Source organism: Streptomyces sp. SDT5-1 (assembly GCF_052245995.1).
In the GTDB taxonomy this organism is placed as follows: Bacteria; Actinomycetota; Actinomycetes; order Streptomycetales; family Streptomycetaceae; genus Streptomyces.
In genome coordinates, this window is the sequence record NZ_CM125963.1 from 3,420,798 (window position 1) to 3,532,913 (window position 112,116).

Here is a 112,116-nt window from a genome sequence, read left to right on the forward strand (position 1 = left end):
CCTCGATGAAGGCGCGCAGGGTCTCCCGGAACGCCTCGTGGTCCTCATCAAAAACGGTACGGCGCACGGAGAACTCTCCCTCTACGACGGTCTGCGACGACTCTGTGGACGACAACCAAGCGACTAAGCGCTTGCTCAGATGCAGGTTACCCACGAGTCGCGAGGAGCGTCCAGAGATACAGGTCACTCCGGGGCAGCCGGCGACCTCACTCTGCGGCAGCCGCGGCGAACGCGCCACGCGCCAGCTTGTGCAGCATCCCCGCGGTCGCCGTCCGGCCGGGCAGCGATCCCGGGCGGCTGAGGTGCGGCGTCGAGTTGAGGAGCCCGAAGACCGCGTGCACGGCCACGCGCGCGTGCGCCTCCACGAGCCCCGGATAGACCTTGCGCACGGCCTCCACCCACAGCTCCACGTACTGGCGCTGGAGCTGGCGGACCAGCTTGCGGTCGCTGTCGCGCAGCCGGTCCAGCTCGCGGTCGTGCAGCGTGATCAGGTCGCGGTCGTCGAGCGCGAAGTCGATGTGCCCCTCGATCAGCGAGTCGAGCAGCGCCTCGGGCCCCTGATCGGCCTCGGCGACCCGACGCTTGCCGCCGGTCAGGAGCTGGCCGCTGATGCCGACGAGCAGCTCGGCGAGCATCGCATCCTTGCCGGCGAAGTGCCGGTACAGGCCGGGGCCGCTGATGCCGACCGCCGCCCCTATCTCGTCCACGCCCACGCCGTGGAACCCGCGCTCGGCGAAGAGCCGCGCGGCCTCCCTGAGGATCTGCTCGCGGCGGGTGGGGGCGTCGGTTCTCGTGGCCATGAAGGCAATTCTAGACAGGGACGTTAGCGAGCGTTAACCTGACGGCAGACGGTTAACGCTCATTAACTTTCTGGTACGGGCAAGGGGGCTCGAGGCCATGCAGGAGGCACCGGAGCTGACGAGCGCGGCGGAGCCCGCGTCGGAGGCCTGGCGCGCCAATGAGGCGGCGCACCGGGCGCTCGGCGAGGAGCTGCGCGCCAAGCTCGCGGCGGCCCGGCTCGGCGGCGGCGAGAAGGCGCGGGCGCGGCACACCGCGCGCGGCAAGCTGCTGCCGCGGGATCGTGTGGACGCGCTGCTCGACCCCGGCTCCCCGTTCCTGGAGCTGGCGCCGCTGGCGGCGGACGGGATGTACGAGGGGCAGGCGCCCGCCGCGGGTGTGATCGCCGGGATCGGCCGGGTCAGCGGCCGCGAGTGCGTGATCGTCGCCAATGACGCGACGGTCAAGGGCGGCACGTACTACCCGATGACGGTGAAGAAGCACCTGCGCGCACAGGAGGTGGCTCTGGAGAACAGGCTGCCGTGCGTCTATCTGGTGGACTCGGGCGGCGCATTCCTGCCGATGCAGGACGACGTGTTCCCGGACCGCGAGCACTTCGGGCGGATCTTCTACAACCAGGCGCGGATGTCCGGCGCGGGCATCCCGCAGATCGCGGCGGTCCTCGGCTCGTGCACGGCGGGCGGGGCGTACGTCCCGGCGATGAGCGACGAGGCGGTGATCGTCCGCAATCAGGGCACGATCTTCCTCGGCGGACCGCCGCTGGTGAAGGCGGCCACCGGTGAGGTGGTGACGGCCGAGGAGCTGGGCGGCGGCGAGGTCCACTCGCGGGTGTCGGGCGTGACCGACCATCTGGCGGAGGACGACGCGCACGCACTGCGGATCGTGCGGACCATCGTCTCGACGCTGCCGGAGCGCGGCCCGCTGCCGTGGGCGGTGAAGGCGGCGATCGAGCCGAAGGTGGACCCCGCGGGGCTGTACGGCGCGGTGCCGGTCGACTCGCGGACCCCGTACGACGTGCGGGAGGTCATCGCGCGCGTGGTGGACGGCTCGCGGTTCGCCGAGTTCAAGGCGGAGTACGGGCAGACGCTGGTCACCGGCTTCGCGCGGATCCACGGCCACCCGGTCGGCATCGTCGCGAACAACGGCATTCTGTTCGCCGAGTCCGCCCAGAAGGGGGCCCACTTCATCGAGCTGTGCGACCAGCGCGGCATCCCGCTGCTCTTCCTCCAGAACATCTCGGGCTTCATGGTCGGCAAGGACTACGAGGCGGGCGGCATCGCCAAGCACGGCGCCAAGATGGTCACGGCGGTGGCCTGCACGCGCGTGCCGAAGCTGACCGTGGTGATCGGCGGCAGTTACGGCGCGGGCAACTACTCGATGTGCGGCCGGGCGTACTCGCCGCGCTTCCTGTGGATGTGGCCCGGCGCGAAGATCTCCGTGATGGGCGGCGAGCAGGCCGCGTCCGTGCTCGCGACCGTCAAGCGCGACCAGATGGAGGCGCGCGGCGAGGAGTGGGCGGCGGAGGAAGAGGACGCCTTCAAGGCCCCGATCCGCGCCCAGTACGAGCGGCAGGGGAATGCCTACTACGCGACGGCCCGGCTCTGGGACGACGGCGTGATCGACCCGATGGAGACCCGCCAGGTCCTCGGCCTGGCCCTGACCGCGTGTGCCAACGCGCCGCTGCCGGAGAAGTCCGCCGGCTTCGGCGTCTTCCGGATGTGAGGGGCGGACCAGACGTGTTCGAGACGGTACTTGTGGCCAACCGCGGCGAGATCGCGGTGCGCGTCATCCGTACGCTGCGGGCGCTCGGCATCCGCTCCGTGGCGGTCCACAGCGACGCCGACGCGGACGCGCGGCATGTGCGCGAGGCGGACGAGGCGGTGCGGATCGGCCCGCCCGCCGCGACCGAGTCCTATCTGGTGGCGGAGCGGCTGATCGAGGCCGCGGCGGCGACCGGCGCGCAGGCGGTGCACCCGGGCTACGGATTCCTCGCGGAGAACGCGGAGTTCGCGCGGGCCTGCGAGGCGGCAGGGCTGGTCTTCATCGGCCCGCCCGCCGAGGCGATCGCCCTGATGGGCGACAAGATCCGCGCCAAGGAGACGGTGAGCGCGGCAGGGGTCCCGGTGGTGCCCGGCGGCCGCGATCCGGAGCTGGCCGAGGCCGCGCGGAAGTTGGGCGCGCCGGTCCTCATCAAACCCAGCGCGGGCGGCGGCGGCAAGGGCATGCGCCTGGTGCGCGATCTGACCGTCCTGGAGGAGGAGATCGCGGCGGCCCGGCGCGAGGCCCGCGCCTCGTTCGGCGACGACACGCTCCTCGTGGAGCGCTGGATCGACCGCCCCCGGCACATCGAGATCCAGGTCCTGGCGGACGGCCACGGGAACGTGGTGCACCTCGGCGAGCGCGAGTGCTCCCTCCAGCGCCGCCACCAGAAGATCGTCGAGGAGGCGCCCTCGGTGCTGCTCGACGAGGCCACGCGCGCGGCGATGGGCGCGGCGGCCGTCGAGGCGGCGCGCAGTTGCGGCTACCGGGGCGCGGGCACGGTGGAGTTCATCGTTCCGGGCGAGGACCCGGCCGCGTACTGCTTCATGGAGATGAACACGCGGCTCCAGGTGGAGCACCCGGTGACGGAGTTGGTCACGGGCGTGGACCTGGTGGAGTGGCAGGTCCGCGTGGCCGCGGGCGAACGACTCCCCTTCGCCCAGGACGACATCACGCTCACCGGTCACGCGGTGGAGGCCCGCCTGTGCGCGGAGGACCCGGCGCGCGGCTTCCTGCCCTCCGGCGGCACGGTCCTCGCGCTGGCCGAGCCCGAGGGCGAGGGCGTCCGCGTCGACTCCGGCCTCACCGAGGGCACGGAGGTCTCCAGCCTCTACGACCCGATGCTCGCGAAGATCATCGCGTACGGCCCCGACCGGGACACGGCGCTGCGCAGGCTGCGGGCGGCGCTCGCGCGCACGGTGACCCTTGGCGTGCCGACGAACGCCGGGTACCTGCGGCGACTGCTCGCCCACCCGGACGTCGTGGCGGGCGAGTTGGACACGGGCCTGGTGGAGCGTGTGACGGACAGCCTGGTCGACGCGGAGGTCCCTGCGGAGGTGTACGCGGCGGCGGGCGTGCTGCGTCAGCGGGCCCTGGAGCCCGCGGGGCGCGGCTGGACCGACCCGTTCGACCGGCCCACCGGCTGGCGGCTCGGCGGTGAACCGGCGTGGACGGTGCACCCGTTGCGGGTCGCGGGCCACGACCCGGTCGAGGTCCGGGTGCGCGGCACCGAGGTCCTGGTGGACGGCGAGCCGACCGTGCCCGCCCGCCTCACCGCGACCGCGGGCGACTGGCTGGCGCGCGACGGCGACGCCTGGCACGTGCGGGACCACGACCCGGTCGCCGCGAGCCTGACCGGCGCGGGCACCGGCGGCGCCGGCTCCCTGACGGCCCCGATGCCCGGCACGGTGACCGTGGTCAAGGTGGCCGTGGGCGACCAGGTGGCGGCGGGCCAGAGCCTGTTGGTGGTGGAGGCGATGAAGATGGAGCACGTGATCACGTCCCCGCACGCGGGCACGGTGAGCGAGCTGGACGTGGCGCCGGGGACGACCGTGGCGATGGACCAGGTCCTCGCGGTGGTCGCCCCCGAGGAGACGGCCGACGGCGGGGAGGCCGCGCGATGAGCACCGCACTGCCCATGACCGTGCCCGCCCCCGGCCTCCCGGCCCGCGTCCGGATCCACGAGGTGGGGCCGCGCGACGGGCTCCAGAACGAGAAGCGGACCGTCCCCACGGAGGTGAAGGCGGAGTTCATCCACCGCCTCGCCCGGTCGGGGCTGACCACCGTCGAGGCCACGAGCTTCGTGCACCCCAAGTGGGTGCCCCAACTGGCGGACGCGGAGGCCCTGTTCCCGCTCGTCCAGGACATCGAGGGCGTCCACCTCCCGGTCCTGGTGCCGAACGCGCGGGGCCTCGACCGGGCGCTCGCCCTCGGCGCGCACCGCATCGCCGTGTTCGCCAGCGCCACCGAGTCCTTCGCGAAGGCCAATCTGAACCGGACGGTGGCCGAGTCCCTGGCCGTGTTCGAGCCGGTCGTGGCCCGCGCCAAGGAGTCCCGGGCGCACGTCAGGGGCTACCTCTCGATGTGCTTCGGCGACCCGTGGGAGGGCCCGGTCCCGGTCCCCCAGGTCGTCTCCGTCGCCAAGTCCCTGGTGGACATGGGCTGCGACGAGCTGAGCCTCGGCGACACCATCGGCGTGGCCACCCCGGGGCACGTACAGGCGCTGCTCACGGCGCTGAACGAGGAGGGCGTGCCGACGAGCGCGATCGGCGTGCACTTCCACGACACGTACGGGCAGGCGCTCGCCAACACGCTGGCGGCGCTCCAGCACGGCGTGACCACCGTCGACGCGTCCGCGGGCGGCCTCGGCGGCTGCCCGTACGCGAAGAGCGCCACCGGAAATCTCGCCACCGAGGACCTCGTCTGGATGCTGCGCGGACTCGGCATCGAGACCGGGGTCGACCTCGACCGTCTCACCGACACCAGCAGGTGGATGGCCGGGCACCTGGGCCGACCCAGCCCTTCCCGCACCGTTCGCGCCCTCACACCCGAGGCCGACACCGATGCCGACCAGGAGCAGTGAGGCAGTCATGGATCACCACCTCTCCCCCGAGCACGAGGAACTCCGCCGCACGGTCGAGGAGTTCGCGCACGACGTCGTCGCCCCGAAGATCGGCGACTTCTACGAGCGGCACGAGTTCCCCTACGAGATCGTGCGCGAGATGGGCCGCATGGGCCTGTTCGGTCTGCCGTTCCCCGAGGAGTACGGCGGCATGGGCGGCGACTATCTGGCGCTCGGCATCGCCCTGGAGGAGCTGGCCCGCGTCGACTCCTCCGTCGCGATCACCCTGGAGGCCGGCGTCTCGCTCGGCGCCATGCCGATCCATCTCTTCGGCACCGATGAGCAGAAGCGGGAGTGGCTGCCGAAGCTGTGCGCGGGCGAGATCCTGGGCGCGTTCGGCCTGACGGAGCCCGAGGCGGGCTCGGACGCGGGCGGCACCCGCACGACGGCCGTGCGCGACGAGGAGACCGGCGACTGGGTCATCAACGGCACGAAGTGCTTCATCACGAACTCCGGCACGGACATCACGGGCCTGGTGACGGTCACGGCGGTCACCGACCGCACGGCGGACGGCCGCCCGTCGATCTCCTCGATCATCGTCCCCTCCGGGACGCCGGGGTTCACGGTGGCGGCGCCGTACTCGAAGGTGGGGTGGAACGCGTCGGACACCCGTGAGCTGCACTTCGACGACGTGCGGGTGCCCGCGGAGAACCTGCTGGGCACGGAGGGGCGGGGCTTCGCGCAGTTCCTGCGGATCCTCGACGAGGGGCGCGTCGCGATCTCCGCGCTCGCCACGGGGCTCGCGCAGGGCTGCGTCGACGAGTCGGTGAAGTACGCCAAGGAGCGCCGCGCCTTCGGCCGGCCCATCGGCGGCTACCAGGCGATCCAGTTCAAGGTCGCCGACATGGAGATGAAGGCGCACACGGCCCGCCTCGCGTGGCGGGACGCGGCGTCGCGGCTGGTGGCCGGGGAGCCGTTCAAGAAGGAGGCGGCCCTCGCGAAGCTCTACTCGTCGACGGTGGCGGTGGACAACGCGCGGGAGGCCACGCAGATCCACGGCGGCTACGGCTTCATGAACGAGTACCCGGTCGCCCGCATGTGGCGGGACTCCAAGATCCTCGAGATCGGCGAGGGCACGAGCGAGGTGCAGCGGATGCTGATCGCACGGGAGCTCGGGCTCACCACCTGATTTTTTACTCGGGCCACCCTCTGGACACGCCGGGAAGTTAGGTTAACCTACCCTGAGTTTGCCCCACCCGGCCGCCGACCTGGCACGTCCGAAAGTTGCCCGTCATGCCCAACGCCCGACTGTCCAGCCCCACCCGCCGCGGCATCCTCGCCGCGACCGGCGCCATCGGTCTCGGGGCCGCTCTCGCCGCCTGCGGCGACGGCGGCTCCAAAGACGGCGGTTCCAGCTCGGCGGGTGCCGCGAAGAAGTCCGGCCCCTGGTCGTACAAGGACGACCGCGGCAAGACCGTGAAGCTGGACAAGGTCCCGACGAACATCGTGGCCTTCACCGGCATGGGCGCCGCCCTCTACGACTACGGGATCCAGGTCAAGGGCGTCTTCGGCCCGACGACCACGAAGGGTGGCAAGGCCGACGTCCAGGCCGGCGACATGCCCGTCGACAAGGTCACCGTCATCGGCAACGAGTGGGGCCAGTTCAACATCGAGAAGTACGCGGGCCTCTCGCCCGAGGTGCTGATCACCACGATGTTCGACGGCGCGGGCACCCTCTGGTACGTCCCGGAGGAGTCCGCCAAGAAGATCGCCAAGCTCGCCCCGAGCGTCGGCATCTCGGTCTACGACCGGCAGCTCACGACGCCGCTCGAGCACGTCTACAAGCTGGCCGAGTCCCTCGGCGCCGATCTGAAGGCCGACAAGGTCGTCAAGGCGAAGAAGCGCTTCGAGGAGGCCGCCGCCCGGCTGCGCAAGGCGGCCAAGGCCAACCCCGACATCAAGGTGATGGCGGGCAGCGCGAGCCCCGACATCTTCTACGTGTCGGGCACGAACCTCTCCATCGACCTGGAGTACTTCAAGGCGCTCGGCGTGAACTTCGTGGAGCCCTCGGAGGCGGCGAAGAAGGCGTCCGGCGGCTGGTTCGAGAACCTGAGCTGGGAGAACGTCAACAAGCACAAGGCCGACATCATCATGATGGACGACCGCGCCCAGGCCATTCAGCCCGCCGACATCGACGAGCCGACCTGGAAGAAGCTGCCGGCCGTGAAGGCGGGCCAGGTGATCTCCCGCTCCCCCGAGCCGATCCTCTCCTACGACAAGTGCGCTCCGCTCCTGGAGAACCTCGCGAAGGCCATCGAGACGGCGAAGAAGGTGTCCTGACCCCATGACGACGACGGCCGAAGCCCCCGCTGTTGCCCCTTATCGATTCTTCGATCTGCAAGTGGTCCGCACGCGGCGGCTCGGCCCGTCGCTCCTCCGGGTCACCTTCACAGGCCCCGACCTCGCCGACTTCCACGGCGGCGGCCGGGACCAGTCCCTCTCCCTCTTCCTGCCGCACCCCGGCCAGGAGGCCCCCGTCCTGCCGCCCATGGGCCTGGACGACGGCCGCGCCTGGCACGCGGCGTTCCGGGCGATCCCGGACGACGAGCGCGCCATCATGCGCTCGTACACGCTGAGCGGCCAGCGCCGCTTCCCGGCGGAGGAGGTCGACATCGACTTCGTGCTGCACGACGACGACCCGTCGACCTCGGGACCCGCCTGCCGCTGGGCCCGCGCCGCCACCCCCGGCGACCGCGCCGTCGTGCTCGGCCCGGCCGTCGCCGACAACGGCGCGGTGCGCTGCCGGCCGCAGGACGACTTCGACCACATCCTCATGTGGGGCGACGAGACGGCGCTGCCCGCCGCGCTCGGCGTCCTCGCGTGGCTGCCCGAGCACGTCTCGGCCGACGTGTACCTGGAGGTCCCGCACCGCGAGGACATCCAGCCGATCATCACGCTCGCGGACGTCCGGGTGACCTGGCTGGTCCGCGACGAGGGCGGCCCCACGGCCCTCGACGCCGTGCGCGCGGCCCAACTCCCCGAGGCCACGAGCCCGTACGCGTGGCTGGCGGGCGAGTCCGGAACGATGAAGGAGCTGCGGCGGCACCTCGTGCGCGAACGCGGTTACGACAAGCGGGCCGTGACGTTCGTCGGTTACTGGCGGCGCGGGATGAGCGAGGACGCGCTGCGCGCCGCGTAACACCCCCCACTTGCTCCACAACAGAACATTCCAGCCATTCCAGCCACAGAACAGGGGGCGGGGTCGCGAGCCAAAGTTAGGTTAGGCTAACCTAATCCTCGGGTTCGCGACCTCGCCCTTTTTCCTGCCCCACCCGGGAACACCCTCACCCCACCCGGAGGAACCGTTCATGCGCTCGCACCTGCTCAACGACACCACCGCGGAGCTCTACCGCAGCTCCGTGACCGAGGGAGTCGAGCGGGTGGCGGCCAAACTCGCCACCACCACCAGGCCGTTCACCGGCGTCACCCCCGACGCCCTCGCCCCCGCCGTCGACGCCGTCGACCTGGACGAGCCGCTCCAGGACACCATCGCCGCCCTGGACGAGTTGGAGGACGTCTACCTCCGCGACGCCGTCTACTTCCACCACCCCCGCTACCTCGCCCACCTCAACTGCCCGGTCGTCATCCCGGCCGTGCTCGGCGAGGCGATCCTCTCCGCCGTCAACTCCTCGCTGGACACCTGGGACCAGTCCGCGGGCGGCACCCTCATCGAGCGCAAGCTCATCGACTGGACCGCCGGGCGCATCGGCCTCGGCCCCGCCGCCGACGGCGTGTTCACCTCCGGCGGCTCGCAGTCCAACCTCCAGGCGCTGCTGCTCGCCCGCGAGGAGGCCAAGGCCGACGACCTGAGGACGCTCCGCGTCTTCGCCTCGGAGGTCAGCCACTTCAGCGTCAAGAAGTCCGCGACGCTGCTCGGCCTCGACCCCGAGTGCGTCGTCTCCCTCCCGGTCGACCGCGAGAAGCGGATGCAGACCGTGGCGCTCGCCGCCGAGCTGGAGCGCTGCCGCGCGGAGGGCCTCGTCCCCATGGCCGTCGTCGCGACGGCCGGCACCACCGACTTCGGCTCCATCGACCCGCTGCCGGAGATCGCAGAGCTGTGCGCCCAGTACGACACGTGGATGCACGTCGACGCCGCGTACGGCTGCGGGCTGCTCGTGTCGAACAAGAACCGCGGGCGGCTCGACGGCATCGAGCGCGCCGACTCGGTCACCGTCGACTATCACAAGTCCTTCTTCCAGCCGGTGAGTTCGAGCGCCGTCCTGGTCCGCGACGGGGCGACGCTGCGGCACGCCACGTACCACGCCGAGTACCTCAACCCGCGCCGCACCGTCGCCGAGCGGATCCCCAACCAGGTCGACAAGTCCCTGCAGACCACCCGCCGCTTCGACGCCCTCAAGCTGTGGATGACGCTGCGCGTGATGGGCGCCGAGGGCATCGGCTCGCTCTTCGACGAGGTCTGCGACCTGGCCCACAAGGGCTGGCAGCTGCTCGCCGCCGACCCGCGCTTCGACGTCGTCGTGGAGCCGAGCCTGTCCACGCTCGTCTACCGCTACATCCCGGCCGACGCCACCGACCCGGCGGAGATCGACCGCGCCAATCTGCACGCCCGCAAGGCCCTGTTCGCCTCCGGTGACGCCGTCGTGGCGGGCACCAAGGTGGGCGAGCGCCAGTACCTGAAGTTCACCCTGCTCAACCCCGAGACGACGCTCGCCGACATCTCGGCCGTCCTCGACCTCATCGCCGGCCACGCCGAGCAGTACCTGGGAGACACCCTTGACCGCGCATCCTGACACGTACGACTTCATCGGGATCGGCCTCGGCCCCTTCAACCTGGGCCTGGCCGCGCTCACCGAACCGATCGACGAACTGACCGGCCTGTTCATCGAGTCCAAGCCGGACTTCGAGTGGCACTCGGGCATGTTCCTCGACGGCGCGCACCTCCAGACCCCGTTCATGTCGGACCTGGTGACGCTCGCCGACCCCACCTCGCCGTACTCCTTCCTCAACTACCTGAAGGAATCGGGACGGCTGTACTCGTTCTACATCCGCGAGAACTTCTATCCACTGCGCGTCGAGTACAACGACTACTGCCGCTGGACGGCCGCCAAGCTGTCGTCCATCCGCTTCTCGACGACCGTCACCGAGGTCCGCTACGACGAGCAGGCCGAGGTCTACGTCGTGCACACGGACAAGGGCGACACGCACCGCGCCCGCCACCTCGTCCTCGGCACCGGGACCCCGCCGTACGTTCCCGAGGCCTGCCAGGGGCTCGGCGGCGACGGCGTCATCCACAACTCCCGCTACGTGCAGCACAAGGAGCAGCTCCAGAAGAAGAAGTCGATCACGCTGGTCGGCTCGGGGCAGTCCGCCGCGGAGATCTACTACGACCTCCTGAGCGAGATCGACGTGCACGGCTACCGGCTGAACTGGGTGACGCGCTCGCCGCGCTTCTTCCCGCTGGAGTACACCAAGCTCACGCTGGAGATGACGTCCCCGGACTACATCGACTACTTCCACGCGCTGCCCGAGCAGAAGCGCTACTCGCTCGAGGAGCGCCAGAAGGGCCTGTTCAAGGGCATCGACGGCGAGCTGATCGACGCCATCTTCGACCTGCTCTACCAGAAGGGCCTGAACGGCCCGGTCCCGACGCGGCTCATGACCAACTCGGCCCTGCGCACGGCCGATCACGAGCCCGCCACCGGCACGTACACCCTCGGCCTGCACCAGGAGGAGCAGGACAAGGAGTTCGCGCTGGAGACCGAGGGCCTGATCCTCGCCACCGGCTACAAGTACGCCACGCCCGCCTTCCTCGAGCCGGTCCGCGACCGCATCCGCTGGGACGGCCACGGCCGCTACGACGTCGCCCGCAACTACTCGATCGACACCACGGGCCGCGGCATCTTCCTGCAGAACGCGGGCGTGCACACCCACTCGATCACCAGCCCCGACCTGGGCATGGGCGCCTACCGCAACAGTTACATCATCGGCGAGCTGCTCGGCACCGAGTACTACCCCGTCGAGAAGACCATCGCGTTCCAGGAGTTCGCAGCATGAGCAACACGAGCACCACAGAAAGCGTCGTAGGGAAACTGACCCTGCGGCCGGTCGACCCCCAGGGCGACGCCGAGCTGCTGCACCGCTGGGTCACCGACCCCAAGGCAGCCTTCTGGCTGATGCAGGAGGCCAAGCTCCAGGACGTCGAGCGCGAGTACATGTCGATCGCGGCGCACGAGCACCACGACGCCTTCCTCGGCCTGCACGACGGCGAGCCCGCGTTCCTGATGGAGCGCTACGACCCCCGGTACGTCGAGCTGGTCGGCCTGTACGAGCCGGAGCCCGGCGACATCGGCATGCACTTCCTCACCGCGCCCTCCGACGTGCGCATCCCCGGGTTCACGCGCGCCGTGATCACCGCGGTGATGGAGCACCTGTTCGCCGACCCGTCGGTGCACCGCGTCGTCGTCGAGCCCGACGTGCGGAACACGGCGGTGCACGCCCTGAACGAGGCCGTCGGCTTCGTGCCCGAGCGCGAGATCGACAAGCCGGAGAAGACGGCGCTGCTGAGCTTCTGCACGCGCGCCCAGTTCGAAGCGGCCACGGGAAGGACGACCGCAGCATGACCATCGCCGACGCCGCCGCCCACCTCTCCCCCGAGCGCTGGGCCGAGGCCAACCGCCTCCTCATCCGCAAGGCCATAGCCGAGTTCAGCCACGAGCGGCTCCTCATACCCGAGCCCGCCACGGGCCCCGACCGGTACTCCGTCCTCAGCGACGACGGTCTCACCCGCTACGAGTTCACCGCGCGCCGAATGCGCCTGGACCACTGGCAGGTGTCCGCCGACTCGATCACCCGCCACCGCGACGGCGCCGAACTCCCGCTGAACGCGCTGCAGTTCTTCATCGAGATGAAGAAGAGCCTCGGCCTCAGCGACTCGACGCTCCCCGTGTACCTGGAGGAGATCTCCTCCACGCTCTCCGGCACCTGCTTCAAGCTGACGAAGCCGAACGTCACGTCCGCCGAACTCGCCGCGTCCGGCGACTTCCAGGCGATCGAGACGGGCATGACCGAGGGCCACCCCTGCTTCGTCGCGAACAACGGCCGCCTCGGCTTCGGCATCCACGAGTACCTCTCGTACGCGCCCGAGACCGCGAGCCCCGTCCGGCTGATCTGGCTGGCGGCGACCCGCGAGCGCGCCGCGTTCACGGCGGGCGCCGGCCTGGAGTACGAGTCGTTCCTCCGCGCCGAGCTTGGCCGGGCCACCCTGGACCGCTTCGACGGCGTGCTGCGCGACAAGGGCCTGGACCCGGCCGACTACCTGCTCATCCCCGCCCACCCGTGGCAGTGGTGGAACAAGCTGTCCGTCACGTTCGCCGCCGAGGTCGCGCAGCAGCACCTGGTGTGCCTGGGCGAGGGCGACGACGAGTACCTGGCGCAGCAGTCGATCCGCACGTTCTTCAACAAGAGCGAGCCCACCAAGCACTACGTGAAGACGGCCCTCTCGGTCATCAACATGGGCTTCATGCGCGGCCTCTCGGCGGCGTACATGGAGGCGACGCCGGCCATCAACGACTGGCTCGCGAACCTCATCGAGAACGACGAGGTGCTCAAGGACACCGGCCTGACGATCATCCGCGAGCGCGCGGCCGTCGGCTACCGGCACCTGGAGTACGAGGCCGCCACCGACCGCTACTCGCCGTACCGCAAGATGCTGGCGGCGCTGTGGCGCGAGTCCCCGGTGAACTCCCTCGGCGAGGGCGAACGCCTGGCGACGATGGCCTCGCTCCTGCACGTCGACCGCGAGGGCAAGTCCTTCGCGGGCGCCCTCATCGAGCGCTCGGGCCTCACTCCCCGCGAGTGGCTGAAGCCGTACCTGAAGTCGTACCTCACCCCGCTCCTGCACAGCTTCTACGCCTACGACCTGGTGTTCATGCCGCACGGCGAGAACGTCATCCTGGTCCTGGACGAGCGCGGCGTCGTCAAGCGGTCGATCTTCAAGGACATCGCCGAGGAGATCGCGGTGATGGACATGAACGCGGTCCTGCCGCCCGCCGTGGAGCGGATCAAGGCCGAGGTCCCCGACGACATGAAGCTCCTCTCCATCTTCACCGACGTCTTCGACTGCTTCTTCCGCTTCCTCGCGGCGAACCTGGTCGAGGACGGCGTCGTGGACGAGGAGACGTTCTGGTCGGCGGTCGCGGACTGCGTGCGCGACTACCAGGAGGCGATGCCCCAACTGGCGGAGAAGTTCGAGCGGTTCGACATGTTCGCCCCGCAGTTCTCGCTGTCCGCCCTGAACCGCCTCCAGCTGCGCAACAACGAGCAGATGGTCGACCTGGCGGACCCGTCGGGCGCCCTCCAGCTGGTCGGCGACCTGGAGAACCCGATCGCCTGACCCCGGACAGGGAAGGGGCTCGGGAGACGGTCCTCCCGGGCCCCTTTCCCGTACGAGAATGTGGGCATGGCGGAAATCATCCAGCGCGACGGGACATGGACGTTCGACGGGGACACGCTGCGACTGGTACCGGGGCGCGACAAGAGCGTGAGCCTGCTCCGCAAGGCCCTGGGCGAACTGACGGTGCCGCTGACGGCGCTCGCCGGGGCCTCCTTCGAGCAGGGCAAGAAGACGGGCCGGCTGCGGCTGCGGCTGCGCGACGGCGCCGACCCGCTGCTCCAGGCGACCGGCGGCAAACTCACCGACGGAGCGGACCCGTACCAGCTCGTCGTCGAGTCGGACCGCTACGGCGTCGCCGAGTACTTCGTGGACGAGGTCCGCAACGCGCTGCTGCTCGACGAGGTGCCGGTGTCGGCCTGCGACACCTACCTGCTGCCGGGCCCCGCCGTCCCGCTGTCCGTCTCCGCCGGGGACGGCACGGCGAGCTTCGACGGCGAGCGGGTGCGCCTGGAGTGGAACTGGAAGACGGAGGAGGCCAAGTCCTCCGCCGGTACGCGGGTGCTCGCGCTCGCCGACATCGCGGCGGTCGAGTGGCAGCCCGCGGTGGGCCTGGAGAACGGCTGCCTGCGCTTCACCGTCCGCTCGTCGCCGACGAAGGCGCCGCCGAAGTACGACCCCAACTCCATCGAGCTGTGGGGCTTCAAGAAGGACCCGCTGATGGCCCTCGTCGCGGCGGCGGTCCAGGCCAGGCTCCCCCGCCCCGACCCGGCGCCGCCCGCCCTGGAGGAGACCCCGTCGCCTCCGGAGCCCCCGGCGGAGGACTCCCACGACGCCCTGCTGCGCCGCCTGCGCGAGCTGGGCGACCTCCACAGGGACGGCGTCCTGACGGACGAGGAGTTCACGCTCGCGAAGACGGCGCTGCTCAAGCGGATCTGACTACGCGCGCACCTTCCGCGCGACCACGAACCGGTCGACCTCGGCGCCCGTCTCGGCGAGACCCCGCACCGTCAGCCTCGCCGTCCGCCCCACGGGCGCCGGCTCCACGTCGACCCGCAGGAACGAGTAGTTGGTGTACCGCACGCGCGACCAGTCGACGGTGACCGCCTTCTTGCCGCCCCCGTCCTGCGTCACGTACGAGGCGAACGGGTCGACCTTCTTCTCGTGCCCCTCGTACGAGTCCTCGACGGGGAACTCGTAGAGCCCCTTGCCCGCCGCGCCCGCGGTGACGTACACGACGCCGTCCGTCTCCGGGTACGCCGTGCCGCCGATCGGCAGCTCCTTGGCGACCTTGTCCCCCTTGAGCACGTCCGTGCGCTCGTACACGTGGTTGTGCCCGTTGATCACGAGGTCGACTGTGTACTTCTCGAACAGCGGCACCCACTCCTTGCGCACCCCGCCCTCGGAGGCGTGCGCACTGGCGGTGCAGTAGGCGCAGTGGTGGAAGAAGACGACCACGAAGTCGATCCCGGACCCGGGCGCCCGGAACTTCCTCAACTGCCGCTCGAACCAGGTCGTCTGGGTGCCGCCGCTGATCCCCAGGTTCGCCGGGATCTCGTACGAGACGTCGTTCGCGTCGAGCGAGATCACGGCGGTGTTGCCGTGCACGAACGAGTAGGCGCCCGGCAGGTTCTTCGGGTCGGGCCCGTTGCGCGGCGGCGCGAAGCGGGCCTCCTGGCTGCCGTATCCGTTCGGCGAGTACCAGGCCTCCATGTCGTGGTTGCCGTACGACACCATCCACGGCACGGACTTGGCGACGGTCTCGGTCTGCGCGAGGAACAGGTCCCAGGTCCGCGCGTCGAACGTGTCGCTGGTCCTCCCCTGCCCGGAGGGGTCCGCGTACGCGATGTCGCCCGCGTGCAGGTGGAAGGCCGGGCCCTGGGCGAGGATCAGGCTGTCGTTGGCGAGCGCGTGGTAGCTGACGCCCTGGTCGCCGAAGGCGGTGAACGTGAACGGCTGCGAACGGGCGGGCGCGGTCGTGAACGTGCCGATGGTGCCCGCGAACCGCGGCGACGCCGGGTCGAAGCCCTGGTGGCCGACGCCGTAGTAGTACGTCCTGCCGGGCTTCAAGTGGGTCAGCTTGGCGTGCACGTAGTACTGGGTGTGGTCGGCGCTGGTGCCGACGCCCGCCGGGGTGTAGAGCGTCCGCAGCTCGGCCGGGATCTTCCGCGACAGCTCACCGGCGCTCGCCCCCACCCGGATGAACGGGTCCTTCACCGCGACCGGCACCTGCCAGGACACGGTCATCTCGGTGCGCGCGTCGTCGCCGTACGAGAGGTGCCGGCCGAAGGGCGCGACCAGCGCGCCGTCGACGGCCTCGGGGGCGGCCGCCGGAGCCGTGGTCGTCGCGGCCCGCGCGGCCCCCGGCACGAAGACCCCGCCCGCGACCGCGCCCAGGGTGACGGCACCGCCGCGCATCACGGTCCGCCGCGAGAACCGGCTCCGCAGATACTCGTGCTGCTCCGCGAGCGACCGGTCGGCGAGCTCGGCGGGTACGCCCATACGTGGAATGTCCATGGCCCGAAAGATGGTCGAGGCACCTATCCGCCCGGGGTACAGCGGGTGAACGCGGTCATAAATAAGCCCCTGCGGCGGGTGAGCAGCAGGGCCCGGGGCGGAGCCCCGCGACCTCTGCCACGGCCACCCGAGCGACTCACCTGCCCGAAATCGGGCAGGATTCTTGCGAAACCGACCCGCAACCCCGAGGATCGGCACGTGCACGAGGAACTTGTCGATCACCTGACGCGCAGCACCGCCCTGAGCCGGGGCGAAGCGCTGCGGGTGATCCAGGACGTGCTCGCCTACTTCGACGAGTCGACGGAGGACTACGTCCGCCGCCGGCACCGCGAGCTCCAGGGTCAGGGCCTGGTGAACGCGGAGATCTTCGAGCGGATCCTGGCGGATCTGCGCTACCGGGCGGTGTCGCCGCCGGAGCTCTCCCTCCGCCAGCTGCGCCGCATCGTCTACGGCTGAGGGGAATTTCTCTACTTATGTGCGGAATCGTCGGTTACATCGGCAAGCGTGATGTGGCGCCGCTGCTCCTCGAGGGGCTGCAGCGCCTGGAGTACCGCGGCTACGACTCGGCCGGTGTCGTGATCACCAGCCCCAAGGCCACCGGCCTGAAGATGGTCAAGGCCAAGGGCCGGGTGCGCGACCTGGAGGCCAAGGTCCCGGCCCGTTTCAAGGGCACCACGGGCATCGCCCACACCCGGTGGGCCACGCACGGCGCCCCCTCCGACGAGAATGCGCACCCGCACATGTCGGAGGACGACAAGGTCGCCGTCGTCCACAACGGCATCATCGACAACGCCTCCGACCTGCGCGCGAAGCTGGTCGCCGAGGGCGTCGAGTTCAGCTCGGAGACCGACACCGAGGTCCTCACCCACCTCATCGCCCGCTCCCAGCAGACCGAGCTCGAGGACAAGGTCCGCGAGGCGCTGCACCTGATCGAGGGCACGTACGGCATCGCGGTCGTGCACGCCGACTTCCCGGACCGCATCGTCGTCGCCCGCAACGGCTCGCCGGTCGTCCTCGGCATCGGCGACAAGGAGATGTTCGTCGCCTCGGACATCGCCGCGCTGATCACCCACACCCGCCAGATCGTCACCCTGGACGACGGCGAGATGGCCACGCTGAAGGCCGACGACTTCCGTACGTACACCACGGCCGGCACCCGCACCGCGAACGAGCCGACCACCGTGGACCTCGAGGCCGCCTCCTTCGACATGGGCGACCACGACACGTACATGCACAAGGAGATCTCCGAGCAGGCCGACGCCGTGGACCGTGTGCTGCGCGGCCGCATCGACGACCGGTTCTCCACCGTGCACCTGGGCGGCCTCAACCTGGACGCCCGCGAGGCCCGCACCGTGCGCCGCGTGAAGATCCTCGGCTGCGGCACCTCGTACCACGCCGGTCTGATCGGCGCCCAGATGATCGAGGAGCTGGCCCGCATCCCCGCGGACGCCGAGCCGGCCTCCGAGTTCCGCTACCGCAACGCGGTCGTCGACCCCGACACCCTCTACATCGCGGTGTCCCAGTCCGGCGAGACGTACGACGTGCTGGCCGCCGTCCAGGAGCTGAAGCGCAAGGGCGCCCGGGTCTTCGGTGTCGTGAACGTCGTCGGCTCCGCCATCGCCCGCGAGTCGGACGCCGGTGTCTATGTGCACGCGGGCCCCGAGGTCTGCGTCGTCTCGACCAAGTGCTTCACGAACACCACGGTCGCCTTCGCGCTGCTCGCCCTGCACCTGGGCCGCATCCGCGACCTGTCCGTCGCCGACGGCAAGCGGATCATCGAGGGCCTGCGCAAACTGCCCGAGCAGATCTCCGAGATCCTCGCCCAGGAGGCGGAGATCAAGAAGATCGCCGAGGAGTACGCGGACGCCCGCTCGATGATGTTCATCGGCCGCGTCCGGGGCTACCCCGTGGCCCGCGAGGCCTCCCTCAAGCTCAAGGAGGTCTCGTACATCCACGCCGAGGCCTACCCGGCCTCCGAGCTCAAGCACGGACCGCTCGCCCTCATCGAGCCGGCCCTGCCGACGGTCGCGATCGTCCCCGACGACGACCTGCTGGAGAAGAACCGCGCCGCGATGGAGGAGATCAAGGCCCGCCAGGGCCGCATCCTCGCGGTCGCCCACCAGGAGCAGGAGAAGGCCGACCGGACGATCGTCGTCCCGAAGAACGAGGACGAGCTGGACCCGATCCTGATGGGTATCCCGCTCCAACTCCTGGCCTACCACACGGCGTTGGCCCTCGGCCGGGACATCGACAAGCCGCGCAACCTGGCGAAGTCCGTCACCGTCGAGTAGTCCCCGACCCGAACACGGCAAACGGGTCCCGTGCGCGCCACCAAGCGCACGGGACCCGTTCGGGAGAGGCCGGGGCCGCCCATTGCCCCGGCCCTCGGCTGCTGGCCGGCGGCCGTCACCCCACGGCCGGCAGCACGCCGGCGATGCCACGAAGGGCCGTGCGAGCGGTATGTACCCTTCACAAGGGCACAAAGCACCTCTACGCGGCAGTAGATTTATCCGGCGCCCGAAATCCGACGCCCCCTCAACTCCCGGCGCCCTGCGGCGACTTACGGGATCACGATGACGGGCCGCTGTGCCCGCCTGGCCAGCCGCCCCGCGACCGAGCCGAAGATCCGCCCGACGAGCCCGTGGGTCGAGCCCACGACGATGGCGTCGGCCGAGTACTCGTGCCCGACCTCCTCCAGCTCGTGGCAGATGTCACCGCCGCGCTCGACGAGGATCCAGGGCACCTCGGCCAGATAGTCGGCACACGCCAGCTCGAGCCCCAGCACCTCGGTGCGATGGTCCGGCACGTCCACGAAGACGGGCGGCTCACAGCCCGCCCACACCGTGGTCGGCAGCCGATTGGCCACATGGACGATGATCAGCCCCGAGCCCGAGCGGTGGGCCATGCCGATCGCGTACGCCAGCGCCCGCTCGCTCGACGTCGAGCCGTCGAAACCGACGACGACACCGTGCTTGAAAGCGGGATCACAGGCTTGACGTGTCTCTTCCGCCGCTCGGGGCGTCGCCGTGGGATCGGCGACCTGCCGCTTGCGGTCCGCGGGTTCGGGGAATTCGTGACCGGCCATGAGTGTCTCGGCGTGTACCTCGTGGGCCTCTAGAGAGGGGACGACAACTGATGGGCGGAGCTGTGTCCGGGAATCATCTTCCCAACCCCATACCCCCAAGGGTACGGCGACACTCCTCCTCTGCCCAGACTCTCCGCCCGGGCCCAGACCTGCGCCTTCTTTCTCGATGGCCGCGCTCCGCCGCGTTCAGGGGAGCATGCACGAGGGCCGCCCGGATGGCAATGGTTGCTGCCCCGTACAGGCGGATTGCGCACTCGACCGGACGCCTGTCGTCCCTCGTGGAAGTGACCCCTGCGCGGTGGCGGCGTTGAACCCGCGTACCCGAAGACTCAGGGAGCGCGCCGTGCCCGCACCGACCACCGCACAGCGCTGGGCCGCGTTCAGCTGCGTCCTGGTGCCGCTCGTCCTCGTCTGGTGCGGCTCGTCCGCAGCGGGGGCGGCCGGCGCCGCGTGGGGCCTCGTCGCGGTCACCGCGGCCTGCCGGGTGCTCCTGCGGCAGGCCGAACGCGGGGCTGCACAGTTGCACAGTGAACAATGCGAAGCACGGCGCGACGGGGCCGCCGCGACGGCCGCGGGCGCGCGGATCGGCGGCCCGCGGGCCGGTTGGGATACGCCGGTTGACTGACCGGTTTCAACGCGGCGCTCCGGCATTTTTCAGCCAACTTGGGTCACGGGGCCCCGCCTTGCGTTTCGCCTCCTCCAACCCCCTTGCCACCAGGGCGTAAAGCACGATGAAGGGTGCTTTGACCCTACAGGGACCGGCCACGCGGACGAGGCCCACTTCCCTGCAACGCCCCTGAGTGCGACGCTTCGTGATCGAATGCTTCACGCCAAGTTGCCTTGTCGACAATCTGTCAGGTTCTTAACTGGTCACGACGGCACCACGGGACGCAGTAGATTCGATCATGACTGTCTGATCTGAAGGCGGCGGGGGACTTCGTGCATCACCGAGGGGAAACGTGCAGGAGCGAACAGCCCGTCAAAGTATTGAGGGAGCCGCGATCACCGAGGGGGGCTTAGCAGGATGAGCCACGACTCCACCACTGCGCCGGAGGCGGCGGCTCGCAAGCTGTCGGGGCGCCGGCGACGAGAGATCGTCGCGGTGCTGCTGTTCAGCGGCGGACCCATCTTCGAGAGTTCCATACCGCTCTCCGTGTTCGGGATCGACCGACAGGACGCGGGAGTTCCGCGCTATCGATTGCTCGTGTGCTCGGGCGAAGACGGACCCCTGAGGACCACGGGGGGACTCGAACTCACCGCGCCGCACGGCCTGGAGGCGATATCGCGCGCGGGCACGGTCGTCGTACCGGCCTGGCGCTCGATCACCTCGCCGCCGCCGGAGGAGGCGCTCGACGCGCTGCGCCGCGCGCACGAGGAGGGCGCGCGCATCGTCGGCCTGTGCACGGGGGCCTTCGTGCTCGCGGCAGCGGGCCTGCTCGACGGCCGTCCGGCCACCACGCACTGGATGTACGCGCCGACGCTGGCCAAGCGCTATCCGTCGGTCCACGTCGACCCGCGCGAGCTGTTCGTGGACGACGGCGACGTACTGACGAGCGCGGGCACGGCGGCCGGAATAGACCTGTGCCTGCACATCGTGCGCACGGACCACGGCAACGAGGCGGCCGGCGCGCTCGCCCGCCGCCTGGTGGTCCCGCCGCGCCGCAGCGGCGGCCAGGAGCGCTATCTCGACCGGTCGCTGCCGGAGGAGATCGGCGCGGACCCGCTGGCCGAGGTCGTCGCCTGGGCGCTGGAGCATTTACACGAGCAGTTCGACGTCGAGACGCTGGCGGCCCGCGCCTATATGAGCCGGCGCACCTTCGACCGCCGCTTCAGGTCGCTGACGGGGTCCGCCCCGCTCCAGTGGCTGATCACGCAGCGGGTGCTCCAGGCCCAGCGGCTCCTGGAGACCTCCGACTACTCGGTCGACGAGGTGGCGGGCCGCTGCGGCTTCCGCTCCCCCGTCGCGCTGCGCGGACACTTCCGGCGCCAGCTCGGCTCGTCGCCCGCCGCGTACCGGGCGGCGTACCGGGCGCGCAGGCCGCAGGGCGAAGGGCCCGCAAAGGCGGAGAAGGCCGAGCGGACGGTCGAGCTCGCGGGTGTGCCGGGTGGCGCCGAGGGGCCGCCGGTCCCCGCGCAGTCCCGGCGCACGGCGGCAGCGAACGCGCTGGGGCCGCCCGCGGCCTCGATGCCGACCGGCCACCCGGGCCTGCCGGGCCCGCGCTCGGTGTCGTAGCAGGACCGGCCCCGACGGGGTCCGGCCGTCGTCCGGCGGCGGGCGGGCCCCGTCCGCCCCGGACAGCGCCCCGGTCCGACCCGTAGGGTTGGGCGCATGAACGATCGCATGGTGTGGATCGACTGCGAGATGACCGGACTCTCGCTGGCGAACGACGCGCTCATCGAGGTGGCCGCACTGGTCACCGACTCGGAGCTGAACGTACTCGGCGACGGTGTGGACATCGTGATCCGCCCGCCGGACGAGGCCCTGGAACAGATGCCCGAGGTGGTGCGGCAGATGCACACCGCCTCGGGTCTCCTCGACGAGCTGGCCGGCGGCACGACGCTCGCCGACGCCGAGGAGCAGGTCCTCGCGTACGTACGTGAGCACGTCAAGGACGCGGGCAAGGCCCCGCTGTGCGGGAACTCGGTCGGCACCGACCGCGGATTCCTGCTGCGTGACATGCCGACGCTGGAGGACTACCTCCACTACCGGATCGTCGATGTGTCCTCGGTCAAGGAGCTGGCCCGCCGCTGGTACCCGAGGGCGTACTTCAACAGTCCGGAGAAGAACGGCAACCACCGGGCGCTCGCCGACATCCGCGAATCCATCGCCGAGCTGCGCTACTACCGCGAGGCCGTCTTCGTGCCCCAGCCGGGACCCGACTCGGACACCGCGAAGGCGATCGCGGCGAAGCACGTCCTGCCTGCGGAGTAACCCCTCGTACGCCCCCGTGTACGGGGTCCGGGCCCCCTCGGGAAAAGGTGTGCGCGAGCACCCCTTCGGACCCTGTACACTTTTTCTCGGCCGGTCGGAAGAAAGACAAACGACCGGGCATGGTGGGTGTAGCTCAGTTGGTAGAGCACCTGGTTGTGGTCCAGGTGGCCGCGGGTTCAAGTCCCGTCACTCACCCTGAAGGGTCCGAAGGCCCCGGTTCGAGAGAACCGGGGCCTTCGGCGTTTCCCGGGGGTCTCCCGGGGCCCGCCCCGCCCCCGGGCCCCGAGCCGCCCCGATCTACGACGAGGCGCGGACCACCAGGTCCGTCGGGAGGACCAGGTGGCGCTGCGTCCCGCGGCGGACCGAGGAGCGCTTGCCCTCCGCGGCCAGTGCGATCTCGTCGAGCAGCAGCTCCGTCATCGCCCGGCCCATGTCCCGCGTGGGCTGGCGCACACTCGTCAGGCCCGGCTCCATGTGGCGCGCGATCACCGAGTCGTCGAAGCCGACCAGGGACACGTCGTCCGGGATGCGGCGGCCCGCCTCGCGCAGCACCTGGCGGGCGCCGGACGCCATCAGGTCCGAGCAGGCGAAGACCGCGTCGAGGCCGGGGCTGCGCTCCAGCAGCTCCGCCATGCAGCGCCTGCCGCCCTCCTCCGTGAAGTCTCCGTACGCCACCAGCTTCTCGTCGTACGAGAGCCCGCCCTCGGCCAGCTCGTCCTGGTAACCGACGAGCCGGCGCTGGGCCCCGTACACGTCGAGCGGGCCCGTGATGATCGCGACGGAGCGGCGGCCCCGGGAGATCAGGTGCGCGACGGCGGAGCGAGCCCCCGCGTAGTTGTCGGTGTCGACCGAGGGCAGCGGCTCGTCCGCGGAGCGGGGGCCGCTGATCACGGTCGGGATGTCCATCTGCATGAGGCGGTCCGCGAGCGGGTCGTCCGAGTGCACCGAGACCAGCAGGACGCCGTCGACGCGGTGCGCGGCGAGGTACGCCGCGAGCCGGTCCTGCTCGCGCTCGCCGCGGGCGAAGGTGAGGAGCAGCTGGAGGTTGGTCTCGGCGAGCGCGAGGCCGACGCCGCCGACCATCCCGGAGAAGTACGGCTCCGAGAAGAACCGGGACTCGGCCTCGGGGACCACCACGGCGATGGAGTCCGAGCGGTTGGCCGCGAGGGCGCGCGCCGCCGTGTTCGGTACGTAGCCGAGCTCGGCGACCGCCTCCTCGACCGCGGCGCGGGTGCGGTCGCTGACCCGCGGCGAACCGTTGATGACGCGGGAAACCGTGCCCCGGCCGACGCCCGCTCTGGCCGCGACCTCCTCGAGGGTCGGGCGCCTGCTGTGCGTGCCGTGAGCCACCATGACTCCTACCTCCCCAGATCCTGAGCGGAATCTAACAGCCCGATAACCGCGCCAACTTGTCGCCGCACACCGTCTTGACACCCCGGTTCGGAGCGACGACCCTTCAACTCATCACGGATGGGAGCGCTCCCACCCTAGTGGACGCATACAGAAGCCGCACGTTCCCCGCCCGAGCCGCACGTGAACGAACGGGCCCAGTACAGCGATTGGCAGTTGGCCGGGATCTGCACGTCTCTGCATCAAGAGCACATTGAGCACTTGGAGGACGCAATGCGCACTGCCCGTACGTCCCGACGCGCGGTGACCTTCGCGGTCGTCGCCGCCCTGGCCACAGGGCTGCTTGCCGGTTGCGCGAGCGATGACGACGACGATTCCCAGGGCGCCGGGGGCGGTGACGCCGGCAAGGGCACGACGACGCTCACCGTCGGCACCTTCGGAACCTTCGGCTACAAGCAGGCCGGGCTCTACGACGAGTACATGAAGCTGCACAAGAACATCACCATCAAGGAGAACGTCACCACCCGCACCGACGTCTACTGGCCCAAGACCCTCACGCGCCTCCAGGCCGGCTCCGGCACGGACGACATCCAGGCCATCGAGATCGGCAACATCACCGAGGCCGTGCAGACGCAGGCGAACAAGTTCGTCGACCTGGGCAAGGAGGTCGACAAGTCGCAGTGGCTGGACTGGAAGAACAAGCAGGCCACCACCAAGGACGGCAAGCTGATCGGGCTCGGCACGGACGTCGGACCGATGGCGATCTGCTACCGCAAGGACCTCTTCAAGAAGGCCGGGCTGCCCACCGACCGGGACAAGCTCGCCGACATGTGGAAGGGCGACTGGGCGAAGTACGTCGACGTCGGCAAGGACTACATGAAGAAGGCGCCGAGCGGCACCAAGTTCGTGGACTCCGCGGCATCGGTCTACAACGCGGCGCTCGGCGGCGCCAAGGACCGCTACTACGACGCGAACGGCAAGGTCATCTGGGACAAGTCCCAGGGCGTCAAGGACTCGTGGAACGCCGCCATGGAGGTGGCCACCTCCAACATGTCGGCCAAGCTGAAGCAGTTCGACAAGCCGTGGGACCAGGGCTACGCGAACGGCACCTTCGCCACCGTCGCCTGCCCCGCCTGGATGATCGGCTACATCCAGGAGAAGTCCGGTGAGTCCGGCAAGGGCAAGTGGGACGTGGCGGCCGCGCCGACCGCGGCCAACTGGGGCGGCTCGTTCATCGGCGTCCCGACGGCGAGCAAGCACCAGAAGGAGGCCATCGCCCTCGCGAAGTGGCTGACCGCCCCCGAGCAGCAGGCGAAGGTCTTCGCCAAGCAGGCCAGCTTCCCGTCGACCCCGTCGGCGTACGCGAGCCTGAAGCCGAAGGCGGACACCACCGCGTACTTCTCGGACGCACCGCTGACGCAGATCTTCTCCGACTCGGCGAAGACCATCCCGGTCCAGATCTTCGGCATCAAGGACCAGCCGATCAACACGGCGATCACCGACACCGGCATCCTCCAGGTCGAGCAGAAGGGCAAGTCGCCCGAGCAGGGCTGGGACGCGGCCACCAATGAGGTCAAGGACGTGCTCGGCCAGTGACCAGCTCCAACGAGGCTCTCGCGCAGACCGCGTCGAGCGCCGACGCCGCGCCCGACTCCCCGAAGGAGTCGGGCGCGGCCCGGGGCGCTCAGGGTCGCGGTACGCCGAAGAGCGCCGACTCCTGGCGCAGCCGGCTGTACCGCTGGGACATGAAGGCGTCCCCGTACGCGTTCATCTCCCCCTTCTTCATCATCTTCGGCGCCTTCTCGCTGGTGCCGCTGCTCTACACCGCCTGGTACTCGCTGCACAACGTTCAGCTGTCGAACCTGGACGGCCAGACCTGGGCGGGCCTGGACAACTACATCAGCCTGTTCCAGTCGGACTTCTTCTGGAACGCGCTGAAGAACACCCTGACCATCGGCGTGATCTCCACGGTGCCGCAGCTGGCCGCGGCGATCTGGCTCGCGCACATGCTCAACTACCGGCTGCGCGGCTCGGTCGTGTGGCGGGTCGTCGTGCTCACCCCGTACGCCACGTCGGTGGCCGCGGCGACGCTCGTCTTCGTGATGCTCTTCGCCCCGGACAGCGGGATGATCAACTGGGTCCTCGACTCCATCGGGCTCGACAAGATCAACTGGCGGGAGTCCGACTGGGGTTCGCAGCTCGCGGTGTCCTCGATCGTGATCTGGCGGTGGACCGGGTACAACGCGCTGATCTACCTCGCGGCGATGCAGGCCATCCCGGGCGACCTCTACGAGTCGGCGGCGCTCGACGGCGCCAACCGGTGGCAGCAGTTCCGGCACGTGACCATCCCGATGCTGCGGCCCACGATCCTGTTCACGGTCGTCGTCTCCACCATCGGCGCGATGCAACTCTTCGGTGAGCCCCTGCTGTTCGGCGGGGTCAGCGGCACCAAGGGCGGGTCCGAGCACCAGTACCAGACCATCGGCCTGTACATGTACGACCAGGGCTGGATCGTCGGCAACCTCGGCAAGGCCTCCGCGATCGCCTGGTCGATGTTCCTGATCCTGCTGGTCGTCGCCGCGATCAACATGCTGATCTCCCGCCGGCTGAGGAAGTCCCAATGACCACCATCGAAGATGTGACGCAGCAGCCGCGGCGCCGCCGGGTCCTGGGCGCGGGCAAGCAGCTGCACGCCGGTCCTGTCACGTACGTCGCGCTCGCCCTGTTCGCCGTGATCTCCCTCGCCCCGCTGCTGTGGACGGTGATCGCGGCCTCCCGCACCAACGCGCGGCTCGCGCAGACGCCGCCGCCGTTCTGGATCGGCGGGAATCTGTTCAAGAACCTGGAGACCGCCTGGAACCAGGCCGGGCTCGGCACGGCGATGTGGAACAGCATCCTCGTCGCGTCGGCCATCACCGTCGGCACGGTGCTGTTCTCTACGCTGGCCGGGTTCGCCTTCGCCAAGCTGAAGTTCCGGTTCTCGACGACGCTGCTCCTGATGACCATCGGCACGATGATGATCCCGCCGCAACTCGCCGTCGTGCCGCTCTACTTGTGGATGACGGACCTGGGCTGGGCCAACCAGCTGCAGACCGTGATCCTGCCGACGCTGGTGTCCGCGTTCGGCACGTTCTTCATGCGGCAGTACCTGGTGCAGGCGCTGCCGTCCGAACTCATCGAGGCCGCGCGGGTCGACGGGGCGAGCAGCCTGCGGGTGGTGTGGCACGTGGTGTTCCCCGCGGCGCGGCCCGCGATGGCGGTGCTCGGGCTGCTGACGTTCGTCATGGCCTGGAACGACTTCCTGTGGCCGATCATCGCCCTCACGCAGGAGAACCCGACGGTGCAGGTCGCCCTCAACGCGCTGGGGACGGGGTACATCCCCGACGACTCGGTGATCATGGCCGGGGCGCTGCTCGGCACGTTGCCGCTGCTCATCGCGTTCCTGCTGTTCGGGAAGCAGATCGTGGGCGGGATCATGCAAGGCGCGGTCAAGGGGTGACACGCCCTCGGGGTGGGCGGGGTGTTCGTGTTGCGCCCCGCCGGTCCCACGTCTCGGGGCTCTGCCCCGGACCCCGCTGCTCAATCGCCGCAGGGGCTCGATTTTGGCCCACCCGCTGATGCATCCGCCCGATTGATTACTAGCTATGGGAGCGCTCCTATGACCACCACCGACAACACCAGCCCCGGCCTCACCGACGCCCCCGTCGGCACCCGGTTTCCGGCCGGGTTCCTCTGGGGGTCGGCCACCGCCGCGTACCAGATCGAGGGCGCCGTGCGGGAGGACGGGCGGACGCCGTCGATCTGGGACACCTTCAGCCACACGCCGGGGAAGGTGGCGAACGGCGACACCGGGGACGTCGCCGTCGACCACTACCACCGGTGGCGCGACGACGTGCGGCTGATGGCGGACCTGGGCCTCACCGCGTACCGGTTCTCCGTGGCGTGGCCGCGGGTGCAGCCGACCGGGCGCGGGCCCGCCGTGCAGCGCGGGCTCGACTTCTACCGGGGCCTCGTCGACGAGCTCCTGTCGCACGGGATCAAGCCCGTGGTGACGCTCTACCACTGGGATCTGCCGCAGGAGTTGGAGAGTGCGGGCGGCTGGCCCGAGCGGGAGACGGCGTACCGGTTCGCCGAGTACGCGGGGATCGTGGGCGAGGCCCTCGGCGACCGCGTGGAGAGCTGGGTGACCCTCAACGAGCCGTGGTGCAGCGCCTTCCTGGGCTACGGCTCGGGGGTGCACGCCCCCGGCCGCACCGACCCGCTCGCCGCGCTGCGGGCCGCGCACCACCTCAACCTCGGCCACGGCCTGGCGAGTTCGGCGCTGCGGAGCGTGCTCCCGGCCCGCGCCCAGGTCGGCATCAGCCTGAACCCGAGCGTGGTCAGGGCCCGCACCGACTCCCCCGCCGACCTGGACGCGCGGCGCCGCATCGACGCGCTCGCCAACCGCGTCTTCACCGGGCCGCTGCTCAAGGGCGCCTACCCGCGGGACCTCCTGGAGGACACGGCGTCCGTCACGGACTGGTCGTTCGTGCGGGACGGGGACACCGAGGCGATCCGGCAGCCGCTCGACTTCATCGGCCTGAACTACTACACGCCCGCCGTGGTCTCGGCCGCCGACCCGAACCGGTCGGGGCCGCGCCTCGACGGCCACGGCTCCAGCGAGCACACCCCGTGGCCGGCCGCCGATAGCGTCGACTTCCACCACGCGCCCGGCGAACTCACGGCGATGAACTGGCCCGTGGACCCGACGGGCCTCACCGACCTGCTGCTCGACTACGCCGCGCAGGCCCCGGGCGTGCCGCTCTACGTGACCGAGAACGGGGCGGCGTACGAGGACGTCGTCGACGCCGACGGGCGGGTGCACGACCCGGACCGGATCCGCTATCTGCACGGTCACCTCGCCGCCGTGCACGCCGCGATCGAGCAGGGCGCCGACGTCCGCGGCTACTTCCTGTGGTCGCTGCTCGACAACTTCGAGTGGGCCTACGGCTACGACAAGCGGTTCGGCGCCGTGTACGTCGACTACGAGACGCAGCGGCGCATCCCGAAGTCCAGCGCCACCTGGTACTCCCGGGTGGCCCGCAGCGGGGGGCTGCCCGCCGACGACTGATCCGGCGGGCGGAGGGGCCGGTGCGTGCGGCTGTGTGGCAGCGGCACGCACCGGCCCTTATTTTTCGGCTATGCCCGATACTTACCTGTACGAGCGGTTCTGAGGGCCCATGGGCGTACTCAAGGACCATCCGGAACTCGTCCTGTTCGTGAGCCTCGCGCTCGGCTACCTGCTGGGGAAGCTGCGCGTGGGGCCGCTGACCCTGGGCGGCATCTGCGGGACGCTGATCGTCTCGCTGCTCCTCGGGGCGTGGACGAAGGCCCATGTCTCGGACGACGTGAAGACGGTGTTCTTCGCGCTGTTCATCTTCGCGCTCGGCTACATGGCCGGGCCGCAGTTCTTCCGCAACCTCAACCGGAAGAGCCTGCGCTTCTTCGTGCTGTGCGGCATCGAGCTGGTCTGCGTCATCGGCATCGCGCTCGGCCTCGCCGACTGGTTCGACCTGGACGTCGGCACGGCGTCCGGCATCCTGGCGGGAGCTGCCACCGAGTCCGCCGTCGTCGGCACGGCCACCGAGTCCATCGGCAAGCTGAGCGATCTCACGGCCGCCCAGATCACCGAGTACCAGGGCAACGTCGCCACCGCGTACACGGTCTGCTACCTCTTCGGCCTGATCACGATCGTGCTCTACACGAGCCAGATCATGCCGATGATGATGCGCATCAACCTGCGCGACGCCGCCCGCGAGCTGTGGGAGCGCACGCGCAGCAAGGGCAGCCTGGAGCCGGACGAGCTGCCCGCGCTGCCCGGCATGGTGGGCCGTACGTACCTGGTGACCACCGCCGACGGCCGTACGGTCGGCGATCTGGAGGCCGCGCTCGGCGAGCGGGTCACCGTCGAGTCGGTCAAGCGCGGCAGCCGGGTCCTCGACGTCGCGCCCGGCCTCGAGCTCACCCTGTCGGACCTGGTGCTCCTGGTCGGCCGCCGCTCGAACGTGATCGACGCGGGCCGGCTCATCGGCCCCGAGACACCGGGCGTGCCGGGGCTCGACTCGCCGCTGGCATCGCGCGAGGTGTCGGTCACCGACAAGGCCCTGGACGGCAGGTCGATCGACGAACTGCAGAAGGCGTATCCGGAGTTCCACCGGGACGGCGTCTACGTCACCGACGTGACCCGCGGCGACCAGGCGATGCCCGCCACCGGGGACACCACGCTGCAGCGCGGCGACGTGCTGACCCTGGTGGGCGCCCGCTCCGGCCTGAACAAGCTGGTCGCGCGGATCGGCTCGGTCGTCAAGAACGACGCCACCGACTTCATCTATCTGGGTCTGGGCATCGCGGCCGGTTCCCTGCTCGGGCAGGTCGTCGTCAAGTTCGGCGACATCCCGATGTCGCTCGGCACCGGCGGCGGCTGTCTGATCTCGGGGCTGCTGTTCGGCTGGTTCCGCTCCCGCTCGCAGACCTTCGGCGCCTTCCCGCCGCAGGCCGCGTCGACGATCAAGGACATGGGGCTCGCGGTCTTCATCGCCTGCACGGGCCTGGTGTCGGGGCCGCAGGCCTGGCCGCTGATCAAGGAGTACGGGGCGCTGCTGCCGTTCGCCGGGATCGCCATGGTGCTGATCCCCGCGACGGTCTCGCTGTTCGTCGGCCGCAAGCTGCTCCGGATCGAGAAACCGCTCCTCATCGGCGCCATCGCCGGCCAGCAGTGCTCGACCCCCGCGATCACCGCCGTCACCCAGGTGGCGCAGTCGTCGGTGCCGATGCTCGGCTACACGATCACATACGCCCTCTCCAACTTCCTGCTCCCGCTGACCGGCCCCGTGCTCGTCGGCATCCTCGGCCACTGAGCCCCCGCACCGCAGCCAGGGACGGCACCATGACGAAGACGACGTTCACCCGCGAGGAGATCCAGCGGTACGCGCGGCTCTCCCCCTTCGAGCTCAAGAACATCTTCATCGAGCTCGCCGAGCAGGCGCAGGCCGACGAGCCGGGCCAGAAGGAGAAGTCCAGCCGGCAGATGCTCAACGCGGGCCGCGGCAACCCCAACTGGATCGCCACGGGCCCCCGCGAGGCGTTCTACGCGCTCGGCTACTTCGCCCTCCAGGAGTCGCGGCGCGTGTGGACCGCCGACAACCTCGGCGGGATGCCGGAGAAACAGGGCGCGTACGAGCGCTTCGACGCGTTCGTCCGCGCGAACCCGGGGCTGCCCGGCATCGAGCTCCTCGCCCACTGCGTGCAGCACGGCATCCAGCGCTTCGGCTTCGACAAGGACGAGTGGGTGCACGAGCTGACCGACGGCATCACCGGCGACAACTATCCGGTGCCCGACCGGATGCTGACCCACGCCGAGCAGGTGGTGCGCGGCTATCTCGCGGACGAGATGTTCGACAAGAAGCCCCCGGCGGACGGCCTCTCGCTGTTCGCGACCGAGGGCGGCACGGCGGCCATGTGCTACATCTTCGACTCCCTCGTGCAGAACGGGCTGCTGAAGAAGGGCGACAAGATCGCGCTGATGGTCCCGGTGTTCACGCCGTACATCGAGATCCCCGAGCTCGACACCTACGAGTTCGACGTCACGTACATCTCGGCCGACAGCTTCGCCGAGACCGGTGTGCGCGAGTGGCGGTACCCGGAGGAGGAGGTCGCCAAGCTGGCGGACCCGGAGATCAGGCTGGTCTGCCTGGTGAACCCCTCCAACCCGCCGTCCCTCGCGCTGAGCACCCGCGTCGCGAACCAGATCAAGGAGATCGTCGCGACGAGCAACCCGGATCTGCTGATCGTCACCGACGACGTGTACGGCACCTTCGTCGACGGCTTCCGCTCGATCGCCGCCGACCTGCCGCGCAACACCCTGCTCGTCTACTCGTACTCGAAGCACTACGGGTGCACGGGCTGGCGGCTCGGTGTGATCGGCCTGCACGACGACAACGTCATCGACGAGCGGATCGCGCGGCTCCCTCTGGCCGAGAAGGACCGGCTGAACAAGCGGTACGGCTCGCTGACCCTGGAGCCGGAGAAGATCCGGTTCATCGACCGGCTCGTCGCGGACTCCCGGCAGGTGGCGCTCAACCACACGGCGGGACTCTCGCTGCCGCAGCAGGTGATGATGACGCTGTTCTCCCTGTTCGACATGTTGGACGAGGGCCAGGCGTACAAGGAGCGGATCCGCTCCATCGTCCAGCGGCGCCTCGGCCTGCTGCTCGAGGGCGCCCAGATGAAGATCCACGAGGATCCGTACCGGGCCGCGTACTACATCGAGCTCGACCTGCTCGCGGAGGCGGAGCGCGTGCACGGCACGTCGTTCGCCCGGTTCCTCCAGCAGAACTACGAGCCGGTCGACGCGCTGTTCCGGCTCGCCCAGCAGACCGGCGTGGTGCTCCTCAACGGCGGCGGCTTCGAGGGCCCCGAGTGGTCGGTCCGGGTCTCCCTCGCCAACCTCGACGACCTGGACTACCTGAAGATCGGCCACCATCTGCGCGGCATCTTCGACGACTACGCGGCGGAGTGGCGGGCCTCGCGGGAATAGCCTGGGGCGCGACGCACGCGAGGAACGGAGGCAGCGGTGGCCGGGACGACGGTGGACGAGGTGCTGGCCGAGCTGGCCGCCCTGGAGGACCCCAAGGTGCGCAAGGTGAACGAGCGGCACGGCGACGACCACGGCGTGAACCTCTCCAAGCTGCGGGCCGTCGCCAAGCGGCTCAAGACGCAGCAGGACCTGGCGCGCGAGCTGTGGGCGACGGGCGACACCGCGGCCCGGCTCCTCGCCCTCCTGATCTGCCGCCCCAAGGCGTTCGAGCGCGACGAGCTGGACGCCATGGTGCGCGAGACGCGCTCCCGCAAGGTGCACGACTGGTTCGTGAACTACGTCGTGAAGAAGAGCCCGTACGCCGAGGAGCTGCGCGTCGCCTGGACCGCCGACCCCGACCCCGCCGTCGCGAGCGCGGGCTGGGCGCTGACGGCGGAGCGGGTGTCGAAGAAGCCCGAAGGACTCGATCTGCCGGGCCTCCTCGACACCATCGAGGCGGAGATGAAGGACGCCCCCGAGCGCCTCCAGTGGGAGATGAACACCTGCCTGGCCAGGATCGGCATCGACCACCCGGAGCAGCGGGCCCGCGCCCGCGCCATCGGCGAGCGCCTGGGCGTCCTGGCGGACTATCCGACGTCGCCGGGCTGCACCTCCCCGTACGCCCCGGTGTGGATCGACGAGATGGTGCGCAGGCAGGGCGCGGGCACCTGACCCGGACCCGCCAGGACGGGGCGGCTACTCGAACGCGGCGAAGGCCTTCTGGAAGGCGTTCGCCTCCTGCTCGATCGAGCTGCACGTCGGCTGCGCGGAGTCGGAGGCGCCGCCCTCGCACTGCTTGTCGCGGGTCGCCGACCACATGGAGAGGCCGCCGAGGCCCTTCTCCTTGGCGAAGGAGACGAGCTGCGTGGCGTCGTCGACGGTGAAGACCTCGGACGCGACGTCGTTGACGCCGATCATCGGGGTGAGGGCGACGGCCTTCCACGCGTCCGCGTCGGAGAGCCCGAGCGCGTCCTTGACCTGCGCCTGCGTCGAGGTCGCCGCCTGTTCGGCGTAGTCGCCCATGTCTCCGCTGTACGAGGCTCCGTAGTCCATCGCCATGACGTTGACGAGGTCGGGCGAGGCGCCGTTCTCCTTGGCGTTCTTCAGGAAGTTCACCCCGTCCGCGGTGAGTCCCTCGGGCATCACGGGCAGCGTCACGGAGACGTTCAGGCCGGCGTTGTCCTTCTGAAGCTTCGCGATGGCCTGCGCGCGCCGGGTGTTGGCCGCGGCGTCGGGCAGCGCGCCGCCCTCGACGTCGAAGTCGACCTTGGTGAGGTCGAACTGGTCGATCACCTTCTGGTACGCCGCCGCCAGGTCGGCGGCGGACGAGCAGGCCTGCGCCAGCTCGGTGCCGGTGGCGCCGCCGAAGGACACCCGGACGTCGCCGCCCGCCGCCCTCAAGTCGCCGATCTGGGCGGCCACTTCGTCACTCCCGACGTCGGTGGAGCCGCCCCACTTCGGGGTGCAGTCGCCGCCGGAGGTGATGAAGGCGAGGTTGTACTCCTTGACGCCGGTGGCCTTGGAGGAGCCGACGAGGTCGAACGTCGGGGTGAGCGAGGTGTCGACGTACGGGGCGAACGCCGGCCCCGCGTCCGTCACCTCCGCGGAGGCGCCGGAGGCGAAGAGGAACGCCCCGCCGCCCACGACGGCGGCGGCCAGGACGCCGCCGACCGCCTTCTTCCGGCCGCTGATCCTGCGCCGGTGCATGCTGCTGCTCATCGCGTGCCTGCCTTAGGTCTGCGTGGGGGGGTGGATGCGCCCACGAGGAAGGGGCGCGGCAGCACGCTAGCCAGCGGCAACCCGGCAATTCGGGCAACTGTGCGGGGCGTTGAGGATCTTAGGGTTGGCTTAAGTGAGGGATCGGGACCGATTAAAGGTCGATACCAATCCGTGCACGACCGACTTCTTTCGGCTGCCGTTCCCGCCCCTCCGGTCCCGGCCGCGCCTGCCGTGCCCGCGCCGCCCCTGCGCGGGCCCGTGGCCCTCCAGTTGCAGCCAGATCCTGACCTCGGTGCCGCCGAGCACCGAGGCGCCGATCCGTACGTCGCCGCCGGTGGACTCGGCGACCCGGCGCACGATGTCCAGGCCGAGCCCGGTCGAGCCGACCTCGGCGCCCTGCGTGCCGCGGGCGAGCGCGGCCTCCGGGTCGGCGATGCCGGGGCCCGCGTCGGAGACCAGCACGATCACGGCGCCCTCGGCCCGGTGCACGTCGACCGCGAAGGCCGTGCCCTCCGGGGTGTGCCGGAACACGTTGCCGAGCAGCGCGTCGAGGGCGGCCGCCAGCTCGCCGCGCGCCACCGGGATGCGTACGGGGCGGTCGACGCCGGCGACCCGCACCTTGCGGCCCTCGTCCTCGGCGAGCGCCGACCAGAAGTCCATGCGCTCGCGGATCACCTCGGCGGCGTCGCACCCGGCGCCAGGCCCGGCCGCGGCGGTCTGCGGCTTGGCGTCCCTGGCCGTACGGATGATGGTGTCGACCTCACGCTCCAACTGCTCGACGGCGGCCCGGGTCTGCTCGGCGGCGGGGCCGTCCCCCAGCGAGGCGGCGTTGAGCCGCAGCACGGTCAGCGGCGTACGAAGGCGGTGCGACAGATCGGCCGCCAACTCCCGCTCATTGGCGAGAAGTTGCACGACCTGATCGGCCATCGAGTTGAACGCGACGGCCGCGAGCCGCAGTTCGGTCGGCCCGTCCTCCGGCACCCGCGCCCCGAGCTTCCCGTCGCCGAGGTCGTGCGCTGCCCCCACGAGCCGCTGCGCGGGCTGCACCATCCGCCCGCCTAGCCGGTCCGCGACCGCGACGGAGCCGATGATCAGCGCGACGCCGACACCGCCGAGCACGACCCACGCGGTCGTCACGCCGTTCGTGACCTCGTCCTGGGGAACGTAGACCTCGACGACGGCGATCTTGCCGGTGCTCACCGCGATGGGCTGGAGCCACACCGAGCCGCCCGGCACGTCCACGACGGTGGCCTGCCGGATGTCGAGCTCGTCCTCGCCGACCCGCTGCTCGCCGAGCCGGATCGCCTCGTGCCCGCCCCCGGCCGGGACGTACACCGACATCCGGTCCTCGCCGCCGGTCTGCGCGGTGGCGAGGGCGCGGTCCAGCTGGTCGCGGTCGGTGGTGATGGAGAGGGTGGGGCCGATGGCGGCGGCGGTCCGCTCGGCGTTCGAGAAGGCGCGGTCGCGCGCCATCTCCTTGATCACGAGGCCGAGCGGGACGGCGAAGGCGACCACCACCATCGTCGTGACGGCGAGGCACACCTTCACCAGCGCCCACCTCATGCCGGCGGCTCCAGCTTCACGCCGACGCCGCGCAGCGTGTGCAGATAGCGGGGCCGGGCGGCCGTCTCCCCCAACTTCCTGCGCAACCACGACAAATGCACGTCAATGGTCTGATCGTCCCCGTACGACTGCTGCCACACCTCGGCCAGCAGCTCCTTGCGGGCGACGACCACGCCGGGCCGCCCGGCGAGGAACGTCAGCAGGTCGAACTCGCGCCGCGTGAGATCCAGCGGCGCCCCGTCCAGCTCGGCCTGGCGCCGCAGCGGATCGATGGAGAGCCCGCCGACCCGCAGCACCCGCGACGGCGGCTCCGCGCCCGCGTTCCCCCGCGAGCGCCGCAGCACGGCGGCCATCCGCGCGGAGAGGTGCTCGGGCGAGAACGGCTTCGTCAGGTAGTCGTCGGCGCCGTCGTTGAGCAGCCGCACGATCTCCGCCTCGTCGTCCCTGGCCGTGGCGATGATCACCGGTACGTCGGTGATCCCCCGCAGCATCTTCAGGGCCTCCGCCCCGTCGAGATCGGGCAGACCAAGATCCAGGATCACCACGTCGAACCGGAGATGGGCGACCTCGCGCAGCGCCTCCAGGGCCGTGCCGACGCTCCGCACGGTGTGCGCGGCGTCGGTCAGGTGCCGGATGAGGGCCGAGCGCACGAACTGGTCGTCCTCGACCACGAGCACACTTGCCATGGGACGGCACCGTACGCCATCCGGCGGTTTCCGGGTCTCTTTCGGGTGGTCGTGGTCCTCGCGGGACAGCGGGGGCGGGTGTGGTGCAGTATGGCCCGCGATGCACGAGAGACCAGGAACCCCGCACCCCGCCCGCCGGCGGCTCGTGCACGGCGCGGCCTGGCTGCTCGCGACCGGGGCTGCGGTGACGCTGTCGTGGTGGGGCGTGCACACGGTGATGGCCGGCACGGTGTACGACCCGCCGCGGGCACTGCCCGTCGCGGCCACACAGGACGCACCGGACGCAAAGCCCCCGGTGTCCTCCTCGACCCACCGCCCCCGGCCGACGCGCTCCTCCGCTTCCCCCTCGGCGACGCCGACCCGCACGTCACCGCCGCCGAAGCCCACGCCCACCCCCACGCCGCGCACGACGTCCCCCGCGCCCCCGTCCTCCGGCTCCGTCAAGAGCTACGCCACGGAGGGCGGCCGCGCGGTCTTCGACCTCCAGAAGTCCTCCGCCACCCTCGTCTCGGCGACCCCGGCGGCCGGCTGGTCGGTCCAGGTCTGGAAACAGCCGACGTGGATCCGCGTCGAGTTCACCTCGGGCGAGAAGAAGGTCTCGGTGTTCTGCACGTGGCACGACCACGCGCCGACGGTCGAGATCGCGAACTACTGACCGCTCCGTACGCCGTTCCCCCCCGCTACTGCTACCGGAAGACCGAGGGTGGCGGCGCGGGCGAGGGCTTCGCCGACGCGTCGGTGACCGGTGCCACCCCGCCCGTGAAGTCCCGGAGCGCCCTGCCGTGCTCGACGCGCCCCGGGTGCGGGTCCCCCGCCGCCCGCCGGGTCAGCTCGCCCAGCGGCAGCGCCCCCGCCGACGCGACCAGCACCGCGTTCCCGAACCGCTTCCCGCGCAGCACCGCCGGGTCCGCCACCAGCGCCAGCTCCGGGAAGACGGCCGCGACCGTGGCGATCTGCCCGCGCAGATACGCCAGCGGCGGTCCGTCCGCGACGTTCGCCACGTACGTCCCCGTGGACCGCAGCACCCGCCGCACCTCACCGAGGAACTCGGTACTGGTGAGGTGCCCCGGCGTGCGCGCCCCGCTGAACACGTCGGCCACCAGCACGTCCGCCCAGTCGTCCGGCAGCTTCGCGAGCGCCTCGCGCGCGTCCGCGGTCCGCACCCGGATCCGCTGCCCGGGGTCCAATGGCAGCGTCCCGCGCACGAGTTGGACCAGTGCCCCGTCCCGCTCGACGACCTGCTGCGTGGACCGCGGCCTGGTCGCGGCGACGTACCGGGCCAGCGTGAACGCCCCGCCGCCGAGGTGCACGGCCTGCACCGGCCGCCCCGGCTCGGCGGCCAGATCGATGACGTGCCCGATCCGCCGCTGGTACTCGAAGGACAGGTACGACGGGTCGTCGAGGTCGACGTGCGACTGCGGCGCCCCGTCGACGAGCAGCGTCCACCCCGCCGCCCGGTCCCGGTCGGGCACCAGCTCCGCGAGCCCTCCGTCGACCTTCTCGACGACGGCCTCACGGACCGCGCGCCCGCGCCCCTGTTTCGCTCGTGACCTTGCCATTCGGCCATTATCGACGGCCGGGCGCGGATCGGCTCAGCGGTGGTTGTCGGCCGCCTCGATCAGCCGCGCCGCCTCGTCGAGCGCGGCCCGCAGCACCGCCGGGTCCGTGACGAGGTCGGCGGGCCGCTCCGCGGGGTCGGGCGGCAGCAGCCAGCCGCTGCCGTCCAGGGGCGGTTGCGGTCCTGACCCGATCACCGGGCCACGGCCCCGCGTCCGCGTGCAGTCGCTGCCCGGCAGGTCCCAGCCGTCGGCGGTGCCGGGCGGCACGAGGAAACCGAGCGTTTCGCCGCCGTCGTGCAGCACGGGCCCCACCGTCTCCGTACAGCCGCGGCGCAGGATGTCGACGGCCTCGAGGCCCTGCCGGGTCGGCACGGTGACCAGGTCGCAGTCGCCGGGAGGGCCCGCGCTGCACTCCTCGGTCGGCCGGTGCCGCACCGTCGTGGGGATGGTGGGGATGGTGGGAACTGACACCGCGGGCTTGGACGCGTCCAACACGTCGGCCCCTCCTCGCTCGTGGGGTTTCGCCTCATGGTTCAACGCACACACGTCGTCAACGGCTACGGCGGCACGCCGCCGCAAAGGATGGCAGTTCATGGCGGATCGTGGGTGAGATATCCGGTTTGTAGCCAAACCCTGCGTGTCGCGGTCGTGACAGCCGGTACCTTCGAGCCTCGCCGGAACAAGGAAGTTGCGGTGCCCCGTGGGCGTGCCCGTCGAACTTCCTTGGTGTCCGGCACGGTTCGCACGGGAGGACCCGCTCATGATGTCGTCGCCGTTTGTCCCGGACACCTCGACGTCGCAGTCCCCACGGCCGAATCTCGCCTTCCGCGAGCTGCGCGGCTCGCGCTCACCGGGCGAGTTCGCGGCCGCGGTGCGGCGCTCGGCCCGGGAGATCGGCGAGCGGGTGTGCTGCGACGCGCGCTACATCGGACGCGTGGAGGCCGGCGAGATCCGCTGCCCCAACTACGCGTACGAGCGGGTGTTCCTGCACATGTTCCCGGGCCGGACCCTCGCGGACCTGGGGTTCGCGCCCCGCTCTGCGGTACGTGGCCGGGGTGCGCGCCCCGCCGCTGCCACCGCCGACCCGCAGTACCCGTACGACGAGGAGAGCGACGTGCGACGTCGCGCATTCATGACCGGCATGACCGGCTCGACGGCCACCGTGGCCGTCGCCGCGTTCACCCCCTTCGGGGTCCCCGCGCTCCCCACCGACCTGGACCGGCATCCGGCGCGGGCCGGGATCGGCGCCGTCGAGGAGGCGATCCGGCGGATCCGGCTGCTCGACGACCGGCACGGCGCCGACGGCCTGTACCGGCGGGCGGCCGGGCCGCTGCGCACCGCGTTCGAGCTGCTCGACGCGGGCACGGGCGGGCGGCAGGACACCGAACGCCTCCAGGCGGGGGCCGGTGAACTCGCCATCTCCGTCGGCTGGTTGGCCCACGACTCGGGCCGCTTCGACGATGCGCGCTCGCACTACGCGGAGGCGCTCGCGACGGCGCGGATGGCGGGGGACGAGGCGCTGGAGGCGCACGCGTTCTGCAACACGGCGTTCCTGGCGCGCGACGCGGGGCGTCCGCGGGAGGCCGTACGCGCGGCCCAGGCGGCCACCCGGGTCGCGTCCCGCCTCGGCTCCTCCCGGCTGCTGTCCCTCCTCGCGCTGCGGGAGGCGGGCGGCTGGGCGGGGCTCGGCGACCAGTCGTCCTGCGAGCGTTCGCTCGCCCGTGCGCAGGCGCTGTTCGCGCGGGGGGCGTCGGACGCGGATCCGGAGTGGATGTCGTTCTACGGCGAGGCGGAACTCGAGGGCCTCGAGGCGCAGTGCTGGTCGGCGCTCGGCGACTGGGACCGGGCCTCCCGGCACGCGCGCCGTGCGGTGGCCCTCCAGGACCCGCACTTCACCCGCAACATGGCGCTCTACACGGCCGAGTTGGCCGACGACCTCGCGCGCGCGGGCCACCCCGACGAATCCGCCGCGGCGGGCCTGCGCACCCTGACACTCCTCAAGGACGTCCGCTCCTCCCGCATCGAATCCATGCTCTCGACGACAGCCCGCGTCCTCCTCCCCCACCGCCGCTCCACACCGGTCTCCACATTCCTGACCACCCAGTCGACGTCACGCCGGTTGACGTAGGGGGCGGCGGGCTCCGCCGGGCGACGTGGGGGCGGGTGGGCTCCGCCGGTTGGCGGGGGGTGTGCGCCCTCTCCGGCCCCGCCCCTCCCGCCAGGGCACCGGGACGGTCCAGCGGAACGCAGGCGCCGCAGGGCAGTCCTATGGTGTCTGCACGGGAGACGGGGCTACGAGAAACGAGCGGGGCAGCCAACGGTCGACGCAGGACACGGGCCGGGACCATCGCTGCCACGCGCCGCAAAGAACGGCGGGCCGGTTGGCTGTCGGCGCCGCGCGCCGCATGCGCAACCCCGGGGGGCCCACGCCCCCGGAGGGGGCGGGTAGGTGGGGGATGGGCGAAGGGAAAGGGGGGGGCCGCGGCCGGGGAGATGCGGCGGGGCTTGGTTCGGTGCGGGTGACGGCGTCAACCACGGCACCCGCACCCGGCACCGGGCAACCCGCCCCCACAGGGCCCGGCCCCGGCGGAGCCGTTACGACAAGGTCAGGTGGCCCGTGTCGTTCCAGGAGTCGAGGGACGGTTCGCCGTAGGCCCAGCCGAGGACGGACAGGGACGTCGGGTTCAGGCGGATGCGCGCGGCGAAGTCGAGCGGGAGGCCGAGCCACCTCGCCCCGATCGACCTCAGGATGTGCCCGTGCGCGAACACCAGCACGTCCCGGTCCGCCGACCGCGCCCACGCCACGACCTCGTCGGCCCGCGCCGTGACCTCCGCGACGCTCTCCCCCTCCGGCACCCCGTCCCGCCAGATGAGCCACCCGGGCCGCAGCTCCTGGATCTGCGCCGGCGTGAGCCCCTCGTACGCCCCGTAGTCCCACTCCATGAGCGTGTCCCACGTGGTCGCCCGCTCCCCGAACCCGGCGAGCTCACACGTCTCCTTCGCCCGCACGAGCGGCGACGTCCGCACCTCGACCCCGTCCAGCCCCTCGTACGGCGGACGCCCGAGGCGCTCACCGAGCAGCTTCGCGCCGCGCCGCCCCTCCTCCAGGAGCGGAATGTCCGTCCTCCCGGTGTGCCGCCCCGACAGCGACCATTCGGTCTGTCCGTGCCGGGCCAACAGGATGCGCGGTGCCATGAAACGGGCCTCTTTCGAAACTACGAGCAACTACAAGGGGCTACGGGTGAACATGGGGCGAGCGGGAAGGATCGCCCCATCCATCATCGCGCAACCCCGGAGGGAGCCGCCCGGCGGGCAACCCGAGGCAGGAACGAAGCGTCTACGAGGGTCAGGGGTCACCCACGGGGCGCCCATGTACACCGTAAAAGTGAGGCCGTGGCCAGAGGCCGCCGCACGAAGCGAAGAGGGGGAGCGGCCCGCATGTCGCAGACCGACGAGGCAGCGCGCACGGAGGCGATACCCGGCGCCGGGCTCCGCTGGTGGACGGAGCTGCCGCTGATCCTCCTGGTGTACGGCGCGTACACGGCGGGCCGCCTCCTGGCGCGCGGCGACGTGGCTCAGGCCGTCGACCACGGCCTCGCGATCCTCCGGGCCGAGCAGGCCGTCCGGCTCAACATCGAGCACCCGCTGAACCGTCTCTTCACCCGCGAGCCCTGGCTCGGCGTCCCCGCCGACTTCTGGTACGCCTCCCTTCACTACCTCGTCACACCGCTCGTCCTGGTCTGGCTGTTCCGCCGCCGCGCGCACATCTACCGCACGGCCCGCACCTGGCTGATGACCTCGACGATGATCGGCCTCGTCGGCTTCGTGCTGCTCCCGACCTGCCCGCCCCGGCTGCTCGCCGCGAGCCACGGCTTCGTCGACACGATGGCGTACTACAGCTCCTACGGCTGGTGGGGCGGCGCGGCGAGCGCCCCGAAGGGCATGGGCGGGCTCACCAACCAGTACGCGGCGATGCCCAGCCTGCACGTCGGCTGGGCGCTGTGGTGCGGGGTCATGCTGTGGCGCCAGGCCCGCTCCCCGTACGTGAAGGCGCTGGGCGTCGCGTACCCGCTGCTGACCACGATCATCGTGATGGGCACGGCCAACCACTACTTCTTCGACGCGCTCGCCGGTGTCGCGGTGATGGCCGTGGGCCTGGCCCTGACGAAGCCGGTGCGGCTCGTCGCGGCGCGCCTGAACGACCGGGCACGCCTTGTGCTCGCGGGCACGGCGACGACCCCTTCCGCCACGCGCGCCCCGATTGTCAGTGGAGAGTGCCAGACTTTCCCGGGTGAGCGAATTCCCCGACAGCGCAAGGCAGCCACGTCGCAGGACAGCGGCGACGGGGCTGCGGCACCGGCTCGCTGAACTGCGCGGCCCGGACCATCCGCCGCGTCCGCTCGACGCCCGCGCCCTGGCGGCGCTCGCGGCGAATCCGGGCTGCCGAAGGCGGGCGCTCCTGGACGGCGCGGGGGTCGACAAGGCGCTGATCGCCGACCGCCTGGGCGCGCCGTCCTCGTTCGGCCAGTCCCAGTTCGCCCTGGCGCGCGGCAATGTGTTCGAGGCGCGAGTGAAGGCGGACGGCGGGGCGGAGCTGCTGAAGCTGGTCCACGCGCGCGTGGACCGTTCCGCCCCCGAGCCGACCCCCGATCTCGTACGGGCCCCCGACCTGTCGGCGATCGGCCCCGAGGGGCGCACGGCGCGTACGGCGCTGGCGCTGCGGGAGGCCGTGGCGGAGCCGGGGACGTGGACGTTCCTCGACCACCCGATGCTCGCGCTCGATGTGGCGGGCAGCCCGGCGTTCCTGGAGCCGGACGCGGTGGTGGTGCATCCGGACGGCAGCTGGACGGTCGTCGAGATCAAGTCGTTCCCGATGATCGACGGAGCGGCGGACGCGTCGAAGGTGGGCGCGGCGGCCCGCCAGGCGGCGGTGTACGTGCTGGCGCTCGAGGACGTCGCGGAGCGGCTGCCCGACACGGACGTGGTGGTCCGCGACCGGATCGTCCTCGTCTGCCCCAAGGACTTCTCGAACCTGCCGGCGGCCTCGGCCGTCGACGTGCGCAAGCAGCGGGCGGTGACGCGCCGCCAGTTGGCGCGCCTGACGCGCGTGGAGGACATCGCGGCGCAGCTCCCGCCGGGCACGGTCTTCGATCCGGAGCTGTCGCCCGCCGAGCTGTCGGAGGCGGTCGAGTCGGTCCCCGCGACGTACGCGCCGGAGTGCCTGGCCGCGTGCGAGCTTGCGTTCCACTGCCGGGACCGCGCGCGGGACGCGGGCGCGGTGACGTCGCTCGGCCGCCCGCTGCGCGCCGAGCTGGGCTCGCTGACGACGGTCGACGCGGTGCTTGCCGCCGCGCGCGGGGAGTCGGGCGATCCGTCGGACCCGACGGTGGCGGCGCTGCGCCGCGCGGCGGCGCTCAGGGCCGAGGTGCTTGGCGGGCCGAGGGAGGCGCTCCGGTGAGTCTGATCAACCATCTGGCCCGCCTGGAGGCCACGGCTTCGGGCCGCGCGCAGCCCACGGCGACGGTGCGGCACCGGCATCTCTCGCAGCGCCCCCTGGTGCTCGTCCCGCTCACGACGGCCGGTGAGACGGGCGCCCCGCTCGGCGCGCTCGTCGGCACCGAGCGCACGTCGCCGCGCCTGCTGGTCGTCCCGCAGCCCCGCGACCGCGACCTCCGCTTCGCGTTTCTGACGCGGCTGGCCGAGGAGGTCCTGCCGTACGTCGACACGTTCGCCTCCGATGTGGAGGCCGCCGAGCGCAGCGAGGTCGACGCGGAGACGGGCAAGAAGGTCAAGGTCGAGGTCGAGCTGTGCGCGGACGCCCCGCAGCTGATCGTGCCGAGCCGCGCGGGCATCGAGTTCGTCCGCCTCCTCGGCCGCTCGATGCGCTTTCGCCGCACCGCCGAGCAGGACCCGGAGACGCCCTACCCGGCTCCCCCGCACGTCCCGCTGCTCGGCCGCTGGCTCACGCACTTCGGGGAGCGCGCCCGGGTCCCCGGTTCCGCGCTGCTCCTCGCGATGACGGACCTGCTGTCGCGGCACTGGGCGACGGGCCAGTCGAGCCTGGAGGACCAGCACTTGGGCGCGCTCCTCGCGTGGATCGAGGCCCCGGAGGGCACGTCCGGGGCGGACGCCGCGCTCCGCGCCGAGCTGGAGCGCGACCGGCACGGCCAGTTGCTGTGCCCGCCGGCCGGCCCCGCGACGGACCCCGCGTTCGACAACAAGCTGCTCGCGCCCGCGATCGAGCGCTACGACAAGGCCCGTACGCGGCACGCGGCGGCCGACGACGCGATCGAGTCGGAGACCCGCCTCGCCGAACTGACGGCGGCGGAGCGGGAGATCCACGCCCTGGTCGAGTCCCGCACGCGTCCCACGTGGGACGCGGTGTGGCGGGGCCTCGACCAGCTGTGCACGCTGCCCGAGGGCGCGTACGCGGCGGAGCGCTGGACCCGCGACCGCTGGTCGTTCACCGGGCACCGCGACCGGGTCGTCGCGGGCGAGCCCCCGCAGCCGCGCAGGGACGACGCGGTGACGGCGGCGAACAAGCTGGCGACGCGCGAGCGCGAGCAGGCCCGCCTCGACGCGCAGGAGGCGCTGGACGATCCGCTGGTGATGGCGGGCCGCCGGCTCTCCGGCGAGGCGTTCGCGGGCGAGGTGACCGAGGTGGTCCCGGCGTACAACGACAAGAAGCGGCCGCGCCCGCTCGTCACCGTCCGCACGGACGACGGGCCGCGCCTCGGGGCGGGCGTGAAGGTGTACCGCTCCCTCGAAGGCAAGCCGCAGAGCGCCGAGTTCGTCGAGTACGTCACGTACGAGGACGGGGCCGCGGCCGTCGTGCTGCGGATCCTCGACAAGATGGGGCGCGGCAAGGAGCCGGCCGAGGGTTCGCTGCCGGAGAAGGGCGACCGGGTGTGCTGGACGCTGTTCGAGCACGAGCAGCGGGGCGGACCCAAGCTGCCGGAGCCGGAGGAGACGCCGTGGACGCACGGCGGCCCGCCCCGGACGGACGCGGAGGCTCCCGACACCGTGACTTCGGAGGACGTACTGTGACCGCCACCGCCACCACGACCGCCGCCCTCAGCCCGTCGGATGCGGCCGGGCGGGCCACGGCCGCCATCCTCCACGACACGCTGCACGGCACGGCGCGCGGCATCGTCGTCGACTCGCCTCCCGGCGCGGGGAAGTCGACCCTCGTGGTGCGGGCGGCGCTCGAACTGGCGGACGCGGGCCGCCCGCTGATGATCGTGGCGCAGACGAACGCGCAGGTGGACGACCTCGTCCTGCGCCTGCACGCGAAGAACCCGGAGCTGGCGGTGGGCCGGCTGCACAGCAGCGACCCGGACGCGTACGACAAGGCGCTGGACGATCTGCCGAACGTCCGCCTGTCGACGAAGGCCGGCGACCTTGCGCCTCTGCCGGTGGTGGTCTCGACGGCGGCGAAGTGGGCGCACGTCAAGGACGTCGAGCCGTGGCCGCACGCGATCGTCGACGAGGCGTACCAGATGCGGTCCGACGCGCTGCTCGCCGTGGCGGGTCTTTTCGAGCGGGCGCTGTTCGTGGGCGACCCGGGGCAGTTGGACCCGTTCTCCATCGTCGGCTCGGAGCAATGGGCGGGCCTGTCGTACGACCCGTCGGCGTCCGCGGTGTCCACGCTCCTCGCCCACAACCCGGACCTCCCGCAGCACCGGCTCCCGGTCTCCTGGCGTCTCCCGGCCTCGGCGGCGCCGCTGGTCTCCGACGCCTTCTACCCGTACACGCCGTTCCGCAGCGGCACGGACGAGGGCGACCGGGAGCTGGAGTTCACGGTGGCGTCGGACGGCTCGGGCACGGACCGGGTGATCGACGAGGCGGCGGCCTCCGGCTGGGGCCTCCTCGAACTGCCCGCGGCGCACACGCCGCGCACCGACCCCGAGGCGGTACGGGCCGTTGCCGGGGTCGTGCGGCGGCTCCTCGACCGTGCGGGCGTGACGCGGTCCGAGTCCGGCGAGGGGGCGCTGACGGCCGACCGGATCTGCGTCGGCACGGCGCACCGCGACCAGGCGGCGGCGGTCCGGGCGGCGCTCGCGGACCTCGACGTGCACGACGTCACGGTGGACACGGCGAACCGGCTCCAGGGCCGCGAGTTCGACGTCACGGTGGTCCTGCACCCGCTGTCCGGCCGCCCCGACGCGACGGCGTTCCACCTGGAGACCGGCCGCCTCTGCGTCCTGGCCTCCCGCCACCGGCACGCGTGCGTGGTGGTCTGCCGCGAGGGCGTCACCGACCTCCTGGACGAACACCCGTCGGCAGAGCCGGTCCAACTCGGCGTGACGGTGAAGTTCCCGGATGGGTGGGAGGCGAACCATGCGGTGTTGGCGCGGCTGGCGGAGCATCGAGTCGCCTGGCAACCGTGACCGACACGCGGCGCCCCTGCCCGCGGGGGCAAGCGGCTCGGCGCCGCCCCCTCGCCGGACGGAGTCCGGCACGCCGCCGGAGGCGGCCGATGAAAACAGCCCGGACGGCTGGGAGGCGAACCATGCGGTGTCGGCGCGGCTCGCGGAGCACCGGGTCGACGGGGCCGATGGGCGACCGGGGCGGGGCGCGCGGGGGCGTGAGCACGCGCCCTTGCGGGGCGACGGACAATGGAAGGTGGCCCCGGCAGCGAACCGCGGGGTCACCCCGGCAAGAGGAGGCCGCACCATGGCGGAGCCCGACCGCACCCCGCAGCCCCGGCTGCGACCCGCCCCGCTGATCTTCGAACCGGCGGAGGCGACCGCCGACCCTGAGCACTTCTTCGACCTGGAGTCCATCGAGGACCCCCGCGAGCTGCTGACGCGGGCGACGGAGCTGACCCACGCGTTCCGCTCCGCGGCGGACCGGTCCATGGAGTTCCAGGCCGTCGCGGCGGCGCAGCTCGCCGATCCGCGCCGGTTCGACCGGCTGACCACGGCGGACATCGCGGAGCGGGCGGACTGGACGGAGGACTACGCGAAGAAGATGGTCGAGTTCGGGCGCGATCTGCTGCGGGGGACGCAGGAACGGACGACGTAACGAGGGCCCCGCGGGAGCGCGGCTCTCGGGGCCGTAATGATCGTTTGGCATATGCCAGTGGGGCAAGATACTCCACCCCGCCCCCTCCTGTCCCGATTTCTCGCAACCCTTGGGAATCGCGCCCTCACCCCCTGTAGATGTAAGAGGCATGAGCACCGCGACGCCTCCGTACTCCCCCCACGTCCCGTCGGCCGCGACCCCCGCCGCGCGGGACCACTTCGACATCTGTGACGTCACCCCGGAGGGCGCCGCCTGGCTCGCCTCCGCCGGGGCGTACTCCCGCTCCACGCTCGCCCACTGGAGGGCCAGGCCCACGGCCCCCGTCGTCCTGCCCTGCGGCTCCGTCTTCGACGTGGTGAACGTTCCCGCGATCTTCGGCCGGCGGATGTTAGACCGGCTCTGGGCGGAGGGCCCCGGCTCGGGGCCCGTCGCCACGCACCGCGGCCGCATGCTGCTGTTCGCGGCGCCCGGCACGGCGCAGCGGCTGCCGTCGCTCCTGCGCTGGGAGGAGTGGGGCCCCGCGGTGCCGCCGCTCCTCTTCCACGGCGCCGGCGACGCGGTGGCCGTCCCGGCCCCGACGACCCGCGCCGTCCCGCGCCCCGAGTCCCGCTGGGTGGTGGCCCCCGACACCCGCCACCCCTGGCTGCCGGGCCCCGAGGTCATGCGCTGGGCCTGCGTCCGCGCGGCCCGTTCGACCGCGCACTCCTCGGTACGGATTTCGATTTTTCCTGCCACGGATCCGGGTGCTAATGTCTACGACGTCAACCGGCGCCATTAGCTCAGTTGGTTAGAGCAGCGGACTCTTAATCCGCGTGTCCGGGGTTCGAGTCCCTGATGGCGCACGTTGTCGGTGGCGGCCTGTATTCGCGGAAAGCGCGAATCGGGCCGCCATCGTCGTTTCTGCGCGGCTTCGCCGCGCGTTGTGGGGGCTCCGCCACCCACACCCCCACCAGGGAGCCGGGGCAGAGCCCCGAGGCGTCGAACCGCGAGGCCGGCGCAGGTGGGTAATTCGAGCCCCTGCGGCGATTGAGCAGCGGGGCCCGGGGCAGAGCCCCGCGACCGCAACCATCAGCACGCCGACGGACGCGGAGGCCGCGGACTCAAGCCCTGTGGGGTGGGGTCAGCCCGTCGTCAGTTTTACCGTCCAGGAGCCCGATGGGGTGCGGGACTCCGGGGTGATCGTGAGGGACTCGTCGGGGACCGTGAACGTTTCGCCCGTGCGGACCGGCGCGTCCGCCAGCGGCGGGTAGACGGACTCGCCGTAGCACGCCTCCGTGCGCGGATGCGCGTCCAGGACCTCCATGGGGCCGCCGCCCGACGAGGAGTCGCTGCGGACCCGGTAGACGAGGATGCCGCGCGTGCACGTCGCGGAGTCGTTCCCGGAACCGCCCCGCGCCTCGATGGCGATCGCGCTGTCCACCCCGGTCCGCACCACCGCCAGCTTCGTACCGTCACCCGTCCCGAACGCCGCCCCCGGCGCCGCGCTCAGCGGCTCGAGCGTCAGCCGCGTCTCCCCGCTCCGCTTCACACACCTGACCTGCCGCTGATCCAGCCACCCCAGCTTCCACTTGTGCCACGCGAACAGATCGGGCGAGAGCCCGAACTGGCTGCCCATGACGTCCCAGTCACCGACGTACGTGTCCCAGTCCCCCTTCCCGTCGGTGGGCCGGTGGTAGAGGTCGGGAAGGTCGAAGACGTGCCCGGTCTCGTGCGCGAGGACGTTGCGGTCCGGCGGATGCCGCTCGAAGACGGTGACGATGCGGCGGATGTCCGTACCGTCCGCCCGCATCGGCCGGTCGAAGTTCACGACCTTCGTCGCGTCCGAGTCGACCCCCGGCGCGTCCGGATCGGCGACGAAGTACACGACGTCGTACTTGCTGAAGTCGGTGTGCGGATCCGCCACCCGCAGCGCGTCCCGCAGATACGCGCTGCGGTGCGCGGCGTCCCAGTCACGCTGTATGGCGTACGAGGTGGAGGCGTACGGCATCTGGATCCAGCGCCGCTGCGCGTGCGGGACCAGGGAGAACTTCCCGTACGAGGCCCGCTCGAAGAAGCGACTGGTGGACGGGAAGTAGTCGCGGGTCAACTCGTCCGGCGTGGTCAGCGGCCGCGCGTCGGGGAACGACAGGAAGATCATCGCCGCGTGGAGCTTCCTCGTCGGCCTCGGGTACGCCGCGTTCCACGTGTCAAGACCCTCCGAGTGATGCGCCGAGGTGCGCTCCAGCGCGCACGGCCCCGCGAACGGCACCGCCGCCGCGGGCCCCGCGACCAGACCCATCGCGGCCACGGCCACGAACGCCGTGAGCGCCGCCGCGAGCGCGCGCGGACGGAACCTGTCCACTCCCCCGAGTGGCTGCGGACGCGGCAAGTCGACCTCCGGGACGGGAATGCGGGGCACCCCACCCAGAGTGTTGGCGTATGTCGTACTACGCCCTGTTTATCTGGCCCGGACGAGTGAGGGGCCACCCCTCCGACCGATCACGGAACGTCACAGCCGGTCGCGCCGCGATCGAAGTGCGGCCGGAGAAACGAGCACCTCGAGCAGAAACGATCTATCGGAGCGGAGTCCGGTGCTCCGGCGCTCCACGCCCCGTACTTCAGGCTGGAAGGGCCGTCCGACCTGCCTCTATGATCGGCACACTTTCCTGCCGGGACCCGGCCGCACCAGATCACGCAACCATTCGACGCACCACGGGAGCGAGCGGTGAGCGCACAGCCCGAAGGGCCCACGACCGCGCGCCGGGTGGCCCCACCCGGCGGACGCCACGACTCCGTCATGGAGTTCGCGGAGGCCTCGGAGACCGCGAGGGTGACGGAGAGTGGCCGCCCGCCGTGCGGTTCCACGCCGCCCCCGCAGGCCCTCTGCCGGCCGGCGTTCGCCACGTCCCCGCTGGCCATGGCCGTCGTCGACCGCGGCGGCGTGATCGTCGGGGCCAACGACGCGGCCCGCGCGCTGCTGTGCGGGGCGGAGGACTCCGGCGGGCTCGTGGGCCGCGACGCCGACGACGTACTCGATCTGCACTCGGACGCCCGCACCGCGGACGCCTACCGGGAGATCCTGCGCGGCCGCCAGGCCAGGCTCAGCCGCACCCGCCGCCTCAAGCACCCCTCGGGCCACTCGATCTGGCTGCGCGTCACGGTCTCGCCGCTCCCGGACGCGGAGGCCGTGCTGCTCTCGCTCAGCGACATCACCGCGCACCGCGGGCTCCAGGACCGGCTGCACCATCTGGAGCTGCACGATCCGCTGACCCGGCTGCCGAACCGCTCGCTGTTCTTCGAGCGCGTCTCTGCGGCCCTGGAGGCGGGGCCGTACGAGGGCTCGGGGACGTACGAGGGCGCGACCGGGCGCGTCGGGCTCTGCCTGCTGGACATCGACGGATTCAAGGCGGTCAACGACTCGCTCGGGCACCCGGTCGGCGACCGGCTGCTGGTCGCCGTCGCCGAGCGGCTCACGCACTGCGCGGACCGCGCGCACGGCGCGACGGGCGCCCCGCTGGTGGCGCGGCTCGGCGGCGACGAGTTCGCGCTGCTCGTCGAGGAGTCCACCGGCACGGAGCAGTTGGCGGAGCTGGCCCGCGCGGTGCTCGACGCGCTGCGGGAGCCGTTCGACCTGGCGGGGCACCGGGTGTCGGTCTCGGCCTCGATCGGCGTCGTCGAGCGGCAGATCACGGGCACCAGTACGACGGCCCTGATGCAGGCGGCCGACACCACGCTGTACTGGGCGAAGGCGGACGGCAAGGGCCGCTGGACGTTCTTCGACCCGGAGCGCAACGCCCATCGGATGACCCGTCAGACCCTGTCGTCGAGCCTGCGGCCCGCGGTCGAGCGCGGCGAGTTCGCCCTCGAGTACCAGCCGTTGGTGGAGATGGCGGACGGCGGGCTGCGCGGGGTCGAGGCGCTGGTGCGCTGGCGGCACCCGCAGTTCGGCCTCTTGTCGCCGAATCGGTTCATCGGACTGGCCGAGGAGGACGGCTCCATCGTGCAGCTGGGGCGGTGGGTGCTGCGGACCGCGTGCGCGCAGGCGCGGCGCTGGCAGGTGGAGCACCCGGAGGTGCCGCCGGTGTTCGTCAGCGTCAATGTGGCGGTGCGTCAGATGTGGGACTCGGATCTCGTGGCGGACGTCGCGCAGACCCTCGCCGAGACCGGACTGCCGCCGGAGCTCCTCCAGTTGGAGCTGATCGAGTCGGCCGTGATGGGGACGGCGGGGCGGCCGCTGCGGGCGCTCCAGGCGCTCAGCGACATGGGCGTGCGGATCGCCATCGACGACTTCGGCACCGGGTACTCCAACCTCGCGTACCTCAGCCGGCTTCCGGTGTCGGTGCTCAAGCTCGACGGGGCGTTCGTGCGCGGCTTCCGGGCCGAGGAGGGGGCGCCGGCGGAGCCCGCGGACGAGGTGATCGTCGAGGCGCTCGTGCAGCTGGCGCACCGGCTCGGGATCACGGTGACGGCGGAGTGCGTGGAGACCACCGAGCAGGCCGACCGGCTGCGGCGGATCGGCTGCGACACCGGTCAGGGGTGGCTGTACTCGCGGCCGGTGGCGGCGGATCGTATCTCTGGGCTGCTGGCCGCCGAGCGCGGGTGATCCGCCGCCGCCGTGCCGTCAGGGGCGGGGCAGTCCGTAGGCGTCGGCGATGAGCTCGTAGGAGCGCAGGCGTACGTCGCCGCCGTGGGCGTTGGCCGTGAGCATCAGCTCGTCGGCGCCGGTGCGCTTCTGGAGCTCGTCGAGACCGGAGCGGACCTCGTCGGGGGTGCCGTGGATGACGTTGGAGTTCCAGGACTGCACGAAGTCCCGCTCCATCTCGTTGAACTGGTACGCCTCGGCCTCCTCCGGGGTCGGGACGAGCCCCGGTCGGCCGGTGCGCAGCCGGACCATGTTGAGGGCCGCGGCGAGGACCTGGCGGCGGGCCTCCGTGCCGTCGTCGTCGGTGGCGAGGGCGGAGACGCCGATGAGGGCGTACGGCTCGTCGAGCACCTCGGAGGGGCGGAAGTTCTCCCGGTACAGGTCGAGGGCCGGGAGGGTGTTCTGCGCCGAGAAGTGGTGGGCGAAGGCGAACGGGAGGCCGAGGGTCGCGGCCAGCCGGGCGCTGAAGCCGGACGAGCCGAGCAGCCAGACCGGCGGGCGGTTCGGGTCCTGCACGCCGCCGGGAGAGGTGGCCTGGACGGGGCCGGGGACGGCGTGGATGCGCGAGTACGGGTGGCCGTCGGGGAAGTCGTCGTCGAGGAAGCGGGTGAGCTCGACGAGCTGCTGCGGGAAGTCGTCGGCGCCCTCGTTGAGGCGGTCGGTGCGGCGCAGGGCGGCGGCGGTGGCGCCGTCCGTGCCGGGAGCGCGGCCAAGACCGAGGTCGACGCGGCCCGGGGCCATGGCCTCCAGCGTCCCGAACTGCTCGGCGATGACGAGCGGGGCGTGGTTCGGCAGCATGACGCCGCCGGAGCCCAGGCGGATGCGGTCCGTGTGGGCGGCCAGGTGGGCGAGGATCACGGCGGGGCTGCTGGAGGCGACGCCGGGCATGGAGTGGTGCTCGGCGACCCAGTAGCGGTGGTAGCCGCGGTTCTCCGCGAGGCGGGCGATGTCGACGCTGGTCCTGAGCGCCTGGGTGGCCGTGCGGCCGGCGCCCACGGTGACCAGGTCCAGGACGGAGAGCGGGGTGGGTGCGGTCCCGAGGGCTGCGCCGCGGATCACGGGTCCTCCTGCGAATACGTTCTACGGTGAGTGACTCAACCCCTCCGTAACGGAGGCCCACTCCGCTTTATTCCCGCCGCCCCGTGGCTCGGTCGGCGTCAGACCTGGACCACCGGCTCGCGGCGGAAGAGGGCGCCCAGCGCCGGCGCGTTGACGCGGCGGTCGACCAGGCGGAGTGCCTCCCAGACGGTGACCTGGTTCGCCGTGAGGACCGGCTTGCCGAGTTCGGCCTCGAGGTCGCGGACGTACGCCGCGGTGTGCAGCGCCGTGTCGGGAAGGAGCACCGCGTCGGCGTCCGTGTGGTCGCCCGCCCGCGCCATCGCGAGCACCTCGTCCCACCCCCACGTACCGACCTCGGCCGCCGTGACGATCCCGCTCCCCCGCACCGACACGACCTCGGCCCCGGCGGCCTTGAGGAACGTGGCGAAGTGGTCCGCGACGTCCTCCGGATACGTCGCGGCGACGGCCACCCGCCGCGCCCCCACCTCCTTCAGCGCGTGCGCGAAGGCGAAGGACGTACTGGACGCGGGAAGCCCCGCGGCCATCGCGAGCCCGCGCACCTGCTCGTGCGCGCCGTCCCAGCCGAAGACGAAACTCCCGGACGTGCACGCCCACACCACCGCCTCCGCCCCGGCGAGCCGCAGCTCCTCGACGCCGGCGGCGAGCCGCTCGGGCGCGCCCATCTTCAGCAGCGCGTCGACGCGATGCGCGTCCTCACCGATGTCGGTGTGCACCACGGACAGCCGTACATCGCTGTCGATCAGCATCTCGATGCGCGGGTAGTCGTCCTCCGCGGAGTGTCCGGGATACAGAAATCCGAGCGCGGTCATGCCCTATGTCCACCCTTCCTGTTCCTTCGGCCGCTCCCGGGGAAGCTCCCCGGGCAGTTCCGGCGGGGGCCAGACCCGCGCCGCCGGATCGAGCAGCGCCTGGTAGGGCCCCACGGCACGGGTACCCAGTCGGGCGAGGGCTGCCCACATCGTGACTTGATTGGCCGAGATCACCGGAATCCGCAGCTCCGCCTCCAGCTGCGGGATGATGTCGTACGTGGGCAGGTTGGTGCAGCTGATGAAGAGCGCCTCGGCCCCGGCGCGGCTCGCCTCCCTGGCCATCTCCGCGACGTCCCGGTACGGCACCCGCCAGATGTGCCGGGTGAGCCCGAGGAAGGCCCGCCCGGTGACGGTGACGCCCGCCTCCGCCAGGTACTCCTCCAGCGATTCGGTGACCGACTGTGTGTAGGGGGTGACGAGCGCGATCCGGCGCGCGCCGAGTTCGGAGAGCGCCTGGAGCAGCGCCCCTGACGTGGTGACGGCCGGCAGCTCCCCGGCCCTGCGCATCGCCGCGCACAGCGCCCGCTCCCCCGCGACCCCGCCGACGAAGCTGCCGGAGGCGCAGGCGTAGGCGAGGACTTCGGGTTCGGTGGCGCCGAGCGCGCGCACCGCCTCGCCGAGCGTCTCGTGCTCGCTGACCAGGCGCGCCAGATCGAGGCCGACCTCGACGGGCACGAAGGGCGTGCGGGTGAGGTGGAGGGAGATGTGGTCGGGCACCCAGCGCCACAGTTCGCGGTCGAGAGCGAAGTCGAACGGGGCGACGACGCCCACGCCGCGCTGCGGTTCCGGTCCTCCCAGGAATGAGACGTCCATGAGCAGGCCCCAAGTTCAGCTGTCTGATCAATGCCGGTGTGGTGCTTGAGCCGGCGAACCGCCGGGACGTCGGGACAGCGACACAGCGCGAAACTAGGTGCAGGAACCTGGTGGAGTACCGCCAGTACCTCTGTTGTCGACGGTAGGTTCCGGTGCCTGCGGGGTCAATCCACACATGTCGGCAGGTCCCGCGATTCTTACCGCGTTCACGAAATGGCCGCCGGTTCCCGACGTGTCGAACCAGGGAAGCGGACCTTCGTTGCCGTCCGGTTTCCCCGCGATGTCCGTGCCCGACGAGGTGTTCCTGGGTAGGTCATCGGCGACGTGTCGCGATCTCTGCCGCTGGAGGGCGAATGACGGGCGAGCTCATCGGACTGACCGCGCAGGACCTCGTCGAGGGATATCGCAAGGGAGAGTTCAGCCCCGTCGACGCCACCCGTGCCGTGCTCGCGAGGATCGAGGAGACCGAGCCCGCGCTGAACGCGTTCGTGCGGGTCGACGCGGAGGGGGCGCTCGCGGCGGCGGAGGCGAGCGCCCGGCGGTGGCGCGCGGGCGATCCGGCGGGTCTGGTGGACGGGGTGCCGATATCCGTGAAGGACATCCTGTTGCAGCGGGGCGCGCCGACGCTGCGCGGCTCGCGCACCGTGTCCGAGCAGGGGCCCTGGGACGAGGACTCGCCTTCGGTGGCGCGGCTGCGGGAGCACGGCGCGGTCCTGGTCGGGAAGACGACGACGCCGGAGTTCGGCTGGAAGGGCGTCACGGACTCGCCGCTGTCGGGCGCGACCCGCAATCCGTACGACACCTCGCGCACGGCGGGCGGATCGAGCGGCGGCAGCGCGGCCGCGGTGGCGGCGGGCGCGGGGCCGCTGTCGCTCGGCACGGACGGCGGCGGTTCGGTGCGGATCCCGGCCGCGTTCTGCGGGGTCTTCGGGCTGAAGCCGACGTACGGGCGGGTGCCGCTGTACCCGGCGTCGCCGTTCGGGACGCTGTCGCACGTGGGGCCGCTGGCCAGGACGGCGGCGGACGCGGCGCTCCTGATGGACGTGATCTCGGGCCACGACCCGCGGGACTGGTCGGCTTCGGCGCCCCCGTCCGGCGGCTTCCAGGACGCGCTGCACGGCGGGGTGCGCGGGCTGCGGGTCGCGTACTCGCCGACGCTCGGCGGGCAGGTGGCGGTGCGGCCGGGCGTCGCCGCGGTGGTGCGCGCGGCGGTGACGCGGCTCGCGGAACTCGGCGCGTACGTGGAGGAGGTGGACCCCGACTTCACGGATCCGGTGGAGGCCTTCCACACCCTGTGGTTCAGCGGGGCGGCACGGGTGGTGCAGCATCTCCCGGCGTCCGCGCGGCAGTTGCTCGACCCGGGGCTCCGTGAGGTCTGTCAGCGGGGCGCCCGGTACAGCGCGCTCGACTATCTGGCGGCGGTCGACGCGCGGATGGACCTCGGCCGCCGGTTGGGCGTCTTCCACTCGACGTACGACCTGTTGGTGACGCCGACGGTGCCGATCACCGCGTTCGAGGCGGGCGTCGAGGTGCCGCGCGGCTCCGGCCTGCGGCGATGGACGGGCTGGACCCCGTTCACGTACCCGTTCAACCTGACACAGCAGCCGGCCGCCTCGGTGCCGGTGGGGCTCGACGGGGACGGTCTGCCGGTCGGTCTCCAGCTCGTGGCGGCGCGGCACAGGGACGATCTCGTCCTCAGGACCGCGCACGCGTTCTACGAGTCCGGGGTGGCGAACCACTCCCGCCCCAACACCGCTGGTATCGAATGAAGTTAGGACATGGCCGAATTACCGTGAATTCAGATCTCGGCTTCATCAAGGGCCGAAAACGACAGGCATACCTTTCGGGGCTTCGGGTAATGGCGCGCCATGGCTCCACCACTTGGTAACAATGAGGGATTCATCGCCAGACCAGTCCGCCGCCGCTCGCTGCTCTACGGTGCGGGAGCGGCGGCGCTGGGTGTTTTCGGCGCCGCGGCCTGTACCCGCGTGCCGGAGGAGGGGAAGGTCGAGGGCGGGGACCTGCTGGACCGACTGCGCGACGCCGGAGAGGTGAAGATCGGCGTCGCGGGTGAGGTCCCGTACGGATACATCGACGAGAACGGCGAGGTCACCGGAGAGGCACCGGCGATCGCCAAGGTGATTTTCCCGCGCCTCGGAGTGCCCAAGGTGAAGGCGGTGCCGACACAGTTCAGCGCGCTGATTCCGGGGCTCACCCAGGCCCAGCAGTTCGACGTGGTGTCGGCGGGCATGTACATCAATCCGGATCGCTGCGCCCAGGTGCTGTTCTCCGATCCCGACTACCTCATGCCCGACTCGTTCATCGTGCGCAAGGGAAACCCGCACGGCATCAAGACGTACAAGGAAATCGCGGACAAGAAGCTGAAGTTCGCGACGGGCACGGCCTACGCGGAGATCGAGTACGCCAAGGCCTACGGCATCAAGGACATGCTGATCCTGCCCGACCAGGTGGCGGGGCTCGACGCCGTCCGCCAGGGCCGGGTCGACGCCTTCGCCGGCACGGCCGTCACGGTCCGCACGGTGATCAAGGGCGCGAAGGGCGTCGAGGGCGTCCCGCCCTTCCAGCCCGTCGTCGACGGAAAGCCGGCCTACGGAGCAGGCGGATTCGCCTTCCGGAAGTCGGAGATGAACCTGCGCGACGCGTTCAACAAGGAGCTGCACAAGCTCAAGGACAGCGGTGAACTCCTGCGCATCATGGCGCCCTTCGGTTTCACGAAGAAGGAGATGACCGACCTCACGGTCGAGAAACTCTGTCCCCCCGCCAAGGGAGCCGCCTCATGATGTCCGCCAAGTTCTTCGAGAACTGGTTCCTGCCGGGCATCTGGATCACGCTCGAGGTCACCGTCCTCAGCGCGATCATCGCCTTCGTCATCGCGTTCATCATCGGCACTCTGCGCACGTCCAACACGTGGATCGTGCGGTTCCTCTCGGGTGCCTACTTCGAGATCTTCCGCAGCACGTCGTCGCTGGTCTTCATGTTCTGGATCGCGTTCACCGTGCCCCTGCTCTTCCAGATCAAGTTCCAGCCGATGTTCGCGGGCATCCTCGCGCTCAGCATCACCTACGGTGCCTACGGTTCGGAGATCGTGCGCGGCGCACTCGCCGCGGTGCCGCCCGCCCAGCGCGAGGCCGGCATCGCCCTCAACTTCACGCGCGCCCAGCGCCTGCGCCGCATCGAACTCCCGCAGGCCTGGCCCGAGATGATCCCGCCGTTCAACAACCTGCTGATCGAACTGCTCAAGGGCACCTCGCTGGTCTCCCTGATCGCGGTGGCCGACATGACGTTCGCGGGCAACCTCAAGCGGCTCGTCTCCGGTGACAGCGCGCCGGTCTACACGCTGCTGCTCGTCCTGTACTTCGTGTTCGCCTTCATCTTCACGCGCCTCATGCGTCTGCTGGAGCGGCGCGCCAAGAGCCGGATCGGCCAGGCGCCCGAGAAGGGCGGACTGCGCGTGTTCCTCGGCGGTATGCGCTCCAAGTCGACGATCGACCCCGTGACCGGTGCCGGAGGTGCCAAGTGAACTGGGACTGGTCCAATGTCGCGGACTTCATGCCGCAGTTCTGGGACGGCCTGCTCGTCACGCTCCAGGCGCTCGTCGGCGGCGTGATCATCGCCTTCGCCCTCGGCCTGGTGTGGGCGATCGCCCAGCGCTCGAAGGCGAAGTGGATCAGCTGGCCGGTGACGGCGCTCACCGAGTTCATCAGGAACACCCCGCTCCTGGTGCAGCTGTTCTTCCTCTTCTACGTCGTTCCGTCCTGGGGCATCTCGATGTCCCCGCTGGTCACCGGCATCGTCGGCCTCGGCCTGCACTACTCGACGTACACGTCGGAGGTCTACCGGGCCGGCATCGACGGTGTGCCCGTCGGCCAGTGGGAGGCGGCCACCGCGCTCAGCCTGCCCAAGGGCCGCACCTGGCGCGCGGTGATCCTGCCGCAGGCCGTGCGCCGCGTGATCCCCGCGCTCGGCAACTACGTGATCGTCATGCTGAAGGAGTCGCCGCAGATCATGGCGATCGGCGCGCTCGACATGCTCGGCGAGGCCCAGGGCTTCAGCCAGACCACCTTCACCTTCGAGGCCATCAGCGTCGTCGGTGTCGCCTTCATCGTCATCGCCTACCCGGCCTCTCTTCTTCTGCGAGTTTTGGAGCGTCGTCTTGTCCGCTGACAGCAGCACCTCCCAGGAAATCCCCAATCCCGCCGTCGACGGCAGCGAGCTCATCCGCTTCGACAAGGTCACCAAGCGGTTCGGCAGCAACACCGTCCTGGACGACCTGGACTTCTCCGTCGCGTCCGGCAAGCACGTCACGCTGATCGGCCCGTCCGGTTCCGGCAAGACGACGATCCTGCGGCTGCTCATGACCCTGATGAAGCCCGACGAGGGCACCATCAAGGTCGGCGGCGAGTACCTCACGCACGAGCAGAAGGACGGCAAGCTCGTCCCCGCGGGCGAGAAGCACATCCGGGAGATCCGCAAGAACATCGGCATGGTGTTCCAGCAGTTCAACCTGTTCCCGAACATGAACGTGCTGCGCAACATCACCGAGGCGCCGGTCAACGTGCTCGGTCTGTCCAAGGACGAGGCGGACGAGCGGGCCCGCGAGCTGCTCGACATGGTCGGGCTCGGCGACCGCTGCGAGGCGTACCCCTCGCAGCTCTCCGGCGGTCAGCAGCAGCGTGTCGCGATCGCGCGGGCGCTCGCGATGCGGCCGCAGGTGCTGCTGCTCGACGAGGTGACGTCGGCGCTCGACCCGGAGCTGGTGGCGGGCGTGCTCGACGTCCTCCGGGACATCGCGCACAGCACGGACATCACCATGCTCTGCGTGACGCACGAGATGAACTTCGCCCGCGACATCTCGGACCAGGTCCTGATGTTCGACTCGGGGCGGATCATCGAGTCCGGCTCGCCGGAGAAGATCTTCAGCGAGCCGGAGCACGAGCGCACGCAGGAGTTCCTCAGCGCCGTGCTGTGACCAGCCGGGCACCGGGTGGTGCATGACTTTGGCATATGCCACGGTGGCGCGTTCCTGTTGAGAGGCACGGGGCGCGCCACCAATCTCCCCAACCGCCGCCCCCGAAAGGGGTGTTGGCGGCTATCGTGGAATCGGCCCAGCTGTCCGGAACCGGTCCATGCAGGGGGAAGAACCGTGGCGCTGAAGCACGAGCACGGTGCGTCGCCGCACCAGCCGCACGAATCGGTGCAGCACGCGTTGCGCGTGCTCGAGACGGTCGCCCACCGGGGCGTGGGGGTGACCGACACGGAGCTGGGGCGGGTCACGGGACTGCCCGCCGAGCAGCTCACGGCCCTGCTGCGGATGCTGCGCCGCGAGGGGTACGTCCAGCAGACGTCGGACGGCGCGTACATCGGCGGCGCGACGCTGAGCAGGCTCGGCTCCGCGGAGGGCCGGGCGTCCGCGCTCACCGCGAAGCTCCAGCTCACGCTCGACCGGTTGCGGGACGACGTGGGGGCGGCGGTCTACATGAGCCGTTACGTCGACGGGGAGATCAAGGTCACCCAGATGGCGACGGGGCCCGAGACGCCGGCGGTCAACGAGTGGGTGGACTTCCGGGTCTCCGCGCACGCCTCCGCGATCGGCAAGAGCCTGCTCGGGCAGCTCGACATGAACGGGCGGCGGGACCATCTGTCGCGGCACAAGATGGCGCGGCTCACGTCCCGGACGATCACGAACGAGAAGGTGCTGCTCTCGCACCTCGCGGCGCAGCCGGCGACGGTTCCGGTGCTCGATCTTCAGGAGTACGCCGTCGGCACGGTGTGCGCCGCCGTTCCCATCACGGCGGGCGCGTCGGTCGGCTGCCTCGCGCTCTCCCTCCCGGTCGAGCACGCCCACCGCCTCCACGACGCGGCCGAAACGTTGAACAAGGAGGCGGCCCCCGTCCTCCTGTCCCTGACGATCTGACCGCGGCACCACCTTCACGCCTCGGGGCGCTGCCCCGGCCCCCGCGCCTCAATCGCCGGCGGGGCTCGATGTGCCCACCCGCCCGGACGTGTCAGCCTCAGCCGCCCCTACGCCTCGGGGCGCTGCCCCGGACCCCGCTGCTCAAGCGCCGCAGGGGCTGGTTTTCCCCCGGCACGACGAAGGCCCCCGCCGGTAGCGAGGGCCTTGCGTTCGGTGCGCCATCAGGGACTCGAACCCCGGACACGCGGATGCTGCATCCCCCGGGGGACAACCCCCGGACCCCCAGCCGCACCCCTCCGCGACGGGCACACCGCAGCCGCTCACACACGACCGAGGCCCTCCGCCGTAGCGAAGGGCCTCACGTCTGGTGCGCCATCAGGGACTCGAACCCCGGACACGCGGATTAAGAGTCCGCTGCTCTAACCAACTGAGCTAATGGCGCCGGTTGACGAGGTAAATACTACCTGGCCTCAGGGGGTGCTTTTGACCACCGGGGTCACAGGGGTCACGGAGGGGTGAGGAGGAAGGTGCGGTCGTGGGCGGCGTAGGTGGCGGTCAGGGTTTTGTGGTCGGTCTCGGTGAAGGGGCGGTAGGACGGTTCGCCGGGCGGCTGCCAGTAGAGGTCGCCGCCAGTCCAGAAGCCCTCGCGGCGCAGCTCGCCCCTGCGGACCTTGTTCGTCGCGGTCACCGGCATCCGGTCGACGACCCGGACGAACCGGGGCCGCATCTTCGTGCCCAGGTCCGGCTGGGCGAGCAGGAAGGCGTCGAGGCGGGCCGGGTCGAAGGCGACGCCTTCGCGGAGCGCGACCGTCGCCATGACCTGGTCACCGGCCACCGGGTCCGGCACCCCGTACACCGCGACCGCCACCGCGTCGTCCCAGCGCGCGAGGATGTTCTCGATCATGGCGGGGGCGAGGTTCTCGCTGTCGACGCGGATCTTGTCGTCGCCGCGCCCCGCGAAGTACAGGAACCCGTCCGCGTCCCGGTAGAAGTGGTCGCCGGTCCAGTACCAGCCGTTCTCCCGCACCCGCTCCGCGTACGCGACCTCGTTGCGCCAGTACCCCTCGAAGGGTGAGCGGCCCCGGTTGACCAGCTCTCCGATCGCGGAGGTGCCGTTGACGAGGCGGCCCGAGTCGTCGAAGCGGGCCGGCGGGCACTCCGCCTTCGTCTCCGGGTCGAGGACCACGAGGTCGCTGCCCGGCGCCGCACGCCCGATCGCCCCGACGGGGGTGTCGGCCGTCCGCTGCACCGCGGCCCCGCCCTCCGACGACCCGTACCCCTCGACGAGCCGCACCCCGAACCGCTCCTCGAACCGCGCCGCGTCCACCGCCCCCGCCTCGGTGCCGAACCCCATCCGCAGCGGATTGTCCCGGTCGTCCGGCCGCTCCTCCGTGGCCAGCAGGTACTGCACGGCCCGCCCCACGTACGTGAAGTACGTCGCCCCGAACCGCCGGACGTCCCCCAGGAACCCGGACGCCGAGAAGCGACGGCGCAGCGCCACCCCGGCGCCCGCCGCGACGGCCGGCGCCCAGTCCGCGATCACCGCGTTGCCGTGGAAGAGCGGCATGCAGACGTAGTGCACGTCGTCGGCGCGCACGCCGAAGCTGTCGACCAGGGACCGCCCGGCCGCCGCGAGCCGCCCCTGCGAGCAGAGCGCCGCCTTGGGCGCCCCCGTCGACCCGGACGTGAAGTAGAGGAGCATCCGGGTGCCGGGCCCGACCCGCCCCGCCACCTCCGGCTCGGCGCCCTCGTACGACGCGAGCAGCTCCCCGTACGCGTCCGTGTCGGTCACCAGGATGCGTACGCCCGGCAGGTCGAGGCCGTCGAGCAGCGGGAGGTGGGCCCGCTCGGTGACCAGGACGCGGCATTCGGTGTGGGTGATGTCGCGGGCGAGCTCGGCGCCGCGCCGGGTGGGGTTGAGCCCGGCGACGGCGGCCCCGGAGAGCGCGGCGGCGCCGAGCCACTGGGGGAACTCGGGGGTGTTGTCGAGGAGCAGTCCTACGTGCGGTTCCGCCGCGCGCGGCAGCAGCTCGCCGAGGAGTGCGGCGCGGGCCGCCGCCCCCGCCGTGACCTGGTGGTGGCTGAGGACCTGATCCTCGTACGCGAGTCCGGGCCTGTGGTCGCCCCACCGCTCCTGGATCAGCTCCGCGAAGGTGCGCGTCATGGATCCCATGGCCGCGCACCATAATTGACGTACCGTCAGATGTGGAGGGTGTCGACGGTCGCTCGTCCGGTGGACCCCGGCGCGTCGTGGGGTGGCGCGCCGGGGTTCACGGGCTCAGAACGTGACGTCCGAGCACGCGTAGAACGCGTTCGCCGTGTCCGCGACCGTCCACACCGCGAGGATCACGTGGTGGCCCGACTTCCCGGAGGGCAGCGTGCCGGAGTGCGAGAGCGTCGCGGGCGGCTGGCCGCTGAACGGGACGGTGAGGAACGGTGTGGTGTTCAGGGCCGACCGGGTGAGCGGCTTGCTCTGGTCCCAGCCGTCCTTGGTGATGTAGTAGCGGAAGTCCGTGGTGGAGTGCCGCGCGGTGAACTGCCAGCGGAACGTGTAGCTCTGACCGCCCGTCACCTTGGTCGTCGGCCAGGCATTGCCGTTGGGCTGCTTGGGCTGGTCGAGCGCGCTGAAGTTGCCGTGCCCGGCGGAACAGATCTTGCCGTCCGCGGGCCCCGCCGCCGGGAAGCCCTTGGGGCCCTCGACGCTCTGCGGCTCCCACTGGATGTCGCCGCAGCCGCTGACGCCGCCGTTGGCGCACAGCTTCTGCCTGCTGACGGGCAGGTCGGTGTAGCCGTGCCCGCTCGCGCCGCCCGCGGAGAGCGCGAACGCCCCCGCGGTCGTCAGTCCGAGCAGGGCCGCGTACGCCTTCGTACGCTTCGAGGTCTTTCGCATGCTGCCGCTCCTGGGGGGTGTCGGGAGTGCCGGAAGCCGTGCGCACAGCGATGGTTCAGGTCTAGACCAACGCACAATGTAGAGCGGCCCGTTGGGCATGTCCAGACCAATCGCGATTCCCGGCGGGAGCCCTTCCGCCCACCCCCCCTGGGCGTCAGTCCCCCTTGCCCGTGTAGAACGCCACCGTCAGGTCCTTCACGAGCAACTTCCGCTCGTAGTCGTCGAGATCGACGAGACCGCGGGCCGTCAGCCGGGTCACCGTGTCCTCCACCGAGTCCACGACCGACGTGAGCAGCGAGTCGCGGTGCCGCGCGTCCAGGGCCGCGATCCGTCGGCGCCGCATCGCCGCGGCCACCTCCGGCTCGTACTCGATCCGCGTGGGCTGCGCCGAGAAGACCTCGACGCCGACCGCCGCGGCGTCCTCCGCGAGACGCCTGGTGAGCAGGTCGCCGATGGCCTCCGCGTTGCGCAGCACCGGCGCGTCCCGGTCGCCGACCTCGGCGGGCAGCCGGGAGAGCACCCGCGCGAGCCCCGTCTCCACGCACTCGCGCAGATACGTCTCGTGGTCGTCGGTGCCGTGCGTCGCGCGCGCCGTGTCCTTGATCCGCCACGAGACGAGCACGACGACGCGCAGCGCCTCGCCATTGGTGTCGACCGCCGGCATCGGCTCGCTGCGCCAGTGCCGCAGGCGCAGGTCGATCCGGCGGCGCAGGAGCAGCGGGTTCAGCCACAGCAGCCCCGTCCTGCGCACGGTCCCCCGGTACCGGCCGAAGCGCGTGAGCACCCAGGCCCCGCCGGTGCGCCCGCGCGCGAGCCCGCCGACGCCGAACAGGGCCAGCGCGCAGGAACCGGCGAGCGCCGCCCACTGCGCGGGGCCGAAGCCCGCGCCCGCGGCGACGTCGAGGCCCGCGAGCTCCGTCATGATCCGGGGCAGCTCCCCCGCCCAGCCGAGCGAGGCGGCGGCGCCCGCCGCGCCCGCGGCCCCGCCGAGCACCCCGAACGCGCCGGGCAGCGCACGTGCCCGCCGCTCCTCGATGCCGGGTTCGGCGGTCGGCGCGGGGCGCGGCGGGGTGACGGTGGCGGTCGCCGGGAGCGGTCGCCGCGGGGACTTCCCGGCACCGCGCTCGACCTGCGCCTTGGTGACGACCGCGGGCCGCAGCGGCACGGCCACCGGGTCCGGGTCGTCACGGAAGAGGAGGTGGACCGGGATCTCGGTGGTGGACTCGGTGCGGATGAGCCGCGCGGCGCGCGCCCCTCCGTCGGTTTCGCTCATGGAACCCTCCGCGTTGCGCATCATGAGAACAGCCGCCGCCAGGTCTCGGGGCCGGGGTAGCCGTCGGCGGCCTTGCCGCGCCAGCCCTGGGCGCGCTGGAAGGCCTCGACGTTGCGCCGGTCCGCCTCGGACCAGCGGGGACCCGGGCCCTTCGTGTAGAACTTGCCGAATCCTTTCTTCACCAGCTGCCTGCCCAGCCGGGTGACATCGGCGTTCTCGGCGCCGGGGCGGAACTTCGCCTTGCCGGGGAAGGCGGGCGCGGTCCCGGTGCGCTCGGCTCCGCCGCTGCCGCCCGCCGGGATGTCCCTGCCCTGCCCCTTCGTCAGGTACGACCAGGTCGTGGGGCCCGGGATGCCGTCCGCGTCCTTGCCGCTCCAGCCCTGCGCACGCTGGAACGCGCTGGTCGCCCTGCGGTCGGCGTCGCTCCAGCGCGGGCCGGGGCCCACCTTGTAGTAGCGCTTGCCGCCCCGCTCGACGAGCATCTTGCCGAGCCGGGTGACGTACGCGTTGTTCTTGCCCGGGCCGAAGTACTTGGCGCCCGGGAACGCCGACGAGGTCCCGCTCGATCCGGCGCTGCCGCCCGTGACGCCCTTGTAGCGGTACGCGACGTAGCTGCTGGAGTGGCTCCAGTACGCGTACGGGGTGGTCTGCACCCGCGTGCCGGGCCGCGTCTGCTCGTACGCGATGTACTGCGTACGGGAGGAGTTCGCCCAGCCGCCGAAGATCGTGACGTGCGAGCCCTTCTGCGGGTCGGACGGGTTGTGGAAGAGCAGGATGTCGCCCGGCTGGAGCTGCGCCTTCGTGATCCGGGTGCCGTACTGGGCGAGGCTGCCGGTCCACTCGTTGCCGGGCAGGCCCCAGGCCATGGAGACGAAGCCGGAGCAGTCCTGGCGGTAGCCGTCCTTCCAGTACTTGTCCATGTTGTACGGGACCTTGGCCGACACCCAGGTCTGGGCGCGGTCCATGATCGCGGCGCGGGAGGTCTTGCGGAGGGACGTGGGCTGGGCGATGTAGAGGGGGCCCGCGGCCGGGGCCGGGGCGCCGTGCAGGGGGCCGGTGCCGCCCTGCGGGGTGTCGCCGCCGGGGGCCGGGGTGGCCGGTCTGACCTCGTGGTGCTCGGTGGCGCCCGCCGGGGTGACCTGGAGTCCGCCGACGACGGTGCCGGCCGCGGCGGCGAGGGCCAGGGCGTGGCGGGCGCCGACCTTGGTGCGCGGCGGGTGCGGTACGGCGCGCCGCCACTCGGCGCAGCCGGCGCAGTCGCAGTCCTCGGCGGGGTCGACGTCCTCGAAGACCGGGGCGCGCAGGGGCTCCGCCGTGTCCTCGTGATCCATGCGCTCCATGCGATTCCCCTCACACTCCGGTGCCGGACTTTGGAATAACGAGCCTCGATTTCGCACGCTCGAAGCGTCTCAACTGTCCCGACAAATCGCATGTTGACGGTCTGAATGATGGAAATCGCCAGAAATTACCCTCACCCTCGGCGTGTCGAGTGGTCAGGAGCACCCCGGAGGGTCGGGTAAAGTTATGCACGTCGACAGGCGCCATTAGCTCAGTTGGTTAGAGCAGCGGACTCTTAATCCGCGTGTCCGGGGTTCGAGTCCCTGATGGCGCACCCGAAGACAAAGGGCCCTCCGCTTCCACGGAGGGCCCTTTTCGCGCGCCTCCCTTCCGGTCGCCCCCCACACCCCCGCGAGGGAGCCGGGGCCGAGCCCCACCACCCCCCTTCGGCGAGAGTCGGCAAATCAAGCCCCTGCGGCGATTGAGCAGCGGGGGCCGGGGCGGAGCCCCGAGGCGTAGATCCGTGGGGGCCGGCTCTCCCGGTGCGGATGGGTAAAACAAGCGCCCGCGGCGATGGGGCAGCGGGGAACCGTGGCCGGTGAAACGGTGGGGGCAGAACCGGTAAAGGGCATGTTTCGGGCTTGCGATCATGAACCGGGGCACAGCACTCTGTCATTCCCAAGATGCTTGCGGTACAGGGCAGTTGAATGGGCTCCGTGACACTCCGGGCCCAACCACCGGTTGCCGATCGCGCGGGGAGGGGGCCCCGCCCATGAACCGATGTCGAGGGGGGCATCATGCAACCGGAAGGCCGCCCAACCAGTCTTACTCCGGTAAGGGTGGGACGGTGGCCCGCCAGTGATACGTCCGGGGGCACGGTCGAGGGGAGCCCGTTCCCCGGGCGCAGGACCGACGACCACGCGGTGACGCGTGCGGGGGGATGACTCATGACGTCGACGCCGACGGGCGCCCGACCGGAATTCGACCCGTCCGAGACGACCCAGCTGCGCGTGCCACCGCACCGCACGGGCGGTTTCCGGCGCATCAGAAAATCGCTGCCGCGCTACGACTACGAGCACTACAGCCGCCTCGCCGGGCCCCTGACCCAGCCCGACCCGGACAAGCCGTACAAGGTGCGCTACCGCTCGCTGCTCTCACAGGAGCCGCACAGGATCCGGGCCGCGCTGATGCTGGGCGCGGCCCCGCTGCTCTCCCTCGTCCTGCTGTTCTGGCTGATGCAGCCCGAGCACTGGACCGAACGGGACTACCCGGCCTACGACTTCCTGCCGGCCCTCGACATCGTGATGCTGGTGGCGATCGGCCTCATCGAGTTCTTCCGCTGCATGAACGTGCTGTCGAACGCGCACGCGACCCTGGTCGCCCGTGACCCCGTCCCCGTCGTCCCGGAGACCGGCACGCGCGTCGCGTTCCTCACCTCGTTCGTGCCCGGCAAGGAACCGCTCGAGATGGTCACGAAGACCCTGGAGGCCGCGGTCAAGCTGCGCCACCGGGGCCTGCTGCACGTCTGGCTGCTCGACGAGGGCGACGACCCGGCGGTCAAGGAGGTCTGCGCCCGCCTCGGCGTGCACCACTTCTCCCGCAAGGGCGTCGCGAAGTGGAACCAGCCGAAGGGCCCGCACCGCGCCAAGACGAAGCACGGCAACTACAACGCCTGGCTCGACGCGCACGGCGACGACTACGACTACTTCGCCTCGGTCGACACCGACCACGTGCCGCTGCCGAACTACCTGGAGCGGATGCTCGGCTTCTTCCGCGACCCCGACGTCGGCTTCGTGATCGGCCCTCAGGTCTACGGCAACTACGACAACTTCATCACCAAGGCCGCCGAGTCCCAGCAGTTCCTCTTCCACGCGCTGATCCAGCGCGCGGGGAACCGCTACGGCGCCCCCATGTTCGTCGGCACGTCGAACGCCGTGCGCATCAAGGCCCTCAAGCAGATCGGCGGCCTGTACGACTCCATCACGGAGGACATGGCGACCGGCTTCGAGATCCACCGGCACCGCAACCCCGCCACCGGAAAGAAGTGGCGTTCCGTATACACGCCGGACGTGCTCGCGGTCGGCGAGGGCCCGAGCGCCTGGACGGACTTCTTCACCCAGCAGATGCGCTGGTCGCGCGGCACGTACGAGACGATCCTCAAGCAGTACTGGAAGGGCTTCTTCACGCTCCCGCCGAGCAAGCTCTTCAACTACACGATGATGATCATCTTCTACCCGATGGCCGCGATGAACTGGATCCTGGCGGCGCTGAGTTGTGCGCTGTTCCTGGGCCTCGGCGCCTCCGGCGTGAACATCGACCCGACGATCTGGCTGATGCTGTACGGCAACGCGTCGGCGCTCCAGATCGGCCTCTACGTGTGGAACCGCCGGCACAACGTCTCGCCGCACGAGCCGGAGGGCTCCGGCGGCGTGGCCGGCATGGTGATGTCCGCGCTCTCGGCCCCGCTGTACGCGAAGGCGCTGTTCGACGCCGTGCTGCGCCGCAAGAGCAAGTTCGTGGTGACCCCCAAGGGCGACTCGGCCAGCCCCGACCGCTGGTTCGGGACGTTCCGCTACCACTGGTACTTCATCCTGGTCTTCGCCGCGTCGATCGCCGCCGGCTTCGTCTTCGGCCACTCCCACCCCGCGATGATCACCTGGGCCTCCTTCGCCCTGCTGATCACCGCCGCCCCGATGTTCGCCTGGCGCTACATGATCCGCCAGGAGAAGAAGAAGCCGAAGACGTCGGGTTCCGCGCGGCACGAGCCGCCGGAGCAGCAGGCGCCGCCCGCGCGGACGCACACCGCGCCGCAGCAGAAGCCGAGTTGGGCGGCCCAGCCGCACGACGGGGGTGCGCGGGTGGACTGGGGCAACGAACAGACCACGCAGATTTCCCTGGGGGGACGTAACAAGTGAAAGACGGTGCGAGCCGCCGCCGTGCCCGGCGCATAGTCATCGGCACGGTGGTGGTCCTGGCGCTGGCCGGGATGAACGGACCCTGGCTGTACCGCTTCGGATCGGCCAAGTACCACGAGTACAAGATCAACAGACCGGAGTACAAGGCCGAGAACGGGCACTGGGACGTCATCGAGTTCCCCCAGGACATGCGCCTGAACACGATTCACGCGGCGCTGCTCCACACCGGGAAGATCCTGCTCGTCGCCGGGTCCGGGAACAACCAGAAGAACTTCGACGCGAAGAAGTTCGACACCCGGCTCTACGACCCGGTGAAGAAGACCATCAAGAAGATCCCGACGCCGAGCGACCTGTTCTGCACGGGCCACACCCAGCTGGCGAACGGGAATCTGCTGATCGCGGGCGGCACCAAGCGCTACGAGAAGCTGAAGGGCGACGTCACCAAGGCGGGCGGCCTGATGATCGTGCACAACGAGGACCCGGACGCCCCCAAGACCATCAAGGCGGGCACGGTCTTCACCGGCAAGGAGAACGGGAAGTCGTTCGTCGCCAAGGACAACATCACGATCGAGCGCGCCAAGAAGGTCTTCGACAAGGCGACCGGCAAGTTCCTGCGCAACGACCCGGGACTCGGCCGCGTGTACGTCGAGGCGCAGCGCTCCGGCGCCAAGTACGAGACGGGCACCCAGGACAACTACCGGGTGCAGGGTCTGACCGGCCAGGACGCCCGCAATGTGTACGGCATCGCGCAGAAGCTCGCCCTGGACAAGAAGGACTTCCAGGGGATCAAGGACTCCTACGAGTTCGACCCGGTCGCCGAGAAGTACATCAAGGTCGACCCGATGAACGAGGCGCGCTGGTACCCGACGCTGACCACGCTCTCCGACGGCAAGGTCCTCTCCGTGTCGGGCCTCGACGAGATCGGCCAGCTCGTCCCGGGCAAGAACGAGGTGTACGACCCGAAGACGAAGAAGTGGACGTACCTGAAGGACATCCGCCAGTTCCCGACGTACCCGGCGCTGTTCCAGATGGAGAACGGGAAGATCTTCTACTCGGGCGCCAACGCGGGCTACGGCCCGGACAACGTCGGCCGTAAGCCCGGCATCTGGGATCTGCGGACCAACAAGTTCCAGAAGATACCCGGGCTCTCCGACGCCAATATGATGGAGACCGCCAACACGGTCGAGCTGCCGCCCGCGCAGGACCAGAAGTACATGGTGATCGGCGGCGGTGGCGTCGGCGAGTCCAAGCTGTCCAGCGAGAAGACCCGGATCGTCGACCTGAAGGACGCCGGCCCGAAGTTCGTCGACGGCCCGAAGCTCGACAAGGGGACGCGGTACCCGCAGGCCTCGATCCTGCCCGACGACTCGATCCTGGTCTCCGGCGGCTCGGAGGACTACCGCGGGCGCGGCGACTCCAACATCCTGGAGGCCCGCCTCTACGACACGAAGAAGAACACGTTCAAGCGGGTCGCCGACCCGCACGTGGGCCGCAACTACCACTCGGGCTCGCTGCTCCTGCCGGACGGCCGCGTGCTGTTCTTCGGCTCGGACTCGCTCTACGCCGACAAGGCCAACACCAAGCCCGGCACGTTCGAGCAGCGCATCGAGATGTACACGCCGCCGTATCTGTACCGGGACTCGCGGCCGACCCTGGAGGGCGGCCAGCGGACCGTCGCGCGGGGCGGCTCGGCGACGTACAAGACCGATCACGCGTCGTCGATCAAGACAGCGCGGCTGATCAGGCCGAGCGCGTCGACGCACGTCACGGACGTCGACCAGACGTCCATCGAGCTGGGTCTGAAGAAGTCGGCGGACTCGGTGACGGTGACCGTGCCGAAGAACCGGTCGCTTGTGGAGTCGGGCTGGTACATGCTGTTCGTCACCGACGACCAGGGGACGCCCAGCAAGGCGCAGTGGGTGCACGTGCCGTAGCCGCGACCTGGGCGCGGCCGAGAGGGCGGGAGGCGAACCTCCCGCCCTCGACGGCTATTTGGCCTCCGCCAGCTTCAGGGCGTACTCGCCCCACCACTCGCCCGCCTTCGGGCCGCCCTTGCAGGTGCCGTCGGACTCGCCGGGGCGCTTCACCCACAGGTACGCCTTGACCAGCGGGTCGCCGGTCTTCGTCGTCGGGTTCTCGCCGAGGGCGCGGCCCGGCGGATTGCACCAGCGCTCGTCGGCGGCGCCGCCTGTGTACGGGCCGTTGCCGTTGCGGCTGGTGTCGACCACGAACGGCTTGTTGCCGACCTTCGCCGACAGCTCCTTGCCGTACTTCACCGATTCCTCGGTGGTGTAGAAGTTCGACACGTTGACCGAGAAGCCGTCGGCCTGGTCGATGCCCGACCACTTCAGCGGCTCGAAGATCTGGTCCGGCTTGCCCCAGCCCGCGTTGCCCGCGTCGAGGTACACCGTGGTGTCCTTCAGCGACTTGAGCTTCGCGATGGCGCCCTTGAGCAGGTCGTAGCGCTCCTCGTGGAACTGCTCGGGCGTGCAGTTGTCCACCATGTGCTGCACCGCGTCGGGCTCCAGGATCACCGTCGCGGGGCGGTCCCCGATGCCGGCCGCGACCTGGTCGATGAACTGCCGGTACGCGTTGCCGTCGGCGGCGCCGCCCTGCGAGTAGTTCCCGCAGTCGCGGTGCGGAATGTTGTAGACGACGAGCAGCGCGTCCCTGTTCGCCTTCTGGGCGGCCTCGGTGAAGCCGCGCGCCTGCTCCTCCGCGTTCTCCGGCAACAGCCATTCGCCGCTGGGCTGTTCGGCTATCTTGCGGACCTTCTCGGCCTCGGCGTCCTTGCCGTCCTCGGCGAGCGCCGCCACGGCCTTCGCCGCCTTGCTGTCGGGGTTGACCCAGAACGGGTCGGCGCCCTTGGGCTGCTGACGCACCGGGGAGGCCGCGCCCTCCCCTTCCTTGTCCCCACCGCCGGAAGAGCACGACGAACATGTCGCCACGAGCAGCGCCGCCCCCACGACGACCGCTCCAGCCCTCGATTTCCGGTACATCCACTCCCCCTTGGGTGCACTGTCTGGCCCTCAATCGTGGCATACGCCCCGCTCGTGCCACGAGCGCCCGCGGCGCTTGTCAAGGACCTGTTACAGCGCACCGTGCCGTTCTAGAGTCGGGACGAACGGCCCCAGCCCTCGGCCTTCCGACCGGATCGACCATCGCGCCTCCCGCGCAGGGGCCGGGCCCTCCCGCAGCCGCGGCCCGCGTGGTCGAGGAGCCGGTCCGGCCGGCGGCCCCGGGGGGAGCAGGCTGCCGGCCGGGCCCGGCGCCTGAGGCTCAACCAGCGGTGCCGGCCGCCCCGTTGAGGCCCGACAGGTACGCGGAGACGACGACGTTCGCGGTGTACGTGCCGGAGGCCCGGTCGAAGCGGCCGCCGCAGGTGATGAGGCGGAGCTCGGCGCGGTCCGACTGGTGCGGCCCGTACGCCTTGGCCGCGTCGAAGTTCTCCCGGGAGAACACCCGTACGTCGTCGACGGTGAACTCGGCGACGGAGCCGTCGGCCCGCGTCACCCGCACCGTGTCGCCGGGCTTCGCCTCGCTGAGGTGGTAGAAGACGGCCGGCCTCGTGTCGGTGTCGACGTGCCCCACGAACAGGGCGGTGCCGCGCTCCCCCGGCTCGGCCCCCGCGCCGTACCAGCCGACGACTCCGGCGCGCGCGTACGGCGGCGGGTCGACGGCGCCGCCCGCGTCGAGGCCGCGCGGCACGACGGGGGCCCTGACCTTCAGCGCGGCGATGTCGACGCGCTGCGGGGCGGCGCCCGCGTCGGGGTGGTGGGCGGCCGGCAGGTCGACGTCGGCGGGGCGGCCGACGGCGGCGGCGTCCCCGGTCGTCGGCGAGGACAGGTTCAGGTCGGTCGCGCCGCGGCCCCACAGCCACAGGCCGAGCAGCAGCACCACCCAGGCCACTCCGGTGAGGAGCCGCCCGGCGCCCTGCGACCGGTCACCCATGGCGCGCTCAGTGCCTCGTCGGCGAACCCGGTGCCCTGCGGCGGCGCACGCTGCGGACGGCCACGGCGACGGCGGCGACCGCTGCGAGGCCGAGGCCGATGAGCGCGTGCCGGGTGCCGGGGCCCTCGCTGGGGGCGGCGGCCGGGTTGCCCTGGACGGCAAGGGCCTGCTGCTGCGGGGCGGTGCCGCCGCCACCCGCGTGCACGAGGGCGGTCGGGGACGGCGTGGCCGGGGTGTCCGCCTCGACCACGTGGAGCGTGCCGGTGACCTTGCCCTCGACGCCGTCGCAGGTCACGGTCACCGGGTAGGCGCCGGGTGCGGTGGAGGACGTGACGCGGGCCTCGGCGAACAGGGTGGGCTCGTCGGCGGAGGGCGCGAGCCGGGCGTCGGAGGCGAAGGCGGTGGAGCGAGCGGTGCCGGTGGTGCCGTCGCAGCCGGTCACCCGCAGATCGACGTCGGTGCCCGCGGGCGCCGACCGGGGTGTGGCGGCGATCGAGCCGCCGTCGTCGTCGGCCGCGAAAGAGCCGGTGGCGGGTGCTGTGACCAGGGCGGCCGCCCCGGCGACACTGACAGCAAGCAGTCCTGCACGCATCGTGAACCTCCTCTAAGGCAGGGTCGCGCCTGTGGCCGCGTTCCGCATCCCGAGAGGCTCCGGTGGCAGGTCACACCTGGCGGGGCAGGTGAATACGATGGCAGTCAGTCGATCCTGAGCCGAGGAGTCCGCACACATGGCAGAGCCCAAGCCCATCGCATCGTGGCTGACCGACATGGACGGGGTCCTCATGCACGAGGGGGTGCCGATCCCGGGCGCGGACGCGTTCATCAAGAAGCTGCGGGACTCCGGCAAGCCGTTCCTCGTCCTCACGAACAATTCCATCTACACGGCCCGTGACCTGCACGCCCGCCTCAACCGCATCGGTCTCGAGGTCCCTGTCGAGAACATCTGGACGTCCGCGCTCGCGACGGCCCGGTTCGTGAGCAGCCAGCGGCCGAACGGGACGGCGTACGTGATCGGCGAGGCCGGTCTGACGACGGCGCTGCACGAGGCCGGGTACATCCTGAGCGACTCGGACCCCGACTTCGTGATCCTGGGCGAGACCCGTACGTACTCGTTCGAGGCGCTCACGAAGGCGATCCGGCTGATCAACGGCGGGGCCCGGTTCATCGCCACCAACCCCGACAACACGGGCCCGTCCACGGAGGGCGTGCTGCCGGCGACGGGTTCGGTGGCGGCGCTGATCACCAAGGCGACCGGCAAGGACCCGTACTTCGTCGGCAAGCCCAATCCGCTGATGATGCGGACGGGGCTGAACGCGATCGGGGCGCACTCGGAGTCGAGCGCCATGATCGGCGACCGGATGGACACCGACGTGCTCGCGGGCCTGGAGGCCGGCATGACGACGTATCTCGTCCTGACGGGGCTCACGAGCACGTCCGACATCGACCGCTTCCCGTTCCGGCCGACCAAGGTGGTCGACTCGATCGCGGACCTCGTCGACCTGGTCTGACGCCGGTGCCGTGCGGCGGCCGGGGGCTCAGCTGCCGGTCGCCGTCTTCCAGTCGTCGACGTACGTCTGGAGGTTCTCGGCGACGTCGTCCCAGTCCGGCTCGAAGATCTCCACGCCGTCCATGACCTTGGCGAGGGCGACGGCGTCCGCGTCGGTGGCCTTGACGTCGGTGCGCGGGGAGAAGCCGCCGCCGACGGAGCTGACCTCGCGCTGCTGCTTCTCGGCGAGCATGAAGTCCAGGAGCTTCTTGCCGTTGGCGGTGTGCGGGGCGTTCTTCACGAGGCCGCCCGCGTACGGCAGGGCGAACGAGGTCGGCTTCCCCGAGCCCTTCTTCGGGAACCAGATGCCGAGGTTGGGCATGTCCTTGGCCTGCGCGTAGTTCATCTGCACATCGCCGTTGGCGACGAGGAGTTCGCCCTTGTCGACCTTGGGGGCGAGCTTTCCCGTGGAGGCGGACGGGCCGACGTTGTTGGCCTGGAGCTTCTTCAGGTAGGCCATGGCCTGCTCCTTGCCGCCGAAGTCGTGGATGGCCTTCACGAGGAGCGCGGTGCCGTCGCCCGCGACGCCGGGCGTGGAGTACTGGAGCTTGTTCTTGTACTGGGCGTCGAGGAGCTGCTCCCACGTGGTGGGCGGCGTCTTCAGCTCCTTCTTGTTGTGGATGAAGCCGAAGTAGTTGTTGACGACGGCCGTCCAGGTGCCGTTCGCCGCCTTGTCGGCGCCGTCGACCCGGTCGGAGCCCTTGGGCGCGTACTTCGCCAACAGGCCCTTCTCGTCGGCCTGCTGGATGAACGGCGGGAGGGTGACGAGGACGTCGGCCTGCGTGTTGACCTTCTCGCGGACGGCGCGCTGCACCATCTCGCCGGAGCCGCCCTCCACGTACTCGACCTTGATGCCGGTCTTCTTGGTGAAGTCCTTGAAGACCTTGTCGTACCAGCCGTCGCCGTTCTCGCCCTTGAGGCCGTCGGCGCTGTAGACGGTGACGGTCTTCTCGTCGGCCGCGGCGGTGCCGCCGCCGCAGCCGGTCAGGGTCGCGGCGAGGGCGAGGCTGCCGGTGACGGCGGCGACGGTGGTGAGCGTGTGCTTGCGCATGGCGTGATGAACTCCCGTAGCAGGGTGGCTGTTTCAGCGGTACGAGGCCTTGGTGCGGATCCGCGAGAAGGCCAGGAGGACGAGCAGGGTGGCGGCCATCAGGACGACCGCGATCGCGGAGCCGGTGAACAGGGAGCCGCGGTCGGTCGTGGCGTAGATCTGCACGGGCAGCGGCATCCAGTCCGGCGGGTAGAGCATCATCGTGGCGCTCAACTCGCCCATGGACAGGGCGAAGCAGAGGCCGGCGGCGGCGTTCAGGGCGGGAAGCAGCAGCGGCAGCTTCACCTTCCACAGGACGTACGCGGGCCGGGCGCCGAGGGAGGCCGCGGCCTGCTCGTAGGCCGGGTCGAGGCGCTGGAGCGCGGCGGACACCGACTGGTACGCGAAGGCGGTGACCAGGATCGTATGGGCGATGATCACGATCCAGCGGGTGCCGTTGAGCAGCATCGGGGGCCGGCTGAACGCGACGAGGACGGCGAGCCCCACGACCACGGACGGCACGGCGACCGGCAGCACGAACAGCGCGTCGAGGAGGCGCCGTCCGCGCTTGCGCAGCGTGGCGGCGGCGAGCGCGGCCCACCCGCCGACGACGAGCGCGAGGACGCTCGCGGCGACGGCCGTGACCAGGCTGGTGGTCAGGGCGCTCAGCGAACTGCCGCTGGTGGCCGCCTCGTAGTGGCCGGCGGTGAACCCGGAGGGCAGCGCCCCCGACCAGTTCGTGGCGAAGGACGCGGCGAGCACGACGAGAAGCGGCAGAGCGAACAAGGGAAGGAACAGCACGAAGAAGACCACCCAGGCGACCCAGCGGCCGGTCTTGCTATGGACGAGCACGAGGATTCGCCTCCTGATGGAGAGCGCGCACGAGGGGCGCGGAGCGGTGTCGATCGGCTGCCGCCGCGCGAGGCGCGGCGGCCGGCGGCAGGTCCTCGGGCGAGGGGCGCCCGCTTCCGACCCACGAGGCGGAGCGCCTATGTACGAGCACGGCGGCTCACCACCCTGTAGAGGCCGTAGAGGCCCACGGAGACGAGGACGTTGACGACGGCGACGACGCAGGCGCCCGGGTAGTCGGACTCGAGGATCGCCTTGCTGTAGACGAGGGTCGGGAGCGTCGTGACGCCCTTGGCGCCGGTGAACAGGACGATGCCGAACTCGTTCAGGCACAGGACGAGGACCAGCGAACCGCCGGCCGCGAGCGCGGGCAGCGCCTCCGGCAGGATCACCTGCCGCACGATCCGGGCGGGCCGCGCCCCGAGCGACGCCGCGACCTCCAGCTGCGCCGTCTCCACCTGCGAGAACGCGGCGAGCAGCGGGCGCATCACGAACGGCGTGAAGTACGTGATCTCGGCGAGCAGCACGCCCCACGGCGTGGCCAGGAACTGGAAGGGCCCGGTGGCCGCGCCGGTGACGTCCGTCCACAGCCCGTTGGCCATGCCCACCTGCCCGTACACGAACAGCAGGGCGAGGGTGATCAGGAAGGAGGGGAAGGACAGGAAGACGTCGATGAAGCGGGCGACAGCCTTGGCGCCGGGGAACGGCACGAAGGCGACGATCAGCGCGAGCGCGAGGCCGAGGACGAGGCAGCCGACCGTGGACCCGACGGCGAGCCACACCGTCGTGCCGAGCGCCTCGCGGAACGCGCCGGACGCGAAGACGTCGGCGTACGGCTCCAGGGAGGTGCCGCCGGTGTCGGGGGTGAGCGACTGCCGGCCGACGAGGAAGAGCGGGTAGAGGAAGACGACGGCGAGCGCGGCGACGGGCGGCAGCGCCCATATCCAACCGTTGTTCCTGGTACGGGACGTGGCGGCGCCCTGCCGGGGCGCGGCGAGGGTGGCGCTAGCCATGGGCTCCCACCCCCGCGGTGAGGAGTACGGCATCCTCCGGCGCGAAGTGCACGGTGACGCGCTCCCCCAGCGACGGCGGCTCGCGCAGTTCGCGCAGGTCGGCCTTGACGCGGTGGCCCTCGACGTCGACGTACAGGCGGTGCGTGGAGCCGCGCCACTGGACCTCGGCGACCTCGCCCGTCAGGGAGTTGGGGCCCTCGCCGAGGCCGACGTGGTGCGGGCGCACGCACAGGGTGGCCGTGGCCCCGGCCGCGATGTCCTGGGTCGGGACCTTCAGCTCGGCGCCGCCGAAGGAGACGGTGTCGGTGCCGACCCGTACGGGGAGCAGGTTGGCGTTGCCCACGAAGGAGGCGGTGAACTCGGTGCGGGGCCTGCGGTACAGGTCCTGGGGCGTGCCGACGTCCTGGAGGCGGGCCTTGTCCATGACGGCGATGCGGTCGGCGAGGGTGAGCGCCTCGACCTGGTCGTGGGTGACGTACAGGATCGAGACGTCGGGCAGTTCGCGGTGCAGCCGGGCGAGTTCGGCGAGCATTCCGGAGCGGAGGGTGGCGTCCAGCGCGGAGAGCGGCTCGTCGAGCAGCAGCACTCCGGGGCGCACGGCGAGGGCGCGGGCGATGGCGACGCGCTGCTGCTGGCCGCCGGAGAGCTCGCGCGGGTAGCGCTTGGCGTAGGCGGCCATGCCGGTCAGCTCGAGAGCCTCGGCGACACGCCCCGGGATCTCGTTCTTCGGCACCTTCTGCGCCCTCATCCCGAAGGCCACGTTGTCCTCGACGCGCAGGTGTGGGAAGAGGGCGTACTGCTGCACGACCATGCCGATGCCGCGGCGGTGCGGGGGCAGGTCGGTGACGTCGCGGTCGCCGAGCAGCACCCGTCCCGAGGCGGGGCGCACGAACCCGGCGACGGCGCGCAGCGCGGTGGTCTTCCCCGAGCCCGACGGGCCGAGGAGGGCCATCACCTCGCCGGGCTCGACGGTCAGGTCGAGGGAGTCGAGGACGGTGGTGCCGCCGTACGCGACCGAGACCCGGTCGAACCGGATGCCGCTCAGCTTCTGGTCGATGTCTCTCACGGCGGCCACGCTGCTGGCGGCGGGTGTCCCTCGCGGAGCGGCGCGGCAACGGGACGGTGAACGGGCACCCAAGCTTGGCCCAGACCCGTTACGTTTCCGTTATTCACCCGCGGCACCGTTGGTCAACTGGCCTCCAGGGACCGGGGGTTACCGGGCGTCCGGCCCCAAACGCGCGGTGAACGAGAACCGGTCCCCGCGGTAAAGCGTCCGCACCCGCTCCGTGGCGCGGCGCCCGTCGTCGTACGAGATCCGGTGGATGAGCAGCATCGGCAGCGCGGGCGGCGTGCCGATGAGCAGGGCCTCGCGCGGGGTCGCGAGCACCGTCTCGATGCGCTCGTCGGCGGAGCCGAACTCGATGCCGAGGCGGTCGTGGACGTACGAGTAGAACGAGGAGTCGGGGTCGAACTCGACGTCGAGGCGCGGCACCCGGGACACCGGGACGTAGGTCGACTCCAGGCCCACCCGCTCGTCGTCGGCGAGCAGCACACGCTCCATGTGCCAGACGGGTTCGCCGCGTTCCAGGCCGATCTCGGTGGCGAGGGCGGGCGGGCACGGGAAGCGTTCCAGGCCGATGAGGGTGCGGCCGGGGCGCCGGCCCTGCCTGCGGACGCCCTCCGTGTACGAGGCGAGGGAGAGCGGCTGCGCCAGTTTCGGGCCCGCGACGACGGTGCCGCGGCCGTGCCGCCGCAGCCGGCCTTCGAGCAGCAGATCGCGCAGCGCCTGGCGCACGGTCTCGCGGGAGACCTCGTGGCGCAGGGCGAGTTCGCGCTCGGTGGGGAGAGTGTCGCCCTCGTCCAACTCCCCGATGAGCGCGGCGATGTGCGCCTTCACGGCGTAGTACTTGGGGATGCGACCGTGCTCGGGGATGCCGTCGCGCACGGGGGCGCCGGGGGCCTGGTCGTTCGGGTAGTCCACGCGGCGATGTTCGCAGACGCGGGTGAACGGGGCGGGGCGGGTGGCTCAGCGCGTGCGAGTGCGGAGGCGGCGGCCCACCAGGACGAGGGCGGCGCCCGCGAGGAGGAGGCTGCCGGAGGCGGCGGCGAGGCCGAGGCTCGTGCGGGTGCCGGTACGGGCCAGTTCCTCCGCCTTCTTCGCGAGGGCGGGGCCCGCGGGCTCCTCGTCGATGGCGAACGGGTAGGCGCGGGACTCGCCCACCCAGTCGCCGTCGTCGTCCTTGCGGCGGACCAGGGCGGCGGTGGCGGTGACGCGGTCGGGGCGGGTGGCGCCGGTGAACGCGAGACGGACGTCGACGGTGACGGTGTCGCCCGCGCCGACGGAGAACCCCGGGAAGTCGTCGAACACGCCGATGTTCTCGTCGCGGTCGGTGCGTTCCACGGTCGCCGGGCGCCAGCGGCCGGCGTCACGGAACTCCAGGCGGATGTGTTTCGGCGTCAGTTTCCGGCTGTCGTCGACCAGGACGAGGAGGGGGTGCAGGTCGGCGCAGCGGGTGGCGGTGGTGTTGGTCAGGGCGAGGGAGAAGTGCCGGGGCGTGTCGCCGGGGTGGTACATGGTGGGGCCGTCGGTGATGCGGGTGTCGACCGGGAAGTCGCCGCGCTTCGCGGAGGCGCAGGAGCGGGTGCCGGTGTCGGCGGTGGCCGGGACGGCCGTGAGGGCGAAGGTGGCGGTGGCGGTGACGCCGAGGAGGAACGGGCGACGCGGTCGCATGGAGGCCCTTCGCTGGTCGCGGACAGTCGTCCGCGATCACGCTCCCACTCGGAGCCCCGCGCCCGACCGCGCCACGCCCACGGGTCCCCCGTCCGGCCGAGGGCGAGGTCGCTACACGGAGTCGCGGCCGAACATCGGGGCCAGGATCATGTGGGCCGCGCCCTCCGCCGCCTGGGACTCGCCGCCGGGGGCCGCCCGGACGGGGATCGTGGGGGCGCCGCCCTCGCGGTGCGCCCGCGCGGCCATCACCCGCTCCACGCCCCGCACGAAGCACTCCTCGTGCGCCGCCACTGTCCGCCCGCCGAGCAGCACCGCGTCGATGTCCAGCAGGCTGACGAGGTTCGCCGCTCCCTCCCCCAGGACCCGCGCCGCCTCCTCCAGACCGCCGGAGGCGACCGCCGCGAGGCAGAGCGCCTCGATGCAGCCCCGGTTGCCGCACCCGCACACCGGACCGTCCAACTGGATGACCTGGTGGCCGAATTCGCCCGCCCCCGTGCGCGCGCCCCGGTACAGGGAACCGTCGAGGACGAGCCCCGCCCCCAGCCCCGTACCGAGATGCAGATACGCGAAGGAGCGCGCGCCCTCGCCCTCCAGCGCGAGCCCGAGCGCCGCCGCGTTCGTGTCCTTGTCCACGACGACCGGCAGCCCCAGCCGCTCGGCGAGCGCGTCGCGCAGCGGGAAGCCGTCCCACTGCGGAAAACCGGTCACCCGATGCAGCACCCCCGCCGCGTGGTCGAGCGGCCCCGGCACGGCGACCCCCACCCCGAGCACCGTCCGCGCCGCCTCCGCGTCGAGCAGCGCGTCCACCTCGCACGCCGCCGCCCCGAGCACCGCGTCGGCGCCCGCGCCCAGGTCGAGCGGCGCGCGGCGGGCCGCGACGACCGCACCGGACAGATCGGCGAGGACGGTGTGCAGCTCGTCGCGGTCCAGGTGAAGGCCGACCGCGTGCCCGGCCCCCGCGAGCAGCCGCAGCACCGTGCGCGGCTTGCCGCCCGTGGACGCCCTGCGCCCCGCCTCCACGGCGAGCCCGTCGGCCCGCAGCCGCGCCGTGATCTTGCTGACGGCCTGCGGCGTGAGCCCGGTGCGCTCGGCCAGCTCGAGACGGCTTATCCCGGGCTCCCCCGCGGTGCGCAGCAGGTCGAGCACGAGCGCCGCGTTGTGCCCGCGCAGGGCGCTCAGGTTCGCGCCCACGGTCGCCGCCATGGTCCTCCTCACGTGTGGGGTCACCCGTCCATTGTCCCTTGCGCTTGCACTTTGGCAACACCGTTGCTTAAGTGGGAGTCATGGAACGTAGGGAAGAACGCATGACCGGTACGGGTGCTCCCTCGCGCGTGGGCCTGATCGGCTACGGGCTGGCGGGCTCCGTCTTCCACGCCCCGCTGATCGCCGCCACCGACGGCCTGGTCCTCGACACGGTCGTCACGTCGAACCCCGAGCGGCAGGCCCAGGCCCGCGCCGAGCACGGCGACGACCTGCGCTTCGTCGACTCCCCCGACGACCTGTGGCAGCATGCGGACGAGCTCGACCTGATCGTCATCGCCTCGCCGAACAAGACGCACGTGCCGCTCGCGAAGGCCGCCGTCGCCGCGGGCCTCCCGGTCGTCGTCGACAAGCCGGTCGCCGGCACCGCCGCCGAGGCCCGCGAGCTCGCGGAACTCGCCGACAAGCGGGGCGTGCTGCTCTCCGTCTTCCAGAACCGCCGCTGGGACAACGACTTCCTGACGCTCCAGAAGCTGCTCGGCGAGGGCGAGCTCGGCGACGTCTGGCGCTTCGAGTCCCGTTTCGAGCGCTGGCGCCCGCACCCCAAGGGCGGCTGGCGCGAGTCCGGCGACCCGCAGGAGATCGGCGGGCTCCTGTACGACCTGGGCAGCCACGTCGTCGACCAGGCCCTGGTCCTGTTCGGTCCCGCCGTCTCCGTGTACGCCGAGTCCGATGTGCGCCGACCGGGCGCCGAGGCCGACGACGACACGTTCATCGCGATCACCCATGCGAACGGCGTCCGCTCCCACCTGTACGTCTCCGCCACCACCGCCCAGCTCGGCCCGCGCTTCCGCGTCCTCGGCTCGCAGGCCGGCTTCGTGAAGTACGGCCTCGACCCGCAGGAGGCCGCCCTGCGCGACGGGAAGCGTCCGGCGGCCGGCGAGCCGTGGGGCGTCGAGGGCGAGCCGCTGTGGGGCCGGGTCGGCTCCGGCGAGTCCCCGCTGACCGGCGGCGGCCGCCCGTACGCGACGGTCGACGGCGACTACCCGGCGTACTACGCCGCCGTGGCCGCGGCCCTGCGCGACGGCGCGCCCAACCCGGTGCCCGCCGGCCAGGCCGCCGACGCGCTCGACGTCCTGGAGGCGGCCCGCGTATCCGCCCGCGACGGTGTGACGGTGAAGCTGTGACGAACCCCGAGAACGCGCCGCAGATCCCCGAGCTGGAGGAGCAGGAGCGCCGCCTGGTGCTCGACTCCTTCACGTACGACGACGCGTGGGCCCTCGGCAATCTGCTGGTCGACCTGGCGCGCGAGCGGCAGGCGCCCGTCGCGATCGACATCACGCGCGGCGGCCAGCAGCTGTTCCACGCGGCGCTGCCCGGCTCGGCGCCGGACAACGACGCGTGGATCGCCCGCAAGCGCCGCGTCGTCGAGCGCTACCACGCCTCGTCGTACCTGGTCGGCAGCCGGTTCCGGGCCAAGGGCACGACGTTCGAGGACGCCTCGCGCCTCGACCCGGACACGTACGCGGCCCACGGCGGCGCCTTCCCGATCGCCGTACGGGGAGCGGGAGTCGTCGGCGCCGTCGTGGTCTCGGGCCTCCCTCAGGTCGAGGACCACAAACTGGTGGTCACGGCCCTGGAGCGGTTCACGAAGTAACCCTCCTGCGCCGCGCCGCCCAGACGGCCGCCGATCCGAGCGCGGCGGTCAGCGCCGCGATCCCTCCGATCACGACGGCCCCCGGCGACGTACCGGTGTCGGCGAGGTGTCCCCCGCCACCGCCGTACCCTCCGGCGTCCCCGCCGCCCCCGGTCCCGCCACCGTTGTCACCGCCGCCGGTGGACGGCGCCGGGGTGGAGTCGGAGGGGCTGGGGGTGGGCGTGGGGGTCGTCTCGCTCGGTCCAGGGGACGGGGTGGTCTCGCTGGGGCTCGGCGCCGGAGTCGTACGGGTCGGCGTGGGCGTGGGGATCGTGGGCGTGGGCGTGGGGGTCGCGGTCGTCTGTGTCGGCGTCGGCGTGGGGGTCAGGTGGGTCGGTGTCGGTGTCGGTGTGGGCGACTCGTCGCACGTCGGCAGGTCGCCGTCGAACGGGTACGCGTGGAGTTCCTGGCCCCCGCCGCCGCCCGCCGCGGACGTGTGGGTGAGCGAACCGGCGGTGTAGAAGCGGCCGTTGACCCCGGACATGGTCAGGGTCGTCGTGCTCGCCGGGTTGCCGACGAGCACGCTGCCAGAGAACTGCGTGCCGCCCGCGAGCTCCACGCCGCTCGCGTCGGGGAAGTTCCACAGCAGCCGGTCCCGCAGCTCGGCGGGGAGCATCCCCTCGTACGTGTTGATCCTCCGGGCGTCGCCGTACGCGTTGACCAGGACCGTGGCGCCCGACGGGATGCCCTCGAACCGGAAGCCGCCCATGCCGCCGCCCGCGGCGACCATGTCGAAGTCGATGTCGAAGACCTGGAGCCGGGAGCTGCCGTCGCCGGTGAAGACGGTGGTGTAGCCGTCGTTGACGGCGGTGCCGGTCGGGGTGCGGCGGGCGTCCCCGTCGTAGGCGTAGCAGTGGCTGGCGTCGGTGAGCTGCTGCCGCAGCGCCCGGTACGGGGCGGCGGCGTCGGGGTCGTGCACGGACTTCGACTCGACGGTGCCGTCGAGCGCGCCCGCGTACCGGGCGACCCCGTGCGCCGACGCGTCCTCCACGGCGACCCGCTCCCCCGCCGCGACGGACAGATCGCCGCCGGTGGTCAGGTAGTCGGTCCCGTCGTCCGGCGGCACGGAGGGCCTCCGGCCCCGGCTGCCTTGTCACCTGGGGCTTCCGGACGGAGTCCGGGAGGCGGGGCACGGGCGGCCCAGCACTGCGGCGGCCATCCGTCGGCACGGGCCCCGAGAGTGGCGGACGAGACCCGCACCACGGTTCTTTGGGCCAACGCCGTGAAGCCGCCCGCCCCGCCCTGCGCCCGTTCTTTGAAGCCCCTCCGGCGATTGAGGAGCGGGGCCCGGGGCAGCGCCCCGTGACCGCCCCCCACGGAGGGGGACACGGACAGATGCGGGGTGGGCAGGGCGGCGGTTCGGGGCGGCCGGGCACGCCGCGGCACGCGCGGTGCCCGGAACGCCCACCCGGCCCCGCGGAGCGGTTACGCGCCCTTGAGTTCCTGGCGCTGGTGGCCCAAGCCCTCGATCTCCAGTTCCACCACGTCGCCCGCCCGCAGATACGGCTTCGGCTCCGGCTGGCCCATCGCGACGCCCGCGGGCGTGCCGGTGTTGATGACGTCGCCGGGGTACAGGGTCATGAACTGGCTGACGTAGCGGACCACTTCGGCCACCGGGAAGATCTGGTCGGCGGTCGTGCCGTTCTGCTTGAGGTCGCCGTTCACCCAGAGCTTGAGGCCGAGCGCCTGCGGGTCGGGGACCTCGTCCGCGGTGACGAGCCACGGGCCGAGCGGGTTGAACGTCTCGCAGTTCTTGCCCTTGTCCCACGTGCCGCCGCGCTCGATCTGGAACTCGCGCTCGGACACGTCGTGCGCCACCGCGTACCCGGCGACGCAGCGCAGCGCCTCCTCGTGGGACTCGACGTAGCGGGCCGTGCGCCCGATGACGACGGCCAGCTCCACCTCCCAGTCCGTCTTGACGGAGCCGCGCGGCACGAGCACCGTGTCGTCGGGCCCGACGACCGTGTCGGCCGCCTTGAAGAACACGACCGGTTCGGCGGGCGGCTCGGCGCCGGTCTCCGCCGCGTGGTCGTGGTAGTTCAGCCCGATGCACACGACCTTGCCGATCCGGGCCACCGGCGGTCCGATCCGCAGCCCCGACGCGTCGAGGGCGGGCAGCTCCCCGGCCGCCGCGGCGGCCCGTACGCGCTCGAGCGCGGCGTCGTCGGCGAGCAGCGCCCCGTCGACGTCCGTGACGAGTTCCGACAGGTCGCGCAGGGTTCCCCCGGCGTCGAGCAGCGCGGGGCGCTCGGCTCCGGCGGGTCCGACTCGCAGCAGCTTCATGGTGTAACTCCCTCTGCAGTAGGAGGAGCCTCCACGGCCCGGTGCGGCGTGCAGCCATCGGAGGACTGGTCGATCCTCCAAGGAGAACGTCCAGTCCGCAATACCCCGTTCACGGACTGGACCCGCCCCGCCGCCCGGCGTGACCTCAGAGCGCGGGCGCGGCCGCCGCCCCGCCCGCGTACGGCATGTCCCGGTAGAGGACGGCGCGCTCGATGGAGCTCCAGGTCGTCGACGTGACGACGTACAGCGCGGCGGCGAGCGGCACGTAGGCCACCGTGAACAGGGTGAAGAAGGACATCAGCGGCATGAACCTGCCCATCGCCGCCATGCCCGGCACCTGCTGGTCGCCTTGCGGTGCGATCGGCCCGGCCTGCGCCATCTGTCGCTTGGTGCGCCGGTAGTTGAAGCTCGCGACGGCGGCGACGAGCGCGAACAGCGCCACGTAGACGAGCCCCTGCGGGCCGAACAGGCCGCCGTGCGCGAGCGCGTCGTGGAAGCGGCCGCCGAGCGGGGCGGCGCCGAGGGTGTGGCCGAGCAGGGAGTTGGGCTCGCCGCCGATGCTGCTGTTGGAGAACAGGTGGTAGAGCAGGAAGAACGCCGGCATCTGGCAGAGCATCGGCAGGCAGCCGGTGAGCGGGGAGACCTTCTCCTCACGGTGCAGCTCCATGATCGCCTTCTGCATCGCCTCGGGGCTGTTCTTGTGCTTCTTGCGCAGCTCGGCGATGCGCGGCTGGAGCTTGGCCCGTTCCCGCTGGCCGCGGGCCGCCGCCCGGGACAGCGGGTGGACGAGGAGCCGTACGAGCGCGGTGAACAGGACGATGGCCGCGGCTGTCGCGGAGGCGCCGATGAGCGGCTGGATGAGGTCGGCGATGTGCTCGACCAGGCTGGCGAAAACGGACATGAACGACGACATGGGTGAGCCCTCCGTGGGTCTCGTCGTGCCTGACATCAGGAAAGGTGAGTCGGCGTGACGGACTGCCGCCCCGAGGCGGTCGAGGGCGCTGGGCCAGGCGCTAGGGGGTCAGCAGGACGTCGGGACGGGACGTCCGGGCGCTCGGGGCCGGGGGCGGCCCGATGCGTCGGGATCGCGCTGCGGCAGGAACGCGGTGCGCCGCTCGCGGTCGCGGATGGCGGTGCGCACGCGGGTGGGCGCCACGGCGGGCGCGGAGCGCGCGGCCAGGACGGCGCAGGCGGCGAGCGCGGAGCCCGCGGCGGCGGTCGCGGCGAGCGTGACGGCGCCGACGAGGCTTCCGGTGTCGACGAGCGTCGACCCGAGGAGGACGACGAGCAGCAGGGCGAGGGGCCGCAGCGCTGCGGGCCCGCCGGTGGCGGTGGTGCGCGCCATGTCCCTGCCTCCTCCCGCCGCTCGTGCGGTCGCTGTCGTCCTGCCAGTTATACAGGCTCGGTGACGACAGGCTGAAGGAGGCGTCGCGGTTCGAGCAGGGCGCGGCTGACCGGGTCGGCCGGGTCGGGGTCGAGTCCTGCGCCCGGCAGCATCTCGACGTCCTCGAGGGCGACGGGCCCGCCGCCGCACGCCGCGCACTCGCCGACGACGCCGATCGGCGACCCGCACGCGGCGTGCCGGAACTCGCGCATCGGCAGCGAGTCGGGCAGCTCCCGCCCCCACGCGCCGAGCGCCCGTACGGCGGGCCACAGTCCGCGCCCGCGCTCGGTCACGACGTACTCGTGGCGCGGCGGCGACTCCTGGTACCGCCGCTTCTCCAGGACGCCCGCGGCGGTGAGGGCCTGGAGCCGGCCGGCGAGGACGGCGCGCGGGATGCCGAGGTGGACGAGGAAGTCGTTGTAGCGCCGCACGCCGTAGAGCGCGTCGCGGACGACGAGCAGCGTCCAGCGCTCGCCGACGATCTCCAGTGCGCGGGCGAGCGAGCACTCCTGCGACGCGTAGTCCTTGCCGAGAGCCATGCCCCCACTGTAGCCACTTTCCGCCTTCAAGGTTCAGTGACCGAACTGACCGTGCTACGTTCATGGAACCCCAGTAAGTTCATTCACTGAACCTGACCTGAGACGGGATGGGCCCACCCATGCCACAGCCAGCTCCGCAGCCCGTACGCACCCACCTGCCGCCCGGGAACGGCTCCCCGGCCACCGCGTCGCCCCGCCCCGCCGCCACCCTCGCCGTCACGAGCGCGGCGACGGCCGTGGCCCTCATGACGTACACCGCGCCGATGATCACGCTCGCCGACACGGCGGCCTCCCTGCACACCGGGCTCTCCGCCCAGGCCTGGCTCCTGAACGGCACGCCGCTCGGCCTCGCCGCGCTGCTCCTCGTCGCGGGCAGCCTCGCCGACGACTACGGGCGGCGCCGTGCCTTCGTCCTCGGCACGGCCCTGCTCGCCGTCACCACCGCCCTCGGCGCGCTCGCCACGAACACCCTCCTGTTCACGCTCGCCCGGATCGCCCAGGGCGCCGCGTCCGCCGCGATCCTCGCCGCGAGCCTCGGCCTCCTCGTGCACGCGTTCCCGAGCCCGGCGGGCCGGGTGCGGGCGACCGGGGTGTGGGGCGCGTTCGTCAGCGGCGGCATCGCGCTCGGCCCGGTGGTGGCGGGCGCCGTCACGGACCTCGCCGACTGGCGCTGGGCGTACGGGGTGCTCGCCCTGGCCACGGCCCTCGTCGCGGTCCTCGCGCCGCGCGCGCTCACCGAGTCCCGGTCCCCGCGCGGCGGCCGCCCCGACCTGCCCGGTGCCCTCACCCTCGGCCTCGCCCTGGTCGCGCTCCTCGCCGCGCTGACGCTCGGCCGCGACGGCTGGCTGCGCGCCCCCGTCGGCGCCCTGCTCGTGACGGCGGCCGTACTCCTCGCGGCGTTCGCGGCGATCGAGCGCCGCACCCGCACGCCCATGATCGACCTGACGCTGCTGCGCCGCCCGCTCTTCCTGGCGTCGACGGCGGGCGCGTTCTTCACCGGCCTCGCCGTCGTGGCGCTCTTCTCCTACGTCCCGACGCTCGTGCAGCACACGATGGGCGTGACCGCGATGGGCACGGCGGGCCTGTTCGTGCTCTGGTCCGGGACGTCGTTCGTGGTGGCGCTCCAGGCCAGGCGGCTCGCGGGCCGGGTCTCGCCGCGACACCAACTGGCCGCCGGTTTCGTGCTGCACGCGGTGGCGGTGGCGACGATGCTGGGCGCGGCGGGCTCGGGCGACTGGACGCGGCTGCTGCCCGGCCTCGTCGTCTCCGGCGCCGGAAGCGGCCTGCTGAACGCGGCGCTGCCGCTCCTCGCGGTCGACTCGGTGCCGGCCGACCGGGCGGCGATGGGCTCGGGCGCCAACAACACGTCCCGCTACATCGGTTCGGCGGCGGGCGTGGCCCTGATGATCGCGGTCGCCACGTCGACAGGCACCACGCGCCACGCCCTGGACCGGGGCACGAACGCGGTGCTCGTGGTGTCGGCGGCGCTGGCCCTCGCGGCGGCGGCGCTGCTGCTCGTACTGCGGGAGCGCAGGGCGCCCGCGGCCGACTGACGGCTCACGCCACCGGAGCCGCGGCCGACCGACCGCTCACGCCGCCGACGCCGGGGGCCGACCGACCGTCACGCCGTCGGCGCCGGGGCCGCCTCCTCGGCGATCGGGTCCCGCGCCAGCACCACCTCGTCCGGCCGTTCGTCGCGATCGGCCGGACGCGCGTACGTCACCGCCATCGTGACCACGAGATTGACGGCGAGCGCGACGATCCCGGCGTTCACCCCGAACACGGGATCGTGCCCGCTGAACACGAGCCCGCAGACGACGCCCACTCCCACCACGAGCCCGCTCACCGCGCCGACGAAGCTCAGCCTCCGCCACAACAGCCCCACCAGCAGCATCGGCACGAGCTGCGCCATCCCCTCGTACGAGATGAGGGAGAGCCGTACGAGGGTGTTGGGCGCGGCGTACGTGAGGATGAGCGCGAGCGTGCCCGCGACGACCACGACGACCTGCGACCCGGTCTTCTGCGCCCGCGACGAGTCCCGCCACCGCGGCACGAGGGAGAGCACGCTGCTTCCCCACATCGTCCCGATGACCAGCATGAACACGGCCATCGGCACGATCGACGAGAGCGCGGCGGCGACCCCGACGAGCCCGACGACCCACGCGGGCAGCGAGTCGACGACGAGCTTGAACAGCGCGAGATTCGAGTCCGCCCCGGTGAGTCCGGGCACGACGAACAGCGCCGCCATCCCCAGCAGCATCGGCACGAACAGCAGCACGTTGTACGCGGGCAGCCACATGGCATTGCGCCGCAGCGCGTCGGCGCTGCGCGCGCCCAGATATCCGGCGACGGTCGTCGGGAAGATGACGACGGTGAGCGCGTTCAGGAAGGTGGTGGTGGCGAACCACCCCTCCCCGTACGGCGATCCACCACTGCCCGGCAGCGTCAGCCACGCGCTCTTCTCCTCGACGAGCCGGTCGAGGAAGGCCCCGTAGCCGTCGAAGTAGTGCAGCGGCACGTAGAAGGCGAGAAAGGCGAGCGTGACGATGACGAGCAGGTCCTTGAGGACCGACACCCACGCGCTGCCCCGCAACCCGCTGACCACCACGAACAACGTGGTGACGGCGAAGCCGACGAAGTAGGCCCAGTCGAGGCTGACGGCCCCGTACGAGATCGTCGAGACGACGACGCCCATGCCCGTGATCTGCAACTGGATGTACGGGAGCAGGAACACGGTGACGAGGACGGCGACGGCGGCGCCGAGCCACGGCCTGCGGTACCGGTGGGCGACCATGTCGGTGATGCTGACGAGCCCGTGCTGCCGCGCGTACGACCACAGCAGCGGCCCGACGACGTACCCGATGGCGTATCCGCACGACATGTAGGCGACGACGTACAGCACCGGGGCGCCGTAGTTGTACCCCCACCCGGCGGCACCGAGATAGCTGAAACTCGTGTACCCCTCCCCGGCCATCAGCACCCACACGAAGACGGCCCCGAGCGAGCGCCCGCCCACGGACCACTCGGCGAGCCCGCCGCCGCTGCCCCGGCCGCGTACGGCGAGCAGCCCGAGGGCGACGGTCGCGACCATGAAGACGCCGAAGAGGGTGGTGGCGACGGCGGCGTCGCTCACTTGCCGGCCCCCTTGAGCCGCTGGTCCCCGCGCCAGGTGAGCCAGGCGGCGAACGGGGTGACGAGGGTGGCCCCCAGCAGCCACACGAACAGGAACGGCAGCCCGAACACGACGGGTTCGACGCGGTTCACGAAGGGCAGCGCGCCGATGTAGAGCACGAAGGGGACGAGGAGCCAGAGCAGATGGGGCCGTTTGATCACGAAACGGCAGCTTAACGGGGGTGTCGGCGGCTACCGGGGACGCATGGCGCTGAGCTTCCCCCACACGATCAGCCGGTACTTGGAGGTGAACTCGGGCGTGCAGGTGGTGAGGGTGATGTAGTACCCGGGATCGCTGTACCCGGCGCCCGGCACGACGCGGCTGCGCGGCACCGGGTCGATCACTCCCCCGTCGCCGGCCGAGGTCTGGGCGAGCGTCTTGTCCACGACGTACGTGTACGAGGCGGACCTCGTCTCGACGGTGAGGGTGTCGCCGCGGCGCAGCCGGTTGATGTACCGGAACGGTTCGCCGTGCGTGTTGCGGTGCCCGGCGAGCGCGAAGTTGCCGGGGCGGCCGGGCTGGGCGGTGGCCGGGTAGTGGCCGACGTATCCCTGGTTCAGCACGGCGGACTTGCTGATGCCCTGGGCGACGGGGGCGCGGAGGCCGAGGCGTGGGATGCCGAGGATGGCGTAGGCCTGGTCCCAGGTGGGGGTGGGGCGGTCCGCCGAGGAGGCGGGGGGCTCGCTGGGGTCGGGGGTGGCGGCGGGGACGGTGGGGTCGGCGCCGCCGGTCTCGTCGGACCCGGGGTCGTGGGTGGAGGCAGCCCCGGACGGCTCCTGCCACTGATGTTCGAGCGCCTGCACCTGTCGATCGGCGCCGGCCTTGGCCTCCCGGTTGGTCCACCACAGCTGGTGCACGACGAGCAGCAGGACGACGAGGCCGAGGGTGACGGCGACCTCGGCCCCGTTCCACAGGACGCGCCGGACGGTGGCCCGGGGCGCGGGGCCCTGGGCCACGACGGCGGGTCGGTCGTCACGCGGCGACCGCATACGCTGCGACAGCACGCGCGCAAGATAGATCGCGCGTCGCGAAGTCTCCAGAGGCAGGACGTTTCAAGGGCAGGGATCCGGCGTCCGCGACCCGATCGGGCGGGTCCGTCCGAAAGCTTCCGGCAGTACGGTGTCCCCCATGCGCCCCGACACGCCTGCCACGCCCGCCGAGAACGCTGAGAACGCCGAGACCGACCGCGCGAACCACGTCGCGGAAGCCGAGCGCCTGGAGCGCACGGCGGCGATGTACCCCGAGGACGCCGAACACCTGCTCCTCCAGGCCGCGGCCCACTACGAACTGGCCGAGGCCCGCGACCGCGCGACAACGCTCTACGACAACCTCCTCGCGTCGTCCGATCTCCGCTCCCCCACCCTGGTCCGCGCGCTCAAGGCGGCGAACCTGTGGGAGTACGGCCACGAGGCGGAGGCCAGGGCGATCATCACGGGTGTCCGCACGGCGGCGCCCCGCGACCCCGCGCCCTGGGTGATCGTGGCGGAGTCCCTGGAGGCCCACGACGAGCTGGAGCAGGCCCACGAGACGTTCACGGAGGGCCTCGACCTCCTCGTCACGCCGTCGGAACGCGACGCGGGCGGCGCGGGCATCCCCCTCGCCAAACACCCTCTCCTCCTGGGCCGCCACCGGGTCCGCCGCATGCTGGGCATCGACCACGACGGGTGGGACGCACTGGCGGACGAGGTCAACCGCTCGACGGTCTCCCTCGACGAACTCCACGACCCGAAGCGGACGTGGGCGCTGGGTTCGGACAACCCGGCGGAACTCCAGGCGGAGATCTCCCGCCTCCGCGCGGAACTCGGCACGTACCGCGAGGCGCTGTCCCGCCCCTTCCCGGTGGCGGTCCTGCACTGGCCGTCCCCCGAGTACGCCGAACTCCTGTCGGCGTACCCGTCCCTGACCTCGGAATACCCCTCGTACGAGGCCCACTTGGCGTCGACGGAGGCGTCCCTGCGCGAACTCTCCTCGTCCGGCACGCCCAACCTCGGCATCGTCACGGGCACGGTCCCCTCCTACGAGGCCTTCGCGGCGTCGGAGGGCTCTTCCCCGGAGGACGTCTCCCTCCTGCCGCAATACGCGACGACGCTGGCGGCACGGGGGCGGGCGGCGGCGTGGCCTCCGGCGGCGGGGGCGGAGTGTTGGTGTGGGTCGGGGAACGTGTATGGGGCGTGCCACGGAAGCGATGCGTAACCACTGCGGCGCTGGGCGATAGGGCTAAAGCCCCTGGCTCCTGTCAGCCCAGCGCGACCGGTGCTGCTTAAGGAAATCGATGCCTATACGGTGTCGATTCCTCTCGACATAGAGCCTCCCCACCACTTGCCGCGTAAAGCCGTCGACGATGTCCAGGTCGTCGGTGATGAGGATTGCCCCATTGTCGAATTTCACGTGACAGGTCGGGCAAAGGCACAGGATGTTGGAGACGACATCGGGGCCATGGTGCGGTTCTCCGAGCGCCTGTATGTGAGCGCCTTCGCTGTAGCACAAACCGTCTGCACCCACGACTACGGGGATACGGCAGACCTGGCAGGTGTTGGCGTAGATCGACTTGACCTTGCGTGATGCCCTGGTGTTGCGGACTCGCCGCTGGGACGTGACGTAGCGCGCAGTTGCCCTTTCCAACTCCGTCATGTCGGAGTCCAACTCAACGTCCACGTCTCCTGGAACGCTCTCCCCGACGTCCCTGACGAGCCGGAATTGCCACATCAGGTGCCCGCGGTCGGTGCGGGAGCACCAGTGGTCCTCTACTCGGTAGAGTCCCGCGTACCGATACCCGCCCCGAGCTTTACCGCTTCGGATATCCAAGCCGCGCACAAAGCGTATGGGGAGTCCTTCGTTCTGGTTGAGGACGAGCCCCGCGTTACGTCCAACCAGCTCCTGATCCTTGGTTATGTGCCCATCCTTATCGGGATCGCCACCCATCGCCGTGTAGATCACGACGTCCCCTTCATCCCTATCCGCCGCGTAGCCGCCACTTGCGACGATGGAATCCACACCCTCATGCGCTGTGCCGGAGATACCTTGTCCGCGGAAGCGGTGGACACCGGCCGCATGGAGCTCGGTGTGCCCCTTGAACCACTGGCCGGGACTCACCTCCGGTGGAGGGCCGAAGTAGATGCTCTTGGCAGGCTGACGTGACGACGTAGGCATCCCGGCACCCTGACAAATTGCAGCATGCACTTCAGCTACTTCGGGCTCGATTTGGCGCCAGCTGATCACTTCATGGCTGAATTCCATCGATGGCTACGGGCATCGTCTCGCCTGATCTACCCCCTGACTGTCAGTGGCGCTTGTTAGAACTGAGCCACAACGATCTGCGATCGAGAGCGTCCAGGGGGACCCGATGGGCACGTCACACCAGTCCGAAGCACTCGAGCCGGGGGTACACGAGAGGCTTGTTACCCGGGCGCTTCGAAGCGACATGGCTCGGCTCGAAGCTGCGGGCTGGAAGGCCATCGAAGGTGAGGTGACCGCAGAGTCCGCTCCACACGTACTGGCTCGCCACTTGGGCGACGCGATCGGCCGTCGCCTTCAACAGCTGCCGCATGACCAGCACGTCTCAGCAGCCAACACAATCATGGCTGCCTTGGAGTCGATAGCGCCCTCCGACGACGCGGACCCGGCCACACAGCAGATCGAGGACGGACCGCACCAGCTCCTCGCTCTCGCCGAGCAAGAGGCACCTGGGGTCTTCGCGATGCGCCCACTGACGCCGCTCTCAGAAACAGCGCTCATCACTAACTCCCCTGAGGACCCCAGCCTGGGAGCAGAGCTCAGAGCTGAGCTCGCAGTAGCCGATCGCATCGACCTCCTCTGCGCGTTCGTGAAGTGGTACGGGATCCGTGTTCTGGAAGGCGCCCTCCGTGCGGCCGCCGACCGTGGAGTGCCTATTCGCGTCGTGACCACGACCTACATGGGCGCTACCGACCGCCGCGCCCTCGACCGGCTCGTGCGGGACTTCGGTGCTGAGGTGAAGGTCAACTATGAGACGCGGTCGACGCGGCTGCACGCCAAGGCTTGGCTCTTTCGGCGAAACAGCGGGTTCGATACCGCCTACGTCGGCAGCTCCAACCTTTCCAAGTCCGCCCTGCTCGACGGGCTGGAGTGGAATGTTCGGCTGTCTTCGGTGGCTACCCCTGCCGTCCTGAAAAAGTTCGAGGCCAGCTTCGACTCGTACTGGAATGACATCTCCTTCGAGACCTACGACCCCGATCGTGATGCGGCGAAGTTGGACGAGGCGCTGGGCGTGGCGGGCGGTGCAACGTCCGGCGATGACCTCAAGATCAGCCTGTCTGGCCTTGAGGTGCGGCCTTATCCGCATCAGGCCGACATGTTGGAGCGGTTGAGTGTCGAGCGCGTGGTGCGGGGCCACGACCACAACCTGTTGGTGGCAGCCACGGGAACGGGCAAGACCGTCATGGCCGCTCTGGACTTCCGCAATCTCCACCAGCAGTGGGGCGGGAAGGAGTATCCGCGGCTGCTCTTTATCGCGCACCGCAAGGAGATCCTGAAGCAGTCGCTGCGCAAGTACCGCGAGGTGCTCGATGACGCATCGTTTGGTGAGCTGCTCTTCGGCGGTGAACGCCCTCAGGAGTGGAAGCACGTCTTCGCCAGCGTTCAGTCCCTCACCGATCAGCGCCTCGACCAGTTCAGCCCGGACCACTTCGACATCATCGTGGTCGACGAGTTCCATCACGCTGCGGCGACGACATATCGGCGCGTGCTCAATCACTTCAAGCCGAAGCAGCTTCTAGGCCTCACGGCCACGCCTGAGCGGGCTGACGGCCTCAATGTGCAGAGTGAGTTCTTCGGCGGCCGCATCGCCGCAGAGATGCGGCTCTGGGAAGCGCTCGATAACGACCTCCTCTGCCCTTTCCACTACTTCGGCATTCCTGACGGCACCGACCTCACCCGCCTCAACTGGCGCTCCGGAACGTACGACCAGAGCCAGCTCGGCGATCTCTTCTCCGCCGACCACGCCCGCGCCCGCATCGTGATCAAGCAGGTCCGAGACAAGGTGTCCGACCCAGCCAACATGCGGGCACTTGGCTTCTGCGTGTCGCGCAAGCACGCCCACTTCATGGCCCAGTGCTTCCAGGACGCCGGCTTCCAGGCCAAGGCGTTGGACAGCGAATCCCGGCCCGAGGTGCGCGAGCAGGCGCTGGCTGACCTCAAGGCAGGGAAGATCCAGGTCCTGTTCTCAGTCGACCTCTTCAATGAGGGGCTGGACATCCCTGACGTAGATACGTTGCTCCTCCTCCGCCCGACCAGCAGCGCGACCGTCTTCCTCCAGCAGCTCGGCCGTGGCCTGCGTCGCACACCAAACAAGCCTGTGCTGACAGTGCTGGACTTCATCGGGCAGCACCGCGCCGAATTCCGTTTCGAGGAGCAGTTCCGCGCGATGACGAACCTGTCGCGCAACCGACTCCTTGAGCACGCCGAGCACGACTTTCCGCAGCTTCCCTCCGGTTGCCAGATCATCCTGGAAGGCAAGTCCAAGGATCTGGTGCTGGACAACATCCGCACACAGATCAAGGCCACGGTCCAGACGCTGGCCAAGGAGGTCAGCGCCTACGGAACGCCCAAGCTCGCCGACTACTTGAGGGAGAGTCGCCGCGAGATCAAGGAGCTGTATAAGTCCAGCAATTCATGGACCACCGTCCTCCGCCGCTCCGGGCTGGCCAGCGCTCCCGAACCATCCGGCGAGAGCGACCTGTTGAAGCGCGTCCACGCATTTCTCCACGTTGACGACCCGGAACGCGCGGCGGCGTACAAGCGCCTGCTGGGCGATGATGCGCCGGCCTACGCGTCCTTGGGCCCGACAGACCAGACGTTCGCTCGCATGCTGTTCTTCAACCTCTGGGACAAAGCCGGAGGCTTTACCTCCTATGAGGAAGGCCTTGCCTCGCTGCGCGAACAGACCGCGTTCCGCGACGAGCTGCGCCAGGTCCTCGACTACGTGATAGGGGAAGCCGACCACTTCCCCATCCCGTTGGAAGGGCCGCACGCACACCTTCCGCTGAAGGTCCACAGCTCGTACAACCGGTCAGAGATCCTGGCCGCGCTCGGTGTTGCTCGCTTCGGCGGACAGATGCCCGGTTCCTTTGCTCAGGGCGTCTTGTGGGATGAGGCGAACCAGACGGACTCGCTCCTCATCACCCTGGAGAAGAACGAGAAAGACTTCTCCCCGACGGTCCGTTACAAGGACTATGCCTTGAGCCCCACCCTCTTCCATTGGGAATCGCAGAACGCCACAGCGGACACCTCCCCCACGGGCATGCGCTACCAGCAGCATGCCCAGCACGGAAGCCACATCCTGCTCTTCATGCGGCGCTACAAGGAAACGGATATCGGCAAGGCGCAGCCGTGGATGCTGCTCGGCCCGGCGACATACGAGACCCACACCGGCAGCAAACCCATGTCCATCACCTGGCGTCTCCACCATGAGCTCCCTGCGGACGTATGGACCTACGCGTCGGCTGTCGCCTAGTACGCCGGGGTGAGTTGGCGCAGCAGCCCAGGCGCCAACTCACCTTCGAGCACGTAGCTCGCTCTCCCGGTGGGCCTCAGCGCGCTCCATCACTTCATCCACGTCGAGCCCGTGCGCGTCGACCCAACTCAGCACGTCGGCGATGATCTCGATCGCCGACGATTTCCCGATACGGAATCCGGTACGGCTCTCGTACAGCCCGAGCAGGGCCTCGGCCCGGTCAACGCTCGCATGCGCCACATGGCCTCCCGGGTGTGGAAGCCCTGTGGATAGCTCGCACCAGACCACCTTGCAGTCAGCCTTGAGCAGCACACCCCACCGATCCGTCATCGCATCGACAAGTCGCATGCCGCGACCAGTCTCCGAATCGAGCGCCCCAACGAGCAGCGTCGGAAGCGCCTTCAGCTCCGGATCACGGACTTCCATACGTAGATACGTGCCGCTCATCGAAAGCGTCAGCTCTACAGGTGTCCCGAGCCCCACATGCCTAATGACGTTCGCCACCATCTCCGTCACGCATAGCTCGACAGCTTCATCGAGATGATGCAGACCCCAGAGCCCTAGCTGCATCCGCGTGATGCGCCGCAGGCCAGCCAGTTCCTCAGGCTCGGCGGCGAAGGACAGGCTCCAGGGCTTGCGGAGCACGCAGTGTTGCTGGATCACGAGCATTCCCCTCTCCATTGAGGACCACGACCGCTGAACCGAGCGCCTCCGCGCCATCAGCCGCTCCCTCAGAGTGGCGGCAGCTCATCCCGTTCTGCAATTTGCAGAACGGGATTCCCACCATCGAGTGATTGGCAAGCGCCGGGCTTGGCGCAGAGACTGAGCCTCGCTAGCGAGGAGGGTGTCTAGATGGCTGGATCTCCGACTGCACGACGTCGGCGCCTGTCGTTCGAGCTGAAGAGGCTCCGTGAATCAAGTGGTCTGACGTGCGCGCAAGTTGGCGCCGCCGTGGACTGGAGCGGCTCCAAGGTGAACCGGATGGAGACCGGTCACGGACGGGTGCAGCCCTCGGATGTCGAGGCTCTGTGTCGGCTCTACGAGACCACCACCGAGATGCGTGAATTCCTCAAGTCCCTGGCACGCCAAGCCAAGACGAAGGGGTGGTGGCAAGTACACGGCTCCGGGGTTCCTGAATGGTTCAACATCTACATCGGACTGGAACAGGAAGCGGACTCCTTCCGGCAGTACCAGTGCGAGGTCGTCCCCGGCTTGATGCAGACACCCGCGTACATCCGGGAACTGCACTTCGCAGGCTCACATATGAACCCGGAAGACGCAGAGCGAGCCATCCGCGTCCGGCTCGAACGTCAGGAGATGCTGACGCGACAAGACCCCGCCCCGCCTGACGCATGGTTCGTCGCCAGCGAGGCAGCGTTGCGGAACATCGTGGGTGACCACGCCACCATGCGAGACCAGTTGGAACACCTTCTGGAAGCCGCACAACTCCCGGCGATCACCCTTCAGGTACTGCCCTTCGACTCGGGAACGCGCCCCCTGACCGGCCCGTTCACCATCCTCGGATTCCCCGACCAGGAAGATCCCGACGTCGTGTACCGAGACGGCATCACCGATGCCGTCTATCTCGAAGGGGAGCATCATGTTCGGGAGTACACACGGGCCTTTGACGGGCTCCGGGCAGCCGCCCTCAGCCCCCATCGTTCCCTTCGCCTGATCGAGAACATCATCAAGGAGTACGCGCAGTGATCGTGAACACCGGGCGCGGCACGGTCGATTCAGAAGAGATCCGCCATCTGGAGTGGTTCAAGGCGTCGTACAGCAACGGAGCCGGCGGCGAGTGCCTGGAATGCGCTATCGAGCCCCAAGGCTCCGTCCTCATACGCGACTCCAAGCGTCCGCAAGGCGACGTCCTCGCCTTCAGCCCCCGAGCCTGGACGAGCTTCCTTCGCGCGTAGCTAACCCCCGGTCGCGCGGGGTTGGTTGACCCGCACAACCGGCACCGCCCGCCCACGGCACCTCGCCAACGCCTCCCGGATCTCCCCCGCCACCCACTCCCCCCGCCCCCGCAAATCCGCCGCCGTCACGGCGAGGACCGGGAGGCCCGCGTGGGCGAGGCGGTTGCGGTGGGCGAGGGTGCGGCGCCAGGAGGCGGGGTCGAGGTGGTACTCGCGGGAGTCGACCTCCAGGGCCAGGCCCTCCGCCGGCCAGTACGCGTCCGGGCGGGCCAGGAAGGCTCCCGTCGCCGGATCGTGGAGGTCCGGGTTCCACAGGGGTTCCGGGAGGTCATACGCCCGGATCAGGGCTCGCGCGTCCGCCTCCAGGGGCGAATGGACGCCTGCCGCCAGGTGCTCCGCCGCTCGCGCCACGTAGGGGGCGTAGCGGCGCCGCGACGCCGTCAGCTCCGCCAGCAACGCCTCCGGGGTGCAAAAGCCCCGCTGCACCGCCTCCGCGAGGACGGCCGTCACGTCGCGTTCGCAGGTGAGGCCCGGGATCGCATCCGCCACGGCCCGCTCGATGGACGCGCAGGCCAGGCCCGCGACCGGCCAGTTCTCCGGCATACGGCGCGTACGGTGCACCCTCACGTACGACGCGCCGCGCCCGCCCACACCCTCGTACGGGACGAGAGCGTCCACCCACCTCAGCCGCTCCGGCCTCGGCGCCGCCCGGAACCCGTGCAGGGACAGCGCCGCGAGCCCCGTGAGCAGGGCGCGCCCACCCGCGTACAGGAGCGCCGCCCGCATGCGCTGGCGCGGGGTCGGGGTGCCGGAGTGGAGGATCACGACCCTCGGCAGCACCCGCTGCCACGGGCCGCCGGGGCGGCAGCGGTAATGCGTGGTCGAGTCGGCGCAGCCCAGCGTCACCAGCTGTTCGCGGGTGAGGAGTTGGTCCTGGGCCAGGGCGAGCGGGTGGCGCGCCAGGGCGGGCACGGAGGCCACGTTCACGGGAGTCCGGTTCACGCCGAGGTCCTGCCCTCCCGGCAGAGCACCCCACCCCTCCGTATTGCTCCGTAGCCGGACCAGGTCCGGACTGTGACGGCTGGCTGCCGATTCTTCGAAGAATCGCGTCACGGACCCTCCCCCACGACCGAGTGGCCCACGTCACACCGAGGCCTGTCACATCCCGCCCCGCCGCTCCGTCACATCTACGTAGGCAACGCAAAAGCCGGACACGCAGCCAAGGAGCACACCATGGAAGCCCGTCTCAACCCCTTCTCCAGCCCCCTCGCCGGGAAGGTCATCAAGCACATCAACGCCGCCGGGAAGGTCGTCGCCGAGTCCGGGGTGCCGGCCGCCACGCAGGAGCTCGTGAAGATTCGGGCCAGCCAGATCAACGGGTGCGGGTTCTGCACCGACATGCACACCAAGGACGCCGCGCACGCCGGGGAGACCCAGCAGCGGCTCAACCTGATCGCCTCCTGGCGCGAGGCCACCGTGTTCAGTGACGCCGAGCGCGCCGCGCTGGAGCTGACCGAGCAGGGGACCCGGATCGCCGACGCCGCGGGCGGCGTGCCGGACGAGGTGTGGGCGAACGCCGCGAAGCACTACGACGAGGAGCAGCTCCTCGCCCTCGTCTCCCTCGTCGGGCTCATCAACCTCTACAACCGCATGAACGTGATGGTGCAGATGCCTGCCGGTTCGTACCAGCCCGGCCAGTTCGGCTGACGGAGCCAGGCGTAACCTCACAAATGGAACTCGAAGGCCCCGCTACGCAGGAGGTTCGCCCCATGGCCCGCGCTCTTCCCACCGCCCCGATAGCCGCCGCAGGACTGGTCGGGGGGTACGCCACCGCCCGGTTCACGAAGAAGCGGCAGCTGGGCGGGGCCGTGCTCGCCGTGGCCGGGGCCGCAGCGGCGACGCAGTGGACGAGGACGCGGGGCGGGAAGGTCGCAGGTGCGCTCACGGGCGCGTACGTCGCCGCGTTCGCCGGGTCGCACCCGCTGGCCAAGAAGGTCGGGGCCTGGCCCGCCGTCCTCGGCGTCGCGGGCGCCGTCGCCGCGGCCTCGTACGTGCTCGTGGACCGCAAAGCCGCCTGACAAGGCCGGCTGGCCAGGGGCCGTACGGCTATCGGACGTGCGTGAGCACGTTCACCACCCGGCCCTGCGGGTCCCGTACGAAGAAGCGGCGGACGCCCCACTCCTCGTCCCGGATGTCGTGGACGATCTCGGCGCCCGCCGCGCGCATCGCCTCGTACGCGGCGTCGACGTCGTCGACCTCCACGCTGATGTCCGGCACCACGGGCGCCGTCGCCTCGTGCGTGAAGAACTGGAGCTGGGCCGTGGGGTCGGACGGGGAGACCAGGGTCATGATCCAGCCCATGTTCATGGCCTCGCGGAAGCCGAGCGCGCCGTAGAAGTCGCGGTTCGCCGACATCGCGGCCTCCCCCGGCACCTGCGCGTTCGGGACTGCCCTGCGGATGTGGGGGTGCGTCTCGTTCTCGTCGGTCGCCATGGACGTCATCGTCCCCTGAACGTCGCCCGGTACGCCCCCGGTGACACCCCCAGCACCGCCTGGAAGTGCTGCCGCAGTGACGTGCCGGAGCCGAAGCCGGTCTCCGCGGCGACCCGGTCGACCGTGTGGTCCGTCTGTTCCAGCAACTCGCGGGCCCGGTCGAGGCGTTGGCGGTTCAGCCAGGTCATCGGCGTCAGGCCCGTCTCCTCGCGGAAGCGGCGGTTGTACGTGCGCACGGACATGGCGTCACGGGCCGCGAGCTGGGCCAGGGTGAGCGGCTCGGCCAGCCGGCGCAGGGCCCACTCCCGCGAGGCCGCCGTCGACCCGGTCTCCCGCACGGGCACGGGGCGCTGGATGTACTGCGCCTGACCGCCCTCCCGGTACGGCGGCACCACCGTCCGCCGCGCCACCTCCGCCGCCACCGCCGAACCGTGGTCCGCGCGGATCATGTGCAGGCACAGATCGATGCCGGCCGCCTCCCCCGCCGACGTCAGGACCGGGCCCTCGTCGACGTAGAGGACGTCCGCGTCGACCTTCACCGAGGGGAACGCACGGGCGAAGGTGTTCGACGACATCCAGTGCGTCGTCGCCCTGCGGCCGTCCAGGAGGCCCGCCGCCGCGAGCACGAACGAGCCGGTGCAGATGGAGGCCACGCGGCCGCGGACCGCCGTCAGCGACTCCGCCAGTTCGGCGTCCAGGTCTCCGCCGCGCAGGTCCTCGTCCGTCTCGTGCGACGCCGGGACCAGCACCGTGTCCGCCGCCCGCACCGCCTCCAGGCCGTGCTCGGCGTGGATCGGGAAGTCGGCGTCCGTGCGGACCCGGCCGGGGCGGGGCGCGCACGTCGTCACCTCGTAGAGGCGGTCGCCCGTGGCCGGGTCGCGGGCCGTGCCGAAGAGCTGGTGGACCAGGCCGAGCTCCATGGGCAGGACCCCGTCCCGTACCAGGACCGCCACCGACGCGGCTCCCGGTGCCCGTTCCGTATTCATGGCCAGATTCTTCCATGTGTCTTCTTTCTGGCCGATCGCGGGCGGTCGGCGGCACTGGCGCCCTCCCGCCGGTCACGTCGTCGCCGACAGCGGACGCGCGATGTCCTCCAGGGACCTGCGCTCCGCCCGGACCGCGAACACCGCCGCGATCAGGCCCGCCACGCACATCAGCGCCGCGCCGATCTGGAAGGCGAGCACCGTGTCGGCGACCTTGCCGGACTCGGTGAGACCGGCGAACAGCAGCGGGCCGCTGATGCCGCCCGCGGCCGTGCCGACCGCGTAGAAGAAGGCGATCGCCATGGCGCGCGTCTCCATCGGGAAGATCTCCGAGACCGTGAGATACGCGCTGGAGGCGCCGGCCGACGCGAAGAACAGGACCGCGCACCAGCAGGCCGTCACGGTCGTCGCGCTCAGCGAACCGCGGTCGAACAGCCAGGCCGTGCCGAAGAGGAGGAGCCCGGAGAGGAGGTACGTCGACGAGATCATCACCCGGCGGCCGACGGTGTCGAAGAGCCTGCCGAGCAGCAGCGGGCCCAGGAAGTTGCCCGCCGCGATGACCGCGAAGTAGTACCCGGTGCTGCCCGACGGCACGTCGAAGAACGTCGTGAGGATCGCGCCGAAGCCGAAGGTGATCGCGTTGTAGAGGAACGCCTGACCGATGAAGAGGGCGAGGCCGAGCGTGGTGCGGCGCGGGTACGAGCGGAAGACCGTGCGGGCGATCTCCACGAAGCCGATGCTCTTGCGCTGCCGGATGGTGATCTCCCCGGCGGGCGGCGGGAGCTCGGCGCCGCCGCGTTCGGCCCGGATCCGTTCCTCCACGTCCGTCACGAGCGACTCCGCCTCCTCGCCCCTGCCGTGGATGAACAGCCAGCGCGGGCTCTCCGGGACGTTGCGCCGGACGAGCAGGATGACCAGACCGAGGACGACGCCGAGGGCGAAGGTGAGCCGCCAGCCGACGTTCATCGCGAACAGGTCCGTGTCGAGGGCGACGATCGACAACAGCGAGCCGCCGATCGCACCGAGCCAGAAGCTGCCGTTGATGATCAGGTCGACACGGCCACGGAACGTCGACGGGATCAGCTCGTCGATCGCCGAGTTGATGGCCGCGTACTCGCCGCCGATCCCGAAACCGGTGAGGAAGCGGAAGAGGAAGAACCACCAGGAGGAGAAGGACACCGCGGTGAGCGCCGTCGCCGCGAGGTACACCGCGAGCGTCACGAGGAAGAGCTTCTTGCGGCCGAAACGGTCGGTCAGCCAGCCGAAGAACAGCGCCCCTGAGCACGCACCCGCCACGTAGAGCGCGGCGGCGACGCCGGTGACCTGCGCCGACGAGATCGGCAGGCCACTGCCGGACTCGGAGAGCCGACTGGCGATATTGCCGACGACCGTGACCTCGAGGCCGTCGAGGATCCAGACGGTGCCGAGGCCGATCACCACGGTCCAGTGCCAACGGGACCACGGAAGGCGGTCGAGGCGGGCCGGGACGGCCGTGGTGACGGTGGCTCCGCCGGTACGGGCGGTGGCGTTGCGGTGCTCCGGGGACATGGACCCCCTCCTCGTCGAGGGACAGGTCGTCCGGGTCCCCCGCCGAGCAGGGGTTACGCCCCCAGCGCCCGCGACACCGTATAGATCAGCAGGCCCGCCAGGGAGCCGACCACCGTGCCGTTGATGCGGATGAACTGGAGGTCGCGGCCGATGTGGGCCTCGATCTTGCGCGTCGTGTGCTCGGCGTCCCAGCCGGCGACCGTGTCCGTGATCAGGGACGTGATCTCGGCGCGGTACGTCGTCACCACGTACACCGCCGCGCCCTCCACCCAGCCGTCGACCTTCGCGCGGACGTCCGGCTGCGTCGACATCCGGTGGCCGAGCGAGAGCAGCGAAGCCCGTACGCGAAGGCGCAGCTCGCTCTGCTCGTCCTCGGCCGCCGCCACGATCATCTGGCGGACCGCGGACCAGGCCGAGGCGATGATGTCCTGCACCTCGGAGCGGCCCAGGATCTCCGACTTCAGGCGCTCCACCCGGTCCCGGGTGTCGGAGTCGGACTGGAGATCGGCCGCGAAGTCCGTGAGGAAGCGGTCGAGGGCTCCGCGCGCCGGGTGCTCCGGCATGTCCCGCATCTCGGTGACGAAGCGGAGCAGCTCCTTGTAGACGCGCTCGCCGACGCGCTTGTCGACGAAGCGGGGCGTCCAGCCGGGGGCGCCGCCCTGTACCGCGTCCATCACCGAGTCCGAGTGCAGCACCAGCCAGTCGTGGGCGCGGGCGCACACCAGGTCGACGATCCGCTTGTGGCCGCCGTCCGCGACGACCTTGTCGAGCATCTTGCCGAGGCCGGGGGCGATCTCCGCGTTGTCCGCGCGGCGAGTGATGGCCTCGCCGACGATCGCCTGCACATCCGAGTCGCGCAGCACGGTCAGGGCGCCCCGCAGGGCCGTCGCCAGCTCCGCCGTCACCCGATCGGCGTGCTCCGGCTGAGCGAGCCAGGAGCCGAGGCGGCTCGCGATGCCGACGGAGCGCAGCCGCTCCCGTACGACATCGCCCGACAGGAAGTTCTCGCCGACGAACTCGCCGAGCGAGACACCCAGCTGGTCCTTCTTCTTCGGGATGATCGCCGTGTGCGGAATCGGGATGCCCAGCGGGTGGCGGAACAGGGCCGTCACCGCGAACCAGTCGGCCAGCGCGCCGACCATGCCGGCCTCCGCGGCCGCCGCCACATAGCCGGCCCAGGCGCCCGCGCCGGCGTGCTCCGCCCACGTGGCCAGCACGTAGACCAGCGCGACGAAGACAAGCAGTCCCGTCGCCGTCAGCTTCATCCGGCGGACGCCGCGGCGCTTCTCCTCGTCGGCCGGGGTGAACTCGGCGGCGAACCGGCGGGCGGGGCGGGTGGGAGGCGTGGGGCGCGACGGGTCCGGCGAGGCGGACGGGGTGCGGGATTGTTCCGAGGCCACCCGGGAATACTGCCCCTTGTCGGGAACGACCGCTTCACCTGCTTTGTCCGCCGCGCCGCCCGCCGCGCCCGCCGTGCCGTCCGCCCCACCGGGCGTCTGCGCCCCGCGCTTCACGTCGCCGTCCACTCAGCCCACTCCGCATCGGTCATCGGCCCGACTCGTCGACTTCGGATTCGACTGTCATCCGCCTCACACATTGTCCCTTCCTGACCTACTCCCGGAACGAACCAAAGGTTCCCGGCGTCTACCTGTCCGGAGGGGGGCAGTGTCGGTCCCCGCCCGCCCCATGACGCATCATGGATTCATCACATCGGAGCCTCGGGCTCCCCCTGCCCGAGGAGACACACACCGCATGACCAAGCGTCACGGTTATGCCTTGTTGACCGCGCTCGTCGCGGTCGTCGTGATGATCTCGGCCGCCATCTACGTGGGATTCTCCGGAGTCCTCGGCGGCGACGACGACAACATCGAGGCCGGCGGCGCGCACCCGCGCAGCTCCGCCGCCCCGGCCTCCACCGGCAACTGGGCCGGCACCTGGTCCGCCTCCCCCGCGGGCGGCGAACCCGGCACGGAGACGAACGGGTTCTTCGGCCACTCCATCCGCAACATCGTGCACACCAGCGTCGGCGGCAGCGCCGCGCGCATCACCCTCTCCAACCTGTACGGCCAGTCGCCGCTGCGCATCACGCACGCGTCGATCGCCGTGGCGTCCGCGCCCAACAATCCGACGGCGCTGTCCGACACGATGCGGCGCCTGACGTTCTCCGGGAACACCTCGGTCGTCATCCAGCCCGGCCGCCAGGTCGTCAGCGACGCGCTGCGGATCACCGTGCCCAGCGACTCGGACATGCTGGTCACCACGTACTCGCCGACGCCGTCCGGCCCCGTCACGTACCACCCGCAGGCCCGCCAGATGTCCTACGTCGCCCGGGGCGACCGCACCGAGGACCCAAGCGGCACGCTCTACAACCAGCAGAGCCCGTACTGGCGCTACCTGACCGCGCTCGACGTGCTCAGCAACGAGGCGCAGGGCACCGTCGTCGTGGTCGGCGACTCCCTCACCGACGGCATCACCTCCACGATGGGCGCCAACCGGCGCTGGACCGACGTCCTCGCCGAGCGGCTGCGCACCGAGACGGGCGCCCCGCGCTACGGCGTCGTGAACCAGGGCATAAGCGGGAACCGGATACTGGCCGACGGCTTCGGCCGCCCCGCCAACAACCCGAGCGGCCTCTCCCGCTTCGACCGGGACGCGCTCGGCCGCTCCGGCGTCCGCGCGGTCATCATCGACCTCGGCATCAACGACATCCTGCGCACGCCGCAGCAGACCGACGCCGCGAAGATCGTCGACGGCCTGCGCGAGCTGACCCGCCAGGCGCACGCGCGCGGCCTGCGGGTCGTCGGGGCGACGCTGATGCCGTTCCAGGGCCACCCCGGCTACCGCCCGAACCTCGAGGCGGTCCGCCAGTCCGTGAACGAGCAGATCCGCGCGGGCAAGGTCTTCGACAGCTACGTCGACTTCGACCGCGCCCTCCGCGACCCGTACAACCCCCGCCGCCTCCTGGACCAGTACGACTCCGGCGACCACCTCCACCCGAGCGACGCCGGCTACCGCAAGATGGCCGAGTCCCTGGACCTGTCGACCCTGCGGGGGTCGACGGGGGCGGAGCTGTAACCAGTACCGGCTGACGCCGACGATGTACGAGGAAGGGCGCTCCCGGATGGGAGCGCCCTTTCGTGGTGTGGGCCCGGTGGGACTCGAACCCACGACACACCGGACCTAAACCGGCGCCCTCTGGCCAGCTGGGGTACGGACCCGTTCGGGCCACTCTACTGGGTGCGGCATTGGCGGTTCGAGAAGGTTTCGGTCTGGCTGTGGCATGACGGACACAGGTAGCGAAGGTTGTCTCGGCGGTTGTCGAGCCTGTCCCCGTTGATGTGGTCGATCTCGAGGATCAGCCGCTTTCCCTGCCACGTTTCACCCAGACCACACTCGGCACAGCCGTGCGGGACTCCGACTTCGTCGAGAGCCCTGCGCAGCAGGGTCGTCCGAGTCCTCCGTGAGCCGGCCGGGCAGCGCACAAGGATCTCCTGGGCGGTCTTGCGCGTCGGCGAGCGGACGCCGACACGGTGTCCCTGCCCGGTGAAGTGCTCGGTCGAGAGACCGTACTCGTCGATGCTCCGGCGCGCCTTGGCACGGGCCGCCTCGTTGAACGGTGGCAGCCCGAGGCGGCGCATCAGGTCCGCTAGGCCGTGGGATTCGGCGACGGCTCGTGTGATGTCCTCCTCAGGGAAGAGACCACCGCAGATGCCCGATCGCGGCGGCACGAAATGACTGGTGTCGATGCCGAACAGCTTGAGTCGACGCTTCACATGCTCGTACGGGCCGTCTTCCGGCGGGATGCCCATCACGAGGAAGATCCCGCGGATGCTGGTGGAGCGCGCCGCCGCTTCGGACAGAACTTCCTTGGAGTACGACCGCTTCGGCCGTTCTGGCAGCGGCTCGTCCTGGAAGTGAGACGTGTCGATGCCGTAGTGGGCGAGCCGGAGACGCAGATATCTGCGTGGCTTGCTCCCCATGGGAGCGTCGAGGCGTCGCATGAGATCGACCAGGCTGGAGGAGGCCGCCGCGGTCTTCTCCAGGAGCTCCCGCGGGTACTTGCTCATGCCGACCGCCTCTTCCGGCCGCGGTAAGTGTCGGTCACGGAGTGGCAGTTGGGGCACAGCAGGCGCAGGTTCTCGCGGCGGTTGTCCCACCACTGACCGTTGATGTGGTCGACCTCCAGTCGCAGGGGCCGGTTGTTCCACTCCGTGCCCGCCCCGCACATCGAGCATCGCTCGGGGATGCCGAGCTGCAGGAGCCCTCGCCGGAGACGGCGCCCCGGAACCCGGCCGCCCTCCGGAGACCGCAGGGTCAGCGGACTGCCGAGGGTCCCCTTAGGTCGCTGCTCAGGTCGTACGAAGTGCGAGGTGTCGATGCCGAGCGCCGCGATCCGCCGACTGATGTGAGCCTGGTTTCCGCCCACGGCGCTTACGCCCAACCGGCGCACAACATCCTTGAAACTGCCGGCCTCCGCGACCACCGCTCGGAGTGTCTCTTCCGTATGTCGTGACCAGTACCGAGGAAAGTGCGACGTGTCGATCCCCTCCTCGGTCATCCGTTTCTGGAGGTAGGCCCGACGGCCCGCCGTCGGCTCACCCCCGCAAAACCGAACCGCCTCGTCCCACGTCCCCGTGCTCCGGGCCGCCGCCTCCAGCAGCTCTCGCGTGTACCGTCGCCCCGCCATGTGAGCCCTCCCTTTCGACCACTCGTTCGCGGCCTCGTACAGGGAAACGACACGAAAATCGGACCGTCACGCATGGAATGCGCAACGGTCCGATACGGGAGAGCGTCAGAACTTCGGGGTCGGGGTTTGGGATTCGACCAGTTCGGCGGCTTCCTCTTCGGTTTCGACCGAGGGTGGGGAGCCGGCCAGGGGCTTCTGGGCGGTTTCCTTCATGCAGGCCACCGCGATGACGCCGATGAGGGCCGCGGCCATCGAGTAGTAGGCGGGCATCATGTCGGAGCCGGTCAGGCCGATCAGGGCCGTGATGACCAGCGGGGTGGTGCCGCCGAAGATCGAGGCCGAGAGGTTGTAGCCGACCGAGAGGGAGCCGTAGCGGACCTGGGTCGGGAAGAGCGCGGGGAGCGCGGCCGACATGGTGCCGAGGAGGCAGACCAGGGAGAGGCCGAGCAGCAGCATGCCGAGGCCGACGGCCCACAGGGCGCCGTTCTTCACCAGGAGGAAGGACGGGACCGACAGCAGGAAGAAGCCGATCATGCCGGTCATGAGGAGCGGCTTGCGGCCGAAGCGGTCGGAGAGCTTGCCGACCTGGTTGATCATGCACATCAGGACGATCATGGTGATGATCAGGATCAGCAGGCCGTGCGTCTCCGAGTAGCCCATCTCGTCCGACAGGTAGGTCGGCATGTACGAGAGCAGCATGTAGTCGGTGATGTTGTACGCGCCGACGAGGCAGATGCAGAGGATCAGGGTGGGCCAGTAGTCGCGGAAGATCTTGGCCAGGTCGCCCTTGGCGGTGGTCTCCACGGAGGACGCGGCGTCGGTCGCGCGGTGCGAGGACTCGTCCTCCAGCTTCTGGAAGGCGGGCGTCTCGTCGAGCCGCAGTCGCAGGTAGAGACCGACGAGGCCGATGGGGCCCGCGACGAGGAACGGGACGCGCCAGCCCCACGACTCCATGCCGTCGCTGCCGAGGACGGAGGTGAGGATCGTGACGAGTCCGGCGGCGCCGACGTAGCCGGCGAGGGTGCCGAACTCGAGGAAGCTGCCGAAGTAGCCGCGCCGCTTGTCGGGGGCGTACTCGGCGATGAAGGTGGAGGCGCCGCCGTACTCGCCGCCGGTGGAGAAGCCCTGGATGAGGCGGAAGAGGATCAGCAGGACCGGGGCCCAGAAGCCGATCGTCGCGTACGACGGGATCAGGCCGATGGCGAAGGTGCCGATGGCCATGAGGATCATGGTCATGGCGAGGACCTTCTTGCGGCCCAGCTTGTCACCCATGGGGCCGAAGACCATGCCGCCGATCGGGCGCACGAGGAACGACACCGCGAACGTCGCGAACGACGAGATCAGCTGGACCGTGTCGTTCCCGGACGGGAAGAAGACATGGCCGATGGTGACGGCGAGATAGGAGTAGATGCCGAAGTCGAACCACTCCATGGCGTTGCCGAGCGACGCCGCTTTCACTGCCCGCTTCACTGCCGTGTCGTCCGTGACGGTGATGTCGGTGCGGCGCAGCGGCGGGTTCTTGCGCCGCTTGATGGCGCGGAACAAGGCGCGGTGACGCTTGACCGCCTCCGGGTCGGGCACCAGCCCTTCCTCGGTGTCGGTGGTCATGGGGTGGATCCCTTCTCTGACTGCAAAGCGCTTCCAGGTTCCACCTGCTCACGGTCGTTGGTTGCAAACGAAAGTCCCAAGCAATCGGGACCTTCGTCACAACCTTTCGTCCCTAACTTCCGTCAATGCCCGAACTTTCGCACGCGGAGATCCTCCGGAAGGCGCACGATTTCTCAGATGCCGAGATCCTTGATGATCTTCGCGACGTGGCCGGTCGCCTTCACGTTGTAGAGGGCGCGCTCGACCTTTCCTTCCTCGTCGACGACGATCGTGGAGCGGATGACTCCGGTGACGACCTTGCCGTAGAGCTTCTTCTCGCCGAAGGCGCCGTAGGCCTCGAGAACCTTCTTCTCGGGATCCCCTACCAGAGTGACCTTGAGGTTCTCCTTCTCGCGGAACTTGGCGAGCTTCTCCGGCTTGTCGGGCGAGACGCCGATGACGTCGTAGCCGGCCTCGGCGAGCACGTCGAGGTTGTCGGTGAAGTCGCAGGCCTGCTTGGTGCAGCCGGGGGTGAGGGCGGCGGGGTAGAAGTAGACGATCGTCTTGCGGCCCTTGTGGTCGGCGAGGGAGACCTCGTTGCCGTCGGCGTCGGGCAGGGTGAAGGCGGGCGCGGTGTCGCCGGGCTGCAGTCGCTCGCTCATGGTGGCGGGCCTCCTGGGTGTCGTGTCGTGCCGTGTCGAGTGGACTCGGTTGAGCGTAATGGGGGGTGCCGGGGGGTGGTGCGGGCGGTGAGCTGACAGACTGTCCATTACTCATACGCAGTTACGCAGCGACCACGGAGGCAGCGCGGTGTCGGACACGTCCAGCACATCGGATACCCCGGATACGCGGAGCCCGGCTCAGATCGAGGCGGACATCAAGCGCCGCCGCGCGACGCTGGCCGAGACGCTCGACGAGATCGGTGTCCGGGTGCACCCGAAGACGATCGTCGGTGACGCGAAGGCCAAGGTCGCCTCGCAGGTCGACCACACCCTCGGACGGGCGTACGTCGGCGCGAACCGGCTGGTCTCCGAGGTGAAGGGGCAGCTGGTCTCGGAGGAGGGCGCGCCGCGTCTGGAGCGGATCGTGCCGGTCGCGCTCGTCGTGGTCGGGGTGACCGGGCTCCTCGTGGTGGGCTCGCGGCGGCGCAGGCGCTGACCCGGGGGCGTACGAAGGGGCGACCCGGCGGCGTACAAGTGCGCGTGGTGCAGGTAAGTTCGTCGGCGTGAGCGCCAATCCCGATAAGCACAGCACCCACCACGACGACAAGCTGCCCATCCGGATGCTGCACGACCGCGTGCTCGTGCGGCAGGACACCTCGGAGGGTGAGCGGCGCAGCGGTGGCGGCATCCTGATTCCCGCGACGGCCGCGGTGGGCAAGCGTCTTGCCTGGGCGGAGGTCGTGGCGGTCGGGCAGAACGTGCGGGCCGTGGAGCCCGGTGACCGGGTGCTCTTCGATCCGGAGGACCGGGCGGAGGTCGAGGTGCGGGGTGTCGCGTACGTGCTGATGCGCGAGCGGGACCTGCACGCGGTGGCGGCCGACCGGTTCGAGGGGTCGGAGGACTCGACGGGCCTGTATCTGTAGCCGACTGTCCATCCCCGACGTGTGAGGGCTGGTGACCGTGGTCACCAGCCCTTTTCAGTTGTCCGGGCTCATGGGGAGCCGAGGGCGCCGAGCGGGTTGACGGCCGTGTCGCCGGGGCTGGGGGAATCGGTGGGTTCCTCGCTGCCGGTCGGTTCCTCGGACGGGGGTGTCTCGCTGGACGGTTCCTCGGACGGGGTCTGCTCGTCCGAGGGTGTCTCGGAGGCGGTGTCGGAGGGCGACTCGGTCGCCGTCTCGGACGCGGTGTCCGAGGTGGAGGGCAGCGGTTCCTCTTCGGCGCCGTTCTGGAGGTCCAGGTCGAAGTCCTTGGCCGGGGTGCCGTCGAGGGCGGCCCGGGTGAACTGGGCCCAGATCTGCGCCGGGTAGCCGCCGCCGTTGATGCGGGGCAGGCCGGTCGCGCCGTAGAGCGGGGTCTGCGCGCCGGAGACCGGGTCCTGGCCCATCACGGAGACGACGGTGGCGAGGTCGGGCGTGTAGCCGGCGAACCAGGCGGCCTTGTCCTCCTCGGCGGTGCCGGTCTTGCCGGCGGCGGGGCGGCCCGCGGCCTTGGCTGCGGTGCCGGTGCCGCCGTCGACGACCGACTTGAGGATCGACGTGGTGGTGTCGGCGGCGGACCGGGGCACGGCCTGCCGGGTCTGCTTCTCGGGCAGGGCGACCTTCTCGCCGTTCTTGCTGATCGAGTCGACGAGGGTGTACGTGCCGTGCTCGCCGTGGTTGGCGAGGGTCGCGTACGCCTCGGTCATGTCGAGGACGGACGCGGTGGACGGGCCGAGGGCGATGGACGGCGAGGCCGTCAGGTCGGGGGTGTCGGAGGGGATGCCGAGGTCGAGGGCGGTCTGCTTGACCTTGTCGGGGCCGACGTCGACGGCCATCTGCGCGTACACCGCGTTCACGGACTTGTCGGTGGCGGTGGAGACGGTGATGTTGCCGTAGGAGCGGTC

General features: G+C 70.9%; 102 protein-coding genes and 5 tRNA genes (2 of these 107 running past the window's edge). 56 read left to right on the forward strand and 51 right to left on the reverse strand.

Annotation, left to right across the window (positions count from 1 at the left end):
- Together ACTWJ8_RS15880 and ACTWJ8_RS15885 are read right to left on the reverse strand one after the other, a co-directional pair.
- Positions 1-67, reverse strand: the start of a protein-coding gene (locus ACTWJ8_RS15880; RefSeq protein WP_356376581.1) for an acyl-CoA dehydrogenase family protein. 1,091 nt of this gene lie to the left of the window's left edge; only the first 67 of its 1,158 coding nucleotides appear in the window; its start codon is at positions 65-67; the stop codon falls past the left edge of the window.
- 139 nt (positions 68-206) lie between these two features.
- Positions 207-800, reverse strand: a complete 594-nt coding sequence (locus ACTWJ8_RS15885) for an SACE_7040 family transcriptional regulator (protein WP_356376578.1) — start codon at positions 798-800, stop codon at positions 207-209.
- 97 nt (positions 801-897) lie between these two features.
- On the opposite strand from ACTWJ8_RS15885, the gene ACTWJ8_RS15890 reads away from it, so the two are divergent.
- The 11 genes from ACTWJ8_RS15890 (at position 898) to ACTWJ8_RS15940 (ending at position 14,747) form a co-directional block, all read left to right on the forward strand.
- A complete protein-coding gene (locus ACTWJ8_RS15890; protein ID WP_356376575.1) occupies positions 898-2,520 on the forward strand; it encodes a carboxyl transferase domain-containing protein in 1,623 nt (540 codons plus the stop codon).
- Positions 2,521-2,534: 14 nt separating this feature from the next.
- Entirely contained in the window at positions 2,535-4,460 is a 1,926-nt protein-coding gene (locus tag ACTWJ8_RS15895; RefSeq protein WP_443264203.1) for an acetyl/propionyl/methylcrotonyl-CoA carboxylase subunit alpha, read from the forward strand.
- On the forward strand, positions 4,457-5,419 hold the full coding sequence (locus ACTWJ8_RS15900) for a hydroxymethylglutaryl-CoA lyase (protein WP_443264204.1): 963 nt from the start codon (positions 4,457-4,459) through the stop codon (positions 5,417-5,419). The genes ACTWJ8_RS15895 and ACTWJ8_RS15900 overlap by 4 nt, the downstream gene beginning before the upstream one ends.
- Positions 5,420-5,426: 7 nt before the next feature.
- Positions 5,427-6,587 (forward strand): acyl-CoA dehydrogenase family protein, encoded by a 1,161-nt coding sequence (locus ACTWJ8_RS15905; protein WP_443264206.1) that lies wholly within the window; start codon positions 5,427-5,429, stop codon positions 6,585-6,587.
- Positions 6,588-6,691: 104 nt separating this feature from the next.
- Positions 6,692-7,738: an ABC transporter substrate-binding protein gene (locus ACTWJ8_RS15910; RefSeq protein WP_356376564.1), complete on the forward strand. Its 1,047-nt coding sequence runs from the start codon at positions 6,692-6,694 to the stop codon at positions 7,736-7,738.
- A gap of 4 nt (positions 7,739-7,742) precedes the next feature.
- Complete coding sequence (locus ACTWJ8_RS15915; protein ID WP_443264208.1) at positions 7,743-8,597, forward strand: siderophore-interacting protein; 855 nt, start codon at positions 7,743-7,745, stop codon at positions 8,595-8,597.
- A gap of 169 nt (positions 8,598-8,766) precedes the next feature.
- A complete protein-coding gene (gene desA / locus ACTWJ8_RS15920) occupies positions 8,767-10,209 on the forward strand; it encodes a lysine decarboxylase DesA (protein ID WP_443264210.1) in 1,443 nt (480 codons plus the stop codon).
- Entirely contained in the window at positions 10,193-11,473 is a 1,281-nt protein-coding gene (locus tag ACTWJ8_RS15925) for a lysine N(6)-hydroxylase/L-ornithine N(5)-oxygenase family protein (protein ID WP_443264211.1), read from the forward strand. Before desA ends, ACTWJ8_RS15925 begins: the two co-directional genes overlap by 17 nt.
- Positions 11,470-12,039 (forward strand): GNAT family N-acetyltransferase, encoded by a 570-nt coding sequence (locus tag ACTWJ8_RS15930; protein ID WP_356376552.1) that lies wholly within the window; start codon positions 11,470-11,472, stop codon positions 12,037-12,039. Before ACTWJ8_RS15925 ends, ACTWJ8_RS15930 begins: the two co-directional genes overlap by 4 nt.
- On the forward strand, positions 12,036-13,811 hold the full coding sequence (locus ACTWJ8_RS15935) for an IucA/IucC family protein (RefSeq protein WP_443264213.1): 1,776 nt from the start codon (positions 12,036-12,038) through the stop codon (positions 13,809-13,811). Before ACTWJ8_RS15930 ends, ACTWJ8_RS15935 begins: the two co-directional genes overlap by 4 nt.
- Before the next feature lie 66 nt (positions 13,812-13,877).
- Positions 13,878-14,747, forward strand: coding sequence for a DUF4429 domain-containing protein (locus ACTWJ8_RS15940; protein ID WP_443264215.1), 870 nt, complete (start codon positions 13,878-13,880; stop codon positions 14,745-14,747).
- Here the strand turns inward: ACTWJ8_RS15940 and ACTWJ8_RS15945 are convergent, their stop codons facing one another.
- Positions 14,748-16,325, reverse strand: coding sequence for a purple acid phosphatase family protein (locus ACTWJ8_RS15945; protein WP_443264216.1), 1,578 nt, complete (start codon positions 16,323-16,325; stop codon positions 14,748-14,750).
- A 198-nt stretch (positions 16,326-16,523) separates the two neighbouring features.
- Here ACTWJ8_RS15945 and ACTWJ8_RS15950 point away from each other — a divergent pair, with 198 nt between their 5' ends.
- Together ACTWJ8_RS15950 and glmS are read left to right on the forward strand one after the other, a co-directional pair.
- Positions 16,524-16,781: a hypothetical protein gene (locus ACTWJ8_RS15950; protein WP_356376543.1), complete on the forward strand. Its 258-nt coding sequence runs from the start codon at positions 16,524-16,526 to the stop codon at positions 16,779-16,781.
- A 17-nt stretch (positions 16,782-16,798) separates the two neighbouring features.
- Positions 16,799-18,616, forward strand: coding sequence for a glutamine--fructose-6-phosphate transaminase (isomerizing) (glmS, locus tag ACTWJ8_RS15955; RefSeq protein ID WP_356376540.1), 1,818 nt, complete (start codon positions 16,799-16,801; stop codon positions 18,614-18,616).
- A gap of 269 nt (positions 18,617-18,885) precedes the next feature.
- Here the strand turns inward: glmS and ACTWJ8_RS15960 are convergent, their stop codons facing one another.
- Entirely contained in the window at positions 18,886-19,410 is a 525-nt protein-coding gene (locus ACTWJ8_RS15960; protein ID WP_356376537.1) for a universal stress protein, read from the reverse strand.
- Positions 19,411-19,753: 343 nt separating this feature from the next.
- Here ACTWJ8_RS15960 and ACTWJ8_RS15965 point away from each other — a divergent pair, with 343 nt between their 5' ends.
- From ACTWJ8_RS15965 to ACTWJ8_RS15980, 4 genes are all read left to right on the forward strand, one after another.
- Entirely contained in the window at positions 19,754-20,035 is a 282-nt protein-coding gene (locus tag ACTWJ8_RS15965) for a hypothetical protein (RefSeq protein WP_356376534.1), read from the forward strand.
- A gap of 399 nt (positions 20,036-20,434) precedes the next feature.
- A complete protein-coding gene (locus ACTWJ8_RS15970) occupies positions 20,435-21,643 on the forward strand; it encodes a GlxA family transcriptional regulator (protein WP_356376531.1) in 1,209 nt (402 codons plus the stop codon).
- 96 nt (positions 21,644-21,739) lie between these two features.
- Positions 21,740-22,342 (forward strand): oligoribonuclease, encoded by a 603-nt coding sequence (gene orn / locus ACTWJ8_RS15975; RefSeq protein WP_356376528.1) that lies wholly within the window; start codon positions 21,740-21,742, stop codon positions 22,340-22,342.
- A 122-nt stretch (positions 22,343-22,464) separates the two neighbouring features.
- Positions 22,465-22,537: transfer RNA gene (locus ACTWJ8_RS15980), tRNA-His, on the forward strand.
- A 102-nt stretch (positions 22,538-22,639) separates the two neighbouring features.
- Here the strand turns inward: ACTWJ8_RS15980 and ACTWJ8_RS15985 are convergent.
- Positions 22,640-23,695: a LacI family DNA-binding transcriptional regulator gene (locus tag ACTWJ8_RS15985; protein WP_443264218.1), complete on the reverse strand. Its 1,056-nt coding sequence runs from the start codon at positions 23,693-23,695 to the stop codon at positions 22,640-22,642.
- Positions 23,696-23,965: 270 nt separating this feature from the next.
- Between ACTWJ8_RS15985 and ACTWJ8_RS15990 the strand changes: the two genes are divergently transcribed.
- From ACTWJ8_RS15990 to ACTWJ8_RS16020, 7 genes are all read left to right on the forward strand, one after another.
- On the forward strand, positions 23,966-25,288 hold the full coding sequence (locus ACTWJ8_RS15990; protein WP_356376522.1) for an ABC transporter substrate-binding protein: 1,323 nt from the start codon (positions 23,966-23,968) through the stop codon (positions 25,286-25,288).
- Positions 25,285-26,316, forward strand: a complete 1,032-nt coding sequence (locus ACTWJ8_RS15995) for a carbohydrate ABC transporter permease (protein ID WP_356376518.1) — start codon at positions 25,285-25,287, stop codon at positions 26,314-26,316. Before ACTWJ8_RS15990 ends, ACTWJ8_RS15995 begins: the two co-directional genes overlap by 4 nt.
- Complete coding sequence (locus ACTWJ8_RS16000; protein ID WP_356376515.1) at positions 26,313-27,191, forward strand: carbohydrate ABC transporter permease; 879 nt, start codon at positions 26,313-26,315, stop codon at positions 27,189-27,191. Before ACTWJ8_RS15995 ends, ACTWJ8_RS16000 begins: the two co-directional genes overlap by 4 nt.
- Positions 27,192-27,350: 159 nt before the next feature.
- A complete protein-coding gene (locus tag ACTWJ8_RS16005) occupies positions 27,351-28,802 on the forward strand; it encodes a GH1 family beta-glucosidase (protein ID WP_443264220.1) in 1,452 nt (483 codons plus the stop codon).
- Between the two features lie 109 nt (positions 28,803-28,911).
- Positions 28,912-30,588, forward strand: coding sequence for an aspartate-alanine antiporter (aspT, locus tag ACTWJ8_RS16010; protein ID WP_443264222.1), 1,677 nt, complete (start codon positions 28,912-28,914; stop codon positions 30,586-30,588).
- Positions 30,589-30,617: 29 nt separating this feature from the next.
- Positions 30,618-32,267, forward strand: a complete 1,650-nt coding sequence (locus ACTWJ8_RS16015; protein ID WP_443264224.1) for a bifunctional aspartate transaminase/aspartate 4-decarboxylase — start codon at positions 30,618-30,620, stop codon at positions 32,265-32,267.
- 36 nt (positions 32,268-32,303) lie between these two features.
- Positions 32,304-32,978: a DNA alkylation repair protein gene (locus ACTWJ8_RS16020; protein ID WP_443264226.1), complete on the forward strand. Its 675-nt coding sequence runs from the start codon at positions 32,304-32,306 to the stop codon at positions 32,976-32,978.
- Positions 32,979-33,002: 24 nt separating this feature from the next.
- Here the strand turns inward: ACTWJ8_RS16020 and ACTWJ8_RS16025 are convergent, their stop codons facing one another.
- From ACTWJ8_RS16025 to ACTWJ8_RS16035, 3 genes are all read right to left on the reverse strand, one after another.
- Complete coding sequence (locus ACTWJ8_RS16025; RefSeq protein ID WP_443264227.1) at positions 33,003-34,025, reverse strand: chitinase; 1,023 nt, start codon at positions 34,023-34,025, stop codon at positions 33,003-33,005.
- A gap of 129 nt (positions 34,026-34,154) precedes the next feature.
- The gene (locus tag ACTWJ8_RS16030) at positions 34,155-35,588 is read right to left on the reverse strand and encodes a sensor histidine kinase (protein ID WP_356376501.1); all 1,434 of its coding nucleotides are present in this window, start codon (positions 35,586-35,588) and stop codon (positions 34,155-34,157) included.
- Positions 35,585-36,274: a response regulator transcription factor gene (locus ACTWJ8_RS16035; RefSeq protein ID WP_356376498.1), complete on the reverse strand. Its 690-nt coding sequence runs from the start codon at positions 36,272-36,274 to the stop codon at positions 35,585-35,587. The genes ACTWJ8_RS16030 and ACTWJ8_RS16035 overlap by 4 nt, the downstream gene beginning before the upstream one ends.
- A gap of 100 nt (positions 36,275-36,374) precedes the next feature.
- Here ACTWJ8_RS16035 and ACTWJ8_RS16040 point away from each other — a divergent pair, with 100 nt between their 5' ends.
- Positions 36,375-36,929: a hypothetical protein gene (locus ACTWJ8_RS16040; RefSeq protein WP_443264228.1), complete on the forward strand. Its 555-nt coding sequence runs from the start codon at positions 36,375-36,377 to the stop codon at positions 36,927-36,929.
- 31 nt (positions 36,930-36,960) lie between these two features.
- On the opposite strand, the gene ACTWJ8_RS16045 is transcribed toward ACTWJ8_RS16040, so the two are convergent.
- Complete coding sequence (locus tag ACTWJ8_RS16045; RefSeq protein WP_356376492.1) at positions 36,961-37,833, reverse strand: spermidine synthase; 873 nt, start codon at positions 37,831-37,833, stop codon at positions 36,961-36,963.
- A 33-nt stretch (positions 37,834-37,866) separates the two neighbouring features.
- Positions 37,867-38,280, reverse strand: coding sequence for a hypothetical protein (locus ACTWJ8_RS16050; protein ID WP_356377912.1), 414 nt, complete (start codon positions 38,278-38,280; stop codon positions 37,867-37,869).
- Between the two features lie 316 nt (positions 38,281-38,596).
- Here ACTWJ8_RS16050 and ACTWJ8_RS16055 point away from each other — a divergent pair, with 316 nt between their 5' ends.
- Complete coding sequence (locus ACTWJ8_RS16055; RefSeq protein ID WP_356376489.1) at positions 38,597-39,961, forward strand: tetratricopeptide repeat protein; 1,365 nt, start codon at positions 38,597-38,599, stop codon at positions 39,959-39,961.
- A 467-nt stretch (positions 39,962-40,428) separates the two neighbouring features.
- Here ACTWJ8_RS16055 and ACTWJ8_RS16060 read toward each other — a convergent pair whose 3' ends face one another.
- Positions 40,429-41,028, reverse strand: a complete 600-nt coding sequence (locus tag ACTWJ8_RS16060) for a histidine phosphatase family protein (RefSeq protein ID WP_356376487.1) — start codon at positions 41,026-41,028, stop codon at positions 40,429-40,431.
- A gap of 243 nt (positions 41,029-41,271) precedes the next feature.
- Here ACTWJ8_RS16060 and ACTWJ8_RS16065 point away from each other — a divergent pair, with 243 nt between their 5' ends.
- The 7 genes from ACTWJ8_RS16065 to ACTWJ8_RS16095 all read left to right on the forward strand — a co-directional run bounded on the left by ACTWJ8_RS16065 (position 41,272) and on the right by ACTWJ8_RS16095 (position 47,702).
- The gene (locus ACTWJ8_RS16065) at positions 41,272-42,201 is read left to right on the forward strand and encodes a phosphatase PAP2 family protein (RefSeq protein ID WP_443264230.1); all 930 of its coding nucleotides are present in this window, start codon (positions 41,272-41,274) and stop codon (positions 42,199-42,201) included.
- Positions 42,125-43,291 carry a hypothetical protein gene (locus ACTWJ8_RS16070; protein WP_443264231.1) on the forward strand — a complete coding sequence of 389 codons (1,167 nt, stop codon included), beginning with the start codon at positions 42,125-42,127 and terminating at the stop codon, positions 43,289-43,291. Before ACTWJ8_RS16065 ends, ACTWJ8_RS16070 begins: the two co-directional genes overlap by 77 nt.
- On the forward strand, positions 43,288-44,880 hold the full coding sequence (locus ACTWJ8_RS16075) for a hypothetical protein (protein ID WP_443264232.1): 1,593 nt from the start codon (positions 43,288-43,290) through the stop codon (positions 44,878-44,880). The genes ACTWJ8_RS16070 and ACTWJ8_RS16075 overlap by 4 nt, the downstream gene beginning before the upstream one ends.
- Entirely contained in the window at positions 44,877-46,223 is a 1,347-nt protein-coding gene (locus ACTWJ8_RS16080) for an AAA domain-containing protein (protein WP_443264234.1), read from the forward strand. The genes ACTWJ8_RS16075 and ACTWJ8_RS16080 overlap by 4 nt, the downstream gene beginning before the upstream one ends.
- 286 nt (positions 46,224-46,509) lie before the next feature.
- The gene (locus tag ACTWJ8_RS16085; protein WP_356376474.1) at positions 46,510-46,860 is read left to right on the forward strand and encodes a hypothetical protein; all 351 of its coding nucleotides are present in this window, start codon (positions 46,510-46,512) and stop codon (positions 46,858-46,860) included.
- A 148-nt stretch (positions 46,861-47,008) separates the two neighbouring features.
- Positions 47,009-47,638 (forward strand): bifunctional DNA primase/polymerase, encoded by a 630-nt coding sequence (locus ACTWJ8_RS16090; protein WP_356376471.1) that lies wholly within the window; start codon positions 47,009-47,011, stop codon positions 47,636-47,638.
- A tRNA-Lys gene (locus ACTWJ8_RS16095) sits at positions 47,629-47,702 on the forward strand. Before ACTWJ8_RS16090 ends, ACTWJ8_RS16095 begins: the two co-directional genes overlap by 10 nt.
- A gap of 278 nt (positions 47,703-47,980) precedes the next feature.
- Here the strand turns inward: ACTWJ8_RS16095 and ACTWJ8_RS16100 are convergent.
- Positions 47,981-49,228 (reverse strand): M6 family metalloprotease domain-containing protein, encoded by a 1,248-nt coding sequence (locus ACTWJ8_RS16100; RefSeq protein ID WP_356377909.1) that lies wholly within the window; start codon positions 49,226-49,228, stop codon positions 47,981-47,983.
- A 336-nt stretch (positions 49,229-49,564) separates the two neighbouring features.
- On the opposite strand from ACTWJ8_RS16100, the gene ACTWJ8_RS16105 reads away from it, so the two are divergent.
- Positions 49,565-51,442, forward strand: a complete 1,878-nt coding sequence (locus ACTWJ8_RS16105) for a putative bifunctional diguanylate cyclase/phosphodiesterase (protein WP_443264235.1) — start codon at positions 49,565-49,567, stop codon at positions 51,440-51,442.
- An 18-nt stretch (positions 51,443-51,460) separates the two neighbouring features.
- On the opposite strand, the gene ACTWJ8_RS16110 is transcribed toward ACTWJ8_RS16105, so the two are convergent.
- The 3 genes from ACTWJ8_RS16110 to ACTWJ8_RS16120 form a co-directional block, all read right to left on the reverse strand.
- Positions 51,461-52,540 (reverse strand): LLM class flavin-dependent oxidoreductase, encoded by a 1,080-nt coding sequence (locus tag ACTWJ8_RS16110; protein ID WP_356376465.1) that lies wholly within the window; start codon positions 52,538-52,540, stop codon positions 51,461-51,463.
- 98 nt (positions 52,541-52,638) lie between these two features.
- Positions 52,639-53,370 (reverse strand): maleate cis-trans isomerase family protein, encoded by a 732-nt coding sequence (locus ACTWJ8_RS16115; RefSeq protein WP_443264237.1) that lies wholly within the window; start codon positions 53,368-53,370, stop codon positions 52,639-52,641.
- A 3-nt stretch (positions 53,371-53,373) separates the two neighbouring features.
- Positions 53,374-54,183 carry a maleate cis-trans isomerase family protein gene (locus tag ACTWJ8_RS16120; RefSeq protein WP_443264238.1) on the reverse strand — a complete coding sequence of 270 codons (810 nt, stop codon included), beginning with the start codon at positions 54,181-54,183 and terminating at the stop codon, positions 53,374-53,376.
- Positions 54,184-54,536: 353 nt separating this feature from the next.
- On the opposite strand from ACTWJ8_RS16120, the gene ACTWJ8_RS16125 reads away from it, so the two are divergent.
- From ACTWJ8_RS16125 to ACTWJ8_RS16150, 6 genes are all read left to right on the forward strand, one after another.
- Complete coding sequence (locus ACTWJ8_RS16125) at positions 54,537-55,952, forward strand: amidase (protein WP_356376456.1); 1,416 nt, start codon at positions 54,537-54,539, stop codon at positions 55,950-55,952.
- Between the two features lie 99 nt (positions 55,953-56,051).
- A complete protein-coding gene (gene ehuB / locus ACTWJ8_RS16130; protein ID WP_356376453.1) occupies positions 56,052-56,984 on the forward strand; it encodes an ectoine/hydroxyectoine ABC transporter substrate-binding protein EhuB in 933 nt (310 codons plus the stop codon).
- Positions 56,981-57,724: an ectoine/hydroxyectoine ABC transporter permease subunit EhuC gene (gene ehuC / locus ACTWJ8_RS16135; protein WP_356376450.1), complete on the forward strand. Its 744-nt coding sequence runs from the start codon at positions 56,981-56,983 to the stop codon at positions 57,722-57,724. Before ehuB ends, ehuC begins: the two co-directional genes overlap by 4 nt.
- Entirely contained in the window at positions 57,721-58,368 is a 648-nt protein-coding gene (ehuD, locus tag ACTWJ8_RS16140; RefSeq protein ID WP_356376447.1) for an ectoine/hydroxyectoine ABC transporter permease subunit EhuD, read from the forward strand. The genes ehuC and ehuD overlap by 4 nt, the downstream gene beginning before the upstream one ends.
- Complete coding sequence (ehuA, locus tag ACTWJ8_RS16145) at positions 58,358-59,173, forward strand: ectoine/hydroxyectoine ABC transporter ATP-binding protein EhuA (RefSeq protein WP_356376444.1); 816 nt, start codon at positions 58,358-58,360, stop codon at positions 59,171-59,173. Before ehuD ends, ehuA begins: the two co-directional genes overlap by 11 nt.
- Before the next feature lie 174 nt (positions 59,174-59,347).
- On the forward strand, positions 59,348-60,118 hold the full coding sequence (locus ACTWJ8_RS16150) for an IclR family transcriptional regulator (protein WP_443264240.1): 771 nt from the start codon (positions 59,348-59,350) through the stop codon (positions 60,116-60,118).
- Positions 60,119-60,483: 365 nt separating this feature from the next.
- Here the strand turns inward: ACTWJ8_RS16150 and ACTWJ8_RS16155 are convergent.
- From ACTWJ8_RS16155 to ACTWJ8_RS16175, 5 genes are all read right to left on the reverse strand, one after another.
- Positions 60,484-60,560, reverse strand: a tRNA-Lys gene (locus ACTWJ8_RS16155).
- Between the two features lie 63 nt (positions 60,561-60,623).
- Entirely contained in the window at positions 60,624-62,291 is a 1,668-nt protein-coding gene (locus ACTWJ8_RS16160; protein WP_443264242.1) for an AMP-binding protein, read from the reverse strand.
- A gap of 105 nt (positions 62,292-62,396) precedes the next feature.
- Positions 62,397-63,008 carry a lytic polysaccharide monooxygenase auxiliary activity family 9 protein gene (locus tag ACTWJ8_RS16165; RefSeq protein WP_443264244.1) on the reverse strand — a complete coding sequence of 204 codons (612 nt, stop codon included), beginning with the start codon at positions 63,006-63,008 and terminating at the stop codon, positions 62,397-62,399.
- A 154-nt stretch (positions 63,009-63,162) separates the two neighbouring features.
- A complete protein-coding gene (locus ACTWJ8_RS16170) occupies positions 63,163-64,281 on the reverse strand; it encodes an SPFH domain-containing protein (protein WP_443264246.1) in 1,119 nt (372 codons plus the stop codon).
- A 20-nt stretch (positions 64,282-64,301) separates the two neighbouring features.
- Positions 64,302-65,585, reverse strand: coding sequence for a peptidoglycan-binding protein (locus ACTWJ8_RS16175; protein WP_443264902.1), 1,284 nt, complete (start codon positions 65,583-65,585; stop codon positions 64,302-64,304).
- A 234-nt stretch (positions 65,586-65,819) separates the two neighbouring features.
- On the opposite strand from ACTWJ8_RS16175, the gene ACTWJ8_RS16180 reads away from it, so the two are divergent.
- The 3 genes from ACTWJ8_RS16180 (at position 65,820) to ACTWJ8_RS16190 (ending at position 70,408) form a co-directional block, all read left to right on the forward strand.
- A tRNA-Lys gene (locus tag ACTWJ8_RS16180) sits at positions 65,820-65,893 on the forward strand.
- Between the two features lie 613 nt (positions 65,894-66,506).
- Positions 66,507-68,474 carry a glycosyltransferase family 2 protein gene (locus tag ACTWJ8_RS16185; protein WP_356376429.1) on the forward strand — a complete coding sequence of 656 codons (1,968 nt, stop codon included), beginning with the start codon at positions 66,507-66,509 and terminating at the stop codon, positions 68,472-68,474.
- A complete protein-coding gene (locus tag ACTWJ8_RS16190) occupies positions 68,471-70,408 on the forward strand; it encodes a kelch motif-containing protein (RefSeq protein ID WP_356376426.1) in 1,938 nt (645 codons plus the stop codon). Before ACTWJ8_RS16185 ends, ACTWJ8_RS16190 begins: the two co-directional genes overlap by 4 nt.
- A 54-nt stretch (positions 70,409-70,462) precedes the next feature.
- Here the strand turns inward: ACTWJ8_RS16190 and ACTWJ8_RS16195 are convergent, their stop codons facing one another.
- From ACTWJ8_RS16195 to ACTWJ8_RS16205, 3 genes are all read right to left on the reverse strand, one after another.
- Positions 70,463-71,473 (reverse strand): glycoside hydrolase family 6 protein, encoded by a 1,011-nt coding sequence (locus ACTWJ8_RS16195; RefSeq protein WP_356376423.1) that lies wholly within the window; start codon positions 71,471-71,473, stop codon positions 70,463-70,465.
- Positions 71,474-71,753: 280 nt separating this feature from the next.
- Positions 71,754-72,425, reverse strand: a complete 672-nt coding sequence (locus ACTWJ8_RS16200) for a class F sortase (RefSeq protein WP_443264248.1) — start codon at positions 72,423-72,425, stop codon at positions 71,754-71,756.
- A 7-nt stretch (positions 72,426-72,432) separates the two neighbouring features.
- Positions 72,433-73,017, reverse strand: a complete 585-nt coding sequence (locus ACTWJ8_RS16205; RefSeq protein ID WP_356376417.1) for a hypothetical protein — start codon at positions 73,015-73,017, stop codon at positions 72,433-72,435.
- A 136-nt stretch (positions 73,018-73,153) separates the two neighbouring features.
- On the opposite strand from ACTWJ8_RS16205, the gene ACTWJ8_RS16210 reads away from it, so the two are divergent.
- Positions 73,154-73,933, forward strand: a complete 780-nt coding sequence (locus tag ACTWJ8_RS16210; protein WP_356376415.1) for an HAD-IIA family hydrolase — start codon at positions 73,154-73,156, stop codon at positions 73,931-73,933.
- A 27-nt stretch (positions 73,934-73,960) separates the two neighbouring features.
- On the opposite strand, the gene ACTWJ8_RS16215 is transcribed toward ACTWJ8_RS16210, so the two are convergent.
- The 7 genes from ACTWJ8_RS16215 to ACTWJ8_RS16245 form a co-directional block, all read right to left on the reverse strand.
- Positions 73,961-75,022, reverse strand: coding sequence for a 2-aminoethylphosphonate ABC transporter substrate-binding protein (locus ACTWJ8_RS16215; RefSeq protein WP_443264249.1), 1,062 nt, complete (start codon positions 75,020-75,022; stop codon positions 73,961-73,963).
- A gap of 33 nt (positions 75,023-75,055) precedes the next feature.
- Positions 75,056-75,853, reverse strand: coding sequence for an ABC transporter permease (locus ACTWJ8_RS16220; protein WP_443264250.1), 798 nt, complete (start codon positions 75,851-75,853; stop codon positions 75,056-75,058).
- A gap of 137 nt (positions 75,854-75,990) precedes the next feature.
- Entirely contained in the window at positions 75,991-76,863 is an 873-nt protein-coding gene (locus ACTWJ8_RS16225) for a 2-aminoethylphosphonate ABC transporter permease subunit (protein ID WP_443264251.1), read from the reverse strand.
- A complete protein-coding gene (locus tag ACTWJ8_RS16230) occupies positions 76,856-77,920 on the reverse strand; it encodes an ABC transporter ATP-binding protein (protein WP_443264904.1) in 1,065 nt (354 codons plus the stop codon). Before ACTWJ8_RS16230 ends, ACTWJ8_RS16225 begins: the two co-directional genes overlap by 8 nt.
- 156 nt (positions 77,921-78,076) lie before the next feature.
- A complete protein-coding gene (locus tag ACTWJ8_RS16235; RefSeq protein WP_356376403.1) occupies positions 78,077-78,844 on the reverse strand; it encodes a GntR family transcriptional regulator in 768 nt (255 codons plus the stop codon).
- 45 nt (positions 78,845-78,889) lie between these two features.
- Entirely contained in the window at positions 78,890-79,594 is a 705-nt protein-coding gene (locus tag ACTWJ8_RS16240) for a hypothetical protein (protein WP_443264252.1), read from the reverse strand.
- A 111-nt stretch (positions 79,595-79,705) separates the two neighbouring features.
- On the reverse strand, positions 79,706-80,797 hold the full coding sequence (locus ACTWJ8_RS16245) for an ROK family transcriptional regulator (protein WP_443264253.1): 1,092 nt from the start codon (positions 80,795-80,797) through the stop codon (positions 79,706-79,708).
- Between the two features lie 101 nt (positions 80,798-80,898).
- Here ACTWJ8_RS16245 and ACTWJ8_RS16250 point away from each other — a divergent pair, with 101 nt between their 5' ends.
- Both ACTWJ8_RS16250 and ACTWJ8_RS16255 read left to right on the forward strand, forming a co-directional pair.
- Positions 80,899-81,981 (forward strand): Gfo/Idh/MocA family protein, encoded by a 1,083-nt coding sequence (locus tag ACTWJ8_RS16250; protein ID WP_443264255.1) that lies wholly within the window; start codon positions 80,899-80,901, stop codon positions 81,979-81,981.
- On the forward strand, positions 81,978-82,451 hold the full coding sequence (locus tag ACTWJ8_RS16255) for a heme-degrading domain-containing protein (protein WP_443264257.1): 474 nt from the start codon (positions 81,978-81,980) through the stop codon (positions 82,449-82,451). Before ACTWJ8_RS16250 ends, ACTWJ8_RS16255 begins: the two co-directional genes overlap by 4 nt.
- Here the strand turns inward: ACTWJ8_RS16255 and ACTWJ8_RS16260 are convergent.
- The 5 genes from ACTWJ8_RS16260 to ACTWJ8_RS16280 all read right to left on the reverse strand — a co-directional run bounded on the left by ACTWJ8_RS16260 (position 82,441) and on the right by ACTWJ8_RS16280 (position 86,696).
- Entirely contained in the window at positions 82,441-83,556 is a 1,116-nt protein-coding gene (locus ACTWJ8_RS16260; protein WP_443264259.1) for a choice-of-anchor A family protein, read from the reverse strand. The genes ACTWJ8_RS16255 and ACTWJ8_RS16260 overlap by 11 nt on opposite strands.
- 359 nt (positions 83,557-83,915) lie before the next feature.
- The gene (locus ACTWJ8_RS16265; protein WP_356376387.1) at positions 83,916-84,773 is read right to left on the reverse strand and encodes a fumarylacetoacetate hydrolase family protein; all 858 of its coding nucleotides are present in this window, start codon (positions 84,771-84,773) and stop codon (positions 83,916-83,918) included.
- Positions 84,774-84,918: 145 nt separating this feature from the next.
- The gene (locus ACTWJ8_RS16270) at positions 84,919-85,686 is read right to left on the reverse strand and encodes a YidC/Oxa1 family membrane protein insertase (RefSeq protein WP_443264261.1); all 768 of its coding nucleotides are present in this window, start codon (positions 85,684-85,686) and stop codon (positions 84,919-84,921) included.
- A 108-nt stretch (positions 85,687-85,794) separates the two neighbouring features.
- Positions 85,795-86,118 (reverse strand): DUF6412 domain-containing protein, encoded by a 324-nt coding sequence (locus ACTWJ8_RS16275; RefSeq protein WP_356376381.1) that lies wholly within the window; start codon positions 86,116-86,118, stop codon positions 85,795-85,797.
- A gap of 47 nt (positions 86,119-86,165) precedes the next feature.
- Complete coding sequence (locus tag ACTWJ8_RS16280; RefSeq protein WP_356376378.1) at positions 86,166-86,696, reverse strand: winged helix-turn-helix transcriptional regulator; 531 nt, start codon at positions 86,694-86,696, stop codon at positions 86,166-86,168.
- 119 nt (positions 86,697-86,815) lie between these two features.
- Here ACTWJ8_RS16280 and ACTWJ8_RS16285 point away from each other — a divergent pair, with 119 nt between their 5' ends.
- Entirely contained in the window at positions 86,816-88,249 is a 1,434-nt protein-coding gene (locus ACTWJ8_RS16285) for an MFS transporter (RefSeq protein ID WP_443264263.1), read from the forward strand.
- 68 nt (positions 88,250-88,317) lie between these two features.
- Here the strand turns inward: ACTWJ8_RS16285 and ACTWJ8_RS16290 are convergent, their stop codons facing one another.
- From ACTWJ8_RS16290 to ACTWJ8_RS16300, 3 genes are read right to left on the reverse strand one after another with little or no spacing between them, the layout of a single operon-like run.
- Positions 88,318-89,787: a sodium:solute symporter family protein gene (locus ACTWJ8_RS16290; protein ID WP_443264906.1), complete on the reverse strand. Its 1,470-nt coding sequence runs from the start codon at positions 89,785-89,787 to the stop codon at positions 88,318-88,320.
- 38 nt (positions 89,788-89,825) lie between these two features.
- Positions 89,826-90,029: a DUF3311 domain-containing protein gene (locus ACTWJ8_RS16295; protein WP_356376372.1), complete on the reverse strand. Its 204-nt coding sequence runs from the start codon at positions 90,027-90,029 to the stop codon at positions 89,826-89,828.
- A gap of 30 nt (positions 90,030-90,059) precedes the next feature.
- A complete protein-coding gene (locus ACTWJ8_RS16300; protein WP_443264908.1) occupies positions 90,060-90,857 on the reverse strand; it encodes a class E sortase in 798 nt (265 codons plus the stop codon).
- A gap of 139 nt (positions 90,858-90,996) precedes the next feature.
- On the opposite strand from ACTWJ8_RS16300, the gene ACTWJ8_RS16305 reads away from it, so the two are divergent.
- The gene (locus ACTWJ8_RS16305) at positions 90,997-92,061 is read left to right on the forward strand and encodes an SEC-C domain-containing protein (RefSeq protein WP_443264265.1); all 1,065 of its coding nucleotides are present in this window, start codon (positions 90,997-90,999) and stop codon (positions 92,059-92,061) included.
- A 24-nt stretch (positions 92,062-92,085) separates the two neighbouring features.
- On the opposite strand, the gene ACTWJ8_RS16310 is transcribed toward ACTWJ8_RS16305, so the two are convergent.
- On the reverse strand, positions 92,086-93,105 hold the full coding sequence (locus tag ACTWJ8_RS16310) for a YDG/SRA domain-containing protein (protein WP_356376366.1): 1,020 nt from the start codon (positions 93,103-93,105) through the stop codon (positions 92,086-92,088).
- 106 nt (positions 93,106-93,211) lie between these two features.
- Here ACTWJ8_RS16310 and ACTWJ8_RS16315 point away from each other — a divergent pair, with 106 nt between their 5' ends.
- Complete coding sequence (locus ACTWJ8_RS16315) at positions 93,212-96,358, forward strand: DUF3427 domain-containing protein (protein WP_356376363.1); 3,147 nt, start codon at positions 93,212-93,214, stop codon at positions 96,356-96,358.
- A gap of 39 nt (positions 96,359-96,397) precedes the next feature.
- Here the strand turns inward: ACTWJ8_RS16315 and ACTWJ8_RS16320 are convergent, their stop codons facing one another.
- Entirely contained in the window at positions 96,398-97,027 is a 630-nt protein-coding gene (locus ACTWJ8_RS16320; protein ID WP_443264267.1) for an ATP-binding protein, read from the reverse strand.
- 183 nt (positions 97,028-97,210) lie between these two features.
- Between ACTWJ8_RS16320 and ACTWJ8_RS16325 the strand changes: the two genes are divergently transcribed.
- Positions 97,211-98,065 carry a helix-turn-helix domain-containing protein gene (locus tag ACTWJ8_RS16325; RefSeq protein WP_356376357.1) on the forward strand — a complete coding sequence of 285 codons (855 nt, stop codon included), beginning with the start codon at positions 97,211-97,213 and terminating at the stop codon, positions 98,063-98,065.
- Entirely contained in the window at positions 98,062-98,274 is a 213-nt protein-coding gene (locus ACTWJ8_RS16330; RefSeq protein WP_356376354.1) for a DUF397 domain-containing protein, read from the forward strand. The genes ACTWJ8_RS16325 and ACTWJ8_RS16330 overlap by 4 nt, the downstream gene beginning before the upstream one ends.
- Here the strand turns inward: ACTWJ8_RS16330 and ACTWJ8_RS16335 are convergent, their stop codons facing one another.
- Positions 98,275-99,276, reverse strand: coding sequence for a hypothetical protein (locus ACTWJ8_RS16335; protein WP_443264269.1), 1,002 nt, complete (start codon positions 99,274-99,276; stop codon positions 98,275-98,277).
- Positions 99,277-99,507: 231 nt separating this feature from the next.
- On the opposite strand from ACTWJ8_RS16335, the gene ACTWJ8_RS16340 reads away from it, so the two are divergent.
- Positions 99,508-99,981: a carboxymuconolactone decarboxylase family protein gene (locus ACTWJ8_RS16340; RefSeq protein WP_443264270.1), complete on the forward strand. Its 474-nt coding sequence runs from the start codon at positions 99,508-99,510 to the stop codon at positions 99,979-99,981.
- 62 nt (positions 99,982-100,043) lie between these two features.
- Positions 100,044-100,352 (forward strand): hypothetical protein, encoded by a 309-nt coding sequence (locus ACTWJ8_RS16345; RefSeq protein ID WP_443264272.1) that lies wholly within the window; start codon positions 100,044-100,046, stop codon positions 100,350-100,352.
- 28 nt (positions 100,353-100,380) lie between these two features.
- On the opposite strand, the gene ACTWJ8_RS16350 is transcribed toward ACTWJ8_RS16345, so the two are convergent.
- The 4 genes from ACTWJ8_RS16350 to ACTWJ8_RS16365 all read right to left on the reverse strand — a co-directional run bounded on the left by ACTWJ8_RS16350 (position 100,381) and on the right by ACTWJ8_RS16365 (position 104,563).
- Positions 100,381-100,767: a VOC family protein gene (locus ACTWJ8_RS16350; protein WP_356376342.1), complete on the reverse strand. Its 387-nt coding sequence runs from the start codon at positions 100,765-100,767 to the stop codon at positions 100,381-100,383.
- A gap of 5 nt (positions 100,768-100,772) precedes the next feature.
- Entirely contained in the window at positions 100,773-101,753 is a 981-nt protein-coding gene (locus ACTWJ8_RS16355; protein WP_443264274.1) for a GlxA family transcriptional regulator, read from the reverse strand.
- 72 nt (positions 101,754-101,825) lie between these two features.
- Positions 101,826-103,298, reverse strand: coding sequence for an MFS transporter (locus tag ACTWJ8_RS16360; RefSeq protein ID WP_443264276.1), 1,473 nt, complete (start codon positions 103,296-103,298; stop codon positions 101,826-101,828).
- Between the two features lie 53 nt (positions 103,299-103,351).
- On the reverse strand, positions 103,352-104,563 hold the full coding sequence (locus ACTWJ8_RS16365; protein ID WP_356377894.1) for a DUF445 domain-containing protein: 1,212 nt from the start codon (positions 104,561-104,563) through the stop codon (positions 103,352-103,354).
- A gap of 487 nt (positions 104,564-105,050) precedes the next feature.
- Here ACTWJ8_RS16365 and ACTWJ8_RS16370 point away from each other — a divergent pair, with 487 nt between their 5' ends.
- Entirely contained in the window at positions 105,051-106,373 is a 1,323-nt protein-coding gene (locus ACTWJ8_RS16370) for an SGNH/GDSL hydrolase family protein (RefSeq protein ID WP_356376334.1), read from the forward strand.
- 68 nt (positions 106,374-106,441) lie between these two features.
- Here ACTWJ8_RS16370 and ACTWJ8_RS16375 read toward each other — a convergent pair.
- The 5 genes from ACTWJ8_RS16375 to bcp all read right to left on the reverse strand — a co-directional run bounded on the left by ACTWJ8_RS16375 (position 106,442) and on the right by bcp (position 110,234).
- A tRNA-Leu gene (locus ACTWJ8_RS16375) sits at positions 106,442-106,516 on the reverse strand.
- A 12-nt stretch (positions 106,517-106,528) separates the two neighbouring features.
- Complete coding sequence (locus ACTWJ8_RS16380; protein ID WP_356376331.1) at positions 106,529-107,365, reverse strand: HNH endonuclease signature motif containing protein; 837 nt, start codon at positions 107,363-107,365, stop codon at positions 106,529-106,531.
- The gene (locus ACTWJ8_RS16385; RefSeq protein ID WP_356812583.1) at positions 107,362-107,985 is read right to left on the reverse strand and encodes an HNH endonuclease; all 624 of its coding nucleotides are present in this window, start codon (positions 107,983-107,985) and stop codon (positions 107,362-107,364) included. Before ACTWJ8_RS16385 ends, ACTWJ8_RS16380 begins: the two co-directional genes overlap by 4 nt.
- Positions 107,986-108,090: 105 nt before the next feature.
- A complete protein-coding gene (gene proP, locus ACTWJ8_RS16390) occupies positions 108,091-109,593 on the reverse strand; it encodes a glycine betaine/L-proline transporter ProP (protein WP_356376329.1) in 1,503 nt (500 codons plus the stop codon).
- Positions 109,594-109,766: 173 nt separating this feature from the next.
- Complete coding sequence (bcp, locus tag ACTWJ8_RS16395; RefSeq protein WP_356376326.1) at positions 109,767-110,234, reverse strand: thioredoxin-dependent thiol peroxidase; 468 nt, start codon at positions 110,232-110,234, stop codon at positions 109,767-109,769.
- A gap of 148 nt (positions 110,235-110,382) precedes the next feature.
- Here bcp and ACTWJ8_RS16400 point away from each other — a divergent pair, with 148 nt between their 5' ends.
- Entirely contained in the window at positions 110,383-110,730 is a 348-nt protein-coding gene (locus tag ACTWJ8_RS16400; protein WP_356376323.1) for a DUF3618 domain-containing protein, read from the forward strand.
- 124 nt (positions 110,731-110,854) lie between these two features.
- Entirely contained in the window at positions 110,855-111,157 is a 303-nt protein-coding gene (locus tag ACTWJ8_RS16405; protein ID WP_326015685.1) for a GroES family chaperonin, read from the forward strand.
- A gap of 68 nt (positions 111,158-111,225) precedes the next feature.
- On the opposite strand, the gene ACTWJ8_RS16410 is transcribed toward ACTWJ8_RS16405, so the two are convergent.
- Positions 111,226-112,116: the end of a transglycosylase domain-containing protein gene (locus ACTWJ8_RS16410; RefSeq protein WP_356376321.1), read on the reverse strand. It continues 1,383 nt past the right edge of the window; only the last 891 of its 2,274 coding nucleotides appear in the window; its start codon lies off the right edge, out of view — the gene reads right to left on this strand; the stop codon is at positions 111,226-111,228.

Coding starts and splice junctions, on each gene's coding strand:
- orn (WP_356376528.1), top strand. CDS start 21,740: ATGAACGATCGCATGGTGTGGATCGACTGCGAGATGACCGGACTCTCG.
- ACTWJ8_RS16350 (WP_356376342.1), bottom strand. CDS start 100,767: ATGGCGACCGACGAGAACGAGACGCACCCCCACATCCGCAGGGCAGTC.
- ACTWJ8_RS16045 (WP_356376492.1), bottom strand. CDS start 37,833: ATGGCAAGGTCACGAGCGAAACAGGGGCGCGGGCGCGCGGTCCGTGAG.
- ACTWJ8_RS16300 (WP_443264908.1), bottom strand. CDS start 90,857: ATGCGGTCGCCGCGTGACGACCGACCCGCCGTCGTGGCCCAGGGCCCC.
- ACTWJ8_RS16245 (WP_443264253.1), bottom strand. CDS start 80,797: ATGGCGGCGACCGTGGGCGCGAACCTGAGCGCCCTGCGCGGGCACAAC.
- aspT (WP_443264222.1), top strand. CDS start 28,912: ATGGGCGTACTCAAGGACCATCCGGAACTCGTCCTGTTCGTGAGCCTC.
- ACTWJ8_RS16160 (WP_443264242.1), bottom strand. CDS start 62,291: ATGGGATCCATGACGCGCACCTTCGCGGAGCTGATCCAGGAGCGGTGG.
- ACTWJ8_RS16280 (WP_356376378.1), bottom strand. CDS start 86,696: ATGGCTCTCGGCAAGGACTACGCGTCGCAGGAGTGCTCGCTCGCCCGC.
- glmS (WP_356376540.1), top strand. CDS start 16,799: ATGTGCGGAATCGTCGGTTACATCGGCAAGCGTGATGTGGCGCCGCTG.
- ACTWJ8_RS16320 (WP_443264267.1), bottom strand. CDS start 97,027: ATGCTCGTGATCCAGCAACACTGCGTGCTCCGCAAGCCCTGGAGCCTG.
- ACTWJ8_RS15985 (WP_443264218.1), bottom strand. CDS start 23,695: ATGGTGGCTCACGGCACGCACAGCAGGCGCCCGACCCTCGAGGAGGTC.
- ACTWJ8_RS16370 (WP_356376334.1), top strand. CDS start 105,051: ATGACCAAGCGTCACGGTTATGCCTTGTTGACCGCGCTCGTCGCGGTC.
- ACTWJ8_RS16210 (WP_356376415.1), top strand. CDS start 73,154: ATGGCAGAGCCCAAGCCCATCGCATCGTGGCTGACCGACATGGACGGG.
- ACTWJ8_RS16030 (WP_356376501.1), bottom strand. CDS start 35,588: ATGAGGTGGGCGCTGGTGAAGGTGTGCCTCGCCGTCACGACGATGGTG.
- ACTWJ8_RS16200 (WP_443264248.1), bottom strand. CDS start 72,425: ATGGGTGACCGGTCGCAGGGCGCCGGGCGGCTCCTCACCGGAGTGGCC.
- ACTWJ8_RS15935 (WP_443264213.1), top strand. CDS start 12,036: ATGACCATCGCCGACGCCGCCGCCCACCTCTCCCCCGAGCGCTGGGCC.
- ACTWJ8_RS16345 (WP_443264272.1), top strand. CDS start 100,044: ATGGCCCGCGCTCTTCCCACCGCCCCGATAGCCGCCGCAGGACTGGTC.
- ACTWJ8_RS16285 (WP_443264263.1), top strand. CDS start 86,816: ATGCCACAGCCAGCTCCGCAGCCCGTACGCACCCACCTGCCGCCCGGG.
- ACTWJ8_RS16035 (WP_356376498.1), bottom strand. CDS start 36,274: ATGGCAAGTGTGCTCGTGGTCGAGGACGACCAGTTCGTGCGCTCGGCC.
- ACTWJ8_RS16205 (WP_356376417.1), bottom strand. CDS start 73,017: ATGCGTGCAGGACTGCTTGCTGTCAGTGTCGCCGGGGCGGCCGCCCTG.
- ACTWJ8_RS16015 (WP_443264224.1), top strand. CDS start 30,618: ATGACGAAGACGACGTTCACCCGCGAGGAGATCCAGCGGTACGCGCGG.
- ACTWJ8_RS16185 (WP_356376429.1), top strand. CDS start 66,507: ATGACGTCGACGCCGACGGGCGCCCGACCGGAATTCGACCCGTCCGAG.
- ACTWJ8_RS15990 (WP_356376522.1), top strand. CDS start 23,966: ATGCGCACTGCCCGTACGTCCCGACGCGCGGTGACCTTCGCGGTCGTC.
- ACTWJ8_RS16195 (WP_356376423.1), bottom strand. CDS start 71,473: ATGTACCGGAAATCGAGGGCTGGAGCGGTCGTCGTGGGGGCGGCGCTG.
- ehuB (WP_356376453.1), top strand. CDS start 56,052: ATGGCTCCACCACTTGGTAACAATGAGGGATTCATCGCCAGACCAGTC.
- ACTWJ8_RS15905 (WP_443264206.1), top strand. CDS start 5,427: ATGGATCACCACCTCTCCCCCGAGCACGAGGAACTCCGCCGCACGGTC.
- ACTWJ8_RS16270 (WP_443264261.1), bottom strand. CDS start 85,686: ATGTCGTCGTTCATGTCCGTTTTCGCCAGCCTGGTCGAGCACATCGCC.
- proP (WP_356376329.1), bottom strand. CDS start 109,593: ATGACCACCGACACCGAGGAAGGGCTGGTGCCCGACCCGGAGGCGGTC.
- ACTWJ8_RS16275 (WP_356376381.1), bottom strand. CDS start 86,118: ATGGCGCGCACCACCGCCACCGGCGGGCCCGCAGCGCTGCGGCCCCTC.
- ACTWJ8_RS16290 (WP_443264906.1), bottom strand. CDS start 89,787: ATGGTCGCGACCGTCGCCCTCGGGCTGCTCGCCGTACGCGGCCGGGGC.
- ACTWJ8_RS16065 (WP_443264230.1), top strand. CDS start 41,272: ATGTCGCAGACCGACGAGGCAGCGCGCACGGAGGCGATACCCGGCGCC.
- ACTWJ8_RS15960 (WP_356376537.1), bottom strand. CDS start 19,410: ATGGCCGGTCACGAATTCCCCGAACCCGCGGACCGCAAGCGGCAGGTC.
- ACTWJ8_RS16085 (WP_356376474.1), top strand. CDS start 46,510: ATGGCGGAGCCCGACCGCACCCCGCAGCCCCGGCTGCGACCCGCCCCG.
- ACTWJ8_RS16240 (WP_443264252.1), bottom strand. CDS start 79,594: ATGCGACCGCGTCGCCCGTTCCTCCTCGGCGTCACCGCCACCGCCACC.
- ACTWJ8_RS16355 (WP_443264274.1), bottom strand. CDS start 101,753: ATGAATACGGAACGGGCACCGGGAGCCGCGTCGGTGGCGGTCCTGGTA.
- ACTWJ8_RS16380 (WP_356376331.1), bottom strand. CDS start 107,365: ATGAGCAAGTACCCGCGGGAGCTCCTGGAGAAGACCGCGGCGGCCTCC.
- ehuC (WP_356376450.1), top strand. CDS start 56,981: ATGATGTCCGCCAAGTTCTTCGAGAACTGGTTCCTGCCGGGCATCTGG.
- ACTWJ8_RS16360 (WP_443264276.1), bottom strand. CDS start 103,298: ATGTCCCCGGAGCACCGCAACGCCACCGCCCGTACCGGCGGAGCCACC.
- bcp (WP_356376326.1), bottom strand. CDS start 110,234: ATGAGCGAGCGACTGCAGCCCGGCGACACCGCGCCCGCCTTCACCCTG.
- ACTWJ8_RS15900 (WP_443264204.1), top strand. CDS start 4,457: ATGAGCACCGCACTGCCCATGACCGTGCCCGCCCCCGGCCTCCCGGCC.
- ACTWJ8_RS16165 (WP_443264244.1), bottom strand. CDS start 63,008: ATGCGAAAGACCTCGAAGCGTACGAAGGCGTACGCGGCCCTGCTCGGA.
- ACTWJ8_RS16125 (WP_356376456.1), top strand. CDS start 54,537: ATGACGGGCGAGCTCATCGGACTGACCGCGCAGGACCTCGTCGAGGGA.
- ACTWJ8_RS16215 (WP_443264249.1), bottom strand. CDS start 75,022: ATGCGCAAGCACACGCTCACCACCGTCGCCGCCGTCACCGGCAGCCTC.
- ACTWJ8_RS16365 (WP_356377894.1), bottom strand. CDS start 104,563: ATGAAGCTGACGGCGACGGGACTGCTTGTCTTCGTCGCGCTGGTCTAC.
- ACTWJ8_RS16090 (WP_356376471.1), top strand. CDS start 47,009: ATGAGCACCGCGACGCCTCCGTACTCCCCCCACGTCCCGTCGGCCGCG.
- ACTWJ8_RS16310 (WP_356376366.1), bottom strand. CDS start 93,105: ATGGAATTCAGCCATGAAGTGATCAGCTGGCGCCAAATCGAGCCCGAA.
- ACTWJ8_RS16225 (WP_443264251.1), bottom strand. CDS start 76,863: ATGGCTAGCGCCACCCTCGCCGCGCCCCGGCAGGGCGCCGCCACGTCC.
- ACTWJ8_RS16315 (WP_356376363.1), top strand. CDS start 93,212: ATGGGCACGTCACACCAGTCCGAAGCACTCGAGCCGGGGGTACACGAG.
- ACTWJ8_RS15945 (WP_443264216.1), bottom strand. CDS start 16,325: ATGGACATTCCACGTATGGGCGTACCCGCCGAGCTCGCCGACCGGTCG.
- ACTWJ8_RS16305 (WP_443264265.1), top strand. CDS start 90,997: ATGCGCCCCGACACGCCTGCCACGCCCGCCGAGAACGCTGAGAACGCC.
- ACTWJ8_RS16000 (WP_356376515.1), top strand. CDS start 26,313: ATGACCACCATCGAAGATGTGACGCAGCAGCCGCGGCGCCGCCGGGTC.
- ACTWJ8_RS16055 (WP_356376489.1), top strand. CDS start 38,597: ATGTCGTCGCCGTTTGTCCCGGACACCTCGACGTCGCAGTCCCCACGG.
- ACTWJ8_RS15970 (WP_356376531.1), top strand. CDS start 20,435: ATGAGCCACGACTCCACCACTGCGCCGGAGGCGGCGGCTCGCAAGCTG.
- ACTWJ8_RS16060 (WP_356376487.1), bottom strand. CDS start 41,028: ATGGCACCGCGCATCCTGTTGGCCCGGCACGGACAGACCGAATGGTCG.
- ACTWJ8_RS16340 (WP_443264270.1), top strand. CDS start 99,508: ATGGAAGCCCGTCTCAACCCCTTCTCCAGCCCCCTCGCCGGGAAGGTC.
- ACTWJ8_RS15885 (WP_356376578.1), bottom strand. CDS start 800: ATGGCCACGAGAACCGACGCCCCCACCCGCCGCGAGCAGATCCTCAGG.
- desA (WP_443264210.1), top strand. CDS start 8,767: ATGCGCTCGCACCTGCTCAACGACACCACCGCGGAGCTCTACCGCAGC.
- ACTWJ8_RS16025 (WP_443264227.1), bottom strand. CDS start 34,025: ATGAGCAGCAGCATGCACCGGCGCAGGATCAGCGGCCGGAAGAAGGCG.
- ACTWJ8_RS16265 (WP_356376387.1), bottom strand. CDS start 84,773: ATGAAGCTGCTGCGAGTCGGACCCGCCGGAGCCGAGCGCCCCGCGCTG.
- ACTWJ8_RS16115 (WP_443264237.1), bottom strand. CDS start 53,370: ATGACCGCGCTCGGATTTCTGTATCCCGGACACTCCGCGGAGGACGAC.
- ACTWJ8_RS15930 (WP_356376552.1), top strand. CDS start 11,470: ATGAGCAACACGAGCACCACAGAAAGCGTCGTAGGGAAACTGACCCTG.
- ACTWJ8_RS16040 (WP_443264228.1), top strand. CDS start 36,375: ATGCACGAGAGACCAGGAACCCCGCACCCCGCCCGCCGGCGGCTCGTG.
- ACTWJ8_RS16005 (WP_443264220.1), top strand. CDS start 27,351: ATGACCACCACCGACAACACCAGCCCCGGCCTCACCGACGCCCCCGTC.
- ACTWJ8_RS15890 (WP_356376575.1), top strand. CDS start 898: ATGCAGGAGGCACCGGAGCTGACGAGCGCGGCGGAGCCCGCGTCGGAG.
- ACTWJ8_RS16120 (WP_443264238.1), bottom strand. CDS start 54,183: ATGGACGTCTCATTCCTGGGAGGACCGGAACCGCAGCGCGGCGTGGGC.
- ACTWJ8_RS16405 (WP_326015685.1), top strand. CDS start 110,855: ATGCTGCACGACCGCGTGCTCGTGCGGCAGGACACCTCGGAGGGTGAG.
- ACTWJ8_RS15915 (WP_443264208.1), top strand. CDS start 7,743: ATGACGACGACGGCCGAAGCCCCCGCTGTTGCCCCTTATCGATTCTTC.
- ACTWJ8_RS15910 (WP_356376564.1), top strand. CDS start 6,692: ATGCCCAACGCCCGACTGTCCAGCCCCACCCGCCGCGGCATCCTCGCC.
- ACTWJ8_RS16325 (WP_356376357.1), top strand. CDS start 97,211: ATGGCTGGATCTCCGACTGCACGACGTCGGCGCCTGTCGTTCGAGCTG.
- ACTWJ8_RS16170 (WP_443264246.1), bottom strand. CDS start 64,281: ATGAGCGAAACCGACGGAGGGGCGCGCGCCGCGCGGCTCATCCGCACC.
- ACTWJ8_RS16385 (WP_356812583.1), bottom strand. CDS start 107,985: ATGGCGGGGCGACGGTACACGCGAGAGCTGCTGGAGGCGGCGGCCCGG.
- ACTWJ8_RS15940 (WP_443264215.1), top strand. CDS start 13,878: ATGGCGGAAATCATCCAGCGCGACGGGACATGGACGTTCGACGGGGAC.
- ACTWJ8_RS16250 (WP_443264255.1), top strand. CDS start 80,899: ATGACCGGTACGGGTGCTCCCTCGCGCGTGGGCCTGATCGGCTACGGG.